Consider the following 115,343-nt stretch of genomic DNA (forward strand, 5'->3'; position numbering starts at 1 on the left):
TCCGGTGCCAGTGCGCTGACGACGTGCCCAGCCTGGGTGACAAAGCTCGAACCTGACCCAGCGGCCCGGGACCAGACTGGGCTCGGTGTACCACGGCGTGTCGCGCCCCATCCGCTTCTCCACCCGCTCAAGGTGACGCCGCATCTCTCGGACACGGTCCGGCGCGGGGCTCGCCACGTCGACTCCGGCGAAGGATCCGACCGCGTGTAGCTTCATGGCAGGCAGCGCGCGGCGCGGCTCCGGTACGAACTCGTTTAGCTTGCCCGTCGACAGATACACAACCTCACGCACTGGCGCTCCCAGGTGCTTGGCTTCGGCACTGTTCAGCTAGGCGCATCCTGCCACCGCTCACCAAAACTGGCTGCCTCGCCAGAAGCAGAGCTGGGGCGGGGACGGCGGATACCGGCCTGCAGACTCCCGCTCACCGGAGAACAACGAAGGGCTGGCCCTCTATGGACCAGCCCTAACAAGCAAAAATGGTGCGCACACTGCCACGCGTGGTGGGCGATACTGGGTTTGAACCAGTGACCTCTTCCGTGTCAAGGAAGCGCGCTCCCACTGCGCCAATCGCCCTCGATGATGCTGAGGTGGGGACGGGATTTGAACCCGCGTACACGGCTTTGCAGGCCGTTGCCTCGCCTCTCGGCCACCCCACCGGGTTGCCCCCGGTCAAACGTGGCGGCATCTCCGAGCGGACGACGGGATTCGAACCCGCGACCCTCACCTTGGCAAGGTGATGCGCTACCAGCTGCGCTACGTCCGCACGTCCCGGCTTCCCGGTGACGGATGAGAACTTTAGCCGAGCGGGCGAGCAGTTGCCAACTCGACCCCCCTCGGCGCGTCCCCGCCCGCACCTCAACCCGGGCCAGGACCCACCCTGGGCCGACCGAGCCGCACCGCCGAAAGCGCCCCGTAGTGCAGCACCGAAGAGCCGGAGCCGCGCCTAAGAGAACTGTCCTACTTCCGACTGCTGTAGGGCGAATTCACCCTGAGTGGTAACAGCCCGTGCCCGTTCGGGTGCACTACGGTAACGGTCGTGACGAGACGTGCGGCCGAGGTCCGCCTGGATGCCCTGCTGCGCACCGCCTGCGACGTGATCGTGGAACGCGGGTTGGCGAACACCCGCACCGCGGACGTGGCCCAGGCGGCCGGGGTGAGTCAGGCACTGGTCTTCTACCATTTCGCCACCAAGGACCGGCTACTCGCCGAGGCGTTCGCGTACGCGGTCGAGCAGGATCTAAGCCGGCTGGACGCGGTGCTGCGCTCCAGCGCCCCACCACTGGCCAAGCTCCGCCGCCTGGTGCGGCTCTACACCCCCGCCGGTCGTCCCACGTCCTGGGCTATGTGGATCGACGGCTGGGCCGAGTCGCTGCGTACCCCGGAGTTGGAGAAGACCTCCCGCCGGCTGGACCTGCGCTGGCGGCAGGATCTCGCGACGGTGATCGCGGCCGGGGTAGCCGACGACACCTTCGAGTGCGCCGACCCGGCTGGCGCCGCCTGGCGGATCAGTGCCGTGATGGACGGTCTCGCCGTCCAGCTCGCGGTGCACGACCGGGTGATCTCCCGACGCCAGTTCACCGAGTGGGTACGCCTGGTGACCGCCCGGGAGCTGGGGCTCGACCCGACACAGCTGGACTGAACGCGGACCGAACCGACGCGGATGCCGCCGCCGTTGTCGTCGGTCTGTTCCGCAGCGGCGGATGAGCCCGACCGGACCGGGCCGTAACCCTGGCGGGCCGGCTGCGGGAGAATCACGCGGTGTCCGAACTCGCCAGCGCCTTCGTCCGACTGCACGCCCGTCTCGCGCCGGTCGCCTTCGTCCCCGAGGTACGACTCCACCAGGCCGACGACGCGGTCGGGCTCTGGGAACTGACCGAGGGCGAGTTCCGCAGTGACCAGCCACCGCCCTTCTGGGCCTTCGCCTGGGCCGGCGGGCAGGCCCTCGCCCGATACGTCACCGATCATCCGGACCTGGTCGCCGGTCGACGAGTGCTCGACCTCGCCGCCGGCTCGGGTCTGGTGGCCATCGCCGCGGCCCGCGCCGGGGCCACCGCCGTCCGCGCGGTCGAGGTCGACCCGCTGGCCGTCGCGGCCGTCGCCGTCAACGCCGAGGCCAACGGGGTACGCCTCGACGCCGAGCTGGCCGACATCCTCGACGGCAACGCGGGCGACGCGGAGGTCGTCCTCGCCGGAGACGTGTTCTACAGCGCGGCGATGGCGAGGCGGATGCTCCGCTTCCTGCTCACCGCCGCTCGCGCGGGCGCCACGGTGCTGGTCGGCGACCCAGAGCGCGCATTCCTGCCCCGCGACCGCTTCGACCCGCTGGCCAGGTACGAGGTGCCGGTGCCCGAGACGCTGGAGAGCGTACGCGTGAAGCGTGCCACGGTGTGGCGGCTGCGGGCCGGGCTGCCCGGAACGGCCCGCTAGCGTGTCCGGCGTGCTGTTCCGGAGCTGGACGAAGACCGCCGGCACCCACTGGCCGGCCGTCACCCGCGTCGCTGACCGACAGGGCACCGAACACCTGTTGGTGACCCAGCACGCGCTGGTCCGGCAAGTGCTCACCGACCAGGTGACCTACCGTCCGGACAATGCCCTGGACGCCGTCACCCCGATCCCGGTAGCCGCCCTGCGGGTGCTCGCCGGACACCACTTCCGCCTCCCCCCGACCCTGGCCAACAACGGCGGCGTGAGCCACCCGGCGATCCGCGCTCTCGTCGCCGACGCGCTCCACCCGGCGAAGGTCGCCGCCCAACGGCCCTGGCTGACCGGGCTGGTGGCCGAGCGGGTGGCCGCGATCCGCGCCACCCTCGACGCTGGCGGCTCCGCCGACCTGCACGCCGATCTCAGTGCCGACCTGCCGCTGCTGGTCCTGGCCCGCCTGGTCGAACTCCCGGACGCCCCGGTCTCCGCGGTGAAGCAGTTCGCCCGCGCGGCGCTGGAGCTGTTCTGGGCCCCGCTGGACGCCGACCGCCAGCTGGCCCTGGCCGACGAGGTCGGCCGGTTCCACCAGGTGCTACGGGAATTCGCGGACACCGGCGGTGGGCTGGCCGCCGCCCTGCGCGCCATCGGGCACCCGCCGGATGTGCTCGTCGGGGCACTGTTCTTCCTGCTGGTAGCCGGTCAGGAGACCACGTCGCAGTTCCTCACCCTGCTCCTGCACCGGCTGGCCGGCGAGCCGACGGTTCGCGCCGCGCTGCGGGACGGCATCGTCTCGGTGACAAACGTGGTCGAGGAGGGGCTGCGGCTGGAGCCGCCGATCGTCACCTGGCGTCGGGTCGCCGCCGCGGACAGCACCCTGGGCGGGATCGCCGTGCCGGCGGGCACCAGCATGCTGCTGTGGCTGGCCCGGGCCGGCCGGGACCCGGCCATCGTGCCGGCGCCCGACGAGTTCCGGCCCGGCCAACGGGGGTCGCGCCGGCATCTGGCCTTCGGGGCGGGCGCCCACCGTTGCCTCGGCGACCAGTTGGCCCGGATGGAGGCGGCGGTGGTAGTCGAGCAGGTCACCCCGCTGCTTGACGGGGTGACCGTGGTGCGTGCTCCGTGGTATCCGGACAACCTCACCTTCCGGATGCCCGACGCCTTCGTGATCCGCCGCTGACCAGCCGGCTCAGCGGACCTCCTCGGCCCAGACCCGCCAGTCGTCGAGCACCCCGTACAGCGCCGGGGTGAGCCATCCCGGCGCGGACCGCCGGAACACGCCCGGGTCGATCGCCCCGGCTCCGGCCGGCAACGCGCCGAGCAGGTACGGCACCAGGTCGGTCAGGTTCGCCCAGTGGACCAGCTCCGGTTCGGCCGGCCAGGCACCGAGCAGCACTCCCGCCGGCACCGCCCGGCGTTCCAACGCCTCCAGGGTGAGCGCGGTGTGGTTGAGGGTGCCCAGACCGGCCCGCGCCACCACCACGGCCGGGCAGCCGAGGGAGACCGCGAGATCGGCCATCGTCCACGGCTCACCCGACGGGCGCAGCCCCATCGGTACGAGCAGCCCGCCGGCCCCCTCGACCAGGACCAGGTCATGCTTGTCGGCCTCGGCGCGGACGGCGTCCACCGCCGTGTACAGCTCCAGCGGCGGCAGCTCGGCGACCCGGGCCGCGGCCAACGGAGCCAGCGGATCGGGGAAGTTCGCCAGCGTCCGCCCGGTGAGCGGTGCGGCGAGTCGAGTGACTTCGTCGATGTCGACCGGGTCGCCGGTGGCCGTACCGGTCTGGCCTGGCTTGACCACCGCGACCCGCAGCCCGGCGGCCTGCGCCGCCGCCGTGACCGCCGCGGTCGCCACGGTCTTGCCGACCCCGGTGTCGGTGCCGGTCACCAGAACCGGCCCCTGCCACGGCGTCACACTCACGGCGCGCACTCCACGATGACCTCCAGGGCCCGCTCGAAGTCGGCCCGGGGAACCCCGACGTTGATGGTCAGCCGGAGCCGGGAGCGGCTGTCCGGGGTGGAGGGGGGACGGAAGCAGCCGACCGCGACGCCCCGGTCCCGGCAGTCGGCGGCCCAGGCGGTGGCCGCCTCGGGCCCCGGTGCGGTCACCGACACGACCGCGCCCTTCGGCACCGACCCGGTGAGGCCGGCGGCTCGCAACCGCCGGACCGTGAACGCGGCCCGGTCACTCAACTCAGCCCGCAGCTGCTCGCCCCGCCAGGCGAGCCCCACGGCGGCCCGTACCCCGGCCACCACCGCCGGCGGCGGGGCGGTGTCGAAGATGAACGTCCGCCCGGTCTCGACCAGGTGCCGGACGAACTCCGCCGGAGCGGCGACGACACCACCGGCTCCGCCCAATGCCTTGGAGAGGGTCGCGGTGACAATCACGTCGGGCTCCCCGGCCAGACCGGCCGCGGTCGCTCCCCCGGCACCACCGGGCCCGACCACGCCGAGCCCGTGGGCATCGTCAACCAGCAGCAACGCGTTGTGCTCCCGGGCGACCGCGTGCAGCTCGGCGAGGGGAGCGAGATCCCCGTCAACCGAGAACACCGACTCGGTTACCACCACTGCCGGGCGACCCGGCGCGGCGCCGAGCGCGGCCCGGACCGCGTCCACGTCGGCATGCGGGGTCACCATGGTCTCGGCACCGGAAATCCGACACCCGTCGATCAGTGACGCGTGGTTGTGCGCGTCGGAGACCAGGAGCGTCCGCGGCCGCACCAAGCCCCGGACCACGCCGACGTTGGCCAGGTAGCCGGAGGAGAAGAGCAGGGCGCGTTCGGCCCCGAGCCAACCGGCGAGATCTTCTTCGAGGGCGTGGTGCGGTGCGGTGGAGCCACGCACCAGCCGGGACCCGGTGGCGCCCAGCCCGTACTCGTCGAGCGCCGCGGTGGCCGCCGCGGTCACCGCGGGGTGCCTCGACAGACCCAGATAGTCGTTGCCGGCCAGGTCAACGATGTCGTCGGCGGCGGTTCGAGGGCGGAGGGTGCGGGTCAGCCCCGCCTTGGCGCGCAGCTCGGCTCGGCGGTCCAGGGCCGCAAGCCAGTCCGACACCGCCGCTCCTTCCCCGGCTCCCGCTCGCCGGGCGCCTCCGCCGGGGCGAACGTACCACCTGGCCGGACGCCGCTCCGGCGTGCCGCGCGCCGCCCCGGCGAGCCGCGCGCCGGCCCCGCTGGTGGTTGGCGCGCGCCACACCGGGCGGCGCCTCCCGACGCGGCGGCCTTGTAGGGTACGGCCATGCCAGAGATCCTCGACCAGGCCCGCACCCAGGTACTGGAGAACGGCGTCGGCCTCGACGAGGCCGGCGTCCTCGCCGTGCTGAACCTCCCCGACGAGCACCTGCCCGCCGCCCTCCAGCTCGCGCACGAGGTACGGATGCGCTGGTGCGGGCCGGAGGTCGAGGTCGAGGGAATCGTCTCGCTGAAGACCGGTGGCTGCCCGGAAGACTGTCACTTCTGCTCGCAGTCTGGCCTGTTCACCTCGCCGGTCCGCGCGGTCTGGCTGGACATCCCGTCGCTTGTGGAGGCCGCGAAGCAGACCGCGAAGACCGGCGCGACCGAGTTCTGCATCGTGGCCGCCGTGCGCGGCCCGGACGACCGGCTGATGCGGCAGCTGCGGGAGGGCGTCGCCGCGATCCAGGCGGAGGTCGACATCCAGGTCGCGGCCTCGGTCGGCATGCTCACCCAGGAGCAGGTCGACGAGCTGGTCGAGATGGGCGTGCACCGCTACAACCACAACCTGGAGACCTGCCGCTCGTACTTCCCGAACGTGGTCACCACCCACTCCTGGGAGGAGCGCTGGGAGACGCTGCGGATGGTCCGCGAGTCCGGCATGGAGGTGTGCTGCGGTGGCATCCTCGGCCTCGGGGAGACCGTCGAACAGCGCGCCGAGTTCGCCGCCCAGCTCGCCGAGTTGGACCCGCACGAGGTTCCGCTGAACTTCCTCAACCCCCGGCCCGGCACCCCACTCGGTGACCGATCGGTGGTGGAGGGGAAGGACGCGCTGCGCGCCATCGCCGCGTTCCGGCTCGCCATGCCCCGCACGATCCTCCGGTACGCGGGTGGTCGCGAGCTCACGCTCGGCGATCTGGGTACCCGCAGCGGCTTGCTCGGCGGCATCAACGCGGTGATCGTCGGCAACTACCTGACCACGCTGGGTCGCCCGGCCACGACGGACCTCGAGCTCCTCCAGGACCTGAAGATGCCGGTCAAGGCGCTCTCCGCGACGCTGTGAGCCTGGCCGGGATGAGCAGCGACACGACGGGTTCAGCCCCGCTCGGTACGTCGACGACGGCCGGCAACCCGACGCGGGCCGGCGACCCGACGCGGGCCGGCGACCTGGCGGAAGCCGGCGCCTCCTGGTGCGACAGGTGCGGCACACCGGCCGACGAGGGGGACCACACCGCCTGCCGGGCCGCTCGGCAACTGGAGCCACCCCGCTACTGCGGGCACTGCCGGCGACGGATGAAAGTACAGGTGCTGCCGGTCGGTTGGGCGGCGGTCTGCGTCGAGCACGGCGAGACACGGGCTTAGCCGCGTCGAGGCACTGGCCCAGCCCGCACCTGGAGATTCCTCACAACATTCAAGAACTTCAATTGAAACTGGTGTGTTCGGCCAGTTCAGGACGGGGACAGGGCGACTCCACAAACGCTGAATAAGCGGACCGGAGGCAGCCCACCGTCCTGACATACGAACGTACTGTTGCCGCCCCCGCTCGCGGCGGGCGACAGTACGCCACACCAGCGGTGCCATCGACGCCGCCGCTCCCCGGACAACCCTGAGGAGATCGCGATGGCTCTACGACTCGCCGACGGGACCGCCTGGTCCGAGGTCCTCGACCGCGCGGTGGCCGCCGCCCCCGAAGCCTTCTCCGCCCCGACAGACGGCATCCGAACGCTGCACAACCTGATCGAGGGCGACTGGCGAGCGGTCGGCGCCCCGACCACCGTACGCACGCCGGTCGACAACACCACCCTGATCCGCCTCCCCCGGCTGGACGCGACGACCGCTCGCGCCGCGGTCGCCCACGCCGCCGCCGCCCACCGGGACTGGGCCGACACCCCCCTCGCCGAACGGAAGGCGCGGGTCACCGCGGCCCTGGATTCCCTGTCCGCCCACCGTGACCTCCTTGCCCTCCTGCTCGTCTGGGAGATCGGCAAGCCGTGGCGGCTCGCCGGCGCCGACGTTGACCGGGCACTCGATGGTGTCCGGTGGTACGTCAACGAGATCGACCGAATGCTCGCCGACGGCCGGGAACCACTTCCCGGGCCGGTGAGCAACATCGCCTCGTGGAACTACCCGATGAGCGTCCTGGTCCACGCCGAGCTGGTGCAACTCCTCGCCGGAAACGCCGTGATCGCCAAGACCCCGTCACAGGGGGGCGCGGTCTGCCTCACCGTCGCACACGCGTTAATGCGCCGGGCCGGTCTGCCCGCCACGCTGCTCTCCGGCAGCGGCGAGGAGCTTTCCGAGGTGCTGGTCCGCGCCCCGGAGGTCGGCGCGGTGGCGTTCGTCGGCGGGCGCTCCAACGGCGGGAAGGTGGCGGCAGCTCTGCTGGACACCGACAAGCGGCACTTCATCGAGCAGGAAGGGCTCAACGCCTGGGGGATCTGGAACTTCTCCCGGTGGGATCAGCTCGCCACGCACCTGAAGAAGGGCTTTGAGTACGGCAAGCAACGCTGCACCGCCTACCCACGCTTCGTCGTACAACGGAACCTGGTCGATCAGTTCCTCGACATGTACCTGCCGGTGGTGCGATCCGTACGGTTCGGACACCCGCTGGCGGTCGACGATGGATGGTCCGCCGGCGGCCCCCTCCCCGAGCTGGACTTCGGGCCCCTGATCAGCGCCGCCAAGGCTGACGAACTCCGTCGCAAGGTCGACGAGGCAGTCCGGGGCGGAGCGGTCCCGCTGCACCGGGGCCGGCTCGACGGGGCGCCGTTCCTCGCCGGACAGGACACCTCCGCCTACGTGGCGCCGTCGGTGCTGCTCGCCCCACCCGGTCGATCTCGGCTGATGCACGCCGAGCCGTTCGGGCCGGTCGACACGATCGTGGTGGTGGACACCACCGACGAACTCCTCGCCGCGATGAACGCCTCCAACGGCGCGCTGGTCGCCTCCCTCGCCTGCGACGACGAGGACGAGGCGGCGAAGCTCGCCATGGACGTGCAGGCGTTCAAGGTCGGCATCAACAAGCCCCGCTCCCGGGGCGACCGTCAGGAGCCGTTCGGTGGCCGGGGCGCCTCCTGGAAGGGGGCCTTCGTCGGTGGCGACCTGCTGGTCCAGGCGGTCACCGTCGGCGGCGCCGACGATCGCCTCTACGGCAACTTCCCGGACCGGACGGCGCTACCGCCGAACGTCTGACGCTGCAAGCGGCTCCGTCGACAGCAGAGCCGCCCCTGTCGCACGACGACGCCACACCACATGGACGGGCGGTGGATGGCCCAACAAGGTGCCATCCACCGCCCGAACAACATCAGTTGGTGCCTAACCCCACCCAACACCACCAAGCGAGGGTCGGAGCGGATAAGTTTCGCAAACCGCGCACATAGTGACAGACCGTGGGATACGAAGATTAGAAGTCGTTTCGGAATCCCTCGGAGCCCTTGGAGAATCATGAATCGCCATCGTCGCCAGAGGCTGAGAGCAGGCCCACTGGCGGGTCGCAAACGGTGGGTGGCCATCGGCGTCATGACACCGCTCACGTTCGCGTTCGTCGGCCTGACCGCCCCCGCCTTCGGCCACGTCTGGGGCAGCGGTACGAACACGAGTACGAGTACGACCGCCTACCCGGACGAGGAGTGGGGCTGGGACCAGGGGGACTGGGGCCTCGGACACTGGGACCAGGAAGGCTGGGACCGCGGACACTGGGACAAAAAGTGTGGACACGCATGCCCTTCCGGGCCGCCGGGCCCCTCAGGACCACCGGGACCCACCGGACCACCCGGCCCCACTGGACCACCCGGCCCAACAGGACCACCCGGCCCNGGACCACCCGGCCCAACAGGACCACCCGGCCCCACTGGACCACCCGGCCCAACAGGACCACCGGGACCCACCGGACCACCCGGCCCCACCGGACCACCCGGCCCCACTGGGCCACCCGGCCCCACCGGACCCTGCGCTGACATAGACAGCCTTGCCCCGTCAAACTCTGAGGAGTTCAGTGCGGTGGTTTCGGACGGGGTCACCTACGCCGGTCGCAGAAGTCTCACACCAGCACCGCCGGGGCCCTATACCTGGACCGACCTCAGCGGTAACGCCAACTACCCGGGAGAATCCGTTTGCGGGGTCGCCATCTCCGCCGCCGGCAATGACGCCTGGGTAAAGGTGCTGACGACTGATGGCGAGGTGTGGGAAACCGAATGCGCTACGCAGGGGCAGAACTTCACCTGCAACAACCCCTGGGTGCAGCTGACAACGCCGTCCTGAACAGAATGAATCCCGGGAAAGGAACGGTGGATGCACAGGTGATGGTGGTGGGTGACTTTCGGTCACCCACCACACCCGCCGCGGCGGGCAGTGGGACAGACGAAACGCCTCAGCCCTCGCCCTTATTGGTACGCGACACCTCATAGACCGGCTTCGCCCGCCGGCCCAGCAGCAGACCGAGCCAGGGCCACCGGGTCTCCAGGGCCCGGGCGAGGGCATAGTAGACGGCGACGACGACGGCGACCGTGCTGGCGGTCAACGCGGCGGAGGATTCAGCGTCGAGGATGATTCCCGTTTTGGAAGCGAGCCAGGCCAGCACGGCACCGACAGCGACCGGAACGGCGGTACGGATGACAGAGATCAGAAAGTCATTAAACATAGGAGCCCCCTCGGGGTGTGAGGTGGTGCTCCTTTAACAGTACGAGGGAATATGTTCGGGTGCGCCACCAAAATCATCGCCATTTGCGCACGGCGGACACTCGCACCTCCCTTGCACCTTGCCCTGTCGCGGACATCTCTCATGGTGACAAGAATTTGATATCCACAGCGGACCACAACGAACGATCACCGCGTTGCGACGGATAGGTCCAGCGATGCCCTGATCGGAGAGACGGCGGCGATCAACGGCACCGTCAGGGTGAGCAGCGAGCCGTCCCGGTCGACCGTCAATGGCCGGTCCAACCGGCGGACGGCCCGCAGCATCGGAGTGTTCCCCGCCTGGATGTGCAGATCCAAGGCGGCGTACCCGCTCTGCTCCGCCTGCCACACAACCCGCCGTAACAGTGCCGATCCGAGCCCACGGCGCTGCCAGTCGTCGCGTACCAGCAACGCCACCTCGGCCGTGTCCCCCTCACCGATCAGATTGGCCATCGCCACCACCGGCGCAGTTGGCGAATCGGAAGTGGTCGGTGCGGCCAGCAGAGTGACCCCCCGGGCTGGCTCCAACAGTCGACGCAACCGAGCCGGCGCAGGCCGAGCCGACCCACCGTGGTAGCGGCGGTTGCGGCTGCGCACCGAACACCGCTCGTGCAGGTCGACCACGCCGGGCAGGTCGCCGCCGACCGCTGGGCGTACGTCCAGCTCGGCACCGTCCGGCAGGCCGAGGGTGACCAGGTCGGCCCGCCCTCGAACCACCCGGCGAGTGGGCCCGTCCACCACCAGCGTCTGTGTTCCCCACCGCATCATGTGCTCCTCCCTTCCCCAGGTACGACCCTCCCCGACGGCTGTTGCAGAACCCATAACCCAAGGTGACGGGTCAGTTTCGGGGCCGAAAAGAGGTCGGTTTCGGGGCCGGGAAGAGTCGCGTTCTGAGGTAGGCCGCTGCCGTTGGCGACGATCAAACGCCCGGGCGTCAGGCGCCGAGGCCGTGCGAGGCCGCGCTGCCCTCGGCCGGATACCGGCCTTGACATCGGAAGTGAGCTGCCATCAACTATTCGGATGACCGAGCCGGCCATCGACGATTCCGCACCGACCGGCTCCCCGCCGGGTCTGGATCTGGGCCGGCTCGCCGGTCACCTCGCCGCGCACCGGCCAGATCTGGCCGCCGGGCCGCTGAGCGCCCAGTTGATCGCCGGCGGCCGGTCCAACCTGACGTACCTGCTCGCTGTTGGGGAGCGGGAGATCGTGCTGCGCCGGCCGCCCCTGGGCCACGTACTGGCCACCGCACACGACATGGCGCGGGAGTTCCGGGTGATCTCGGCGCTCGCCCCGACCGAGGTGCCGGTACCGAAGGCGCTGCTGCTCTGCACCGATCCAGAGGTGATCGGGGCGCCGTTCTACCTGATGGCCCACGTACCCGGCACGGTGTTCCGCTCCCGAGCGCAGACCGACCCCCTCCCCGGCGGGCAGCGACGGGAGCTGGCGATGGCGATGATGGACACCCTCGCCGCGCTGCACAGCGTGGACCCGGCGACGGTCGGCCTGGCTGACTTCGGCCGTCCGCAGGGCTTTCTCGCCCGCCAGGTCCGCCGCTGGTCCGGGCAGCTCGACGGCTCCCGAAGCCGGCCGCTGCCTGGCATTGACGAGCTACGTGACCGGCTGGCCAGCACCGCTCCGGAGAGTTCCGGCCCGGGGCGGATCGTGCACGGCGACTACCGGCTGGACAACCTCCTCGCCACCGTCAGCCCGGTCGCCGTTCGGGCGGTGCTCGACTGGGAGATGGCCACCCTCGGCGACCCCCTGGCCGACCTGGGCCTCCTGTTGACCTACTGGGATGCCATGGGCGGGGATGGGGTCCCGAACAATCCCGTCGCCGACGGGCTCGGGCCCCGAGCCGGCTTCCCGGCCGGTGCCGAGCTGATCGAGCGGTACGCGAGCCGCAGCGGGATCGATGTCGGCCCGCTGGACTGGCATGTGGCCCTGGGGTGCTTCAAACTCGCGGTGATCTGCGAGGGCATCCACTACCGGCACCGCCAGGGGCAGACCCTCGGCGAGGGCTTCGACCAGATCGGCGAGATGGTCGCACCGCTGGTCGCGTACGGGCTGACCGCCGTCACCAGGAGGAGCTGATGGACTTCACCTACGACGCCCACACCGAACGGCTGCGGGCCGAGCTGACCGACTTCCTGGAGCAGCAGGTATACCCGGCCGAGGCGGTCTACGCCGAGCAGGTCGCGGCTGCCGCAGACCAGTGGACTCGGCCGCCGGTACTGGCCGAGTTGCGGGCAGCGGCCCGCCAGCGGGGCCTGTGGAACCTCTTCCTCCCCGACCCCCACCACGGCGCCGGGCTGACCAACCTGCAGTACGCTCCGCTCGCCGAGCTGACCGGCCGGAGCCCGCACCTCGCGCCGGAGGCGCTTAACTGTGCGGCACCGGACACCGGCAACATGGAACTGCTGGCCGAGTTCGGCACCGAGGCGCAGCGGCAGCGGTGGCTGCGTCCGCTGTTGGCGGCGGAGATCCGCTCGGCGTTCTGCATGACTGAGCCGGAGGTCGCTTCCTCCGACGCCACCAACATCGCCACCCGGATCACCCGCGACGGCGACCACTACGTGATCAGCGGCCGCAAGTGGTGGTCGACCGGCGCCATGGACCCGGCCTGTCAGATCTTCGTGGTGATGGGCCGGACCGACCCGTCGGCCGACCGGCACCGGCAGCAGAGCATGATCCTGGTGCCGCGGGACACGCCTGGGGTCACCGTCCGGCGCGGGCTGCGTGTCTTCGGTTACCACGACGGCCCGCACGGTGGCCATGCCGAGATCGACTTCGATGACGTCCGGGTGCCGGTGGAGAATCTGATCGGTACGGAGGGGGCCGGCTTCGCGATCGCCCAGGCCCGGCTCGGCCCCGGCCGAATCCACCACTGTATGCGGTTGATCGGCATGGCGGAGCGGGCGCTGGAGTTGCTCTGCCGGCGCGCCCTCGACCGGGTGGCGTTCGGCCGGCCGATCGCCGAGCAGGGTGTGGTGCGCGAGTGGATCGCCGAGGCGCGGGTCCGCATCGAGCAGTCCCGGCTGCTGGTGCTCAAGACGGCCTGGCTGATGGACACGGTCGGCAACAAGGGCGCGCACACCGAGATCCAAGCCATCAAGATCGACACACCGTCGATGACGGAATGGGTGATCGACAAGGCGATCCAGGCGCACGGGGGCGCTGGCGTCAGCCAGGACACCCCGCTGGCGGCGCTCTGGGCCCAGGCCCGCACCCTACGTCTCGCCGATGGGCCGGACGAAGTCCACAAGGCCGCCCTGGCCCGCCGCGAACTCCGCCGCTACACCTAAAAATTCGCTGCACCGGACACCACCTCCCGGTGCAGACCCATCGGAGGCGGTCAGGTGCTGGCGCGCTCGACCAACTCGGTGTCCAGCAGGATGTTGGTGGTGGCCCGTTGCTCGCCACGGATCCGGGACACCAGCAACTGGGCCATCTGCCGTCCCATCTCCTCAATCGGCTGGAAGACGGTGGTCAGCGGCGGGTCCGACTGACGGGCGATCGGCGCGTCGTCGAAGCCCACCACGGCCACGTCCTCCGGCACCCGCCGACCGGCTTCCCGCAACGTCCGGAGCGCACCGAACGCCATCAGGTCCGAGGCGGCGAAGACCGCGTCCAGGTCCGGGCACGCGGCCAGCAGCTGACGCATCGCAGCCTCCCCGCTGCCCTCGCTGAAGTCCCCGTACGCGATCAGGTCTGGCCTTCCCCCACTCGGCGTCTTCGCGACCGCCTCCTGGTAGCCGGTCAGCCGCCCCAGGCCGGCACCCATGTCCTGGGGGCCGGCGATGGTCGCGATCCGCTGCCGTCCCCGCCCGACGAGGTACTCCACCGCGCGCCGGGCCCCACCGACGTTGTCCGCGTCCACGAGCCAGGCCGGCTCCGCGTCGGAGTGCATCATCTGGGCTGGCCGGCCGCCGAGCACGGTGGGCAGGCCCCGCTCTTCTAGCAGCGTGGGCAGCGGGTCGGCGTCGTGCAGCGACAAGAGCAGGACGCCGTCGACGTGCTGGTTGGTCAGGTGGTGCTCGACCCGTTCCCGCTCGATCGGGGACTGAACCATGACGAGCCAGAGCTGGAACGGGGTTCCCAGCAGGCCAGAGCTGACGCCCCGCACGATGCCGGCGAAGAACGGCTCGGCGAACACCCGGTCCCCGGATTCTGACACCACCAGTGCGATCGAGTCGGTCCGCTGGGTGACCAGGGCGCGAGCGGCCCGGTTCGGCACGTATCCCAGTTCCGCGATGGCCCGCTGCACCGCGGCGCGGGCCTCGGGACTGACCTGGGGTGAACCGTTGACGACGCGGGAGACCGTGCCACGGCCAACGCCGGCACGTGCGGCGACCGCATCGAGAGTCGGGCGCCCGAGCGAGCGGGTGCGCTGCGTTGTCATCGTTTGCTCCTCCGACGGCGGAAGGCCCCGATGCCCACCCGGGTGGCACCGGGACCACCCGGATAGCTGGTTCGAGCCTATTCTGCGGCCAGACCGTTACGTCGGATTGTCTCGGCGTACCAGCGACCGCTGGACTTCAGGGTGCGGGCCTGACTGCGGTAGTCGACGTGAATCATGCCGAAGCGCTTCGTGTAACCCCAGGCCCACTCGAAGTTATCCATCAACGACCAGGCGAAATAGCCGTGCAGCGGGACACCCGCGGCGATCGCCTGATGTGCGGCGCGCAGATGTGCCTCGAAGTAGGCCGTTCGGTCCGGGTCGTCCACCCGACCGTCCACGACCGCATCCACGAAAGCCGAACCGTTCTCAGTGATGTAGAGCGGCAGGTCGGTGTACTCCTCGTACACGCGCCGCAAAGTCTCGACCAGCCCGGGAGGGTCGATCTCCCAGTCCATGTCGGTGACCGGTATGCCCCGGGTGACAAAGCGGACGGCTTCGCTGCCGGGCCAGCACGACGGTTTACGCCAGTACGGCTCCGGTGGGGCCGTCACCGTCGGCGCAGCGACCACGTGCCGGCTGTAGTAGTTGATTCCGACCAGATCCAGCGGGGCGGCGATGGTGGTCAGGTCCTCCGCACGCACGTGCCCGAAGTCGGTGACCTGCCTGAGGTCGGACATCAGATCCGCCGGGTACGACCCGCGCAGCAGTGGGTCGAGGAAGAACCGGTTCGCCAGCCCGTCGATCCGGCGGGCCGCGTCGGCGTCGTCGGGCGAGTCGGTGGCCGGGGTCACCGGGTACAGGTTGAGCGTCACCCCGACCTGGACCTCGGACCGGGCCGCCGCCCGCAGCGCCGGCACGGCCAGCCCATGGCCGAGCAGCAGGTGGTGACCGGCGTGGACCGCGGCGGCGGGGTCGGACCGACCCGGGGCGTGCGCCCCGGAGCCGTACCCGAGGAACGCCGAACACCATGGCTCGTTGAGCGTGGTCCAGTACCGGACCCGATCACCGAGCGCGCCGGCGACCAGGGCGGCGTAGTCGGCGAAGCGGGCGGCGGTGTCCCGGGCCGGCCAGCCGCCCGCGTCCTCCAGCGGCTGCGGCAGGTCCCAGTGGTAGAGCGTCAGCCACGGCTCAATGCCGTTCGCCAACAGTTGGTCCACCAGCCGCCGGTAGAAATCCAGTCCCTCCTGGTTGATCGGGCCGGTGCCGCCCGGCTGCACCCGAGGCCAGGAGACCGAGAAGCGGTACGACTTCAGCCCCAGCTCGGCCATGAGGGCGACGTCCCAGTCGAGCCGGTGGTAGTGGTCGCACGCCACGTCACCGGTGTGCCCGCCCACCACCCGACCCGGGGTGTGGCTGAAGGTGTCCCAGATCGACGGGGTCCGGCCGCCGACGGCCGCCGCGCCCTCGATCTGGTAGGCCGCGGTGGCGGCGCCCCAGAGGAAGCCAGGCGGGAAGGTCAGCGGCGGGCGCTCGGCGAGAACGTCGGCGGCGGGTGGACTCGCAGGATTGCTCACGACTTGACGGCACCTTCCATGATCCCGCCGATGATCTGGCGACCGAATAGGAGGAAGACGATGACCAGTGGCAGGGTGCCGACGGCGGTGGCGGCGAAGACCTGCGAATAGTCGGTGTAGTACGCGTACGACAGGAAGGAGAGGGAGACCTGCAGCGTCGGGTTCTCCGGGGTGAGCACCGCGTACGGCCAGAGGAACGAGTTCCAGGTCTCCATGAAGGTCAGCAGCCCCAGGACCCCGGCTGCTGGGCGCAGCGCGGGCAGCACGATGTTCCAGTAGATCCGCAGGGTGCTGGCCCCGTCAACCCGGCCGGCCTCGATCAGCTCGTCGGAGACCGCCTGGCTGGCGTACTGCCGCATCATGAAGACACCGAAGGCGGTGACCAGGAACGGCACGGTGACCGCGTAGAGCGTGTCGTACCACCCCAACGTCTGCATCATTCCCCAGAGCGGGATGATGCCCAGCTGGGTGGGGATCATCATCGTCACGATGATGGAGAGCAGCAGGACGTTGCGGCCCCGGAAGCGCAGCTTCGCGAAGGCGAAGCCGGCCAGCGAGCCGGTGAGGACCACCGACACGGTGACCACCGAGGAGACGATGATCGAGTTCATCATGCCGGTGAGGAAGTTGGCCGCGTCGTTGTCGAGGACCCGGCCGAAGTTGTCGGTGAAGGCACCACCGGGGGTGACCGGCGGCGGCACATCGTTGATCGAGTCCAGGGTACGGGTGCCGATCACCACCACGTAGTAGAAGGGGTAGATCGACAGTAGGGTCGCCAGGACGAGGGCCAGGTAGGTCAACGGACTGGTGCGCCAGAGGCGCTTGGATGCGGAGATCATCGAGGGCTCCTCACTTGGCCGCGCGGCGGACGAGGACGAAGTTGAGCAGCGACATCAGGCCGATAATCATGAAGAGGGCCCAGGCGACAGCCGCCCCGTAACCGGCGCTGTTCAAATTCGTGATACCCATCTCGTACATGTACATGGCCAGGGTCTGGAAGTCGCGCTGGGTGCCGCCGATGATGTTGCCGTTGGCGAAGAGCAGCGGTTCGGTGAAGAGCTGCATCCCGCCGATCGTGGAGAGGATGACCACGAAGATGAACGTCGGCCGGAGCAGCGGCAGGGTGATCCGCCAGAACTGCCGCCACTGGCCGGCACCGTCGATCTCCGCCGCCTCGTAGAGGTCCCGGGGGATCGCCTGCATGCCGGCGAGCAGGATCAGGGTGTTGTACCCCGTCCACCGCCAGTTGACCATGGACGCGATCGCCGTCCAGGAGCTCCAGGTCTGCCCGTCCCAGTCGATCTGGTCGATCCCGACGAACCCGAGCAGCCAGTTGACCAGCCCGTACTCCCGTTGGTAGAGCATGCCGAAGACGATCGCGACCGCGGCGACCGAGACAACGTTCGGGATGAAGATGGCCATCCGGAAGAAGGTCTTGGCCCGCAGCAGGGTGCGGTTGAGCAGGTTCGCCAGGAAGAGCGCCAGCAACAGCTGCGGGACGGTCGACAGTGCGAAGATGCCGAAGGTGTTGACCAGCGCGTTCCAGAAGTAGTCGTCGGAGAGCAGCCGGGTGTAGTTGTCCAACCCGATGAAGGTGCGATCTCCGATCATGTCCCAGTCGTGCAGCGACATCCAGAGGGTACGCAGCATCGGGTAGAGCCCGAAGATGCCAAAGATCAGGAAGAACGGCGCGATGTAGAGGTACGGCGAGTACTTGATGTCCAGGTGGGCCAGGGAGCGGCGCGGGCGCTTGCGGGTACCGCCGGGCGGGGGTGGTGCTGCCGGGGTCGGCGGCGCCGCGGTGGTCGAGTGACTCATGTCAGCGCTCCGCTGCGTTCCGCGCCGCCCTGTGGTGCTGGGAGGCCAGGTCGACCGGCGGCTCGCTTACGGTGGCTCATGGGGATTCCTTTCCTGGCAGGGTCCGTGCCCTCGCGCAGGGCGCCACGCACCACGCAGTACCAGCAGGTGGCCGCACCCCGGTCCGGGACCGACCGGTGGCGCCCGGAACGATTTCCGAACGCCACCAGGTCGGATTCACTCAGAAGGCGCCCTGAATCTGGGCATCTTTGATGAACTGCTGCCAGGCCTCGTCCTCACTGGCCTGTCCGTTCTCGAACGCTCGCAGGGCCAGCCCGAAGGCGTTCTCCTTCACCGCCTGGTGCTTCGGCCCCAGGTGGATCGGCTCGATCTTGCTGACGCTCTCGCCGAAGATCTTCCCGGTCGGGGCGTCACTGAAGTACTCGTTGGTGTAGCTGAGGAAGGTCTCGTCCTGCAGCGCCTCCAGGTGGGTGGGGAGCGGACCCTTGGCCTTGAAGGCCTCCACCTGACTGGTGCCGTTGGTCAGGAACTCGGCGAGCTTCGCCGCTTCCTCGTGGTACGAGCTCTGCTCCGGCACGGCCAGCCAGGAGCCGCCCCAGTTGCCGCCGCCGCCGGGCACCGCCGCCACGTCCCACTTGCCCTTGTTCGCCTCACCGGAGTTCTCCGCGACGATGCCGAGCATCCAGGACGGGCAGAAGGTGGCCGCGAAGCTGCCCTGCTTGAAGCCGGCGGACCACTCCGGTGACCAGGTCGCGGCCTTGGCGGAGATGTCAACCATCGAGATCGCGGTGTCCCAGGCCGCCTTCACCGCGGGGCTGGTGTCCGCGATGATGTTGTTCTCCTTGTCGTAGAAGAGGTCGTCACCCTGCTGGAACAGTGACGCGTCGGAGACGGCGGTGATCGAGTCGATGAGGGCCTTGCCGCCGCTGCCCTCCTGGTACGCGCGGCCGGTCTCCAGGAAGCTTTCCCAGTCCGGCCAGAGCGCCGAGACCTCATCCCGCTCGGTGGGAAGCCCGGCCGCCTCGAAGAGGTCCTTGCGGTAGCAGACGGCGAGGCTGCCGACGTCGGTCGGCAGACCCATCAGTCGGCCGTCCGGCGCCTTGCCCAGCTCCCACTTCCAGGGCAGGTAGTCCTCGGAAAGGTCGTCGACCAGCGGGGCGAGATCCACCCAGTTGCGCGGGTTGGACTTGAACTCGTTGAGGATTCCCTCCTCGAGCGCGACCACGTCGCCCGCACCCTTGCCGGTGGCCAGGTAGCGCACCAGCTTGGGTCGGTACTCACCCAGCTGCGCGGTCTTGCGCAACTCGATCTTGATGCCGGTGTCCTTCTCGTACTGTTTGATGAGTTCTTCGTAGCCGAACTCACCGAACGTCTCAACGATTAGCTTGCTGGGCTTCTCGCCCGCCGCCGGTTCGTCGTCGTTGCCGCAGGCCGCGAGGCCGCCGACGGCGGTGATCGCGGCAAGGGCGCTGGCCGCCAGGCGGGAACGCCGCGTGGTGAGGCTCATCCTGACCCCTCTTTTCGATGTGAGGCTGCGTCTGTCGTGATGGGAGATGCGGTACGGGGCGTCGACCGACGATGATGGATTCGACGACGGTCCGGCGTGGACAAATGAGCCGTACCACACCACTGGGAACGCTCCCATGAGATTGCCGGGAGGTGTCAGACGTGTCAATAGGCCGATGGGAGCGATTCCCAGATCGTTACCGCGCGCCCGCGATCCGCGCCGCGAAATGGTGCTTATTCCGGGTCAGCGACCCGAAACGGCGAGATAGGTCAGCAGAATCGACGAAGCAGCGTGCCCGCCCGACCGGAATCGAAGACGGCCGGATCAAAGCGGTCCCCCGCCCAGTCACGCAACGTGTGGTGCTCGGGATGCCCCGGATCGGCGAACGCGGCCAGCAGCGCCAGGTAGCCAGCCGCACCGCCGACATCCTCCGGCGGGCACGCCCGCTCCCCATCCAAACAGTCGGGGTAGCGCTCGTCCGGATCCGCCAGGAGGACGTCCTCCACCACCAGATCGTGCTCCCACCAGTTGCCGAAGTCGTAGGTGTAGTGGAACCGGTTGCCCTTACCGACGACCGCGTCCAGCCGCACGTCCAGCTCATCGCGGAGCGACAGCTCACCGTCCGGATCGGGCTCCCCGTACTGCTCGCCGTCGACCTCAAACGAATGCAGGTGGCAGTCCCGCCAACCCATCGCGTGCTGCACCACCCGGTGCACCCGGTCGAGGGTGAAGCCGCCCGGGACCAGCACCCGGCGCCAGACCAGCGGCCGGACCCCGGCCAGGGAAATCCTCAGCTGGAAGATCTGACGCGGCATGCTATCCCGTCCTCCCGCAGAATAAGCTGCGACCATGATCTGCCGAGCGTGCCGGGCGAGGCGGCACAACGACTGTCGCGGCCGAAACTGGTGTGACTGTCAGCACCGTACCCCTCAGCCGCCCCCTCCGGTCACGGGTCCGGCCAGCGAATGACCGTCGGAACGCCAATTACCGCCCTCTGGCCAACACCATCCAGCACACCACTCGACGACTGGGAGCTCACCGCCCGCTACGGCCGGGCCGATCGACCACACCTGCGCGTGAACTTTGTGACCAGCGTGGATGGCGCGGTCACCGTTGACGGCTATTCGGCCGGTCTCTCCGGCGAGCCGGACAAGCGGGTCTTTCGACTGCTGCGGATGCTCTGCGACGGTCTCGTGGTCGCCGCCGGCACGATGCGCCACGAGCGGTACCGGCCACTGCGCCTGGACGAACGACGCCGCGCCTGGCGCCGGGAGCACGGCCTACCGGAGTGCCCGACCCTGGTCGTGGTCTCCGGCTCGGTCAACCTCGACCCGACCCATCCCGCCCTCGCTGACGCACCGGTACGCCCGATCGTGCTCACGCACGCCGCCGCCACCGCCCCGCCCGGCCTGGCCGACGTCGCCGACCTCGTCGAATGCGGCGACGGCCGGGTGGACCTCGCCGCCGGCCTGGCCGAGCTGCGTCGCCGCGGGCTCGGCCAGCTGCTCTGCGAGGGCGGTCCGCGCCTCTTCGGCGCGCTCACCGCGGCCGACCTGGTGGACGAGGTCTGCCTGACCGTCGCCCCGCTGCTCGCCGGCGCCGGGCCGGGCCGGATCAGCGCCGGGGAGCCCAGTCCGGTGCGGCACCTGCCGCTGCGGCACGTGCTCGCCGCCGGCGACGGCGGGCTACTGCTCCGCTACGCCCGCTGACCCATTGCGGGCCTCGCATATCCGGCCGGTGAAGGCGGGGTCGGCCTCCCGGCCCGCCGACCAGACCGGATTGATCCGCAGGGCCAACGGAGGTGGCTGCCAGGCCGCACCGAACCGCTGCAGCACCTCGTACTGCATCTCCGAGCGCTGCACCGACTCGCCGGAGAGGAAGTCGAGCACCAGGTCCGCGACATCAAACCGGCCGACCAGCTCACCATGGAACGCGGGCAGCTCGTAGACCGGGATCCGGTGGTACTGGCCGGGCGGTGCCTCGATCGCGGTGACCGTCGGCAGGAAGGCCACCATCCGCACTCCCGCCACCGGGCAGAGCGTGCGGTTCCGGTAGAACGGGGCATCGGAAAGCAGCGAACGGATGAAGTCCTGGTCCGGCACCTCGTCCGAGGTGTCGGTGATGTTCCAGAGCGACTGCAGCAGCCGTAGCTCCCAACCGGCCACGACGCCCCACCCCCGCCTGATCTGCGCGGGCGGGTAATACACCCGGCCCGGCATCACCAGCGGGCTGAACAGCAGCACCGCCTCCACCTCCGTCACCGGCCACCGCTCCAGGTAGGTCCGGGCCACCATGGCCCCCTCGCTGTGCCCGAGCAGGGCAATCGGCCGGTTGGTCCGCTCGTGCAGGACCTTGACATGCTCCGCCAGCAGGGCCGCGCTTTCGCCCAACGACCGGTGGGTGGCCACCGCCGTGTACGGCAAGGGCCGGTCCTGTTCGTCCAGCCCGAGGTAGGAGTACCGCTCCACCCGCGGATCCACCGCCGGTTCCCCGTCGTACTCGGAGTCGTGCCCGCCCAGGGCGATCACCGCGTACGGGACCGAGTCCGGTAACGGCTCGGTCATGATCGGCGGTCGCCACCCACCACGCCCGCCCTGGACTTCCTCGGCGATCAGCGGCATCGCCGGGAAGCTAAACAGGATGAGCGCGACCAGCAGGGGCACCACCGGCACGAGCCGGAGGCGAACCCGGCGGCCGGGAGCCACCGCGGCGGCGACGCCCTTTCGCCAGAGCAGCGCGTTAAACGCGCCGCAGACGGCGGCCAACGGGACACCCCACCACAGGGGCACCGACGACATCACCGCACCGGCGACGGTGAGGAAGATGAAGTTCAGCCACGCCCACCCCACCACCTCCAGCCGCGGCAGGCCACGCCACCAGTCGGCGGCCACCCCGGCCCGCAGCAGGAACGGGGCGAGCAGCAACAGCGGCAACAGCGAGGCGATCAGATACCAGGAGAGCCCGGTCGTGGCGAACGCCATCGACAGGGCCACCCACGGCGAGAGGATCACCGCGGTCAGGAGGGCGACCCAGATGTTGCGCCGGAGCAGCCAGCGCCACGACGGGCAGGGGACCTCGTCCGGCCAGGCCAGTTTCGCCATGACGGTGGTGAGGACTCCCCGCAGCGCTGACATCCCCACCAACGTGATGAAGAACCCGGGGATGGTGCGGTGGTAGACGAAGAGCCAACGCAGCTCCTGGAAGGTGCCGTACGGCCAGACGGCGCTCACCTGCGGCGGCAGCCCGCGGACGGCTTGGAACCCGAGCGCCGCGATGATCGCCGCCGCTATCGCCGGCAGCACCGCCGCCAGCGCGACCAGCGCCTTGAACCGACCGCGGGGCGTCCGCAGCAACTCCTCCCACACTTTCATCCGATACAGCATCGCCCAGCTCCCGCCCCGCTCGTGGCGAATCCGCTGATGATCACCCGGCCGGGCCGCCCGTCGCGCTCGCCGCCCAGCACGCCCTTCGCTCACTGGCCCAGCGCGGGTGCGGGGCGGGCACGGCGTGGTCTCCGCCGCGTCACGTGGCGGTCGGTCGTAGGTCTCGGGCAGGATGCAGGACGTGTCTGCCGACCTCGCCCCCCAGCCCCGCGGAGTGACCCGATGACCGACGACGCCGTGGATGGCCCGGGCGAGCTGGTCGGCCGGGTGCTCGGCACCGCCGACGCCACCCCGCTGCAGTTCTGGACGGCGGTCTCCCCCACCAGCTACCTGCAGCTCGACGACGTGGTGGCCACCCGCCGCGAGCTGCCGGACCGGGAGCCGGTGACGATCGCCGGGGTGGTCACCCAGGTGCGCGCCCGACACGAGGGCGCCCAGTTCGACTCCGACGTCTTCGCGATCGCCGACGGCATGCTCCCCGCCCAGGTGCAGGAGGCCGCCGAGATCACCACCACCCGGGTCGACCCGGAGCTCTACGTCCCGCCGTCGCCGGGCGCCGTCGTGCACCGGGCCGAGGGGGACGCCCGGGCCCGGGCGCTGCACTTCGACCGGATGGAGCGGCGGATCCCGATGGGCACCGGCCGCGACGGGGTGCCGGTCTACCTCAACGCCGACTTCCTCGACGGCACCCGGGGCGCGCACGTCTCCATCTCCGGCATCTCGGGCGTCGCCACCAAGACGAGCTTCGCCACCTTCCTGCTCTACTCGGTCTTCCGCTCCGGCGTCCTGGGCGGTGACGCGGTCAACGCCAAGGCATTGATCTTCAACGTCAAGGGCGAGGACCTGCTCTTCCTCGACCACCCCAACACCCGGCTGGACGAGTCGACCCGCACGGCGTACGCCCGGCTCGGTCTGGACGCCGCGGCCTTCCCCGACGTACGCGTCTACGCTCCGCCCCGGGCCGGTGACGCCACCGGCACGCCGGATGTGAGCAGTCGGCTCAGCGGGGTGGACAGCTTCTACTGGACGCTCGACGAGTTCTGCGCCGACCGCCTCCTGCCGTACGTCTTCGCCGACGCCGACGACGAGCGCCAGCAGTACACGATGGTGGTGCACTCGGTCACCGCCCACCTGGCCCGGTACGCGCAGCCCGCCGACGGTGGGGTGAGCATCGACGGGGTCCGCCTCGGCAGCTACGCCGACCTGGTCGATCACATCGTCGAGCAGCTCAACAACGACGAGACCCGGGGCGACTGGGCCGGCAGCGCGGTCGGCCTCGGCACCGTCAACGCCTTCGCCCGCCGGTTGATCGGCAGTAAGAAGGACCTGTCCCGGCTGATCCGCGGCGATCTGGCCACCCGGCGCCCGCACCGGATCAACACCGCGGAGTCGGCGCAGGTCACCGTGGTCGACCTGCACAACCTGCCGGATCGGGCGCAGCGGTTCGTGGTCGGTGTGACGCTCAAGAGCGAGTTCGAGCGCAAGGAGAAGACCGGCACGGCCAAGCCGCTGCTCTTCGTCGTCCTCGACGAGCTCAACAAGTACGCCCCCCGCGAGGGCTCCTCCCCGATCAAGGAGGTGCTGCTGGACATCGCCGAGCGGGGCCGCTCCCTCGGGGTGATCCTGGTCGGCGCGCAGCAGACCGCCAGCGAGGTGGAGCGGCGCATCGTCACGAACTCGGCGGTCCGGGTGGTCGGTCGGCTCGACCCGGCCGAGGCGTCCCGCCCCGAGTACGGTTTCCTCCCGCCGGCGCAGCGGCAGCGGGCGCTGCTGGCGAAACCGGGCACGATGTTCGTCAACCAGCCCGACATCCCGGTGCCTCTCTGCCTGGAATTTCCGTTCCCTGCCTGGGCGACACGGGTCGCGGAGGCGGGTACGGTGCCCTCCCAGACACTCCGGTCGATCACCCAGTCGGCCGACCCGTTCGCCGTGGTGGGCTCCGGCGACGACGACATCCCGTTCTGAGGTGGTTTGAGCCGTGAAGATCCTGCACACCTCCGACTGGCACGTCGGCAAGGTCCTCAAGGGACAGTCCCGGGCCGAGGAGCAGAAGGCCGTCCTCGCCGGAGTGATCGAGGTGGCGCGGCGGGAAGCGCCGGATCTGATCATCATCGCCGGCGACCTCTACGACACCGCCGCCCCCACCCCCGAGGCGACCCGGTTGGTCACCCGGGCGCTGACCGCGCTGCGCCGTACCGGTGCCGACGTCGTCGCGATCGGCGGCAACCACGACAACGGCGCGGCGCTGGACGCGCTGCGGCCCTGGGCCGACGCCGCCGGGATCACCCTGCGGGGCAGCGTCCGCGAAGACCCCAACGAGCACATCATCGACGGTACGACCGGCGGCGGCGAACGCTGGCAGCTCGCCGCGCTCCCGTTCCTGTCCCAGCGGTACGCGGTCCGGGCCGTGGAGATGTATGAGCTGACCGCGGCCGAGGCAAACCAGACGTACGCCGACCACCTGGGGCGGATCGTCGCCCGGTTGACCGATGGCTTCACCGAACCGAACCGGGTGCACCTGGTCACCGCCCACCTGACCGTGGTCGGGGCGGCGACCGGCGGCGGCGAACGGGACGCGCACACCGTCCTCGGCTACGCGGTGCCGGCGACGGTCTTCCCCGGCACCGCGCACTACGTCGCCCTCGGTCACCTGCACCGCGCCCAGCGGGTCGACGGCGGGTGCCCGATCCGCTACAGCGGCAGCCCGCTGGCGGTCGACTTCGGCGAGCAGGAGAACATCCCGTCGGTGACCGTGGTCGAGGTGACCGCCACCACGGCCGCCCAGGTGCGCGAGGTGCCCATCCCCGCCGCCGCCACCCTGCGGACCGTCCGGGGCACGCTCGCGCAGCTCGCCGAGGTCGAGGTGCCGGATGCCTGGCTGCGGGTCTTCGTCCGGGAGCAGCCCCGGGCCGGCCTCCGCGAGGAGGTGCAGGAACTCCTCCCCCGCGCCCTGGAGATCAGGATCGATCCGGAGCTGGTGTCCGCGCCCGGCGGCGGTGCCCGCGTCGCCCAGCGCGCCGGCCGGTCACCGCGGGAGCTCTTCGGCGACTACCTGGACGACCGGGGGCACGCCGACGACGACGTCCGGGGGCTCTTCGACGAGCTCTTCGAGGAGGTCGAGCACTGATGCGGCCGATGCGACTGGATCTCGACGGCTTCACCGTCTTCCGCGCGGCGACGACGATCGACTTCACCGACGCCGACTTCTTCGCGCTGGTCGGACCGACCGGCTCCGGCAAGTCCACCGTGTTGGACGCCATCTGCTTCGCGCTCTACGGCACCGTACCCCGGTGGGGTGGCACCCGCGGGTTGGCGAACGCCCTCGCCCCGTCGGCGGCCGAGGCGCGGGTCCGGTTGGTCTTCGAGTCGGCCGGTGACCGCTACGTGGCCACCCGGGTGGTCCGGCGGGACAGCCGGGGCAACGTCAAGACCTCCGGCGCCGGCCTGCAGCTCATGCCGCCCGGCTTCGACCCGGCCAAGCTCGACACCGGGCTCAGCCCGGAGGACCTGGGTGAAGTGCTCGCCGGCACGGTCGCCGAGATGGAAGACGCGGTGCTGACGGCGGTCGGGCTGCCGTATGAGCAGTTCACCAGCTGTGTGCTGCTGCCGCAGGGGCAGTTCGCCGACTTCCTGCATGCCCGACCGGCGAAACGGCAGGAGATCCTGGTCAACCTGCTCGGCCTCGGCGTCTACGAGCAGGTGCGGGAGAAGGCGGGGACCCGGGCCAGCCAGGCCGAGGCGAAGTTCGAGGTGGTCAACCAGACGCTCACCGGGCTCACCGACATCGACGACGCCATCCTCGACGAGGTGTCGGTCCGCGTCGAGCAGATGCGGGAGCTGGCCACCGCCGTCACCGCCGCCGTTCCCGAACGCGCGGCGGCGCACACCGCGGCGCGGGAGGCGGGCGCGGCGCTGACCGCCCTCGACACCGACCTGTCCGTACTCGACGCCGTACGCGCCCCCGCCGGGGTGGCCGAGGTCGCCCGGGCGGTGGCGACCGCGCAGACCGACGCGGACGAGGCCACGACCGTGGTGGCGCTCGCCGAGGAGCGGGAGGAGAAGCTTCGCGGCGAGCTGACCGCGGCCGGCGACGAGAGCGCGCTGCGCCTGCTGCTGCGGGCGTACGACGATCGGGCGGGGCTGGCCGGCGAGGCCGAGACGGTCCGGGCGGCGGTGGCGGCGGCCCAGGCCGGGCACGCGGCGGCGACGGCGGAGCTGGCCGCGGCACAGGCGGCGGCCGAGCGGGCCGAGGCCGACCTGGCGGCGGCCTTCCAGGCGCATGAGCAAGCCAAGGCGACCGACCTGGCGGTGGCGCTGCGGGAGCCGCTGCACGACGGGGCCACCTGCCCGGTCTGCGAGCAGACCGTCGCCCAGGTGCCGGCGATCCCGGCCGAGGCGGCGGTGTCGGCGGCGGTCGCGGCCGGTAAGGCGGCGCGCGCGGCCAGCGAGACGGCCAAGGCCATCGTGGCGCAGCGGGACGGCGCCGTCCGCGAGCGGGAACGAGAGCTGGTGGCGGCGCGGGTCCGGCAGGAACAGCTCGACGAACGGCTGGCCGCCCTGCGCACCCAGCTGGCCGACGCCCCGGAGCCGGCGGCGCTGCACCAGGCGGTGGCCGAGCACGGGCGGCTACGGCAGGAGTTGGAGGAGTCGGCGGCGGCGGTCCGCGCCGGCCGGGACGAGGCCCGCCGGGCCCGGGCCGCGGTGGACACCGCACAGGAACGGCTCCGCACCACCTGGCGGGCCTTCGACGCGACCCGGGACGGGCTGGCCCGCTTCGGCCCGCCGGCCACCGACCGGGAGGACGTGGCCGCGGCGTGGACGACGCTGACCGACTGGGCCGCCGCCGAAGTGGCGCGGCGGCGCTCCGAGCGCGCCGACCGGGTGGCGGCGGTGAGCGCGGCCGAGGCGCAGGTGGCCGCGGTGGAGGTGCGGATCGGCGGGCTACTCGAGGCGGCCGGGGTGCCGGCCACCGACGACCCGGGCCGCGACACGGCGGTCGCCCTCGAACGGGCCGAGGCGCAGCTGCGGGAGGTGACCCGCCGCCGGGAGCAGGCCGGTGAGCTGCGCGAGCAGCGCGCCACCTACGAGCGTGAGGCGCAGGTGGCCCGCGCGCTCGCCGGGCATCTGCGGGCGAACAACTTCGAACGGTGGCTGCTCACCGAGGCGCTCGATCTGCTGGTGGACGGGGCGTCGCGGATTCTGCGCGAACTCTCCAGCGACCAGTACGACCTGGTCCACGACAAGGGGGAGTTCTTCGTCGTGGACCACCACGACGCCGGCCTGCGCCGGGGCGTACGCACCCTCTCCGGCGGGGAGACCTTCCAGGCGTCGCTGGCGCTCGCGCTGGCCCTGGCCGAACAGCTCGCCGGGATGTCGACCACCGCGGCCAGCCTGGAGTCCATCGTGCTGGACGAGGGGTTCGGCACGCTCGACACCGCGACCCTCGACACGGTGGCGGCCACGTTGGAGAACCTGGCCGCGCGGGGCGACCGGATGGTCGGCGTGGTCACCCACGTGCCGGCGTTGGCCGAGCGCATACCGGTCCGCTTCGAGGTCCGCAAGGACGCCCGGTCGGCCCGGATCGAACGGACCGGCCGGTGAACGCCGACGGCGGACGGAGGCGACCCGGGTGACCCGCTTCTTCGTCGACGCGTGGGACCCGGCGTACGGGGCCTCGTTCGAGGCCGCCGCCGGCGGCCCGGCCGCACCCAGCAGCGCCCGGGTCGAGGCCGACCACGAGCTGCCCGCGGTCGACTGGCGGGCGGTCGGGCCCCGGCCCGGCGTCCACCCCCCGGCCGTGATCCTCCTCGTCGACGGGGTACGCCGAAACGACGCCAGCCTGTGGCTGACCGAGCCCGACGGGGTCTCGTACCCGGGGCTGGCCGCCTCGTACGCGGCCGGGGTGGTCCGCTGCGACCTGGAGCGCGGCTCGGCCCAGCTGGCTGGTGCCCGGGTGGAGCGGGGGCTCTTCACCGCCAGCCCGTCCGCGGTGGACGTGCGCGCCGGCAACGTCCACTACCCGGTGCACCGGGTCGGCGGCAGCGGCGAGCTGGCCAAGCTACCGGCGGCGGTGCAGGGGCCGCTGACCGCGCTGGAGGTGGCGGTCTCCGGCGCCGCCCGCAGCGACGACGATCTGCTGGTGGTGGACGGGCCGCTGCGCAACCGACGGCTCCTGCCCCGCACCCTCGGCTACGTGAAAACCCAGCACAGTCAGTACCTGGATGCCCGGCTCACCGCGGTGGTCACCGGGCTGACGGCCGGGCAGCGCTCCCCGGTGTTCCGGCTCGGCACCGCGTGGGGCGGCTGGTCGTGGTACCTGCGGTTGCCGGTCGCCGGGGGCGCCCCGTGGGCGGGCATCGTCCGGGTGGAGTGCTCCACCGAGCTGGACATCGCGGCGGCGGTCGCGTTGGCGGACCTGTCCGTGGTGACCCTGCCCCGCTTCGCCTCCACCCCGTACAAGGACCCTCGGGCACCGCAGAACCTGATCCCCATCGCCGGCCTGGAACGCCGCCTGCGACGGATGATCGGCGACTCCCGGCTGCTGCACCGCGCCCTGGTCACCGCCGCGCGAAGCGCCACGCCCGCCGCCGCGCAGCCACCCAGCGGTACGGGCTGATGGGGCGCCGGCGCTCCACCGACCGGGCCGCCGTCGAGGTGGACACCGGGATGGCCGAGCTGGTCCCCGACCCGGACCGGGCGGGCTCCTGGACGCTGCTGCTCGACGGCGCCCCGCAGTCACACGTGGATCTCACCGACCCCACCCACCTGGAGTTCGAGTACGTACGCCGGCTCGGCGCCGCGATCGACCTACTCGCCCCGATCGGCGCCCCGCTACGACTGCTGCACCTCGGTGGCGGCGCGCTGACCCTGCCCCGCTACGTCGCCGCCACCCGTCCCGGCTCCACCCAACGAGTCTGCGAGGTGGACGGCGCGCTGGTCGAGCTGGTCCGCCGCGAGCTGCCCTGGCCCCCCAACCCACGACTACGGGTACGCGTCGCCGACGCCCGGGAAGCCCTCACCGGCCTCCGGGACGCCAGCATCGACATCGTGGTCGCCGACGTCTTCGCCGGCGCCCGCACCCCCGCCCACCTGACCTCGGTGGAGTTCGCCGCCGAGGTGGCCCGCGTCCTCCGACCCACCGGCTGGTACCTGGCGAACATCGCCGACGGCCCACCACTGCGGCACACCCGCCAACAGGTCGCCACCGTCCGATCAGTGCTACCCAAAGCCGCACTGATCAGCGACGCCGCGGTACTGCGAGGCCGCCGCTTCGGCAACCTCGTGCTACTCGCCGGCCGCACCACCCCACCAGTACCCGAACTGACCCGACAGGTCTCCGGCGACTGGTTCCCGGGCCGGGTGCTCGCCGGCGAGGAGCTGGTCCGGTTCACCGGCGGTGCCCCAGTCGTCCACGACACCGACGCCACCGACTCCGCACCACCCCCAGCGGGGCTCTTCTCGGTCGGCGGTTGATCCGGCGCACTCCCGATACCGAGTAGCCGGCCACTGTTGACTGATCCGCAGCGTCCGTACGATGACGAAAATGCCGGCAAAGCAGCTGAAGGTTGGCCTGCGGGTACCTGTCACCACGTCGAACGCGGGCAGCAAAGCAGACAGGGACCGGTCGGGCTCGGCTTCGTCCTTGTCGTACCGACGGTGGATCTCGACACGACGTGGCGGCTCTGGCGGGACGAGGGCCTGACCGTGACCCTTCGACCCCGAAGACGTCGGATGGGCGCGCATCTTCTACGGCCTGGACCCGGACGGCTACGAGATCATGTTCGAACAGTTCCCCGGCTAGTGCTGTGACCATGAACGTTCGCAATGTTGGTGGACACGCCGTCTAGCCTGTTGGCCAGGCGGTGGTCAGGCTGTGGTGGTGGCAGATCCTGCATGCGTGCGGCGGCTGTGTGATCAGGAAGGTCAGCAGTTGCTGCGAATCAATCGCCGGGGAACCGGCTGACCGATCCGACTGCGACGGGCCATGATCGTGCTCGCCTCGGCCGGCGGGAAACTGGCGCCGGCTATCGCCCGCCTCATGCAAGCCGACGAGGACACGGTCCGGCAGGTCATCCGCCGGTTCAACGAGACGGGAATGGCCAGCCTGGACCCTCAGTGGGCGGCCGGCCACCCGCACCGGCTGCCTACGAACACCAAGGAAGGCATGTCCAAGAAATAGATCATCCGCTGCCTCAAGCACTACGTCACCCGCGGGCTCTGCCAGCTCATCACGGCAAACGATCTTCAACTCGCGGCTTGACGTCTGTAGCAGCATCCTTGCCGGGCCGCCCCTGGGTCCACGAGCAGGATGGCGGAGAAACTCCGCACCAGCCTCACGCACCGGTGCGTGAGGCCTGGGCAATCCTATGGTCAAGTCAGACCAACAGACCGACCAGGCAGATCCCCAGAATCACGACCAGAGTCACGACGTTGAGGATCATCACGGTGGAGTGGCCGGTGGAGGTCTGTTCGCCGGGAGCGCCCAGTGCACCGCGTGCAAAGGTAACCGTAGGGGCCATGTACTCGAGGGCGAACTCTGCACCTCGAGGAATGTCAATCTCACAGGAAGCTCATCCCGCCTTCCGCGGCAGGACATAGGGCACCCACACCTCCACTCGACGCCGCCCCGGCTCAACCGCGAGGCGATGCTGACCCCAGCCTGAAACCGCTACGTCGACACCATCCACTCTGACCCGAGGCTTGGTGGCGCGGTAAAGAAAAGTAGTCGCAGGGTGGCTTATCGTGAGGTCAAGGAAGGTTCCTCCACCCTCTACATCTGAATGCCCCATCACGAACTCCTTCATTTCAAATGAAATGGTGAGGGTTCATAGCTACACGGCTTTCCTGCGCCCTCCACCGCAGCCAACCGCTGGTTACGGGGAGTTGCAAATCTTTTACCCCCGCTTCTTCTTACGCTCCCGCCTTTCTAGCCAGGCGACACTCCTCGGAACACCGACCACCCCGGTGACCAGGTACATTCCACTACCTATAATCAGGAACAAATATACCGAAGTCCGGATGATGTAAAACACTTGGACTGCCATAGCCCAGGCCCAGGCAGATGGGCGACCGTATTCACACCTGGAGTTTCCTTCCCCAAAGCAAGCTTCACGGAACTCGACTGCCTTACCACGGTCAGACGGGGTAACGACCGAATTATAAACCGTTGTTACCACCTGCCGGCCGTCCTGAGTTTGGACGGTGACGTCGCAGTGCCACCAGTACCCAAGACCATTACTGCTCACCGGCCCGACCCGTTGGCAATCCTGCACGGTGGCCACGGCTGGGCGCTCCGGAGGAGAGCTCTTCACAACGCCGGTACCGGGGTAGAAACTTACTAACGTCTCGGAGATCAGATACAGGACGGGAATAGCGACAAGGAGAGCGATTGCCATTGCAAACCGCGCCACCCGCCCCCAGAATGGCCCACGCCGTTCGTAGGCGGCGAGCGCCTCCTGCCGAGAACGCGCAAACTCCGCATCCATTTCACGAACGACCAAAACCGGCTGACAGCAGCGGGCTAATCATATTCAGCGGATTGGACGACGGGCCCGACTTCAATTGTTCCCAGTTGCCGGGAGTGTAATTCGCCACGGCCGCAGGAACAATACCGGCCCGCGGTGACAGCGCGCCGACAGTGACATCCCTGGCGACGGCCAGCCTCTTAGCCTGCTGGGAACCCAGCTTCGCAGCCTCCATCGCGATATTATACCTAGACCCGGAAATGAACTGTGAAAAGTTCCTACGGAAGAACGCGCTAATCGCCGATTTCATCGGAAGTAGGCCCCAAACGGTGCCACCCATCGCTTTTGGCCCACTGAGATGCTGAGATACCACACTTAATAGTGTTAGCTGCGAGCCCCCACCAATTCCAGCTCCGAAGACCGCCCCCAACCACCACCTAAGGCACCGAAAGCCGCACCGCTACTGAGGTAACGGCAATTTCTCCTAGGTTCTTTCGCTGCATTACGCCGGTTACTAGGTTACTTAACGCACCGGCAACCGCTCAACAAACAAGGACGCCTGCACCGACGGTAACCGCAGTACACCATTTTGCCCGACGAAGGAGGCCGTAGCTCCGAGACACAGACCAGCGACCCCGCCGCCGACCGAGCCCACTGAACTAAGAATTGCTTCACCAAATCAAGACGACCTGGCCACGCCGGACGCACGCGCACGCGCTACAGCCGTTCCCGCCCCGCGCGCACGCGCCCACGCAGCAGACCACTCAAACCGGCACAGCAATCAGCGCGACGGGAAGACCATTCGACCTCCGAGCCACGACGATCCCTTCGCGCCATCGGCCACCCGGGGGCACCGTGGAGATCTGTCACCGATCTATCAATTCACATACATGCTGGCCGCCTAACATCAACCGTGACAGCAACCGGCATGCACAGCCACGAACTCCAGTGCATAGAATTACGGCAAGGCTACGGATCGTAGTGTCGACTTGGCACTCGCCACGGTCGAGATCAACGCCCTATGCGGAGTCCCCTTGCGAGGCGAATTGGCAGAAGTCGACCGAGCCAGAATGAACACTACTTTCGACCCGAAGGGTCAGGCCAGGCTTTACCAAAACCCGCCTGACTCCTCCGAGCCGCCATTGACGTTACGGCCATTGACGTTACGCTGTGCGCCGATGCGCCCTGTTCTGGAATTTACAACCCTCTCCCGCGAGATGGTTGCCACACCCGCCTACAGCACCTCGGAAGCTCATCCCGAGCACCTCAATAGCTACACTACGGACTCCCGCCAATCCGTCGGACGATGCTTGACATTCCCTCCGTAGCAGCTCTCAACGCGTGGTCAAGAGCAGCAAGATACTCCACTCGATTTTGAGCATAAGAGTCGGAGGACACCTTTTGCCACGCATCCCGGTAAGCATCCTCTAGATCAAGGACCTCTTCGACAAGTTCTGCTCGCTGGTCGAATGAAAGACCAACCTTACCCTGCAGGAGCATGCTTAGTTGAGCCCTGGTCGAAATGACGTCCCCAACGAGGCGAATATGCGCTAGACCAACCCTCTTACTTAAGAGGATATCCGCAAGGACAGCATCGTGATGTTCCTCTTGACCTAGCAACGCAGCCCCTAGCCTAGAGTCCTTTTAAGCGCAATCATTCCTCGCGCTCCTGCCGGTATATCTACGCCACCAGCGCGCAAAATCGACACACAGTAGGTTACGCAACTATTGTGAATCCCATCATAGCCGCCGAGATCCGCTCCAATTGAGCGTTGCTGGGCCCGCATGGCCGCCCCCACATCAGGAACATCGAAGGTCCGCTCAATAACATTTGGACCAAGCGACTCCGCTCGCGCACCCGTCGTCGGGAGACTATTTAGGCTTCCTACCCCATCCCATCCTGGGATTATTTGCTCGGTCTCCAGTGACCTGCCGCCGCCCTCTACCCGAATCGTGGCATGCTCCATATCGGCGCCCCAACGCACAGTTGCCTTACCACCACCGCAGCTGTGTGCGAGGACCGGCGTGTTGCCGGCTACCACATAGTACGTGTGGCATTCTCACGGCCAGCACGGAGAGTGACCTACGATGGCATGTCGTTGACCTGGGCTTTCATCGAGCGCAACCGTGTCGGCCCTCGGCACAGGACCTGGTTGACGGCAACAGTGACGGCAACACGGACAGACACCAGCACACGCCACGGCAGGCCGCCAGGAGCGTCCCAGTTGGGCGTCCTCGACACCCTCTTCTTAGACAGCCGGTCCAGCCGCAAACGACGACCTATGGGCGGCACGCCCATACGAGGGGTCACCCCTCTGGCCCAAGGGCGCTACGCGCCGCCTGCGATCGCCCCACAGGCACCCCTTGACCCCGGAGCCCACTACGCGGCCCCGCAGACGCCGACACCGGGCAGACACCTGACGGTGCCCCATCCGCCACCGCACCACCCAAAGCAGCCAAGACGACCGAAGCCTGTCCAGAAACAACCAGTAGAGGGCGACTCACGAAGTAGATCTGGTCCAAAACTGCTTCACTAATTCAAGAGCAGCCCGGCCGCGCGCACGCCCACCACGCCGCGCCACTCAACTTTGGGGAAGACCCCCGGCACGGCCATGACAGTCCCTTAAAGCTAGGCCGGACGGGCGGTCCTGCGAATCGAAACCCCGCCGCCAAGCGGCCCGGTCAGGCACAGCCACATCGACTTCCATCGACGTGCTTGTATGTCATCGGAGTCCTGACGGCAACCGTGACGGCAACCCAGGCGGACGGCATTGACCCGAGATAGCCCTCCGCTACGCTCCGTTACTCACCCTCGGAATGCGGGTCGATCGATCATTGAAGTGAGCGAGCGACCCACATCTCTGACGCTAAACCTATTCGACGAACGAACAGTGCGTCCTGCTCTCACAAATCGCAAGGATATATCATCAATTCCGGCATCCTTAATTCAAAATGCGAACACTCAACAATTTCGGCGAGCGGCCCGACCGACTCCAGCAGGATGATGTCCTGACCAACTCGAAATTCGATGATCCCGTCGTCTGCAAATCTTTCGGCGCATCCGATTATGACTACCTCGCCGCCGTCTTGGGTAACCGCATCCCGGAAAGGCCGCATGGCCGGGCGAACCGAGGTGATCCCCTGCTCAGATACTTCCATCTCGATGTCTAATTCTCGTCCAACCGGAACTTCTCCAGGTCCAGCCCAGCACCCCTTCACAGATTCTGTACCGGACCTGAAACGGATCCACCCGTGGGCGACATCGAGAACTTCCTCGATTTTAATCCTCATCACGCCTCACTTCAGCGGAACTCGCACCATGTTGTTTGAAAAACAGTCCATGTGTTGTCAGGCACCCTGAAATCCCAAGTCTCTTCATGATAGTGGAACTTCGTCGGCTTACTATTCATTTCATGCGGTCCCATCCGGATACTCCGTCGACCGTCGGCCGAAACGAGCCTAGTGGGATCAACCACACCGGTCCGAGGATGGATATTCGTCCATTCCCCTGGGCCGAGGAAGTCAGACCAAGCCTGGTCAACCTGACCAGGCTTGAGTGGCTTCGGCGAGACCGTTACTGGAAGATTGACTACCCTCTCACTCGGACCGCAGTTGTGTACGAGTACCGGCGTGTTGCCGGCTACCACATAGTACGTGTGGATGTCGGTGATGCTGAGGTTGTGCACTTGGGCGGTAGGACGGCGGGTCCAGACCGGCCTCGGCGAGCACCCGCAGGGAGTCCAGCTTGCTGGTCGGCTCGATGATCCTGGCCAACACCAGCGCCCGGAACACTTCGTCCCGGCCGGTCGCAGGCCCGAACCCCAACACCTCGTAGCCACGACTCAACGCGTCCAACAGATGCCCCATCCGCGACGACGTGATCGGCAACGCCGCGCCCTGGTTCGCGGGACTACCCGGCAGACACAGATCCAACTCGCCCTGCCCCGCGGCCAACCGCTGCCGCGCCACCGCCTTCAGCAGCTCCAGGTCCACGTCGGCATGCGCCGACCCGATGTGCTCGATGTCCCGCGACCCGCGGTGCTGGGAGTGCACGATCTGCACCGCCCGCGCCCCGGACGCCGTCTTCACCGTCCGCACGTACGCCACAACCACCCACGATAGAACCGACCCCGTTTAGTGCGTACCTCCCGACACGCCACCGCAGGTCACAGGCCTACCAACCACCGAATCAACCGATCTTGGCCCAAGTCGGGTCGCCTGCCGCGTCGGCGGCGGTGACGCCGAACTCGTCGCCACTCATCGCGCGAACGCCCTAGTCGATGCCCACCGCGATGACCCGGAGTCCGGGTAACGGTTCCTGGTCGATGAGGCCCGCGCCGCCTACGGCTTCCGCAACCCCGTCAACCAGCGACTACGCACCCGCTGCGCCACCACTCGGCGAGCCCGAGGACACCTCGACCCCCGCTAATTTCGTAGAGCCCGCATGCATCGACCAGAAGCTGGCAGGGCGGCCGGTCATGGCCGACGGCGTCTACCGCAGCAACCCCGACGTGATCATCCCGTACCGCAAACCCGCCGACGGTAGTGACCACCCGACTGGAAGAAGGGCCCCCTTTGGGAACCCTGGCAAGGTCCACGAGCCCACTCGCGCTCCAACAGCGTTGGCCAAGTCAGGTATCACTGTAGATCAGCAACCCCAAACCGCGCTGAATTAGCAATCAATTCCGAATACAGCAAGCGAACGACTACGCCGTGATCATTGTTCGAGCCAAGGAACCCGAGCTCACAGCACATGCAATGCGTATGGCAAAGTATAGTCTATTCAGCGGAGCTACGCTTCCGACGGCCGCCCAGCAGGGCGAAGAGTGCCACACCGCCTGCCGCCGCCGCCCCAAAAACCACGGTTACCGCAGCAATTACGCGAAGTAGCTGCACTACGAAGGCAATAGCATAGTTCCCTGGACGCGTGTACACACACTTCGACGGGCGATTCTTCTGACAAGATTCCACCATCGGAACATCACGCTCTCCAGGACGGAGCATAGACGCGCGCGTGTCAATCTCCAGAATCCGCCCGTCTTCCATTGCAACCCGCACAGAACAGGACCACCAATACCCGAATCCATACACAGATATCGGACCCACTCTTAAACAGGACTTCGCTGCGGCAAGACCATTCTTTCGAATATCGGAAGTTCCCAATCCGGTACCATGATAGGAACTTTCGATCGTTTTGGCACCAAGCGCAATCGTGGCGGTTATAACTGCAATCAGGGCACTAAGTGCAAGGTTCCTGAGAACCTCGACTACACGTTCTACCCACGTCTTTGCATTCACAGCCGCATTCTCCACCCTAGACGATATTAGTTAGAAACTGGTTTAGGCCACCCTGCACACCTCCGAGCTGAGTGAAGCTGGAAGGGAGCACGACGCCAACCAATCCCGCGCCTACCGCCCCCGGAAAATTCTCACGGACATTCCTAGCCCAAAACCTTCGGGAAACCGACTTGGGTTTCGCCATCGTTTTCAACGCCTTACGCGCTTGAGAAATCCCCCTAAACCCTTCCTTTGTGAATGCTCCAATCTGAGCACGTGGGGCCAGCTCCCCGACGGCACCCCTTACACCCCTTTTCGCCTCGGCAAGGAATTGGCCACGTCCGTTCCGTAGGCTCATCAAGCCGCGCCCAATACCAGAGCCAAGAATCCTTCCGGTGACACCTCCTGCCACTCCAAATAATGCACCCCTACCTGCACCCAAAAAGACATCGCCAACATCTCCGCCCTTCAAGCCTTCGGTCAGCCCGCCACCGATGGCGCCACCGATCATAGCGCAACCAACGGTACCGATACCCAGAGTTAGAGCGGAGCATGCCGCGGTCCCGAGGATCGTTGCCCCCAATCCAACCCAATCAGCATTATCCTGCGCCCAATCAAGGGCGTCAGAGGCGATGCCTGACACTGCGTTTTTACTCCGGCACCAGAAGCTGGCTTGACATTCGCGCTGCAGGCGCTCTCTCTCGGCACGCTGATTGCTGGCAATTCTGGCTGCTTCACGTTTTCGTTGACAGCTCGCGGTGCAGGCAGGTGGAACGTACTCGTCGACGATCCAGATGGAGGAACTGCCGCTGCTGGTCCGGGTGACGTACGCCCGGGCGCCGCCGCCGTCAGCATCTTCAAAGAAATATTCACCAGTAGGGTCGGCGTTGTTGACAGGATTATTGCCACCGTACTGGTAGGCATTGTATTGATCCGGGTCGTCAGCAACCAGAGCCGGGTCGACGGAGATGAAGCGGCCGAGGAGGTCATCGTATTGTCTGGCGCCGATGTTGGTGAGTCCGGTGGGGTCGATGTCGCCGCCGACGAAGCCTTTCTGGTTGCTCCAAGTGGGGTTGGTGCCGCGGGGTGTGCCGTAGGGGGTTTGTCGTCGGGTGGTGACGGTGTGGGTGGCGGCGTTGACAGCTATTTGTTGGGTGCCTTGGTGGTCGTTGTAGAGCCAGGTGAGGTTGGCGGGTAGTGAGCCGCCGGTGCGGGAGGCGCAGACAGCGCCGGCAAAGGTGTAGTAGCGGGTGCCGGTGTTGGTGCTGCCTTCACGGCGGATTTCTTGGCCGGGGAGGTAGAGGGTGGTTCCGGTGGCATCGCGGCGGATGAGGCGGGTGCCGGTGGTGTCGTAGATGTTGGTTTCGATGGTCTGGTCGTCGGTGCTGACGGTGGCGAGTTTGCCTTCGGGGTTCCAGGTCAGGGTTTGGCTGTCGGAGCGGGTGGCACAGTCGTTGCCAGTAGTGCCGGTAGTGCCGGAGGGCCGGCAGGTGGTGTTGCCGGTGGCGTCGTAGTCATAGGTGTTGACAACTGGTTCGTTGTCGGGTGTTTGGGTGGTCATGGCGGTGACGGCGTGGGGACGCGTCACGCCTGGTCCGCCGGTGGGGACGCTGTAGGTGCGAGTGGTGTCTCCGCTGGTGGTGTGGCTGGTTTCGGTCAGTCGGGAGGCGGTGCTGTCAAACGTCCAGTCCTGCCAGTAGGGTGCTGGGCCGCCGAGGTTGGCCGTAGTGGGTTCAGTGTCGCAGGTCACCCCGGTTGTGGGGGTCCAGGCGGTGGTGAGTTGGCGGAGTTGGTCGTAGCGGAAGCACTGGGTGTCGGCTTGGCCGTGTTCTGGTGCTTCGGCGATGGAGGTGATGTTGCCGGCGGGGTCGTAGGTGTAGTTGCGGTCGGAGATGGTGCCGGGGGTGGTTTCCCGTTCGATGGTGGTGCGGGTGACACGGCGGGTGGCTTCGTCGCGGTAGACGACGTCTTGGGTGTAGATACCCGCTGGTGGTTTGTAGATGGAGCCATTCCGCTCGCCGTACGCGGTGTAGCTGGCGGTGGCGAGGGTGCCGGAGAAGCCGGTGAGGCTGGTGTCGAACCTGACGGGCAATCCGGTGGTGGCGTCGTAGTCGGTGGTGACTTTCTCGGCGACCAGTCCGCCGCCGCCGGCGGGGTAGGACATGCTGGTGGGTTCGCCGGTGGCTTCGGAGTAGCCGTAGACGTAGAGGTAGGTGCCGTTGAGGCCGGTTTCGCTGGGCGGTATGACGTAGTTGACGCCCTTGGGCTGGTAGCGGCCGTCGAAGCTGCGGACCTGCCATCGGTAGGCGTTGCTACTGCCGGCGGGTTCGTAGCGGATCGCCTGCGTGAGCTGTCCCTTGAACCCACCTTGTCCGGTGTAGAGCCGGTCGTAACTCCACTGCGCACGCAACGGTCCGGTGGCGGAGTCGTCACGCAGTTCTTTCTTACGCCCGAGGCTGTCGTAGCCGTACCAGAGGGTTTCGCCCCGGGCGTCGGTGGTGGTGACCAGTTCGTCGGCGTCGTTGAAGGTGCTGGTCGTGACACCCTTGTCCGGGTCGGTCGTGCGCCACTGGCGTCCCTTGGCGTCGTATTCGTTGGTCCACTCGTTGCCGGCGGGGTCGATGGTGGTGACCTGCTGACCCTTACGGTTGAACACGTACTCGGTCTGCTGGTACGCGCCGTCGACGCCGTCAGGGGTGGTGTGCTGACGCAGCTTGACGACACGGTCGTGGGAGTCGGTGACAGTGGTGGTGGGGGTGCCACCCGCCGGCGGTGTCACCCTGGTCAGGTCACCCTCGTAAGTGGTGACGGTGCGCCACTTCTCCACGAGGTTGGTGACCCCGTCACCGGCGAGGAAGATCTCGTTCGTCGGTCGAGACGCCCGGTCGAACACGGTCTTGGACACCGCGGGCACCGACCACTCAGGTTCCCACCACAGCGTTCCCGAGGGGGCCCCGGGTTCGGCATGAGCGCCGTAGGAGACCGCGGCACGGCCAAGGCTGTCGTAAACGGTGTCGGTGACCACGCGGGCGCCGGAACCGTCCATCGCCAAGCTCTGGGTCTGCCGCGGGCGCAGCAGCCCGTCAGCGATCTGATACGACGTGAGGTAGTTCGCGTCCGCGTTGAGTACCTGGCTGGCCACGTAGGGATAGGCGTCACGGTCAGCGGCGAAGTGGTAGGTGTACTGCGCTGATGGCTTGGTGGGGTGCGTATCCTTCGTCCAGCCCAGTTCCCATACCTTGCTGACACGGCCGAGCGCGTCGTACTCCACGTCGGCGCTCACCCGGTTGTTGGCGTCGGTGGTCCTGACGGTGGAGCCCCAGTAGGGGTTGGTCTCCACCGAGGAGGTCCAGTTCAACGGTCCGGTGGCGGTCACCTTGGTGACCGGGCCACCCACGGCTGGCGTGTACGCGGTCGTAGTGGTGTTGCCCCTGATGTCAGTAGCGGTCAGCTCTCGGCCCGCGGAGTCATGGGTCGCCTGTGACACCGTCTGCCAGACCGTGCCCGACTGCCAGTCCTTGAGCTGCTCGGTCTTGGTCACCGACCCGTAGGTCGGGGCGGTGTCGACGCTGCTGGCCCCGTCGTAGTAGGTCCGCGCGTCGGAGATCACGTCATCGGCGGAGGTGGGGGTCTCGCCGCAGGCCAGGGCGGTGGTGGTGGTCTGCTTCACCGTTCGGGTCAGGTTCTTGGCCGGGTTGCGGTTGTAGGCGTACGTGATGCACTTCTCGTCACCAGCGACAGCGACGTCACCGTCGTCCTGTGACCAGTTCATCGTGCCGTAGCTGTGGTCCAGGTTCCTGGTGCCCCGCGAGGTGCGCCAGCCGCGATCACCATCCACACCCAGGGCGGTCGCCGTATAGGTGGTCTGTTTGTCCACGAACCGGGCCTCGACCGTGTCACCGTTAATCGTCCGGCTGGCGGTCGGGTTCGACCGCCACGGCACGTTGACCGTCTTCGACACGGGCTTGGTCTCGACCCCGTTGTAGATGACCTGCTCGCGCACCTGCCCGGCGAACTGGTCCTGGTCGTAGACCGTCTCCGGGCCCAACGACGCCCCGACGGTCACCGTACGGGTGCCGCCAGACGGGCTGGCCTTGTCGCCGTGCATACCCCGCAGGAACGTCGTCACGGCGAGGGTCTGGTTCGCCGAGTCATCACCAACACGGGTCTTGACCTGGCTGTAGCCCCGCCACTGCGACCACGTCTTCCGCTCCGGCCTGATCAGACCGTCATCGTCGGCGTAGTGCCACGCCGGCGCGCCCACGTACTCATACCAGGTGTGCCTCGACGGCGCCTGGTGCCCGTCAGCGAGCTGCACATCGTCTTCGACAACATGCTCCACCCGATGCTTGTGCCACCACTCGGTAATTAGCCGTTCACCAGTCGGGTCGGCGGGGTCCGGCACCTTAACGGGGTAGCACCGCTTCGTGTTCGTGTGTGGATCCAGATCCTTAACGATCACCTCGGTGCACTCCGGCAGGGCGTAGTCCACCTTGATCCGTGCCCCGGTCTCCAGCACGATGCTGGAGATCCGCAACCAGTTGTCCGTCGTACCGTGCTCGGTGAGGACCCGGTTCGGCAGCGACACCGCCTCGAACGTCACCGGCGGCATGTTGACCGTGCCCCCGACGTGCCCCGCGTGGTCGATCTTGTCCAACCACAAACCCGTGTGCGTGGAATCCGCCGTCGCCGCGAACGTGTGCGACAGCGTCCACGACTCCACGTCCTGCCACGCCGGCGTGGTCTTGGTGGTGTCCCACACCCGGGTAGTGACCTTCTCCAACCGCTTCGTGGTCCAGAACGTCGGCGAGTACTGCCGCGGGCACGACGTCGCCGACGCCTTACACTCCTGGTCCCACGGAGTGTCCTTCCACGACTCCTTCACCGGGTCGGCCTCGGTGCCGCAATTCGAGAAGCACCGCATTCCTGTGTCGAACACCACCTGCGCATACGGTGTGGTGTTCCGTTCGGTTACCCCGTGTGCGGCCTCAGTACGGTCGTAGGTGCCATAGTCGATCCGCCTCAGGTAGCCCGCCCGGTCGTAGGACACATCATCGGAATCGGTGTCATTCCGGGCGTACTTGTTCGTCTCCTTGCCATACCAAAGCGACATCGTGTTGCCACGCACGTCGACCACGTAGTCGACCTGCCACCGCCACGCCTGTGCACAGTCCGAATCCTTAAAAGCCGACCGGTGGCACGGCTCACCGGAGTGGTTACCGAACACGGGCACCGTCAACGTCGAGTTCGTCTTGGCCGCCTGCCCCGGCAACGAATGCAAACCGAAGAAGTACTGCGTCCCGTCGGTGGTCGTGACCTTCCAGTACTCACCGTTGTTGTCACCGTTACCCGAAGCACCCGTCAACCGCTCGATCTTCGAACCATCCTCAGACCGAGGGTGCCAGCCCTTCCCCGCCTCGAACACCAACTCCGTGCTCTGACCGTTCAGGTTCATGATGGCGTTGTCCGTCCGCCAACACTGGTCCCCGCTGTCCTCGGTGTTGTTCGCCCCGTTCTTCATATCCTCCGCGCACGGCACATACTGGCGCTCGATGTAACCCGGCGAGTAGTCGAACCCCTCACCGATCCAGGACGGCTGGTTGTTCGTCACCTCGGAACGGCCATCCACCGCCGCCGACGAATACGCGAAGTTGATCGACGGCTTCGGGCCCACCGCTGTAGGCGTACGCAGCGGGTAGTCCCACGAAAATCCACCAGCAGATCCACCCGCCGACCAGTTCGACGACGGCGCCAAGGTGGTAGCACCGAAATCGCCGTCACCACCCGAACCCTCCGCGGCCAACGCCACGAACGACACCGCCTCCGAGCCGGAAGCGTCACCACCCAACAACCGTCGCGTCAGCGGCGTCAGCCCATCCCCGTCGACGGCCGCGGTCACCTCCGCCGTCGCCACCCCATCACCGACGTCGTTCGTGGTGGGCAACGGCACCGATCGGCAACCCGGCGACTCCGGCATCGCCAACGCACACGCCGGCACCTGCCACAACCGCAACCGCGACGCCCACGACCCACCAACCGCATGCCGGAACGCGCCGTAGTCCACCGACAACCGCACCGGCCCGGAAGCAGCCCCCGCCGGCGCGGTCACCTCCATCACCACACCGTCACGCCACGCCGGCGCCAACGCCCGACGATCCACCACCCGCACATCCACACTGCTGACCCGCGCCCCAGCGGCACCAGTCCCACGCGCCACCCACACCGGCAGTTTTCCCGCTCGAACCCCCCGACCGGCAGCTGCCGAATCACCAGCGCTGCGACCGGTCACCGTGTTCTCGCCGACATCAACGCGCGCAGAGACCGCATCCGGCCATACCGGCGCCGCCGCCGGCGAATCCTTTACCCGCTTTTGCGCCCACGCCTGGCCTCTGACCGGGCCACCATCAGCGTCCAACTTCTCCAACTGTGGCCGCGCCGGCTCCCGGCGCTCCGCGACCGCCTCCGACGCCGGGACACCCACCAGGGACGCCATCAACGACACCACCGTCAACCCCACAACCCACCACCGTGCACCACCTGCCCACCCACGGTGTCGCCGTAGCCGCCCCACCCCACGAACATGCCGACCAGACATCTGTCCCTCCCAACAGAAAACCACGCAAGAAGCCAAAGTGGAAAACGTCGAATACCGGCACATTCGTCAAGGTGCGAAGGCAATCGATTCGACCCCGGTTAGGGGTCGAATCGTCACCTCACAACCCATGTCACCAGGGCTACCCCGACATCACTGTGAGCCGTATAACGTCGACACCTCGACATCGGTCAACGCACCCTGGAACACCGCCACATCATCCAGACCACCGTCCCACTGATCCCGGAGTTCGTCGCGCCACAGAGTGCGTCCCACCAAGAGCGGACCCGACGACTCCATTGGAGTAAACGGGAGATCTTTCGACTCCTGGAGCAACCCGTTGACGTACAGGCGAATCTGCTCGCGCTCCGCGTCATACACACCCACCAGGTGAGTCCACACGCCTGCCTCCGCAGGTGCGGACGAAACCACATTTTGCGTAAGCGTTGTTACGGCGTCCTCGTCAGTAACCGCGAACATCCACTTGCCCGCGGGGGGGTGATATTTGAGCCAACCGGCGCTCTGATGAGCCCCTCGCTGAGACACCGCTGTCCGGTCCCCATCGAGTTGATTCAACATTACCCAAGCCGCCATTGAGAATGACTGATTCGTTCGCAGGACGGGTGCCTCCTGCCACTGCGTGAACTCGAGGCCATCGTCGTCAGGCGGCGTCGTACCCGACTTCAGCGCACTACGGCCATACTCGACCGTCGACTCGGCGAATCCTTCCTCCGGAAAGTACTCGTCGTCTAACCACAACCCAGCCCCGGACTGCCCCAATCCGGTCGCCGAGCCCCGCGTCAACGCGATCCACCGGCCCCACTCCCGTGTCGTGTCAGCTGCCGCCTCACAGGTGTCCTTCAGATCCGCCACATAGCAAGGCACAGCTGCCTCGAAGTTCCAATCACCGACCCGAATGGAAGACATGATCCCCGGCTCGTTGAACCCACCCGACAGCGGGTCAGACGCCAACTGACCAGTGAAGTCATCCGGCACAAGCACCCGATCAAACACCTGAACATCCGCGATCTGACCAGGCCAGTCGCTGATCGGATTTCCCTTCCACAACTCTCCGGCGATCATGATCCGCTGCCGGTCGGGCCACGCCTGCAACTCCGCTGCCGACGCCGTACCCTCCAAGTCCCCGTTCACATACAACGACGTGGACTTGCTGGCCGCGTCGTACACACCCGCCAGGTGCGTCCACACGCCCATCACCGCCGGCGTGTCGGATATCACCGACCCGGTATCCACCGCATTGGCCGTGTCATCCGTATGCATCCACATACCCCACTTACCGACACCAACACGAAACCCGAGATTGAAACTGCTGTTCCGATTGCCGTCCTGAGACACCGCGACCCGATTCCATTGCGGAAACGGGTCCCCGGCCTCACCCAGCTTCACCCACGCCGCCACAGCGAACGACTTCGTCGGATCAATCACCGGCTCAGACGTGAAAGCACGACCCGCACCACCATCGAAGTCAGCCGTCCGCCCACTGATCAAACGGACGTCATCGGCCCAACCCACGTCCGCCGTATCCAGGTCAGTGTCACCGGCTAGCTCGGGTTGCTGATCAGCCAACGCCGCCGCCTCATCAACCCCCGGATACTGCTCAAGACCCCACCTCGCCACTGGCGGCGCCGGCCGCGGCGCCGTGAACGTCACGGATCCGACATTGCCCAGGTTCCCCGTCGCGTCGATCCCACGAACCCAGACGGTATTCTGACCAAAGCTCGGCACAGTCATATTCACCGTGGCCGACTTCGCACCACTACCCGTTGCTGCGACCGTTGACGTCGGCGGGTTGGACCACCCGTAGCGGAACGTGGTGACGTCCGCAGTCGTCGTCGTGAACGTGAACGACATACTCCGACCCGGCCCAGCGGGCCCATCCGAAGTTACCGTCGGCGCCGGCGGCACCGTCGTATCCCCCGCGAACTGACACCACCCCGATGGCGAGCCGGTCTGCAAATATGGAGCCCTATCAGTACCTTGAGCCCTAAACGCATACGTCGACCCATCCACGATCGACACCGCCGAACTTGTCGCCCGACTGTTCGGAGCGATCCCCGTCCGAGCCGGCGGCGGATTCTTCCGAGCCGGGTAACTGTCCGTTACCGAGCCAATCCCTCCACTCGGCACCTCGATCCACTCGAACCTGCCGGTCAACGAATCACCACTATCCGCGTCCGGAAACACCGCGGACAATGTCGGGGACAACGTCCCGACCGTCAACACTCCCGAACCACAAGCCACGCCCGCGACCTGCAGACCATGCGGTGCGCCCGGCTTAGTGTCGTAATCCACCACCAGCTTCGCCTTATTCGGGTAGAACTTCTTCCACCGCCCCTGCTCCGACTCCCCCGACCCATTCGAATCCCGAGCGGTAAACCCGAAAGTGATCTTACTCCAGTTCCCATTCGCCGCGGTCTGCATCTGGTTGGTAACCGACGAGCCCTTAAAGTTCATGATCATATCTGGCTGGATCTTCCCGCAACCACCCGCCTCGTTCGCGTGACCCGAGGCAGCAGCCAGATGCCTTGCTAGGCTCATCTTGGACCACGTCGCCTTCGGCGTCGCGTTGATGACTGGCGTCAGATACATTGATGACACAGTAGATTCGCACGACCACGAGTGGTCGAGCAGCATCGACACATAGGCCGACTCTATATGCTTACCGTTGAGCGATACACCATTAGCGGTCGTTGGGAACTGGAAGTACGACCGGTACAACGCACCGGTGGAGGGATTCTTTCCCACCCGCGCCGCACTCGTGTCGGAATTTGACGACCCGTTATTCGTCGCATACGCCCACTTGTTCTTGTACACCGACCACGCCGGGTCTATGAACAGCGGATACACCGCCTCCGGCTCGTCAAGAAGCCCCGCATCCGGACGCAACACCAACTCGTCGCCGGACACCTCCACACCAACGTCAGCCACCCGCGCCGCTTCACCCGCCGACACTGCGGAAGACTCCGCACCACCCCCCGACGCCACGGTCGACCCCGACTCTCCCGCCGGCATGCCCTGCGCACGAGACACGCCACCCGAGCTCACATCGACCCGCGAGTCCCACATCACCGCCCGCTCGGTGAACGCCACGATCTCCCTATCGACCTGCGCCCGCAACGAACCATCCGGACCCCGCGACACGTCCGCGTCGCCACCGATCCTTAACCGCAACGCCCGCACCGCCGGGTTCCTCGCCGCTGTCGGCGTCTTCACCACCAGAACGTGGGTGAACCCGGTCCAGGTCGCCCGCACCACCAGATCCACATCCGGCAACACGTTCGGGTACGTGACCGAATCGCCCGACACCGTTGGAGCCGGCAACGCCTCCGGCCACGACAACTCGACCGTCCCGCCCGCACGGGTCAACGTCACCATCGGACCGTCGCCACCGCCAGAGAAGGCCACGTCAGCAACCGACACCGTCGGCCGCCACAACCCGTCCCCACCACGAACCAACCGCAAATCCACATCAGCCCACTCGCCAGCCCGACGCGCACGCTGCGGAACCACCGACGACGAGAACCGCAACCGGCCATCCGGCAACGCGGTCACCTCGGAAAACTCCGTACGAGACGCGTCCACCACCACCGGCTGATCACACGAGGCCGCCACCGCCCTCGCCTGCGCCTCACCCTCAGCGACAGCTACACACGCCGCAGCTGCCACGTCGCGCACCGGTGGAACAACGACAACCGTCCCGACCGCCACCACGAACGCCACCACAGCCATCAGCACGCGACGACCACGACCGCCCACGTCACCCCACCCGCCCTCGATCAGCAATTGCGCAGCCGTGACCCTAAGCACTCGTCCCACAACCCGCAGCCCGCCCTCACCACCGCGCTCGGCTGAATCCACATAGGAGCTGATCTAGAGCCTGCAGACAGTCGACTGTGTACCCTCCCGGCCTGCACAAACACGCCGAACGGCAATCAACGAGGTCACTCCGCCACATAACTGTGACCTGCAACACACCAGATTTATATAGGAGAACCCAGAAGGGAATTGAAGTCACCAAACTTATGTCATTGGTATTTCAACTATAAATTTGGAATAATTTCATTTTCATCACAGCAAACGTCGAGAACACACGCCACTTTCTGCAAACCAACGTCATGAGTAGCTACCCGTCGCGGGGAAGTCGACCGGGCCACAGTCCGCGTACCCGCTGGCGGCCGGTCGTGGTGCCGGGTGGCAGCATTGTCGGGGTGTCCGGGACCGAACCCACCGCCCGCCGGTTGCTGCACCCGCCGGCCGGATACCAGCTGGCCGCGTCGGTCCGGCCCCTCACCTTCAGCCCGTACGACCCCTGCGCCCGAATCGCCGCCGGGACGCTCTGGTGGGCCACCCGAACCCCGGACGGACCCGCCACCCTCGCCCTACGCCCCGACGCCGGCAACCTGGTCGCCGAGGGGTACGGCCCCGGCGCCGACTGGGTGGTGCACCAGGCCGACGCCCTCGCCGGCCTCCGGGACGACCTGACCGGCTTCGCCGAACTGGCCGCCGCGCACCCGGTGGTGGCCGACCTGGCCGCCCGACACCGGGGGCTGCGGCTGCCGACCAGCGGCCAGGTCTTCCCCCGGGTGTTCCGGGCCATCCTCGAACAGCGGGTGACCGGCAAGGAGGCGTACCGGGCGTACGCCGCCACGGTCCGCCACTTCCGGGCGGTGGCGCCCGGGCCGATGCAGCCGCTGCTGTTGCCACCGGAGCCGGCGGCGGTGGCGGCTACCCCGTACTGGGCCTTCCACCCCCTCGGGATCGAACAGCAGCGCGCCGACACGCTACGCCGGGCCGCCGCGGTGGCCGACCGGCTGGAACGGTGCGCCGACTCGGCCGAGGCCACCCGCCGGCTCACCGCCGTCCCCGGGATCGGCCCGTGGACCGCGGCCGAGGTGGTCCGGGTCGCGTACGGCGATCCGGATGCGGTGAGCGTCGGCGACTACCACGTACCGAACACGGTGGCCTGGGCCCTCGCCGGGGAGGCGCGCGGCGACGATGCCCGGATGCTGACCCTGCTCGAACCGTTCCGGGGTCACCGGGGTCGGGTCTGCGTCCTGCTCGCGGCGGCCCGCATCACGGCTCCGAAGTTCGGCCCGCGGGCGCCGCTTCGCTCCTTCGCGCGCTTCTAGCCGTCTCGCCGACGGCCGCTGGGCGCTCCACCAGGTCGGCGGCCGTCGGCAGCTGCGCGCCCGAGCCGGCACAGCACCCCACAGTCACGGCATCCCATAGTCACGGCACCCAACAATCACAGCATTCACTGATCACGATATTTACTGGTTGCGGTAGCTGACTGTCGCCAAGGGACTCGGGCAGCGTACGGTCGCGCCGCTGTGGTTGGCTGGGCCGGTGACCGCTCGCCCGCTGATCGCTCCCGCGACCCCGGCCGACGCCGGGGAGATCCTCACCGTCCAACTCGCCGCGTACCTGGCCGAGGCGCAGCGCTACGCCGACCCGTTCCTGCCGCCGCTCACCGAGACCCTGGACGAGATACGGGCCGTGCTCGCCGGCCCGCAGACGGTGCTCACCGCCCGGCTGGGCCACCGGCTCGTCGGGTCGGTCCGGGTCCGCGTGGATGGCGTCATCGCCTCCATCGGCCGGCTGGCGGTCGCCCCCGACCAGCAGGGTCGGGGCATCGGTGGCCGCCTGTTGCGCGCGGTCGAGACCGTGGCGGGCGCGCAGGTAAGTCGGTTCACCCTGTTTACCGGGGCGGAGAGTGCCGGGAGTCGGCGGCTCTACCAGCGCTCCGGCTACCGGTTGGTGGGCCAGGACAAGGACCCGAACGGCGTGCCGCTGGTGCTGCTGGAGAAGACGGTGCCGTCCCGCTGCTGATCCGGCGGCCCCACCGCTGCTGGTCCAGCGGCCCCGCACCCGGGACCGAACGGCTGCTCGGCGATCAGGAAGGGGCAGCCGTCGATGGTGTTCTTCCCCCCGACTGTCGGCGCGGTCTGGTTGACTGGTCGCCGTGAAGCTGCCGATCAGCCCGCCGGTCGAGCCGATGCTCGCCAAGAGCGTCCCGCGCGTCCCGACCGCCGCCGGGATGACCTACGAGCCGAAGTGGGACGGCTTCCGGTGCATCGTGTTCCGCGACGGTGAGGAGGTCGAGCTGGCCAGCCGGGGCGGCAAGCTGATGACGCGCTACTTCCCCGAGGTGGTCGAGCAGGCCCACCGGCAGCTGCCCGAGCGCTGCGTCGTTGACGGCGAGTTGATCGTGATCCAACGCGATCGGCCGGGCGGGCAGCCCCGGCTCAACTTCGAGCTGCTGGCCCAGCGCATCCACCCGGCCGCCTCCCGGGTGAAGCTGCTCGCCGAGACCACCCCGGCGGATTTCGTGGCGTTCGACCTGCTCGCCCTCGCCGACGAATCCCTCCTCGACCAGCCGTATCCGCGCCGGCGGTCCCGACTGGAGGCGGCGTTGGGGGGTGTCGCGCCACCGATGCACGTCACCCAGATCACGACCGACCCGGCCACCGCGCGCCGCTGGTTCGACCGGTTCGAGGGTGCGGGGCTGGACGGCTTGATCGCCAAACCCGCCGACCTGCCATACGAGCCGGGCAAACGGCTGATGTTCAAGGTCAAGCACAAGCGCACGGTCGATGTCGTGGTGGCGGGTTTCCGCTGGCACAAGTCCGGCCCGGTGGTCGGCTCACTCCTGCTCGGGCTCTACGACGACGCTGGCGTCCTGCATCATGTGGGGGTGAGTGCGTCGTTCCCGATGGCCCGCCGCAGGGAGCTGTTGGACGAGTTGGAGCCATACCGGGGCGCTGGCGCCGACCACCCCTGGGTGCACGGCGACCACCAACGCGGCCAGCGCATCCCGGGCGGGGTCAGCCGGTGGACCGGCACGAAGAACCTGGAGTGGGAGCCACTGCGCCCGGAGTTGGTGGTCGAGGTGAGCTACGACGCGATGGAGGGCGACCGGTTCCGGCACACCGCCCAGTTCGTCCGTTGGCGCCCGGACCGCAAACCCCGCTCCTGCCGTTACGACCAGCTGGACCGTCCGGTCCGGTTCGACGTGGATCAGGTGCTCCGGGGCGACCCGGAGAGCAGCGGCCCCACGTCTGGGCCGGCGTAGCCGGCTACCCGACCCCGAAAGGTTCCACCCCGTGTTTCGCAGTCCCGCCCGCCGGTTCGCCCCGGCCGTGCTCCTCCTGGCCAGCACGTTCCTCGCCGCCGGCTGCACCGTGCCGGCGCTCGCGCCCCGCACCGAGGCCCAGCCCTCGGGGCCGTCCGGCACCACGCCGAGCTGGCAGGCCTGTCCGGAGGTGGCCGAGGAGTTGGTGGGGTCTGCTCCCCCGAGCATGCGCTATGAGTGCACCCGGATCCAGGTTCCCCGGAACTGGACCGACGGCGCCGCCGCCACCGCCGGCCCGGGCGCCGGAGAGACCTTCGAGATCGCGCTGCTGCGGATCCGTTCCATGCACCAGCGGGACCGGATCGGCTCGCTGCTGATCAACCCCGGTGGACCGGGCGGCTCCGGCATTGACGCCGCTGTCTACCTCTCCTTCCCGGCACTGAGGGGCCATCTACCTGTCTCGATCATCGAACACTTCGACATCATCGGCTTCGACCCGCGTGGGGTGGGCCGTTCCAGCCCGGTGGAGTGCATCTCGGACGCCAACCTCGACGCCAGCTTCGGCTACGACCCAGATCCGGAGAGCCAGCAGTCGTTCGACGGTCTCGTCGAGCTGAACCAGCGGATCGGGCGCGAGTGCGGCGACCGGTACGGCGACCAGCTCGCGCTCTACAGCACGGAGCAGGCCGCCCACGACATTGACGCGATCCGGGCTGCCGTCGGCGACGAGAAGTTGACATATCTCGGCTACTCGTACGGCACCCTGCTCGGCGCCACGTACGCCCAACTCCACCCGGAGCGGGTGCGGGCGCTGGTGCTGGACGGGGCCGTTGACCCTCGACTGGACCAGGTAGCCAGCTCGGAGAGCCAGGCCAAGGGCTTCGAGCGGGCCTTCGACAACTTCTCGCTGTGGTGCTCCACCAACCCCGACCGCTGCCCGATCGCTCCCAGCGCCCGGGACGCGGTCACCTCGGCCATCGACAAGGCGCGGGTCTCCCCGGTTCTGGGCGACGACGGGCGGGAGGCGACTCCGGGGTGGATCTTCTACGCGGTGGTCTCCTCCCTCTACACCGAAGCCGGCTGGGCGCAGCTGGCCCAGGCGATCGCCGAGTTGGAGGGCGGGGACGCGACCGGGGTGTTCCACCTCGCCGACGGGTACGCGGGGCGGGAGCCCGACGGCACCTACTCGAACCTGTTCGACGCGAACCTCGCGGTGAACTGCGCCGATCAGGAGGAGAAGCCGAGCCGGGAGCAGATCCGGCAGCTCCAGTCGCAGTGGCGTGAGCAGTACCCGCTGTTCGGTCCGGCGCTCGCGGTCGGCATGCTCGCCTGCACCGAGTGGCCCGGCGGCCGGGACCCGTACCCGACCGGGGCGGCCGATGGGGCGCCGCCGATCCTGGTGGTCGGCACCACGGGCGATCCCGCGACCCCCTACGAGCAGACCCCGGAGCTGGCCGAGATGCTGGGCGTGGGTCGGGTGCTCACCTGGGAGGGCGAGGGGCACACCGCCTATCCGCAGACGGACTGCATCAGCGCGGCGGTTGACGCGTACCTGGTTGACCTGACTGTGCCGGCTGAGGGGAAGCGCTGCCCGCCCCAGTGACCCCGCCGGGTGCGGCGGCTCTCGCCGCTGTGGCATTCTCCCCAGATGAGCGATGTGATCTTCCGGGAGGCGACCCGGGGCGACCTACCCACCGTGCTCGATCTGCTCGCCGACGACCGGCTGGGCCGGAACCGCGATGTCGGGCAGGTGGACGCCCGCTACGAGCAGGCGTTCGCGGAGATCACGGCCGACCCGCGTAACCAGTTCGTCGTCGCCGAGGCCGGCGGTGAGGTGCTGGGCTGCATGCAGCTCACCTACATTCCTGGGCTCAGCCGGCACGGCGCCGAGCGGCAGTTGATCGAGTCGGTCCGGGTCCGCTCCGACCAGCGCGGACGGGGGCTGGGCCGGCAGCTGATGGCCTGGGCGATCGACCAGGCGCGGGCGCGTGGGTGTGCGCTGGTCCAGCTCACGACCGACAAGTCCCGGCAGGAGGCGCACCGCTTCTATCTGGGTCTCGGCTTCGTCGCCAGCCACGAGGGCATGAAGCTGCCGCTGTGACGCGGCTCAGCGGGGGCGGTCTCGGTCCTTGGACGGCTGCACCCGCTTCGGCTCACCGGGCATCTTGGGGTGTTCCGGCGGGTAGGGCAGGTCGCCCTGCCCGTTGGCGGCGTCCCGCTCGGCCCACTCCAGCAGGGGCGTGATGTCCCACGCGGCGTCATCGATGTCGGCGTGCGGGTCGCCGCGCTCGGCCAGCCGTGCCGGCACGCTGCGCAGGTCGAAGTCGTCCGGGTCGACGTCGGCCAGTTCGTCCCAGGCCAGCGGGGTGGAGGCGGTGGCGCGGGCGTTGGCCCGCAGCGAGTACGCGCAGGCGATCGTCCGGTCCCGGGCCATCTGGTTGAAGTCGACGAAGACCCGGGAGCCGCGCTCCTCCTTCCACCATGCGGTGGTGACCAGGTCGGGCCGGCGCCGCTCCAGCTCCCGGGCCAGGGCGATGGTCGCCCGGCGGACCTCGACGAAGGTCCAGCGGGGCTGGATCCGCAGATAGACGTGGACGCCCCGGCCGCCGGAGGTCTTCGGCCAACCGGGGACACCGAGCTCAGCCAGGACCTCGCGGAGCTCGGTCGCCGCTTTGGCCGCGTCGGCGAAGTCGGTGCCGGGCTGCGGGTCGAGGTCGATCCGCAGCTCGTCGGGGTGGTCCGGGGCGGCGGCCCGCACCGGCCACGGGTGGAAGACCACGGTGCCCATCTGAGCTGCCCACGCCACATGGGCCAGATCAGCCGGGCAGAGCTCGGCCGCCTTGCGGCCACTGGGGAAGCTGATCTGCGCGGTGCGGACCCAGGGGGGCACACCGCGGGCGGGCACCCGTTTCTGGAAGAAGGCCTCCCCCTCGATCCCCTCGGGGAAGCGTTGCAGGGTGGTCGGCCGCTCGCCGAGTGCGCGCATGATGCCCGGGCCGACGGCGAGGTAGTAGTGGAAGACATCGGCCTTGGTGAACCCGCGTTGCGGAAAAATCACCCGATCGGGGCTGCTCAGCCGGACCCGCTCCCCGGCGACCTCGATCTCTTCGGCCGCGGCCTTCGTGCCACCCATTGCGCGACCATATGCGATGGCGCCAACATTCGACGTACCGTTGGCGGGTGAGTCTCGACGACAGTGAACTGCCCCGCACCGAGGACGAGTGGCGGGTTCGGCTCAGCCCCGAGGAGTTTCGGGTGCTACGGGAGCACGGCACCGAGGCCCCGTGGAGCGGCGAGTACGTGGACACCAAGACCCCGGGGGTCTACCACTGCCGCGCCTGCGGGCTGGAGCTGTTTGCCAGCGATGCGAAGTTCGACTCGCACTGCGGCTGGCCGAGCTTCGACGACGCCATTCCCGGACGGGTCCGGGAGGTCGAGGACCGGAGTATGGGCATGGTTCGGACGGAGATCCGCTGTGCCCGCTGCGACAGCCACCTGGGGCACGTCTTCACCGGTGAGGGTTTCACCCCGAAGGACACCCGGCACTGTGTGAACTCGGTGTCCCTCCGACTGGAGCCACGCGACTCCTGACGGCGGGCGTGCGCGACTCCTGACGGCGGGCCGGGACGCGCGGGGGTACGAGCGGTGGAGTGGGGACGCCGATAATCCGCTCCGGTTCGCCGATTCCGGTTGCCGGCCCGCAGCGGATGTTCGACGCTTGCGGGTACGGAATCGAATTCGGGGGGTTTGTCATGGCGATCTGTGAGGTCTGCGAGAACGACTACTGGATGACGTTCGAGGTTCGCACGGTCGGCGGCGACGTGCACACCTTCGACAGCTTCGAGTGCGCCGCGCACAAGCTGGCGCCGATCTGCGAACACTGCCAGGTCAAGATCTTGGGCCACGGCGTCGAGGTCTCCGGCCGCTTCTTCTGCTGCGCCCACTGTGCCCGGAGCAAGGAGGGAACCGAGGGCGCCCAGGTCCGCGACTCGGTCGGCGCCCGGCCATCCTGAGCGGACAGGGACAACAGGGCAGGGCCGGTCAAGCACTCCAGGTAGCGGCTTCGGAGGCGGAGACCGCCGCGATGGAGTTCGGGCGTCGACGTTAGCAAGCGGTAAGAAGCCTCGGCACCGTAGCGGGGCTAACATCCGGACATGCCCACCATGACCCGGTCAATTCCGATCGCACTGACCGTCGTTCTGGCGCTCTCCGCCTGCGGGAGCTCCGAGGACACCTCCGCGAATGCCGAGCCCGCCCCCGCCCCGACGACCGCAGCCGCCAGCGCGCCCGCCACCACCGCGGCGAGCCCGACCGGCGAGCCGGCACCCGAGGTGCCGCAGACCCTCGACTTCACCGCCCGCACCCTCGACGGTGGCACCTTCGCCGGGGCCAGCCTCGCCGGCAAGCCGACCGTTTTCTGGTTCTGGGCCGCCTGGTGCCCCAAGTGCCGGGGCTCAGCCGAATCGGTGGCGGCCGTGCAGCAGGACAACGCCGACCGGGTGAACGTGGTCGGGGTGGCCGGGCTCGGCAGCGGTGACGACGCGATGCGCCGATTCGCCCAGGACACGGGCATCGAGGGCTTCCCGCAACTGGCCGACGACGCGGGCGAGGTGTGGCAGCGGTTCGAGGTGGTCTCGCAGCAGTACTACGTGCTGCTGGACTCCGCCGGCAAGGTCGTCCACAAGGGCTCACTCTCCGAGTCCGACCTCCGCAAGCGGGTCGCGGAGCTGACCTGAGATGTTTGACGCCCCCTACGGTCTCGCGCTCGGCGCCGGGCTGCTCGCCGCCGTCAACCCGTGCGGCTTCGCGCTGCTGCCGGCGTACCTGTCGATGCTGGTGCTGGGGGACGGCCCGGCGGACGGCCACGGGCCGCTCGCGCCGGTGGGTCGGGCGTTGGCCCTGACCGCCGCCATGACCCTCGGCTTCGTCGCCGTCTTCGGTGGGTTCGGGCTCCTCGCCGGCCCCGCCGCCGACGCCCTGGCCAGCCGCCTGCCCTGGGTGTCGGTCGTGATCGGGCTCGCCCTGGTCGCCACCGGCGGCTGGCTCGTCGCGGGCCGGGCGCTACCGACCTTCGCCCCGCGGCTCGCCAACGGCCCCGAGGTCCGGCGCAACTTTGGATCGATGGTCCTCTTCGGTATGGCCTACGCGATCGCTTCCCTCGGCTGCACCATCGGACCGTTCCTGGCCGTGGTGGTCGCCGGATTCCGGGCGGGCAGCCCGCTCGCCGGGATCGGGCTCTTCGTCGCGTACGCGGTCGGGATGGGCCTGGTGGTCGGTGCCGCCGCGCTCGCGGTCGCGCTGGCCCGGGAGTCTCTGGTCCGGCGCACCCGACGGGCCGGGCCCCTGCTCGGCCGCGTCGCCGGCCTGCTGCTGGTGCTGACCGGCGGCTACGTCGCCTGGTACGGCTGGTACGAGATCCGGCTCTTCGCCGGCGGCGACGTCAACGACCCGGTGGTCGACGCGGCCGGTCAGGTGCAGACCACGATCAGCGGGTGGGTGGACAGTCTGGGCCCGTGGACGATCGGGACCGCGGTCGCCGCGCTGTTCGCGGTGGCGGTCGCCGGCACGCTGCTTCGCCGGCGACGCTCCGCCTCCCGACAGTCGGCGCCGGCATCGGCATCGGCATCGGCATCGGCATCGGCCAGCGACCTACCATCGCAGGATGCTGCCCATCGCTGAGCTCCGGACCGCCTCCTTCGCCGACCTGTCCGCCCGTGCCTTCCATGACCTGCTCCGACTACGTCTGGACGTGTTCGTGGTGGAACAGGAGTGCCCGTACCCGGAGCTGGACGGCCGGGATGTGGAGCCGGGCACCCGCCACCTCTGGCTGGAGCAGGCCGGGGTGCCGGTGGCGTACCTGCGGATCCTGGCCGATCCGGACGGCCGGCGACAGATCGGCCGGGTGGTGGTGGCGAAGGAGGCGCGCGGCGCGGGGTACGCGGGCCAGCTGATGACCGCGGCCCTGGTGGAGGTCGGTGAGAGCCGGTGCACCCTCGAAGCCCAGTCGCAGCTGGTCGACTTCTACACCCGGCACGGGTTCACCGTCACCGGGCCGGAGTACCTCGAGGACGGCATCCTGCACACGCCGATGCGCCGGGAAGTACCGGCGGCGTAGAACACCGCGGATCGCTACCGGGCCGGGCTCAGATCCGGCCCGGTAGCGAAGGTGTCGCGGCAGTGCCGGACTAGTCGGTCGAGGGCTGGGCTCTTCGTACCGCTCCAGACCAGGGCCAGCAGGGCTGGCTCATCGACGTCGACGATCGGCAGCACGATCAGGCGGCCGTGGTAGTCCCGCGACATGGATTCGGAAAGGATGGCCACACCCAGCCCACGGGCGGCGAGGTCGGCGATGGCGTCCGCGGCGCTGGCCTGGACGCTGATGGTCGGGCGGACTCGGTGCCGGGTGCAGGCCCGGTCGAGGACGGTACGGATGCCGGTGCCCTCGGGCATGCACACCAGCGGGTGGTCGGCGAGGTCGGCCATGCTCACCGCCGCCTGTTCGGCGAGGAGATGCCCGGGTGGGACGAGGGCGACGAGTGGTTCGCTGATGATCGTAAGGGCGTTTGACCCGGCGGGTGTGGGATCGGCGGTGCCGATGAGAGCAAGGTCGACAGCACCGGACTGGACGTCACGGAGGAGCCGGGCCGAGTGGTGCTCCAGCAAGGTGATCTCCACGCCGGGGTGCGCGTGGTGAAACGCCGCCAGGGCGTCGAAGAACGGGGTGACTGTGCATCCGATGACCATGCCGACGGTGAGGCGACCGCGGATGAGTCCGATCACGTCGCCGACCGCCTGTTTCATCGCGTCCGAACAGGCGAGCGCGGCCCGGGCGTGTTCGAGTGCGGCCCGGCCGGCATCGGTGAGGCTCGCCGTTCGGGTGGAGCGGTCGAAAAGGGTGGCGCCGAGTTCGCGTTCGAGCTCACGGATTTGTGCGCTCACTCCGGGTTGGCTGATCCGGACCCGCTCGGCAGCGCGGGTGAAGCTGGCTTCCTCGGCGACTGCGACAAAGTACTCCAGCTGCCTCAGTTCCATAACTACAGATTATAGCTTTCATAAAAAGTATCTGTTGGACTTCCGAAGCCACCAGAGGCACGCTTGATTCCGCAGGAAACACCGAACGAAGCGCGTGGTTCTGCGGGAAGCGTTGAACAGAACGCTGCATCCCGCAGGAACGTCAAGGGGGAAATCATGTCGAGCCGTGCGAAAGCCATGCAGCCCGAGGACCTGACCCGTCTGTTCGTCGAGCGCTCCAACGCCGGCGACGCCGCGGGCGTCGCCGAACTCTACGAACCGGACGCGGTCCTGGCCTACCCGCCCGGCGAAACGACTGTCGGGCGCGCGGCGATCCAGGCCCTGTGGGAAAAGGTGCTCGCCAACCGGCCACACTTCACACCGGAAGAGCCGCTACCCACGCTTGTCTGCGGCGACCTCGCCCTCACCTCGACACCGCCGAGCGACGGCGCGGGCGCTCGGGCCCAGGTCGTCCGCCGCCAACCCGACGGGTCCTGGCTACGCGTGCTCGACCAGCCGGAGTTCACCAACCCCACCCCGGCTTGACCCTCCCGAACGCCCTACCCACACCCGGCGGCCACCCACGGCCCCTCGGCTGCAAGAGCGGCTGAGCCGGCCGGGCCGCCGGGATGGGGAGGACGCCGCGATCAGGGCAGGCTGGCGATGATGTCGGCGATCGAGCGGCGACGGCCGGTGTAGAACGGGATCTCCTCCCGGACGTGCCGGCGGGCACGGGAGGCCCGCAGGTCCCGCATCAGGTCAACGATGCGGTGCAGCTCGTCGGCTTCGAAGGCGAGCAGCCACTCGTAGTCGCCCAGGGCGAACGAGGAGACCGTGTTGGCCCGCACGTCGGGGTAGCCGCGGGCCATCCCGCCGTGCTCGGCCAACAGCTCCCGCCGCTCCGCGTCCGGCAGCAGATACCACTCGTACGAGCGGACGAACGGGTACACGCAGAGATAGTCCCGGGCCTGCTCACCGGCGAGGAACGCCGGGATGTGGCTCTTGTTGAACTCCGCCGGCCGGTGCAGCCCGAGCTGGGACCAGACCGGGGTCAACGAACGCCCCAGCGTGGTACGCCGGAACCGCAGGTACGCGTCCTGCAGCGCGTCGCTCGACGAGGAGTGCCACCAGATCATCAGGTCGGCGTCGGCGCGCAGCCCCGCCACGTCGTACGTGCCGCGGATGGTCACGTCCTCGCCGGCCAGTTCGTCGAAGAAGGCCGTCGCCTCGGCGGTGACGTTCTCACGTAGTGACGGCAGGGCCTGGCTCGCCCGATACACCGACCACATGGTGTACCGGATCGTCGCGTTCAGCTCGTTCAGCCGGGCCGCGTTGGTCTGCTCGGTCATTTCCCGGAACCCTTCAGTGCAGTGATGATCTCGTCGGCCGCCGCCGTGCCGGAACGGATACAGACCGGAATTCCGACGCCGTCGTAGCCGGCGCCCGCCAGCGCGAGGGTTGGCCGCTGTGCCCGCAGCGTCGCCCGCGCCGACGCCACCCGTTCCAGGTGACCCGGCGCGTACTGCGGCAGCGACCCACCCCAGCGCTGCACGTGGGTGGCGACGGGGGTGGGCAGTTCGGCACCGAGCACCGCCGACAGTTCCCGGTGCACGGTGTCGACGAGTTCCCCGTCGGGACGCTGCAGCTGCGCCTCGTCCCCGTACCGGCCGACTGAGGCGCGGACCAGGGTCAACCCGTCGGGCCGGCGCAGGTGCCCCCACTTGGTGGTGAAGAAAGTGGACGCTTTCATCAGCAGCCCCTCGCCGACCGGGACCAGGAGGCCGGAGAGCGCGGGCAACTCCGTCGCCGGCAACGCGAGGGTGACCAGTGCGACGCTGGCGTAGGCCAGGTCACCGACGTTCTCGGCGGCAGCCGGGGCGACATCGGCGAGCAGCCGCCCCGCCGGCCGGGCCGGCACGGCCAGCACCACGGCGTCGGCGTGGACCTGCTCCGCGTCGCCGTTCGGGCCGACGGTCAGGCGCCAGCCGGCGTCGACCGGGGTCAGCCCCCGGACCGTCGCGTTCCGCCGAATCGTGGCGCCGCTGGTTGCCGCGGCGGCCTCGACCAGGGTGCTGAGGCCACCGGCCAGGGTGCCGAAGAACGGCGTCCCGGGCGACCGCGGCGCCGCCGCCTGCGCCGCGCGGACCGCGCCGACCAGGGTGTGTTCGACCCGGGCAGTCCGGGTCAGCGCGGGCATCGTGGCGGCCAGGGAGAGGTTATCGGCGCGGCCGGCGTAGACGCCGCCGAGCATCGGCTCGACCAACCGGTCGACGATCTCGTCCCCCAGCCGGGTCCGGACCAGCTCGCCGACGGTGACATCGGCGTCCGGGGCGAGCAACGGCCGGCCGGTGTCCACATCGGCCTCCGCGGTCGGGCGGGCCACCGCCGCCACCGCCGCGAGATCCCCGGGGACGCCGATCAGCGTGCCCCGGGGCAGCGGATGCAGCTCGCCGCCGACCAGGAGCGCCGCCTGCCCGACGGTGGGGTGGACGATGTCGTCGGCCAGCCCCACCCGGCGGATCAGCGTTACCGCGGCTGATTCCCCGCCGGCCGAGTCGCGCATCAGGAACGCTTCCGCACCGAACTCCACCGGGGCACCGGCCAGCTCACCGGTGTGCAGCTTGCCGCCGAGGGAGTCGCTTCGCTCGTAGACCGTCACCTCAGTGTCGGCGGGAGCGTGGTCCCTCAGTGCAACGGCGGCGGCGAGCCCGGCGATCCCACCGCCGACCACCGCGATCCGCCACGGTGTCGCCATGCCACTCAGCTCCTTCCGTCTCCACGAGCGGTCAACTCATGGACCAGGGCCACCAGCCGGGTCAGGACGTCGGGGTCGGTCTCCGGTAGCACGCCGTGGCCAAGGTTGAAGATGTGTCCGGGGGCGGCACGCCCCTGCGCCAGCACCCGTCGGACCTCGGCCTCAAGTACCGGCCACGGGGCGAACAGCAGGCACGGATCCAGGTTGCCCTGCACCGCCTGCTGCGGGCCGACCCGGCGGGTAGCTACATCCAGCGGCGTACGCCAGTCAACGCCGACCACGTCGGCACCGGCCTCGCCCATCGCGGTGAGCAGCTCGCCGGTGCCCACCCCGAAGTGGATCCGAGGAACGCCAGCGTCGGCGAGGCCGGCGAGGACCACCTGCGAGTGCGGCAGCACGTACCGGCGGTAGTCGGCTTCGGAGAGGGCGCCGGCCCAGGAGTCGAAGAGCTGCACGGCGGAGACGCCGGCGTCGATCTGCACCTTCAGGAAGGCCAGCGTCACCTCGGCGAGTCGGCCGGCCAGGGCGTGCCACAGATCCGGGTCGCCGTACATCAGGGCCTTGGTCTTCGTATGGTTGCGCGACGGGCCCCCCTCGACGAGGTAGCTGGCGAGGGTGAACGGGGCGCCGGCGAAGCCGATCAGCGGGGTCGCACCCAGCTCTCCGACCAACATCCGGACCGCTTCGTCCACGTAGTGAACATCGTCGCGGTTGATCGGCCGGATCCGCTCCACGTCCGCCGCAGTGGTGACGGGATCGGTCACCACCGGGCCGGTGCCGGGGACGATGTCCAGCGCCACCCCGGCGGCGGCGACCGGCACCACGATGTCGCTGAAGAGGATCGCCGCGTCAACCCCGTGCCGGCGTACCGGCTGGAGGGTGATCTCAGTGATCAGTTCCGGGCGGCGGCAGGACTCCAACATCGCCACGTTCGCCCGGATCTTCCGGTACTCCGGCAGTGAGCGGCCCGCCTGCCGCATGAACCAGACCGGGGTATGCGGGCCGGGTTTGCGCCGGCACGCCCGAACAAAGGGGGAATCGGCCGGATCGCCGGGGCGAGGCCCCTCGTCTCGGGCGGCAGTGCCCGTGGTGTCGGTGCTCATCGTGGCCCATCGTGCCACGCCGCCCGCCCCGCCCCGCCGTCACCGTCACATCGTGTGATCCGCGCCCACATAGCGGCATTCTGGGCCGGACACGGTCGCCGGCCGCCCCAAGTTCCCGGCGTGCCGCCGAATCGGCTGACCCGGGGACCTTTACGCTTCGGTAATGACCCCCCCGACCGCGCTCCCGGAGACGTTCGCCCGCGCGGTTGACGGGCTACGATCGGCCGCCACCCGGGCAGAGATCCAGTTGGAAGAGATCGGCGCACCCCAACGGCTGGCCCCCTTCACCTTCGCCCTCGCCGCGACCGTCCTCCGCGACGACGACGAGGTGGCGAACGGACGCCTGATCCTCCTACACGATCCCGCCGGGCATGAGGCGTGGCAGGGCACGCTACGACTGGTCACGTACGTCACCGCCGAGCTTGAGGTGGACTTGGCCGCCGATCCGCTCCTACCGGAGGTGGGCTGGGCCTGGCTGATCGACGCCCTCCAGGTGCGGCACGCCCGGCACCGGGCGATCGGAGGTACGGTCACGCAGACCATGTCGACCCGGTTCGGTGATCTGGCTGGGCCACCCGCGGCCGGCGATGTCGAGATCCGGGCATCCTGGACGCCGGTGGATGACAAGCTCGTGCCGCATCTGCACGCCTGGTGCACCCTGCTCGCCTCGACCGCCGGTCTCCCGCCGCCCGGGGTGACGGCGCTCCCCGAGCGCCGCCCCGCCGGCACGGCCTGAGCGCCGCCCGCCGGCACGACCCGATGCGAGCGCCGCCCCGCCGACCCGACCCGTAGCGCCCAGGACTCTCCCTAGTCAGAGGTACTCGTCGGCCTCTTCGCAGACCTCTTCCAGGCCCTCGTTGGCCTCCTCGAGAGCCTTCTCATCGCCGAACGCCGCCGCGGCGAGCGCGGTGCTGAGCTGGTCCAGGCAGTTGGCGATAACTTCCTTCTGCCGGGCCTGCTCGTCCCGGTCGTTCTGGGTCCCGGTGAGGTCCTGTTGGGTACGCGCCAGCGTCTCCTGAGACCGCTGCAGGTCGACCTTGACCTGCTCCAACTCGGCGGCGGTCGCCGCGATGGTCGCCTCCTGCGCGCTGATCCGCTCCTCGGCCCGGTTCAGCTCGCCGGTGGTGGTCAGGAAGAGACCGGTCATTACTCCACCAGCGAGGAACAGCAGTCCCGCCACCACGGCCAGAACCACCATCGCCCGTCCCGGCCTGGCACTGCCCGGAGCCGCACCATACGGCGGACCCGACATCATCGGCGGGGCCGCCATCGGCTGCCCGACCGGGGGGTTGATGGTCGGGAGCGGCGCGGTGCTGCCCAGGGGCGCGGCCGACGGGGCTGGGGCGGCGGCAGGGTCGTGGCCGGTCGGCGCCCCGCTGGGTTCGTTCTGCGGTGACGGCGGGGCAGCACCGCCCTGCGCCGCCGGGACGGGCCCAGCGGCATCGCCAGTTGGCTGCCCGGGCAGAGCGGGGTGCGGCGCGGCTCCAAACGGCTGCTGCGGCGCACCCGAACTCGGCTGCCCCGGCACAACCGGCTGCGGCGCAGTTTCAGCCGGACTCGGCTGCCCCGGCACAACCGGCTGCGGCGCAGTTTCAGCCGGCTGCTCCGGGGCGACTCCAGCCGGCTGCTGCGGCGCTGTTCCCGGCTGCCCAGGCACGGCGGGCTGCGGCGCAGCTGAAGTCGGCTCGATCGGGGGCTGGGACATGACTCTCCTCCTGTGGAGCAATTCGGGCAGGTCGCCCGTTGGCTAGAGCAGATCGCGCTGAGGTGGAACGGGACGCCGGAGCGGGGTCAGCAGATATCGAAACTGTCGCAGGCGGTGGCGATCGGCACGGCGAGGCCGATCCCCTCGGCGTCCCGCGCCTTGGCGGTGGCGATCCCGACCACCTGCTGCTCGCCGTTGATCACGGGGCCCCCCGAGTTGCCCTCGTTGATCGGCGCATCGAACTGAATCATCGGCGGATCGCCCCCCTTGGCCTCGCGGAACGCGCTCACCACACCGGTGGTGACGCTGTCCGCCAGGCCGAGGGGGGCACCTACAACGACGATCTGCTGGCCGGACTTGACCGCGGCCGGGGTAGCGACCAGCCCGGTGAAGGCGCTGGTCGTCCGGAGTTGGGCGAGGTCGTTGTCCTCGTCAACCTCGACGATGGTGGCCGGGAAGCGCTGGTCGGTGAGCTCCAGGAAGACCTGCCGCTCCCCCTCCTCCCAGACCGCTTCGACCACGTGGAAGTTGGTGAAGAGATTGGTGCCGCCATCGGCGGTCGGCTCACCGACGGCGAACGCGCTGCCGGTGTACCGCCCGGCGCGGACCCGAAACACGCTGGGCAACACCGCGGCGGCGATCGCCTCCGGGTCAAACGCAGCACCGATCTCCGACTCCAGCTCCGTCGCCCGCGACTCCAGCCCGTCGAGCCGGGTCTGGCTCTCCTGCTGCCCGGCGTTCAACCGCCGATCGACGTCGGCGAGCCGGTCGGTGAGCTGGTGGATCTGGTACGCCTGGACACCGGTCACCAACAGCAGCGCCACGACGAGTAGCGGCACGGCCACCCGCCCGAGCAGGCCCGGCCGCCGAGATGTCGGGGCGGCAGCCGGTTGAGCGCCGGGCCAGAGCCCGGCCGGACCGCCGGCAGGGGGCACGAACGGCGGTGGAACACCTGGCCCGAGAACCGACGGTTGGGGGGAACCGGGCGCGACCGGGCCGCCGACCGCCGGGGCCCCCGGCCAAGCCGCGCTGGACGGGCCGGGCTGGAGCGGCGGGGACCAGGTGGTTCTCGGTGCGGGACCTCCCCCCACTTCGGGCAATCCGTCACCCTCGGCCATACGCCCTCCCCGTACCAATGCTGTTGCGCCCCGGCGGCAACCGGCGCCCCTTGACCGCTAGCTGTTCGACCGCTACGAATGTTGTGGTCTATGGACCGTATCCGTCACAAACACGCTTTGTCTTCACGGTTTGCTCAACCGTAACGGCCGACTCCCGACACGCACTGGACCGGCTGTCCCCGCCCGATCGGGTAGCGCAATAGGGTTGTCGGGTGACCGACGAACCACCCCTACCCCGTCGGGCTGCCGGAAACCGCACGGAAGACGTACCGCACCCGCCGTTGATCCGGTCGGGGAACACGGACGTTGACCCGACCGCTGGTGGCCCAGCTACCACCCCGCGCGAGGCCGAGGGCGGCCCCACCCCGCTGACCGCGCCCGGCGAGGGCACCCCCCAGCCGGTGACCACCCCGGCGGAGTTGGCCGAGGTCGTGGCCCGCTTCGCCCAGGGCACCGGCCCGGTGGCGCTGGACGCCGAACGCGCCTCTGGCTACCGGTACAGCCAGCGGGCGTATCTGGTGCAGCTACGCCGCGCCGGCGCCGGCACCGTCCTGATCGACCCGCTGCCGCTGCCGGAGCTGACCAGCTTGGACGAGGCCATCGGCGAGGCCGAGTGGGTGCTCCACGCGGCCAGTCAGGATCTGCCCTGCCTGGCCGAGCTGGGTCTGCGCCCACGGCGGCTCTTCGACACCGAGCTGGCCGCCCGACTCGCCGGCTTCGAACGGGTCGGGCTCGCCGCGCTGACCGAGAACCTGCTCGGCTTCAGCCTGGAGAAGCACCACTCGGCGGCGGACTGGTCGAGCCGGCCGCTGCCGGAGTCCTGGCTGACCTACGCCGCCCTGGACGTGGAGCTGCTGGTCGAGTTACGGGACGCGCTCGAGGCCGAGCTGACCCGGCAGGGCAAGGCCGAGTGGGCGGCCGAGGAGTTCGCCGCGCTGGTCCGCAACGGCGCCCGCCCGCCCCGGGTCCGCGCCGATCCCTGGCGCCGCACCTCCGGGATCCATCGGGTACGTGGGGCGCGGGCGCAGGCCCGGGTGCGCGCCCTGTGGTACGCCCGGGATCAGATCGCGGCGCGCCGCGACGCGGCGCCGGGACGGGTGTTGCCGGACTCGGCGATCGTCGCCGCCGCCGAGCTGGATCCGCGGGACGAGAAGACGCTGCTGACCCTGCCGGGCTTCGGCGGTCGCTCGGTGCGTCGGCTGGCCCGTACCTGGTTGGCGGCGTTGGACGATGCGCGGGAGTTGCCGGCGGAGGCGCTGCCGGTCGCGCCGACGGTCGAGGGTCCGCCGCCGCCGCATCGGTGGGCCGAGCGGGACCCGGTCGCGGCGGCCCGGCTGGCCCGATGCCGGGAGGTGGTCGTCGGGACCGCCGGCGCACACACCCTGCCACCGGAGAACCTGATCGCCCCGGACTCGATCCGCCGCCTCGCCTGGGTCCCGCCCGAGGAGATCACCGAGGACACCGTGGCGGAGACCCTGCGCGGCCTGGGTGCGCGCGAATGGCAGATCACGCTGCTGCAGCCAGACCTGACCCGGGCGCTGGCTGGCCCGCCCCCGGCCGAAACCTGAGCCATCGATGTGGGGTGGGCCACACGGGGGGTGGTACTCCAGTTGGTTACTGGCAAGTAGCATCCGAGAAAACGCCAGTCCGGCTAACCGGCTAGGAGGCTCAAGTGCCCCGTGAAGTTCGGGATGTCGTCTTCGTTGACGGCGTCCGCACCCCGTTCGGCAAAGCGGGGGGCATGTACGCCAACACCCGCGCCGACGACCTGGTGATCCGCTGCATCCGCGAGCTGCTGCGCCGCAACCCGCAGCTGCCACCGGAGCGGGTCGAGGAGGTCGCCGTCGCCGCCACCACCCAGATCGGCGACCAGGGCCTGACCATCGGCCGGACCGCCGCGCTCCTGGCCGGCCTCCCCAAGACCGTGCCCGGCTTCGCCATCGACCGGATGTGCGCGGGCGCGATGACCGCGGTGACCACGGTCGCCGGTGGCATCGCCATGGGCGCGTACGACGTCGCCATCGCCGGCGGGGTCGAGCACATGGGCCGCCACCCGATGGGCGAGGGAGTCGACCCCAACCCGCGGATCGTCGCGGAGCGACTGGTTGACCAGTCCGCCCTGGTCATGGGCGCCACCGCGGAGAACCTGCACGACCGAGTACCGCACATCACCAAGGAGCGCACCGACGCGTTCGCGCTCGCCTCCCAGCAGAAGACCGCCAAGGCGTACGCCAACGGCAAGCTCCAGGACGACCTGGTGCCGGTGGCGGTCCGGGACCCGGAGACCGGCTGGGGTCTGGCCACCGTGGACGAGGCGCCGCGCGACACCTCGATGGAGAAGCTCGCCACCCTCAAGACACCATTCCGCCCGCACGGCAAGGTCACCGCCGGTAACGCGGCCGGGCTGAACGACGGCGCCACGGCGAGCCTGCTCGTCGCCGAGGAGACCGCACGGGAGCTGGGTCTGCCGGTCGCGATGCGGCTGGTCTCCTACGGCTTCGTCGGCGTCGAGCCCGAGGTGATGGGGATCGGCCCGATCCCGTCGACCGAGAAGGCGCTGCGCATCGCCGGCCTGACCATCGACGACATCGGCCTGTTCGAGCTGAACGAGGCGTTCGCGGTCCAGGTCCTCGCCTTCCTCGACCACTTCGGCATCGCCGACGACGACCCGCGGGTCAACCCGTGGGGCGGCGCGATCGCCATCGGCCACCCGCTCGCCTCGTCCGGCGTCCGGCTGATGACCCAGCTCGCCCGGCACTTCGCCGAGCACCCGGAGGTCCGCTACGGCCTCACCGCCATGTGCATCGGCATCGGCATGGGCGGCACCGTGATCTGGGAGAACCCGCACTGGGAGGGTGGAGCCAAGTGAGCGCGAGCAATGAGTCGAGCCAGTGCGTCCCGCAGTCACGAACGGAGGAGGCACAGTGAGCCTCGCGGCACCGAACGAGGTCGTCACCAAGGCCTTGCTGCGCCTGGTGGACGTACCGGGACTGGACCGCCCCGCCGCCCTGATCACGCTGGACAACGGCTTCGACCACAAGAAGCCGAACACCCTCGGACCGGGGGGCCTGACCAGCCTGGACGAGGCGATCACGGCGGCCCACGCGGCGAAGCCGGCGTTCATCGCGGTGACCGGTAAGCCCTACATCTTCTGCGTCGGGGCGGACCTCACCGGTCTGCCGCTGCTCACCGACCGCGCGCAGGCGCTGGAGATCGGGCAGCTCGGCCACCGGGTGTTCGCCCGGCTCAAGGACAGCGACGTTCCGACCTTCGCGTTCGTCAACGGCGCGGCCATGGGCGGCGGCCTGGAGCTGGCCCTGCACTGCCACTACCGGACGTTGTCCGGCGGCGCCGCGGCCCTCGCCCTACCGGAGGTGTCGCTCGGTATCGTTCCGGGCTGGGGCGGCACCCAGCTGCTGCCGAACCTGATCGGCATCCCGGCGGCGACCCAGGTGATCATCCAGAACCCGCTGATGCAGAACAAGATGCTCAAGCCGAAGCAGGCGGCGGAGATGGGCCTCGCGGATGTCCTGCTGGAGCCGGCGGACTTCCTGGAGCGGTCCCTGGAGTGGGCCGCCGGCGTGGTCCGCGGCGAGCTCACCGTGACCCGGCCCGAGGTCGATCGGGAGATGTGGGACGGCGTCCTCTTCTTCGCCAAGCAGACCCTGGATGCCCGCCTGCACGGCGCCGTCCCCTCCGCCAACCGGGCCCTGGAACTACTCGGCCTGGCCAAGGAGACGGACTTCGCCGCCGGCACCGCCGCCGAGGACGAGGCCCTGGCCGACCTGATCTTCTCGTCGGAGCTACGCAGCGGCCTCTACGCGTTCGACCTGGTGCAGCGGCGGGCCAAGCGTCCGGCCGGGGCACCCGACCGGGACCTGGCCCGGCCGGTGACCAAGGTTGGCATCGTCGGTGCCGGCCTGATGGCCAGCCAGCTCGCGCTGCTGTTCGCCCGCCGTCTCCAGGTGCCGGTCGTCCTGACCGACCTGGACCAGGCCCGCGTCGACAAGGGCGTGGCCTACGTGCACGAGCAGATCGAGAAGTCGGTCAGCAAGGGCCGGATGGACAAAGGCACCGCCGCCAAGCTGTACGGCCTGGTGAGCGGGTCGGTCGACAAGTCCGTCTTCGCCGACGCGGACTTCGTCATCGAGGCCGTCTTCGAGGACCTCAACGTCAAGAAGCAGGTCTGGGCCGAGCTGGAAAAGCTCGTCACGCCCGAGGCGGTGTTGGCCACCAACACATCGTCGCTGTCGGTGACGGCGATGGCCGAGGGGCTCGAGCACCCGGAGCGGGTGGTCGGCTTCCACTTCTTCAACCCGGTCGCCGTGCTCCCGCTACTGGAGATCGTCCGGGGCGAGCAGACCGACGACGCCACGCTGGCCACGGCGTTCGCGGTCGGCAAGCAGCTGAAGAAGTCGAGCGTGCTGGTGAAGGACGCGCCCGCGTTCGTGGTCAACCGGCTGCTAACCCGCTTCCTGGGTACGGTGTTCGCCGCGGTGGACGCCGGCACCCCGCTGGAGGTGGCGAACAACGCGCTCGACCCGCTGGGCCTACCGATGCGTCCCCTGGCGCTACTCCAGCTGGTCGGGCCGGCGGTGGCGCACCACGTCGGCGGCATCCTGCACGCGGCCTTCCCGGACCGCTTCGGGGTCAGCGAGAACCTTAAGCGGATCGCCGAGGCCGGCAAGCCGATCGTCGTTGACGATGAGATCAACGCCGAGGTGGCCGACCTGCTGGTGGTCGGCGACCAGCCGCTCACCGCCGAGCAGGTCCGGCAGAACGCGCTCGACGCGCTGGCGCAGGAGATCCAGCTGATGCTCGACGAGGGCATCGTCGCCGAAGCCCAGGACATCGACCTGTGCCTGATCCTGGGTGCCGGCTGGCCGTTCCATCTGGGCGGCATCACGCCCTACCTGGACCGCACCGGCACCACCGAACGGGTCACCGGCAAGCGGTTCCTGCCGGCCGGTGTCGCCAGCCTCCCGGCCTGACCTGCCCTTTCCCCGTACGCGCGGTGGCCGCCCGTCGGGCGGCCACCGCGCTTCGCTTTGCCCGGCGGGGGTCGGTGCCATGGACCCGGCACCCGACCGGCTAGCATCACCGGCTAGCACCCTCGCCTGGAGGCGATGTCATGTCCTCACCGGTCGATCCCTGGTCCGGCCCACCGGAGCACGGTGCGCAGCCCAGCTACCCGCCGCCGGGCACCCGGCCGCGGGCACCCCGGCACGCGCGTCCGGAGCCCCCCGAACCGGAACCCGACGGCTGGCGGCTCCCACCCCCGCACAACCCCACACCAGCCCCGCGCGACTTCACCCAGCCCCCGCCCGACGCCGCACCGGCCCCACCCGACGCCACACCGGCCCCGCTCTCCTGGTCGGCTCCGGTCTCCACACCAGCCCCGTCCTCCTCAGCGCCCACAATGGACGAGCAGCCGACCCAGGTGCACAGCGCCATCCCGCCGATCCCCCCGGCCGAGCCTGCGGTGGCCCACCACGCCCGGCGGCCAGAGGAGACAGGTAGCCCCGCTGCCGTGTCCGATTCGAAAAAACCGGCGTCCCGGCGGCCGTCCCGGCGTACCTTGCTGCTCTCGCTCGGCCTGGCCGGCCTGCTCCTGGTCTCGCTGGGCGGTCTCGCCTACCTCACCCGTTCCGGTGGAGACGACGCGGCGCCGCCTACGGCCGCCGCCCCGGACTCGCCTGACGCGCCGCAAGCCGCCGACAGCGCCGACCCGCCCCCCTCAGCCGAACCCAGCCCCGAGCCCGAACCCGAACCACAGATTCGCCTCGTCGCACCAAAGTCACTCGACGGTCGGGCCCGGAGCACCGACTCGGAGCTGAAGTCGCTCGCCGCCGGGCTGGTGGAGGACTTGGAAACCAAGGTACGCAGCGGGAACAGCACGGTTGGCGCCTTCTACGGCAGCTTCGAGGATGAGGACATCATCATGGTGGCTGCCGCCTCGGGCTTCGTTCTCAACCCGGAACAGGAGCTGGACGCCACCGTCAAGGCGCTCGCTTCGGACCTGAACGTCCGCAAGATGTCCACAATCTCGGCCGGCCCGCTCGGCGGCGTCGCGAAATGTGGTGACGGTAGCGCCTCCAACATCCCGCTCGGAGTCTGCGCCTGGGCCGACGAAGGCAGCGTGGGCATGATCGTGATGTTCTCCGAGTCAGCCAGCACGGCCCGCTCCGACTTCGTCGACATTCGGGCGGAGATCGAGAAACGTTCCTGAGGCCGGGCCCCGCCCATCCGGACGGCGGGGGTGGGGCCGCCTCGACGGTGACGAATGCCACCAACCTCGGCGGCCCCACGAGCATGCCGCGAGACCGCTCAGTTGTGCTGGCGGCGCTCAGCGACACTGCGCAGGACGCAGAACTCATTGCCCTCCGGGTCGGCGAGCACCACCCAGCCTGAGCCGTCCGGGCGGGTGTGGTCGGCGACGTGCGTCGCTCCGATCTCGATCAGGCGGGCAACCTCCTGGGCCCGGGTCCGATCGGTTGGCTCCAGGTCAAGGTGCAGGCGATTCTTCACCGACTTGTCCTCGGGCACGGCCAGAAACAGCAGTACCGGACCATCCTCGGGCCGCAGGATGGCCTCCGAGTCACCGGGGCGGGCCTCCCGAAGGCACCCGAAGACCTGGGCCCAGAAGCCCGCCAGAGCGTACGGGTCGTGGCAGTCGACGCAGAAATTGTGGAAACGTGCGGTCACGGTCTCTCCTCAGATCAATGGGAGGCACCCCGCACTGCTGGTCAGCGATGTGGGCGGCGGGGCGCGGAACAGTTGCTGGTGAACATCGACGCACCCCCTTCCGCCTCTTGGGCTGACCCCAAGATCCTTACATCGTCATCGGTTGGAAGCAACCCACCCACGGCAGATCGCCATCCCAGTGCCCTCCATTCCCCATGGCACGGAAGAGACCTCAGGTAGGGCGGCCTACTCGGATCGGGCGGTCCCGTCGTGTGTTGACCCACTGGCTGTCGACACCTAGTTTGTTCGTATGGTTCCGAACCAAACAAACTCGATGGTGAAGCTCGACCCGCCCCAGCGGGAGTGGGTCGAGGCGATCGGGTTGTTCCTCGAACGCTCGGGGTTCCCGCCCAGCTCGGCGCGGATCTACGGGCTGCTGCTGATGTCGGCTGAGCCCGAGCTGTCCTTCGAGGACCTGGTGGCCACGCTTGGCTTCGGTAAGGCCGCCGTCAGCACGGGCCTACGCCGTTTGCAGGAGACGAATCGCGTCAGTGAGCGCACCCGGCCGGGTGAACGGCGACGCTACTTCCGAGCACGGCTGGGACCCGACGCCGGCGTCGACCGCTTCCGTGCATTCAACTCTGCGCTGTGTGACCTGCTGGAGAGGGGGATCGCCCTCCGGGGCAGCAGAGCCGATGCCGAGATCACCGCCGACCTCGAAGCATCGGTACGGTTCCTTCGCTTTCTCGACGTGGAGCTGGGCGGGTTGCGGGCACGGTGGGAGGCGAACGGTGATGGTTGACCGACCAGGAATGCTCGATTCGGTCCGGCTGGTGGCCAGGAACGCACCGATCTTTCGGCTCTACCGGCGCCGGGACCGCCTCCGTGCGACCCTGTGCAGGGTCAACGTGGCCCTCGGCCAGGCGGATCCGCAAGACCCACTCACCCGTCGCCGCGTTCGCGAGCTCGACACCGCCGCGGTCCTGCTCGGCCAGGCCAGGTGGCACGCCGAACGCGCTCGGGCGACCGGCGACACCACCGCGCTGAAGCGCGCACGGCAGGCGTTCACCGAGGGACAGCACCTCGCGGACCGCATCGAGGCACTGGTCGCCGGCGGCAGTGGTGAGTACGCGACAGACCGCTTCCCCATCCTGGAGCGGGCGGGCACCGAGATCGATCACTGCCAGGGGGTTCCCTTGGTTCCCACCATCACGCCGGTGGTCGTCCTGCGGGGCAGCGACGAGGAGATGGGCGCGCAGTACGCCCGACAGATCGCGGCCATCTTCGGTCGCTGGATTCTCCGGTACGGCGTGCGTCGGCTCACCGCCGACGAGCGTGTTGAGGTCGGCCGGTGGGAGGCCGTCCACGGCGAACACCTACCCTGGTTGGGCCGATTCGTTGACGGGTGGGTGGCCGGTGCGCGTGAGTCAGGAGTCAATCTCGACCGAGCGTCGATCATGGACCTGTGGGTAGGGCACCGACCACCGGCCACAAGCTGGCTCGACGCCTCCTCGGGGCTACCCGAACTACCCCCGATTGCCTGCACATCCCTCGCGGCCTGGGGGGATTCCACACCGGACGGTGCCTTGGTCGCCGCAGCCACTGGCGATCACGAACTCTCGTACCAGGTAACTGTGGCAGCCTTCCCCGACGACGGCCATCCATTCGTGCACACCGTCTTCAGTGCGGCCGGCACACTACCGACCGTCGGTCCCAACTGGTTCTTCGGCCACCCCGGCATGAGTCGATCCGGGCTGGCCTACGTCCACCACGGCGGCGGGCCGAAGTTCCTCGAACCGCGGCACTCCTGGGGATACGGCCTGCGACGCACGCCATCGGTCTGGCACCTCCTCCGCTACGCCACGTCCGCCCGCGACGCCCGTGAGATGGAACAGAGCTGGCCGATCGGTGACGTTGGACGTGGTGACCAGGCGACGGTGGGCGGCTTCTACGCCGACGCCGACTACGCGTACATCATCGAAGGGCGAGACGATCCCGCCGCGGTCCGTGAAGCGGGCCTGCTCGGTGAACGCGATTTCCTGTACGCCAACAACAGTGCAATGCACCCCGACGCGGTCCGCAGCGAATGGATGCAGCGGGCCCCCGACGGGAGCTGGCTCTGGGACCGGGAGGGCGGCTACCGGCCAGCCACACCGCGTGGGATGACCAAGTCGCCGACCATGCTGCTCAAATGGCTCAGTGGACGCATGAGCACCGACGAGCTACTCGTCGCCGGCATGCAGTTCGCCTACGGGAACAGCTACCACCGCAACGTGTTCCTACGGCGCATGGCCGACGCCCACCACGGCCACCTCGACGTTGAGGCCATGCGGGCCATATACCGAACCGTGGGTACCGCGCCCACCGAATCCTGGGCGGCGGCCGTCCGCCGCTACCGGCGCACCGGCGAGTGGAGTCGCATCTCCGCGGCGCATGCGTCCAACGCGTTTGTTGCCATCATGAAGCCGTCGACCGGGTACTACTCGCTATGTACCGGACCCGCCCGCAGAGGCGCCGCGCCGATGTCACCCGACTCGGCGATGATCGTTCGCGGAGAGACCAACGCCTTCTGGGACCTCGAACTCCCCGACACGCCAACCGCCCTCGTCGAGCACGCCGAAGCGCTGGCGGACCAGCTACATGACCACGCGCGCGACGCCGCGGCGGGAGCCGCGCTAGCCAGAGAGACGGCATCCGACGTTGAGGAGTGGCTCGCGGCCACCCAGACGGACACCTCATCGCTCCGGGACGCCGACAGCATCGAGGGCCTTGGCCGTCGGGTACGCGCGGCGACCAGAGCCCAGGTCCGGGCCCGGCAGATCCTGCAACTGGGCGACCCACCACCCGAGTTCACACTTCCCGAGCGGCGGGAGCCGCCCCGGCCGTCAGCTGGTGCTCCATAGCCCTGCGGGTTGGCGCAGCCGGTGGATCCGGCGGACTCCAGGTCGGGGGAATTGGCTACTGGAACCACGGAGAGTGGTGGCTAGCATCGGGCCGATGCTCACCCTGACTCGAGACGATGGCTACCTGCTCAGCACCGCGCCCGAGCGGCTCGACCTTGACCTGGTCTACCACTGGCTCGCCACCGACGCGTACTGGGCTCACGGGCGGGACCGGACGACCGTGGAGCGCGCCTTCGCGGGCTCGATCGGCTTCGGCGTCTACCGGCCGGACGACGGGCGCCAGGTAGCGGTGGCCCGGGTGGTGACCGACCGAGCCACCTTCGGCTGGCTCTGCGATGTCTACATCCATCCCGCCGAGCGCGGTCGCGGGTTGGGCACCTGGCTCACCGGCGCGGCTCGCGACCATCTCGCCGAGCTCGGCGTACACCGCATCCTGCTGTGCACCAGGGACGCGCACGACGTGTACGCCAAGCGCGGCTTCGCTCCGCTCGCCCAGCCGGACCGATGGATGCAGCTCGACAACCGATGAACGTCATCGTCGGCTCTTTCCCTATTCCCGACCGGTGAGCCGCAGAGCGGAAGCCGCGTCGTCGAGGGTGACGGCTCGGGCAAGCGGCTGGACGTGCTCCCCCTCGGCCAGCCAGAGTCGGCAACCCATCCGGTCAAACGACACCAGCACCGGCTGCCCGGCGTAGTGCTGACCGATCCGGCGCAGCAGCGCGGTCGGGTCCGCCACCGGGGGCGACGGTGCCGCCTGCGGCGCGGGCACCGGCCGCTCCGGCTCCCGGGGAACGGTGGCGAGCAGGTGGCTGTCGAGGTACTCGACGCACCGGGCCACGGCGAGTTCGACGCTGGCGCAGAACGGGGATTCCACCCCGATCGGCGCGTCCCGGGCAGCGAGGCGGATGTCCCACCGTTCCCCCTGGACCTTGGTCGGGTCGCCCGCATCGAGGCGGTGGTCACAGTAGGTCAGACCCGACGGGGCGAAGCCGGCCCCGGAGCAGCGCGAACACCGCGGGTCGGGGCCGGGTGCGCCGAGCCGGCAGTGGCAGCGGCGCAGCCGGGTGCCGGGCCGGCAGTCCGGGCAGGGCCGATGCTCGACGGGCTCGCCCCACCAGGCCGGGTCGGGCGGCTCCACGGCTCTACGTACCAGCTGCCGCACGTACCGAACGATCTGGCCGGTGTCGCGTTCGTGCAGCTTCTCGACGCTGCCGGCGTGCCGCAACGGGGTGTGCCACCAGCGCCCGTCGCCCCAGACCGCCTGGGCTCCAGGCGCGTCGCCGGCCAGGTCCGCGAGGACGGTACGGCCGAGCCGGTCGAGGTCCACGCTCGCCGGTACGCCGGCAGCTCGCACCGGACGCACGGTGTAGGCGGGCGCCTCACGCCCCCGCACGTCGAGCCCGCGCAGCGCCTCTCGGAACGTCGTCGCGGCGACCGCCGAGGGCAGGTCCCGGGCGTGGGCGCGCGGGTCGAGCGGCATCTGCCCGCCGGGCAGCTCATAGCGGATCGCCCAGACCGCCACGTCGTGCCGGCGGCGAGCCTCCACCACCAGGTCGAGGTGGAGCAGGTCGGCCAGTTCGCAGAGCCGGCCCAGCTCGCGGCCGGGCTCGGGGGGCGGCGGCGCTTCGGTGCCCCGTCCGACGTAGACCCGCCATGGGGCGTACTCCTGCTGGGCGAGGGCTTCGGCCTCCAGGGCCAGGCGCTGCTGTGCCGGCAGGTCCGCCCGCCACTGTCGGGGCAGCCAGTACACCGCGTCGTCCAGGGCACACTGCCCCCAGCTCGGGCGAAACCCGCACACGCCGACGGTGCCGGCCAGCTCGGTGACGATGTCCCGCGCCCGCGTGATGCTGTCGGGGCCGACCGGCGGGTCGAGGTGGCCGGGCAGCAGCCGCCGCGACGCCGCCGCCCCGGTGTCCAGGTTGACCACGGTGACCACGAGCTGCGCCCGCCGCCGGCCCGCGCGCCCGCACCGGCCACAGGGCTCGACCACACTGCCGTCACCGCCGCAGACCCGACAGTCGGCGTACGCCTGTCGGCGCAGCAGTCCCCGTCAACGATGAGCTGGTCACCGCCCTGGACGCAGCTGCAGCGCCGAACGCGGAAGCCCAGCCCCTCACACTCATCACAGTCGATCACTTCGAGCATCGTTCGGTCCTTTCGCCTATCCGAGCGCGGCCCCTGCGCGTGGTCACGACCACCGACCGCCGAGCCGGCGGGAACAGGCACCGTCGTGGCCGTCCCGCAACAGACAGCGCCGGCCACCGGGCAGCGGCAGGTCACAGAAGACCCGATGGCGTACGTCCTGCGCGTCCTCGGCCGACACGGTGGTCTCCCCCGGGTCGGTCCGTGGGAGCACCTGCGCCCAGCGGGCCAGCACCCGGGCCAGCCGCTGCGCGGCGGGCAGGTCGCGGGCCACCACCGGCAGGTGGACGACGTAGCGGCCAGTCACCGCCGGGGCTCCGAATCCGTGCCCGCCCACTGGACCCGGGCCTGCTCGGACTGCCAGCGGCGCAACGCGTCCTTGACCCGGTCGGTCTCCCGCCGGCTGCGGGCCAGCGCGTCGTAGACAGCGGCCAGGTCCCCAGCGACCCGATCCAGGAACTCCCCCACCTCCTGCGGGTCCAAGCCGCGCCGGCCCAGCCGTGTGGACCGGAACCGCCGCTGCCGCACCTGCCACGGCCACAGCGGGTCGTAGGCCGCCGAGCGGTAGCAGGTCGGCCCGAGGACCGATCGCCGAAGACGCCCGGCACGCCGGAAGAAGACGCGCATGACAGCACCTGCCTTTCACCGTCGAAATTGAGCTGTGGAAGGGGTAGGCCCACCGGCCCGCCCCGCACCGGCGGACCCACCCCGGCGCCTGCCACCGCAGCCCCGATCGGCGGTACGGCAGCAGGGCAGACGTTCAGCCCCGGACGCGTAGACCGTTCGTAACTCAGTAGATCCGGGACCTCACTCATCGTGCAGCGAACTGCACCCTTTCCGCAACTCCCGATCAGGAACTAAATCATTGCGATGTTCGTCCGGTTCCGGCACACTGACTCCCATGACTGGAAGCCCGACTGTCCGTCGTCGACGTTTAGCCGCTGCGCTGCGCCGCCTTCGTGAGCAGACCGGCATGACCGCCGACCAGGTCGCCAACGAGGTCGGCATCTCGAAGTCCGCGCTCAGTCGGATCGAGAACGCCCAGGTCTCGGTGATGCCGCCGGTCGCCCGCAGCCTCCTTGAGCTATACGGCGTGGAGGGCGAGGAGATCGACGCGCTCGTCCAGATCGCACGAGATGCCCGCAAGCGCGGCTGGTGGCAGGCGTACGACGACGTGCTGCCGAACTGGTTCGGGGTCTACGTCGGGCTGGAAGCCGAAGCATCGGAGATCCGCGCCTTTCAACCGCAACTCGTGCCCGGCTTGCTCCAGACCGCCGACTATGCCCGCGCCGTCATTCGGGCCGAGCATCCAGACTCCTCCGGCGAGGAGGTGGACCGACGAGTGGAGTTGCGGATGCGCCGCCAGGAGTCCGACAATTCGCCGAAGCTCTGGGTGGTGCTGGACGAAGCGACGCTACGGCGACCGGTCGGTGGCGTCGAAGCCTTCCGCACTCAGTTGCGGAGGCTGATCGAGGAGTCAGAACGGCCCGGCCACACCGTGCAGATCTTGACCTTCGGTGCCGGCGAATACGGGTCAATGGGCAGCGCGTTCAGTGTGCTGAGCTTCCCGGAGTTGGCGGACTCGGGGGTCGTCTACGTCGAAACGCGAGCGGGTAGCCTCTATCTCGAAGGCCATCAGGTCAGGGAGTACAGCCGGGTCTTCGAGCACCTGGTCGCCACGGCGGCCAGCGCTCGTGAGTCCCGCGACCTGATCCAGGAGGCGATCAACGAACGGTGAGAGGATGGCGCGCGGTGAACAAAATGGACATGACCTGCGTGACCTGGCGGAAGAGCACTCGCAGCAACGGCTCCGGCGACTGCGTCGAGGTCGCGGCCGACCTGGCGGGGAAGGTCGGGCTCCGGGACAGCAAGGACCCGAACGGACCGGTCCTCACCTTCTCACCAGCAGCCTGGACCACCTTCGTCCGAGCCACCAAGGCCGAAGGTTCACGCCACTGACGAGGTAGCCCCACACACAAAGGCTGCGCGCCCTCTCCCGGACGGGCAGCCTTGCCCTTACCGTCCGCGCCAGTCTCGCGATGAGCGTCGGGACCTTGCAAGGAGGGAACGTGAGTACCTGGGGGGAATACCACGGCATCCGGGTTCCAGGAGATGGCACTCGCCCATCGCGCCATGGCAATCTGAACGAGTACCGCTCCATCCGCTTGATCCAGCAAGTCGTAGAGGAGCACTCCCATGCGTGACCTGACTGGTGCCGCCTGGCGCAAGTCCACCCGCAGCAACAACGGCGGCGACTGCGTCGAGGTCGCCGCCAACCTTTCCGACATTGTCGGGCTCCGGGACAGCAAAGACCCGAACGGACCGGTCCTCACCTTCTCACCAGCAGCCTGGACCACCTTCGTCCGAGCCACCAAGGCCGAAGGTTCACGCCACTGACGAGGTAGCGCCGCCTCCACAAGGCTGCTCCTCCCCTCCTGAACGGGCACCCTTGCTCTTGCCGTCCACACCGGTGAACACGGGGCTGCACAAGCTTGGTTCATGGCGGATAGTGTTCGTCTCGCCACAGAGACGCGCCAATCCGTCTCGCGCGTCCTCACGATCAACCGGGAAGGACGACATGGCCAACATTGAGCAAGTCAAGACCGCGCTCGCCCAGGCAGCCGAGCAGAGCAACGCCACCAAGAACCAGATCCGGGCAGCCATCGAGGGCACCGAGCAGGTGCTCGTCCGGCTGCGGCTGGTGGCCGCTGGCACCGGTCACCCCGCTCTCGCCGAGGCGATCAGCCGGGCTGAGCAGAGCAAGCAACGGCTGGTCGAGGCGGCCACGACCCTTCAGGGCAGCTCCCACGCTGCACGCCAGTACATCAGCGTCCTGGGCTGACCGTGAGCATCGGTGACGTCAAGGCGGAGCTTCGAAACGGCAACCAGTCACTCAACCAGGCCAAGACAACGATCGAGGGCATCGGAGCCGACCTGGCCGAGGTGAGCAGCCTCGCGCTGGCCACCCTCCACGACAGCCAACATCCGGAGGCGAAAGAGGCCCGCAGGGCGCTCGCCGATGCGACCCGCGAAGTGGAGCTGACACTGCGGACAGTCGCGGCCGCCAAAGGCGGGGCAACAGCGTTCCTGAAAGCGCTCGGATGAGCGGCCTCGTGGCGGAGATCGTGGCCCAGCTCAACGCGGCGATCCAACGGCTCGACACGCTCACCGTCGCGGCCACACACGCCCAGGCGGAGATCAGTCAGGGTCACCGCCGTTTTGCCGAGATTTGCCAAGGCACCGATCAGCGAGATTGTCGAGAGGCAGTGACGCAGAGCCGTACCGCTGCGGACAAGGCGAGCCGGCTCGGTCGCCTGACCAGCAAGGCAGCCGGACACCTCGCCGCGTACGGGAACGCCATCGCTCCCGGAGCCGTCCCCAACCGCCCTGGTGAAGCATCACCCTCGGGCGAGCGCCTGGCCGCTGAGGCAGAGAATCGAGGCAGCCGGGCGGAGGCCTTCCTTCGACGCCACGTCAAGAAGGCGGATCAGACAGAAGGTAACCTTCAGAACGCCGAGAAGGCAGCGACAGCGGGGTTCCGTGAATTCGTCCAGCAGACGAAGGGCGGCCCCGGCGGCACCTCAACGTCCACCACCCAGCCAAAGCCCGCTACACCGACAGATCGACCACATCTGGAGCACCCAGTCGCCTCGGTAATCATGGCGGCCGGAGCGGTGGCCGTCGGTCTCAAGGGGCTGTGGAACATGACCAAAAAGCATCGGGAGAGGAAGCGTCGTGACGATTAGTCCTGACATGGTCGCCTACATTCGCACGATGGTGAAAGGCGAGCACGCCGAGAACGACCGCATCGAAGCCCGCCTCGATGACCAGGGCTGGGAAGGCTTCGGCACGCTACTCGGCGCGGTCTTCTACTTCGCGGTGAACCGCCACTTCCCGCACGGCGCCAGCCAGGACGAGGTGATCCGGTTCGTCAGCGAGATGCGAAGCACGACGACAGGTGGGCCCGAAACCGATGCGACAAGTGCGGAGACGTTGATCAACGCCGCTCTCGATCCAAGCATTGACTCGGACATCGACCCGAAGGTGGCCGGACGGGTCCAAGGCCTGACCATCCTGCACACGCTCGGCGCTGGCGCCATTTCGGACGAGGAGTTGGACGACCTTTTGGCGGAGGGATCAGCCCTGGCCAGCCGGGTCTAGCCCGGTCTTCGGGCACCTGGTCGCCCCGGCGCCAGCACTCCAAATCCGCGAGCTGATCCGGAAGGCGATCTAGAGCGGGGAGGGGATGTCGCGGTCCTCCGGCCGTCTCGTGCCGGTCACGGTCGGCGGCGAGCGAACAGGAGGAGAAGCCCGGAGGCCACGATGCTTCCTGCCGCAGTCCAACGCAAGGTGTCTTCGATGGCCTCCGTGAGCCCCACACTTCTCGACTGAATGTCGATCAGCGTCGCTGCGGCCGCTACCCCGAGGCCGGCGACCCCGACGACGATCGCAAGGGTGACACCGGACGCTTCACCCACCAACTCCCGGGCCACAACCGACTGCGTGCCGATGTTGGACATCGTGTACCCCACGCCGTAGCTCAATCCGAACAACGCGAGGCCGGGCAGGTAGGAACCGGAACCACCGCCGAGAGAGACCACAAACAGGCCAATCCCACCGATTGCCGCACTGATGGCCATAACTACCGGAATATTCAGGTGCTCGCCGAGGCGTCCTGCGATCGGACCGGCGACACCGACGCCCACCGAGGCGGTGAGAAGAATCAGCCCCGCGGCGAAAGGTGAGCGACCTTCCCCCTGCTGTAAATAGAGTGTGCTACCGAATACTCCGATGACAATAGCGGTGTTGGCAACCATCCCCAGCAGGGTCACGATGACGTAGGGCCGGTTGCGAAACAGGTCGAGTTTGACCAGCGGATACTTCGCCAACCGCTCACGCTGCACGAACGCCGCCAGAATCAGCAGCCCGACCACGGCGATGCCGGCCGTGGCGAGGGGCTGCCAGGTGCTCGTCAGGTCCACCGCGAGCGTTACCAGGGCGATCCCAGCCGCCACCAGGGCCAGGCCCGGCAGGTCGATCGACCGCGGCACCGTAGGGTCGTGCGACTCACGCACGCCAGCAGCGACCACCGCGATGGTGATAATACACAACGGTACGTTCACGAGCGGCACGACCCGCCAGACGACCAGCTCCGTCATCCCACCGCCGAAGGGAGGGCCGAGCGCCATCGACACGGCGCCGATGCCGTAGGCGTAGCCGATCGCCCGTTTCACCCGGTGCGTGGGAAAGGCATTCGTGACGATGGCGACGGCGAGCGGGAAGATGATGGCGGAGCCGATTCCCTGGACGGTCCGGAAGGCGATGGCGGTCCCCGCGTTGGGGGCTAGGGCAACGCCCAGGGAACAGAGGCCGAAAATCACGAGGCCGGCCATGAGAATGCGTTTGCGGCCAAGGATGTCGCCGAGGCGTCCGCCAGGAATCAGGAACGCCGCCTGGGAGAGCAGGTAGGCGCTGAGCACCCAGTGCAGGTTGGTGGGAGACGTGCGCAGCTCCGAGGCCATCCTCGGCAGCGCGAGGTTGAGCGCGAAAAAGTCGAGGTGGATAAGGATGATGCAGAAGGATGCCGCGACCAACGTCAGCTTGGCCTGCGCTGCGGCTCCGTGAGGTGAGGCATTCCCGGCCACGTGACGAAAGTGTTGCAGGCGAAGAAGCACAGTTTTCCTCACGTGGTTAAGTGGTCGCATTCCCGAGGTGCACCGTAGGCACGTCTCGCACTGTCACACACCCGCCCCGGCTGGTCCGGTGATTCACGGTAATCGCCGAGCCGCGCTGTTCGTCGGCGTGTAGCTGCATGACCCTTTCAAGATCATGAGTATGGGAGAGTGCCCGATCGCGGTCCAACCACAGTGGTGCGTCGTGCGGCGAGGTGAGGACGAAGCTCCGGTACGACGAGGTCTTCTGCCCTTCACTGGTGATGCGCGCAGTACGTATCTGCATTTCACCCGTTCGGGTGACACTCGATGGTCGGTATCTGTGTGAACACAGGTACCGGCCGCGGGTATGTGGTTGCCCGCCGACGGTCAGCCGTAACACGATCTGCTGTGTGCTGAAGCCCGAAATCATGGAGTACTACCAGCGGGGCGGCGAGCGGGATCGGCTTGCTGCCGGCCCGGGCCGGTTGGAGTTCCTGCGCACGTGGGATGTCCTGTCCCGGGTACTCCCGGGTGCGCCAGCGGACTTGCTGGACGTGGGCGGTGCGACCGGGGTCTACGCCGCTCCGCTGGCGCAGGCCGGCTACCACGTCCGGGTTGTCGACCCGGTGCCCGAGCATGTGGCTGAGGCGGCAGCCCGCCCCGGTGTGACCGCCGTCCTCGGGGATGCCCGGGCCTTGCCCGCCGCCGATCGCAGCGTGGACGCGGTCCTGCTGCTCGGGCCGCTGTATCACCTGCCGGAGCGGACGGATCGCGTTGCTGTCTGGCGGGAAGCGGCTCGTGTCGTACGTGCTGGCGGCGTGGTTGTGGGCGCCACCATCAGCCGGTTCGCGTCGCTGTTCGACGGTTTCGTGAAGGGCTACTTCACTGACGCACGGTTCCGACCCATGGTGGAGCGCACGTTGGCCGAAGGAGTGCACCGCAATATCGGCGACACGCAGAGGTGGTTTACCAGCGCCTACTTCCACCATCCGGACGAGTTGGCCGGTGAAGCGACGGAGGCGGGCCTCGTCGTACGGCGGCGGGTTTCGGTCGAGGGCCCGCTGGGGATGACCGGGGCGCGACTGGCCGAGATCCTGGCCAGCCCCGACCTGACCGGCCTGCTGCTGGAAATGATGCGCTCGGTGGAAGACGAGCCGAGTTTGCTCGGCGCCAGCGGCCACGTCCTCACGATCGCCGTCCGGAGCAGCGCAGAAGCGGAGTAGACCACCGCGTCGAAGCCTGGGGTGGGACCGAACGGCCCTTTCGGGGACGCCGTCCCGCGCCGATCCGGGCACCCAACCACAGCCCGCCCAGCAGAACAGCTGCGAAGACGGGCAGCCAGCGGAGGCGGGCGAGGATCCACCACCACGAGTCGGGCGCGGTGTGCAGTCCGGGCAGTGGGGCGGAGCTCAGGGCGAAGAGTGTCACCGCCACCAACGCGGTCTGGTGCCACAAGAAGATCCGCATGGCCCACAGATTCGTCCCGGCCACGACAGCCCAGACCAGCGGCCGGCGGGCGAGCCGGGTCAGCGGGCCACGCAGCAGCAGGGCGAGCCCCACCTGAGCCAACCCGAAGCTCACCGCGACGAGGGTGGGCGGGTTGAGGTTGGACAGGCCCTGGCCTGGCACACCGACCAGGCTGGTCGGATAGTCGAACCAGTGCACCAGCGCGGCGGTGGCCACGACCCCACCGAGGAGCAGCCCGACCGCCGGCAGCCGGGCCCCGCGGGCACAGGCCACCCCGAGGCAGAAGGGTACGAGCCAGGCGGTCGCCACGTTCACCCCACCGAGCCACGACGGGCCGTCGAGCCCGAGCCGCGCCACGTCGACCACGGCGACCGCGGCCACGAGCGGCACGATGATCCGACCGGGCCGGTTCCACACGAGCGGGGTCACGGCGATGAGCCCGGCGTACACCACGACAAACCACAGTGGGCTCAGCACGATGACGCGGACGGTTCGCGCTGACTCTGCGCCGACGGCGGGCATCCAGACCAGGGCCACCACCGCCCAGAGGGCGAGGAAAGCCAGCATCGGACGGAAGAGCCGGTCCATCCGCGCCAGCAGCCACCCGAGGTAGCTTCCCGCCCTCGGCAGTCCAGACGCCGCGGCGAACCCTCCGACGAAGAAGAAGAGCGCGAGGGTCTGCAGCAGCCAGGAGAGTGGGGTGAGGCCGGGCAGGTACGTCAGCGGGCTGGCCACCCGCAGCCCGGACTCGGTGACCACGAAGGCGGTTACCAGCCAGTGGCCGAGCACCACGCCGGCGATAGCTAAGGCTCGTAACACGTCGATGGACCGGTCCCGGCCGGCCGGGGTGGCCGCCGCAAGGCGGGCGGGCAGCGATCTCGCGGTCATGCTGTCCCCAACGCCACGGCAGCGAGACTTTCCAGTGCGGTGGTGCCGGGCAGGAAGTATCCGTCGTGTCCTTCGGCGCCCGTGACATCCAGGTTCCGCGCGCCGAACGAGGGCCGGCTCGGATCCACCCCGTGCCCGAGGCCAAGGACCCGCACGTCGGGGATTCGCCGAATCCAGTCGTTCTCGGCGCTGCCCGCCCAGAGCCGCGCCTCGGTATCCAGCTGTTCGGCCGCACTGACATCGAGGCCAGGGCTTCCCAGCACCACGAGGTCGGTGACCTGAACGGGCAGCCGGGCCGCGGCGTAGGCGAGGACCAGGGATCCGTAGCTGTGCCCGATCACCGTTATCGCCGTGTCCGGCCGGGCCGTGGCGAGCTGCCGGACGTACTCGGTCAGGGCCGTCGCTCCGGCCATCGCGCGCTCCGACCGGATCGCGGCGAGGTCGATGCCGCCGGGCGGCGCGTAGCCGAGCCAGGCCACCACCGCTACCCGCCCGCCAGACGCGGCGTGCAGCTGCCGGGCCTGCCAGTGCGGCGAGCGCCGCAGCACGCCCCCGTGCCCCCGGTCAAGGTTCTCCGGTGTAGTGGCCGCACCGGGCACCAGCACGACAATCCCATCGGCCCCATCCGGATCGCCCACGGTCCGCACCACCGGCACGCCGGTCGCCGCCGGGCTCGGGGCCGGGCACGCGGCGGCCAGCACCGCCGCGACGAGCAGCCGCAACAACCATCGCTTCATGGCAGCGACGCTAGGTAGGGACCGTCCCCGGCAACGTCACCCGCGAGCGCCAACCCGGACCGGTACGCCGGTACTACTCCCCCGGGTTGATCATGCCACTTTCGTAGGCGTAGACCACCGCCTGCGCCCGGTCCCGCAGGTTCAGCTTCATCAGCACGCGGCTGACGTGAGTCTTGACGGTCTGCTCGGCAAGCACCAACTCCGCCGCGATCTCCTGGTTCGACAGTCCGCGCGCGATCAGCCGCAGCACTTCTGCCTCGCGCCGAGTGAGGGTGTTGATCGATTCCGGTTCGGCTCGGCGCGGCCGAGTGCGGCTTGCGTAAGCCGCGATGAGCCGCCGGGTCACCGAGGGAGCGAGCAAGGCCTCACCCGCGGCGATCACGCGGACCGCGTGCACGAGTTCCGCGGCCGGCGCGTCCTTCAGCAGGAACCCGCTCGCGCCGGCCCTCAGCGCCTCGAACACGTAGTCGTCCACGTCGAAGGTGCTCAGGATCAGCACCTTCGGCCGATACCGCCCGGGGGGCAGCTCCAGGATCCGACGCGTCGCGGTCAGGCCGTCAACGGTCGGCATCCGGATATCCATCAGGATGACATCAGGAGCGTGCCGGCGCGCCGCGGCAATCGCCTGCTCGCCATCGGCGACGTCCGCCACCACCACCATGTCCTCCTGGGCGGTGAGCAGCGCCCCGAAGCCCTCCCGGACCATCGCGTGGTCGTCAACGAGCAACACCTTGATCATGACTGGCACTCCAGGGGCAACGTCGCCCGCACCTCGAATCCACCGTCGTCGGTCTGGTCGGCACTCAGGCTGCCATGCAGCATGGCCACCCGCTCGCGCATCCCGAGCAGGCCGTGGCTGCCGCTCGCGCCGGTCACCGCGGCGGCCGGAGGGGGCACCGGGCGACCGTTGGGGTCCACCTTGACCGCGTTGCGGACCCGGATGATCAACTCATGCTGGTTCCGATGCAGGGTGAGGTCAGTGGGTGCACCGGGAGCATGTCGAGCCACATTGGAGAGGGCTTCCTGCACGATCCGGTAGGCGGAGAGCCCCACCGAATCCGGCACACCGGTGATCACGCCCTGCACCGACACCGTGACTGGGGTTCCGGCTGCCCGCGCGCCCGCCACGAGCGCGTCCAACTCCACGAGGCTGGGCTGAGGCGCGGTTAGCGACTGCTCCTGCGGGGCGCGCAGGACGCCCAGCAACCGCCGCATCTCGGTGAGCGCTTCCCGGGATGACTCCGCGATCTCGATGAACTCCGCCCGCGCCGCTGGCGAAAGTTCGTTCAGGCGGTAGACGGCGGTCTCCGACCGCACCGCGATGAGGGACATGTGGTGGGCGACGACGTCATGCAGCTCACGGGCGATGCGTGCGCGCTCGGTCAGCATCGCACCCCGCTCCCGCTCGACGACCAGGCCGGTGCGCGCCTGCGCCCATCGGCCCAGCAGGTGACCCACCCCCAGGACGCCGCTGACCAGCAACATGCTGCCGTAGCCAACGCCCGGGTCGAGAAACAGCAGAGACATCGCGATGCTGAACGCCCAGACCCAGAACAGCACCCCTAGCGGATGGCGGTAGCCGACCACCACAAGTACGACGAGGTAGACCAGGATCAGCACCGGGTTGCCGGGCCAGGGGGCACCGGCTTCGTGCAGTCCGTTAACACCACTGACCAGGGTGGCTACCGCTGCCACCCGCCACGCCAGCAGCGCCCGGCGGGGCATCAGGGCCACCGGCGCCGCAGTCAGGGCGGCGAGGAGGATCGTCTCAAGTCTGCCAACCTGGTACGGCGCGAGACCCGCCATCGCGAGGAGCCACAGCAGGAACGCGGCCAGCGGCGCCAGCACCCGCAGATGCGGGCGCAGCCGCGCCAACCGACGAGTCCGACCCGACGCGGCAGCTTCCCCGGGCTTCGGGTCGTGGCCGGTGGCGACCGCCCGCACCAAATCACGCAGCGCTGTGGTTACGGGCATTCGGTCAGAGTACTGTCACGCTCCGGCTGGTGAGACAACGCAGTCTGGGATCCTGGGCGCATTCCCACGACCCGAAGAAACACCCGTGGTGGGCACCCTTCCAGCAGGAAACTCTCCGATCCGCGGGTTACAGTCCGCTGTCGTCAACGACGACTCGTACCGGGAAGGGGGGTCGGCTGGTGAAGGTCACCGTCATCGGGTCGGGGCACCTGGGCGCAACCCACGCCGCCGGGATGGCCGACATCGGGCATGAGGTCATCGGGGTCGACATTGACCCGGAGAAGGTCGAGACGTTGAACGCCGGGCGCGGCTGGTTTCACGAACCGGAGCTCGATGTGCTGCTGGCCCGCAACCTCGACACCGGAAGACTTCGCTTCACCACCGACTTCGCGGCGGCGGCCGCCTTCGGTGATGTGCACTTCCTCGCGGTCGGCACCCCCTCCGGCCTGGACGGCACCTACGACCTGACCCAGATCAGCGCGGCGATCGAGCGGCTGGCCCCGCACCTTCGGCGTCCCTGCCTGATCGTCGGCAAGTCCACCGTCACGCCCGGCACCGCCGAGGTGGTCGAGGCCCAGGCCCGGAAGCTCTCCCCCATCGGCGACGGCGTTCAGGTGGCGTGGAACCCCGAGTTCCTCCGCGAAGGCACCGCGGTGGCCGACACCCTGACCCCGGATCGGATCGTCCTCGGCGTCGCCTCGACCGAGGCCGAGGAGACCCTACGACTGCTGTACGCGCCGATCACCAGCGGGCACGGCTGCCCGCTCGTGGTCACCGACCGAATCACCGCCGAAATGGTCAAGGCGACCGCGAACGCCTACCTGGCCACCCGAATCTCGTTCGTCAACGCCGTCGCCGAAATGTGCGCGGTGGTAGGAGCGAACGTCGCCGAGCTGGCCGACGCGATCGGCCACGACGCCCGCATCGGACACCAGTACCTGCAGCCCGGCCTCGGCTTCGGCGGCGGTTGCCTACCCAAGGACCTACACGCCTTCACGGCTCAGGCCGAACGAGGCGGAGTCACCACCGCCGCCGAATTTCTGCACAGCGTGGACAGTGTGAACCTGCACATGCGTACCCGCGCTGTCACGCTGGCCACCGCCGCGCTCAACGGGGAGGTACGGGGACGACGGATCGCCCTGTGGGGTACCGCCTTCAAACCCGGCATCGACGACGTGCGCGACTCCCCCGCGCTCGACGTCGCCGTACGGCTCCACGGGGCCGGGGCGCAGGTCACCGCGTACGACCCGCAGGGGCTGGCGATGGCCCGGCAGTCCGCGCCGCAGCTGAGCTACGCCGCGACGGCGGCCGAGGCGGCCGTCGGCGCCGAGCTGATCGTGGTGGGGACCGGCTGGCCGGAGTTCGGCGCGCTCGACCCCTATGTGATCGCCGAGCGGGTGGATCAACGAATATTGCTGGATACCCGTGGTGTGATCTCCGGTCCCCGCTGGCGAGCCGCGGGATGGACCGTGCACGGGCTCGGCTACCAGTCCTGACCCGCGCGGCCCCGGGGCCGGGTCACGGACGCTGACCGGGCGGACGCGTCAGTCGAGGCAGAACTCGTTGCCCTCGACGTCTTGCATCACCAGGCACGACTCGTTGTAGCCGTCGGCGGTCAGGAGTCGCACCCGCACCGCGCCGAGCGCGACCAGCCGGGCGCATTCCGCCTCGAGGGCGGCCACCCGCTCGGCACCGACGAGCCCGGTTCCGACGCGCACGTCCAGGTGCAGCCGATTCTTCACTGCCTTCCCCTCGGGAACGCGCTGAAAGAACAGGCGCGGCCCCACACCGGAGGGGTCAACGCAGGCGGACACCGAGCCCTGATGCTCCGGCGGCAACGTGCGATCGAAGTCGCCCCAGGTGGCGAAGCCCGTCGGGGGCGGCGGGAAGACGTATCCCAGCGCCTTGCACCAGAACCGTGCCACCCGCCCCGGCTCCTCGCAGTCGAAGGTGATTTGGACCTGCTTGACCGACGGCATCAGCCCACCCTAGCGGTGGGGTGGTGTCGTCGCGACACCAAAATGATCCACGCGGCCCGGGATCTTCGCGACCTGAGGGTGCCGCCGGGAAACCGACTGGAGGCGCTGAAAGGGGACCAGTCCCACCGGGAATGACGACCTTCACAGCTCCTCCTCAGCCGGCCCACTCGGTTCGACCTCCTCATCCCGCTTGATCTCGGGAGTGAGGCAGACATGGACCGGTTCTTTCCGACGATCAACTAGATTGCGTCGACGGGCCTCCGAACCACCGCTGCAGCTGGGTGCGCAGCTCCTCCGGATCGTCACCGACCCACGCCACGTGGCCGTCCGGTCGCAGCAGCAGCGCGGGCACATCCAGTTCCGTGCTGACGTCCACCACGTGGTCGACCCGGTCGGTCCAGCCGGCCACCGACAGCCGGCCGGTCTGGTCGAGCACCATTCCCCGGCCGCGGTGCATCAGGCCGTAGAGGTGCCCCTGCTTCAGCTCCACATCGCGCAACCGCCGGCCGAGCAGGTGGTGGCCCTCGCCGAAGTCGTACCGAACCGAGATCGCGGTGACCTTCTCGATCAGGTAGCGGTTGACCTCCTCGAAGTCCATCAGCTCCGCCACCACCCGGCGTACGGCCTCCGGCCCCGGCTCGAGGGTGATCAGCTCCGTCTGCGCGCGGGTGTTCTCCAGTACGGCGGCGGCCACCGGGTGCCGCTCCGCGTGGTAGCTGTCCAGCAGCCCGCTCGGCGCCCAGCCGCCGATCTCCGCGGCGAGTTTCCAACCAAGGTTGAACGCGTCCTGGATGCCGAGGTTGAGGCCCTGTCCACCGAGCGGCGGGTGGATGTGGGCGGCGTCGCCGGCCAGCAGCACCCGGCCGACCCGGTAGCGCTCGGCGAGCCGGGTGGCGTCCCCGAACCGGGACAGCCAGCGCGGTGAGTGCACGCCGAAGTCGGTGCCGGCGGTCACCCGCAGCTGCTGCTGGAATTCCTCGAAAGTCGGCGGGGTCGTTCGGTCCTCGGTCACCCCGGCGGCGGGCACGACGACGCGGTACAGCCCGTCCCCGTCGCCGACCGGTCCGGCGCCGAACCGGAGCTGTGTCTTGCGGACCTCGGTCATCACCGCGGTGACCTCCTCCGGCGCCGCGGTCAACTCCATGACGCCCAGCAACGTCTCGAACCGGGTGGGCTCGCCGGGGAAGTCCACGCCGAGCAGCTTGCGGACCGTGCTGCGGCCGCCGTCGCAGCCGACGAGGTAGCGGGCACGGAGTTGGGTGCCGTCGGCGAGTTCCGCGGTGACCGCTTCCTCGTCCTGGCTCAGGCCGACGAGTTCGGTGCCGCGCAGGATGTCCGCGCCGGCCTCGGCGGCATGCTCGGTGAGGAGCCGTTCGGTGCTGGTCTGCGGGATACCGAGGATGTACCCGTGTGCGGTGTCCATGTTGTCGGGCCACGGCTTGCTGATGCCGGCGAAGTAGCCGCCGACCCGGTACTGCTGGCCGTTCGCGAGGAAGCGCTCCAGCAGGCCGCGCTGGTCCATCACCTCGATACTGCGTACGTGCAGCCCGAGCGAGCGGACAATCACCGGCGGCTCGGTGTCCCGCTCCAGCACCACCACCTGCACTCCGTGCAGCCGTAGCTCACCGGCCAACATCATGCCGGTCGGTCCGCCCCCAACAATGATCACGTCAAACATGAAACTGCCCCCATTCGTCGGCACTTGTTTCGGCCAGCCCTTCGCCGAGTTGATGGCGCAAACCCGCGCACACGTGTGTGTCGCGAATCCCTGTTTCCAGGGGTACTGGCTTCGGCCGACGATTCTGCGGCAATAACGGGGTCTTGCCGCAAGACCCCCTATGTGCTATATGTTAAGAGTGGCAGGGAGAAGTGCACTCCCGAAGGTTGAAGTGCACTCCCAAATGAAGCGCACCCCCAAAATCAAAGTGCGCTGCCACCTCACCGAGTAACGGCGGGGCCCGGCCCATCTGCTGCCGGCAGCGTCACCGTCACCTCCAAGCCACCGCCCGGCTGCGCGATCGCCTTCACCACGCCACCGTGTGCGTCGCAGACGGCCCGGACGATGGAGAGCCCCAGACCGGAGCCGCGGGCGCCGGTCCGTTCCCGGCCGCCCCGCCGGAACGGCTCGAACAGCCCCGGCACATCGGCCTGGTCCACCTCGAAGCCAGTGTTGCCCACCACCAGCCAGGACCGCCGGCCATCCGAACCGGTCCGTACCCAGAGCCGGCCGTGCAGATGGTTGTAGCGCACCGCGTTCTCGACCAGGTTCCCGGCGAGCCGGTCCAGCAGCCCGGGGTCGCCAACCACCGGCGCCGGCTCGAGTGAGGTCTCCACCCGCAGACCGATCCGCTCCACCTCCCGGCGTACCGCCGTCAACGCGTTGGCGGCGCCGGCAGCCAGGTCGCACTCCGTCCGCCGGGCGAGACGGTGGCCGGCCTGCGCCTCGCTGCGGGCCAGCACCAGCAGCGCGTCCACCAGGCCGTTGGCCCGCTCCGAGGCATCCCGCACCACAGTGGACATCCGGCGGTACTCGGCGGTGTCCGCCTCGTCGTCGCTGAGCGTCACATCGATCTCGGTGCGCATCACGGCGAGTGGGGTGCGCAGCTCATGTGAGGCGTTCGCGACGAAGCGCTTCTGCGCGTCGAAGGCGACCGCGATCCGGTCCAGCATCGCGTCGAAGGTCTGCGCCAGCTCGGCCACCTCGTCGTCCGCACCCGAGTAGCCGATGCGCTGATCGAGGGTGGTCTCGCCGAGCCGTCGGGCGGTGGCGGTGACCTGATAGAGCGGGCGCAGGGCCCGGCCCGCGACCAGGTAGCCACCGGCCACCCCGACCACGCTGATCGCCAGCAGCGCCGCCAACCCTTTGGCCAGCAGTTCCCGGCTCGCCACCTCGCCCAACTGCCGCTGCCACTCGGCGGCGTCCAGGGAACGACCGTCGGCCAGCACCACCGTCGTCCCGGTAAGCAGCTCGTCGGTGGGGCGCAGCGCGTCGCGTACCAGCAGCCAGGCCAGCAGCACCAGGATCACCCCAGCGCCCACCAGCAGCAACCCGTTGAGCAGGGTCAACCGCAGGCGCAGGGTGGGCCGCATCCCCCGGCCGGCGGTCACGCCGCCGCCCCGGCCACCCGGTAGCCGGCGCCGACCACGGTCTCGATCAGCGGTGGGTCGCCGAGCTTACGGCGCAGCGTGCGCACGGTGACCCGGACGATGGTCGTGAACGGGTCGGTGTTCGCGTCCCAGACCCGTTCCAGCAGCTCCTCGCTGGAGACCACCGCGCCGCCGGCCTTGACCAGTTCGTGCAGCACACCGAACTCCTTGTTGGTCAGGTCCACCGGCACGTCGGCCCGGGTGGCCGTCCGGCGAGCCGGGTCGAGCACCAGGTCGGCCACCGCCAGCACCGGCGGAGCGGCCGGGGTGGCGCGGCGGCCCAGCGCCTGCACCCGGGCGACCAGCTCATCGAAGGCGAACGGCTTGGGCAGATAGTCATCCGCGCCCAGCTGCAGCCCCTCGACCCGGTCGGCGACCGTCCCGCTGGCGGTCAGCATCAGCACCCGGGTCAGGGTGCCGGAGGCGGCCAGTTCGGCGCAGATCTGATCGCCGGGCACACCGGGCAGGTCCCGGTCGAGCACCACCACGTCGTACCGGGTGACGAACGCCATCTCGTGCCCACTGTCACCGTCGTACGCGACATCCACCGCCATGCCGCGCTTGCGCAACCCCCGCGTGATCGCGTCGGCGAGGTTGCGTTCGTCCTCGACAACCAGTACCCGCATCCCAGCCTCCTCGCGCCTGACTCCCCGACAACCTAGTGCTTCACCGCCAGCGACGACTTGGTTGCGCAACCGAGAGTGACCGGGGCCGGCCGGTTCACCCTGGAGCCGCCTGTACGATGGCGCGTCGTGCCCGCGCCGATGGTTGACTCCGTGCCACAGACCAGCATCCCCAAGTCCACTGTGGTGGATTCGCCGACGCGGCGGTCCCGATGGCGTCCCGCCCGCGCCGACGTCCTGGCCATCGGCGTCTACCTAGCCCTCGGCGTACTGGTCTGCCTCAACCACTGGGGGGACATACCCAACCGGGTCTCCGCCCACCTGCCGACCGACCACAGCTGGTTCGAGTGGCTCTTCGCGCACGGGGCGTACTCGGTGTGGCACCTGGAGAACCCGCTCTTCAGCACCCGGCAGAACGCCCCGGTCGGGGTGAACATGATGGCGAACACCTCACTACTCGGGGTGACCCTGCCGCTGGCGCCGCTGACCATGCTGGTCGGCCCCCAGGTGACGTACGTGCTGTACCTCGGCGCCGCGCTGGCCGCCACCGCCGGCACCTCCTACTGGGTGCTCTCCCGGCACCTGGTGCGCTCCCGGGCCGCCGCGTTCGTCGGTGGCGCGTTCCTGGGCTTCGCACCCGGCGTCGTGCACCACGCCAACGGCCAACCCAACTTCGCCTCCAACTTCCTGCTCCCGCTGATCGTGCTCCGCGTGCTGCGGCTCGGCGAGCCCGGCCGCTGGCGGCGCAACGGCATCCTGCTCGGCCTGCTGGTGGCGTACCAAATCTTCATCAACGAGGAGATGCTGCTGCTCACGGCGCTGGCCTGCCTCGTCGTCGTCGCCACGTACGCGGTGCTACGGCCGGTGGCCGCCCGGCGGCAGGCCGGTACCTTCGCCGCCGCCCTCGGCACCGGCGGCGGCCTGGCACTGCTGCTCACCGCGTACCCGATCTGGTTTCAGTTCAACGGTCCGCAGTCCTACCGCGGCCTACAGGGCGGTGTCTTCCACAGCTGGGGGGAGGACCTGAAAGCCTTCGTCACCTTTCCCCGGGACACCCTGGCCGGGGACGCGGCGGTGGAGCAGACGATCGGTGTGACCGAGCAGAACAGCTGGTTCGGCTGGCCGCTGGTGATCCTGGCCGTGGTGGCGCTCCTGCTGCTGGTCCGCCGCAGCCTGGTGGCGCGCATCCTGGCGGTGCTGACGGTGGTGTTCACGGTGGCCTCGCTCGGCCCGGCGATCCGCTTCGACGGCGTCGAGACCGACATCAACGGCCCGTGGGCGTATGTGTCGGAGGACCTGCCATTGGTCGAGATGATGATGCCGACCCGACTGAGCCTGATCGTGGCCGCCGCGATCGGGATCCTGCTCGCCGTCGCGTGGGACGCCCTTTCCGGGACCGGCCGGCCACCGGTACCCGCGCAGCGCTCCGGCCGCCCACCGCGGTTCCCGCGGCGCTGGCGACGCCCGGTCGGCTACGCGGCCATCACGCTGGCGCTGCTGCCGCTGATCCCCCGGCCGCTGCCGGTGGAGGCGGTGGCGCCCCCACCACACTTCATCACCGCCGGTGGCTGGCGGCCGTACGTGCCCGAGGGGCGCACCCTGGTCCCGGTACCGATCCCGAGCAACGTGCATGGCCTGTCCACGCTGCGCTGGAGTGCGTTGACCCAGCACGAGTTCCCCGTTCCCGGCGGGTACTTCATCGGCCCCAACGAGCAGGGGGAAGGGATCTTCGGGGCGGATAACCGGCCGACGACCCGACTCATCTACTCCACGATGGGCAAGAACGCCGCGCCCGACATCACCGACGTCGAGCGGCGGCAGGCGATCGAGGACCTGCGGTACTGGCGGGCCTCGGTGGTGGTGCTCGGCGCCCACCCCCGGGAAGCGGTACTGCGCGACCTGATGACCTCGCTGCTCGGCACAGCGCAGCGGGTGGACGACGTCTGGCTCTGGGACGTCCGTCCCCTGGTCGACTAGGAACCCGTGTCGGAGGACATTCCCACCGCAGTCGAGCACTCCCGGCCGCGGTGGGGATCTGGCCTCAGGCGGCCGGGTCCGGGTCCGTCAACGTGCGGACGTCCCACATCCAGACGTCCAGCTCACGCCGGCCCGGGCCGACCAGTTGCTCGACGGTCAGCCGCAGCGGCTCCGCGTGGTGCTGGTCCACCGGTAGGACCAGGATCGCGGCCCGCCAGTGCCGCAGGTCGTCCAGGGCCCGCCGCTGCTGCCGGTCGTCGAGTCGCAGCGTACGTCCGGTCCTGGCGACCTCGCTGAGCAGTTCTCCAAGCCCACTGGGGCGGCCACCGAACCGACCCGGGTCGCCGGTGTTGGCGTTACGCGGAGCCAGGAAGTAGCCGCCGGGAATCTTGAAGTCGAGGTTGACGGCGGCGGCCCAGCGCATGCCGTGGGTGTTGCCCATGCTCGGCACCGGAATGGGCACCAGCGTCTGGTCCTGCGCCACGTAGCCGCGCCACCGGTCGGCGGTGATGAATTCCGGCACCGCTGGTCGGGAGGTCACCGCCAGCGGCATGGGCGCGATCGGCAACAACGCCAGCGCCAGCCCGGCGGCGGTGCGCAGCCGCAGGGTACGCCGGGGCAGCGGCAGCCTTCGGGACCGGTCGACCGCGAGCGTCAGCAACAGCCCGACGGTGACGGTGGTGATGAGCCCGAACCGGGTCGGCACCACCGCGTCCAGCAGCGGCAGCCGGACCAGCCACTCCCACGGTCCGACCCCGATCTCCTGGTCCCACCATGAGATCCGCTCGCCGAGGGAGAGCACCGCGAAGAAGATCCCGGTCGCCGCGAGGGCCCGCACGACCACGTCGTGGCGTAGCCACAGGACGATGCCGACGGTGATCAGGGACAGGCTCCAGCCGAAGAAGGCGTTCTCCTCCGAGTAGTTCGGGGCGAGGCCGGTGTTGGCCGCGTCGTCCCCGCCCAGGGTGGGCGAGCCCGGGGCGACGAACGCCGCGATGTCGTTGCCGTAGTCCCGGACCGCGTCACTGAGCCCGTGGTACGCCATCGGGCCGGCGAACTGCACGTAGAGCGGGTACGCCAGCAGCGCGCCCGCCACCGCCGTGCAGGTGGCGAGCGACTTCGCCAGCGGCCGCCACGCCGCCCGCCACAGCTGGGGCCGCTGCACCAGCACGGCGGCGAGGAAGACTCCGCACGCCATCGCGGTGAAGAGCAGGATCTCCTCGTTGATGAACGCCTGCACGCTCACCAGCAGGGCGAGCAGCAGGCCGTCGCGGTACGGACGCCGGGACCGGGTGATGACGAGTACCCGCCACACGATGAACGGCAGCAGGAACTGACTGATGATGTTGGGGTGCCAGTTGGCGTGCGACAGCATCGCCGGGGAGAACCCGCAGAACCAGCCGCCGACCGCCGCCGCCAGTCGACTGCGCACGAGGTGCCGGCTGAGCACCACGTACCAGGCGGTCGCGGTGCCGGCGAGCCCAAGGGTGACCAGCAGCACGAAGGTCACCGCCGGGCCGAAGAGGAGCGTCACCGGCACCATCGGGATGCCCAGCGCGAGGATGGCCGTGTTGGCCATCAGATTGACCCCGTCCGGGTAGTTGAACTGCTCGGTGAAGAACGGGAACTCACCGTGGAGCACCACCCGCACCGAGTGCGCCAGGAAGAACTGCACCTGCGCCGGGTCACTGCTGTAGAGCGCGGCAACCCGGCCGGTCGGGTCGACCCAGATCTGGCTGGTCACCCAGAGCGCGGCGAGCAGGAAGCCGCCAACCACCACCGAGTGCTGCCGTCGGGGCGTCCACGACGGCAGCCGGAGCCGGCGGCGACCGGGGGCCGTCGCCGGGGGGCCGGACGTTTGCTTCAGCTCCCCCGCTGCAACGCCGTCAAGGGGGAACACACTCGCGCTGTTGCGGTCAACCGGCTCGGACGAGGCCACGGTGGCGGGTTCGGCGCGGGTGTCAGCAGGCGTCACAATCGGCGGAGTCTACCTGAACGGAAATCACACGAAAGCCACCACGCGATCCCTTGTGGGTGGTGCTGGGCGGCACCGTGCCGTCTCGTACCATTGCGGTTCGCAGGAGACGGAGGAGCTAGACGTGCTTGCAGCCCGCCGGACCGGCAGGACAACCGCCGCTGCGCTGGCCCTGGTGGCGACCCTGGCCGGCTGCGGAGTGGTCGCCGACCGCGCACCGGCTGACCTGTCGGTGGGGCACGCGAGCCGGGACGGGTCGCTCACCGTCTGGCCGGCTCGTGGCTCCCTCGCTGACGAGGCCGCGACGACGACCGCGGTGACCGAGGCGGTCCGCGCCTGGCGGTCGCCGCTCGGCGACCGAGCGTACCTACCCACCTCCGGCATCCTCTGGGTTGGTGCGGTCAACGGCACGCCGCTCGCCCTGGTCGCCGCGGATGTTCCCGGTACGGGCGCCTCCTGGCTGCTCCAGGTCGCCGGGGAGGACGGGCGCCACACCGTCACCCACGCCATCGAGCACACCGATCCCGGCTATCTGATCTACTCCGATGTGCTCCCGGTCCACACCGACGCGGGTCGCCGCTACCTGGTCTCTGCCCGGGTCACCGACCTGACCGGTCCGGATGGCCAGGCGGTGACCATCGAGGGAGGCCTGAGCGCGCCCGTGACGGTACCGGCCTGCTCCGCGGTCCCGGTCACCGCCACGCTGCGCGCCACCGAGTCGCTGCCGCAGGGGCGAGCCACCGAACGCTTCCTCGACCTCGGTACCGGCCTGGACGCGCCGCGCGACCCGCTGGTACGGGACGAGTCCGGCTCCGGGCGGCAGGCCCTGGCCGGGTTGGACACCTGCGCGCTCGCCGGCGACCAGGGGCCATTCGGCAGTATCCAACGCCAGTTCGGGAGCCGGAAGTCGGCGGTCTCGGTGCCGGCCTCCTGGCCGATGGCGGGGCTGACCCTCCGGAAGGTCGGCGAGGGCACGCTCGGCGCTGGCCCGCCGGGTGAGGTACAGCAGCTCACCTGGGACGCGGCCGACGACGAGATGACAGCGGTGCTGTACCGGCCGGCCGACGGCGGCCCAGCGATGCTGTCCGCCGCCGATCGGGCCGCGCCACTTCAGGCGTACGTCCTGTCAGTGGCGGGGCAACGGCTGGGCGTGTTGAGCTGGCAGCCAGCGCCGGAGAACTCGCTGTCGGTCCCGGCCGGCACGTCCCACCTCGTTGACCGCCCGGGCCTGGCGATCCTGCCCCTGGCCGACGAAGAGGTCACGGTGAGCCTGGCGGCCATCGACGAGACCCACTACCGTTCCCTGCCCGCTCCGCGGTAGCGCTTGGGACGGCGACGCCCGCCGGGAACGCTAGGGCAGTGCCCGCCGGTAAACGCTTGGGACAGCAGTGCCCGCCGGTAACGCTAGGGACGGCGACGCCCGCCGGTATCGCTGGGGCGGCGCCGTGCGACGCGATGCCGCGGTGCGGGTGGGCGACGACGGGCGGCCCGTCATCGCCCACCGCGGTCACTTCCGGGCGGGGGCCTCCCGCGGCGTGACGATCGACTCCACCTGGTCGGAGACCAGCTCCTTCTCGTTGTCGGCGGCATCAATGTCGAGCCGGGAGATCCAGCCGGTGACGTCGCGGGCCACATCCTGGGCGGTCAGGCCAAGGTCGGTGAGAATCTGGGCGCGGGTGCCGTACGGGTGCCAGTCGACCGGTACGCCCAGGTCCTTCACCGGCACCTCGACGTCGGCGTCCCGCATCGCCTGGGCGATGGCGTCGCCGACCCCGCCGGCCCGAACCCCGTCCTCCACGACGACCACGAGCCGATGCCCGGCGGCCAGCTCCACCAACTCGGCCGGGACCGGCCGGACCCAGCGTGGGTCAACCACGGTCACGCCGTAGCCCTGCTCGCCGACCCGGGCGGCGACCTCCATGCCGAGGCCGGCGAAGGAGCCGACCGCGACCAGCAGCACATCGGCGCGGGTCGACTCGGCGAGCACATCAACCGGACCGACCCGGCGCAGCGCCGGCAGGTCGGCGGCGACGGAGCCGGTCGGGAAGCGGACGATGGTGGGACCGTCGTCCACGGCGACCGCCTCGCGCAGTTCCTCGCGGAGGGTGGCGGCGTCCCGGGGGGCGGCGAGACGCAGGCCCGGCACCACCCCGAAGACGGACATGTCCCACATGCCGTAGTGGCTGGGCCCGTCCGGGCCGGTGATCCCGGCCCGGTCCAGCACGAAGGTCACCGGCAGCTTGTGCATCGCCACGTCCAGCAGGACCTGGTCGAATGCCCGGTTGAGGAAGGTCGCGTAGATCGCGACCACCGGGTGCATACCGCCCAGCGCCAGCCCCGCCGCCGAGGTGGCGGCGTGCTGCTCGGCGATCCCCACGTCGTAGGTACGCTCCGGGTACTTCCGGGCCAGTTTGGCGATGCCGGTCGGCTCGGCCATCGCGGCGGTGATTCCCACCACATCCGGCCGCTCGTCGGCGATCGCCACCAGCTCCTCGGCGAAGACGTGGGTCCACTTCACCGACGGCGCGGCGGTGGCCTTGCCGGTCTCGGTGTCGAAGGCACCGGGGCTGTGGAAACAGTCCGCCTCGTCCTCCTCCGCCGGGCGGTAGCCGTAGCCCTTGCGGGTGACCGCGTGCACGATCACCGGGCCGCCGAAGTTCTTCGCCGCGCGCAGCGCCCCCTCAACCGCCACGATGTCGTGCCCGTCAACCGGGCCGACGTACTTGATGCCGAGGTCCTCGAACATTGCCTGCGGCGCGACCGCGTCCTTGATGCCCCGCTTGACCGCGTGCAGCACCTCGTACATCGGTCGGCCGACCAGCGGGGTCGAGCCGAGCGCTTCCCGGACCGTGTCCAGCACCCGCTCGTAGCCGGGGTTCAGGCGCAGCGTCGAAAGGTGGTCGGCGAGCCCGCCGATCGTCGGCGAGTAGGAGCGGCCGTTGTCGTTGACCACGATCACCAGCGGGTTGCCGGTGGTCGCGATGTTGTTCAACGCCTCCCAGCACATACCGCCGGTCAGCGCGCCGTCGCCGACCACGGCCGCCACCGTCCGGGACTCACCCCGCAGCGCGTACGCCTTGGCCAGCCCGTCGGCGTAGGAGAGGACGGTGGAGGCGTGCGAGTTCTCGATCAGGTCATGCTCGCTCTCGGCCTGGCTCGGGTAGCCGGCGAGCCCACCGCGCTGGCGCAGCTTGTCGAAGCCGCCCTGCCGGCCGGTGAGAATCTTGTGTACGTAGGCCTGGTGGCCGGTGTCGAACAGGATCCGGTCCCGGGGGGAGTCGAAGACCCGGTGCAGCGCAAGGGTCAGCTCCACCACCCCCAGGTTGGGGCCGATGTGCCCGCCGGTGCGGGAGACCTTGGCCACCAGAAAGTCACGGATTTCGGCGGCGAGGATGTCCAGCTGCTCGGTGGACATCCGCTTAATGTCCTGCGGACCGCTGACGGCGGCCAGCAGCCCCGGTTGGTTTGCCGGGTCCCGTTCAACACTCATGACCGGAGAGTCTATCGGCCGAGTTCCAGCTCGCGGTCCGGTCGGGAGCACCCGGAACGGTCCGCAGGACGCCGGCAACGCTGAGCCGATGGTCAGGCTTCGCTCCGGTGCTGGTGCCGCACGGTCAGGCTTCGCTCCGGTGCTGGTGCGGCGAGGCGGGCGGCAGCAGCAGCCCTACCAACTCCACGTGCTGGGTCATCGGAAAGAGGTCGAAGCCGCGCAGCGCGGCCAGCCGCCAGCCCAGCTCGGCGAAGCTACGGACGTCCCGGGCAAAGGCGGCCGGGTCACAGGCCACGTACGCCACCGCGCGCGCTCCGGCGGTGGCCACCGCCCGCACCACCCGGGCCCCGGCCCCGGAGCGGGGCGGGTCGAGCACCACCAGGTCCACCGGCGCGGTGAGGCGCCCCCGGTCCAGCACCGGGGCGACCCGGCCCGAGACGATGCCGACCTGTGGCAGATCCCGCAGGTTCTGTCGGGCGGCGGCGATGCCGGCCCCGGCGGCCTCAACGAGGGTGACCCGGCCGGTGGCACCGACCCGCTCCGCCAGGGCCGCGGCGAAGAGGCCGGCCCCGCCGTACAGGTCCCAGGCGGTCTCCCCCGGCTGCGGGTCAAGCTGCGCTAGCACGGCGTTGACCAGGGTGTCCGCCGCCGCCGGGTGGACCTGCCAGAACGCCGACGGGGGCAGCGTCCACCGCCGGCCGGCGGCCTCCTCGTGGACCCGTTCCGGCCCGCTCACCGGCTGCGTCGCCCCGTCGGCGACGGCGGTCACGGTCACATCCCCGCCGGTCGAGGCGACCGACTCGACGGCCTCCGCGTCCGGCCACCGTACGGGGCCGAGCACCGGCAGTTGTTGAATCGCCGGGTGGGCGATCCGGCACCGGTCGATCGGCACCACCTCGTACGAGCGGTGCTTGAGCAGGCCGGCCCGACCGGCGCCGTCAACGGTGTACCGCACCCGGGAACGCCAGCCCAGCGACCCGCCGGGCAGCGCCTCAACCTGGATGCCCAGCGCGTCCAGCTCCGCACCGGTCAACCCGCCCAGTCGAGTGAGTTGTTCGCGGATCACCCCCGCTTTCCAGGTCAGCTGCGCCTCGGGGGACACGTGCTGCAGGTCGCAGCCGCCGCAGCGGCCGGGCTTCGCGTACGGGCAGGGGGGCTCGACCCGTTCCGGTGCGGCCGCCAGCACCGTCACCGCGTCGGCCCGGACGAACCCGCGGTGCACCTCGGTGACCTCGGCCACCACCCGCTCGCCGGGGAGCGCGTGCCGGACGAAGACCACCTGGCCGGCGACCCGGGCGACGCAGTGCCCGCCCGGGGCCACCGCCCCGACGGTCAACTCGACCCGCTCGGCCTCCGCCAACCCTTCGTCGCCGATCACCGGGTACCTCCGTCGGACTGGTCCGGGCCGCTCCTGGGCGGCGGAGCGAAGACCGTTGGCGGGTCGTTTGCCGGCTCCGGGCTGTTTGCCGGCTCCGGGTCGTTTGCCGGCTCCGGGCCGCCCGGCGTCACCCGGGGACCGCGGGCCGGTCCTCGGCTAAGCGTCTCGTCCAGCCGGTCCAGATCTTTACCTTCGGTCGAGACGAGCTGCCACGGCACGCTGGTGACCATCACTCCCGGTTCGAAGAGCAGCCGGCCCTTGAGCCGCAGTGCGCTCTGGTTGTGCAAAAGGTTCTCCCACCAGTGGCCGACCACGTATTCGGGGATGAAGACGGTGACCACGTCGCGGGGCGAGGACCGACGGACGCCGGCCACATAGTTGAGGATCGGGCGGGTGATCTCCCGGTAGGGCGAGTCGATCACAGTCAGCGCGACCGGCACGTCCCGCCGTTCCCACTCGGCCTGCAACCGGCGGGTGTCCTTGTCATCGACGTTCACCGTCACCGCGGTCAGACTGTCCGGCCGGGTGACCTGCGCGTAGGCGATCGCCCGCAGGGTCGGCTGGTGCACCTTGCTGACCAGCACGACCGCGTGGTTGCGGGCCGGTTTCACCGGCCGCCCCTCGTCGGGGGTGAGCTCGACGGCGACCCGGTCGTAGTGCCGACGGATCCCCAGCATCACCAGGTAGATCATGGCCATCGCGGCGATGGCGATCCACGCGCCGAGCAGGAACTTCGTGACGACCACGATCACCAGCACGGTGGCGGTCATCGCCATGCCGAAGCTGTTGATCGCCCGGGAGCGGATCATCTGCCGGCGTACCTGCTGGTCGCGTTCGACCCGGAGGTACCGGTTCCAGTGCCGGATCATGCCGGCCTGGGACAGGGTGAACGAGACGAAGACGCCGACGATGTAGAGCTGGATCAGCTTGGTCACCTCAGCCTGGAAACCAATGATCAGCATGATCGCGAACCCGGCCAGGAAGAGGATGCCGTTGGAGAACGCGAGCCGGTCCCCCCGGGTGTGTAGCTGCCGGGGCAGGTAGCGGTCCTGGGCGAGGATCGACCCGAGCACCGGGAAGCCGGTGAACGCGGTGTTCGCGGCCAGGAAGAGAATCAGGGCGGTCACGCCGACGACCACGAAGAGCAGCAGCGACCCGGAGCCGAAGATGGTCTCACCGAGCTGCGCGGTGACGGTCTTCTGCACGTACCCGTCGGGGCCGCCGACGATCTGCCGGGCCGGGTCCTCCACGAACTGCAGGCCGGTCAGCCGGGCCAGCCAGACGATGCCGACCAGCATGGTCACCGCCACCGCGCCGAGCATGAGCAGGGTGGTCGCCGCGTTGCGGCTCTTCGGCGCCCGGAAGGCGGGCACCCCGTTGGAGATCGTCTCGACGCCGGTGAGCGCGGCACAGCCGGAGGAGAAACTCCGCAGCAGCAGGAACGCCATCGCCCACCCCGTCGTATCGCTCCACTCGGTGGCGATGACCAGGTCGGCGCTGGGAGCACGCAGGTCGTGGCCGAGCAGCACCACCCGGACCAGCCCGGTGAGAATCATGCCGACGATAACGATCATGAAGCCGTAGGTGGGGATGGCGAAGGTGGTGCCGGACTCCTTGATCCCCCGCAGGTTGACGGCGGCGAGCAGCACCACCGCGGCGACGGCCACCGCCACCTTGTGGGTGGCCACGAAGGGGATCACCGCGCCCAGGTTCGCCACCCCGGACGCGACCGACACCGCGACGGTCAACACGTAGTCGACCAGGAGGGCGCTGGCCACGCCGACGCCGGCGCGGCGCCCCAGGTTGACCGTGGCCACCTCGTAGTCGCCGCCGCCGGACGGGTAGGCGTACACGTTCTGCCGGTAGCTCGCCACCACGGCGAGCATCACCACGACCACCGCCAGGGCGATCCACGGCGAGAAGACGAACGCCGAGGCCCCGGCGAACGAGAGCATCAGCAGGATCTCGTCCGGGGCGTACGCCACGCTGGAGAGCGCGTCGGAGGCGAAAACGGGCAGGGCGATGCGCTTGGGCAGCAGGGTGTGCTGGAGTCGGTCGGACCGGAACGGTCGACCGACGAGCAGTCGCTTCACCAGCGAGGCGGGTCGGGCCACAACCGCCAAGCGTACGACCCTCGGCCACAGCCGCCCCCGGGTGGCCGAACACCCAAGGGTCTATTCAGGGAGTACCGTCGGTCCGCGTCCGCCCCAGGGGACGTGGCGGGTGCGTCCAACAGCCATAACGGCTGGTACGAGTGGATGTTGAGGAGGGGCACGGTGCATGTGGTGATCATGGGCTGTGGGCGGGTCGGGTCGACCCTCGCGCACGGCCTGGAGGCCCGCGGGCACTCGGTCGCGGTCGTCGACCAGAATGCCGACGCCTTCCGGCGACTCGGCCACGACTTCGCCGGCATCACGGTGACCGGCGCCGGCTTCGACGGGGAGGTGCTCCGGCAGGCCGGCATCCACCGGGCGGACGCGTTCGCGGCCGTCTCCAGCGGTGACAACTCCAACATCATCTCCGCTCGGCTGGCTCGGGAGACCTTCGGCGTCACCCGCGTCGCCGCGCGCATCTACGACCCACGGCGGGCCCAGGTCTACGAGCGCCTCGGCATCCCGACGGTGGCCACCGTCCGGTGGACCGCCGACCGGATGCTGCGGCACCTGGTGCCGGACGGCAACGAGGCGTTGTTCCGGGACCCGACGAGCACCATCTCGATCGTGGAGGTGCCGGTGCACAAGGACTGGGTTGGCCGGTCGGTGCTGGCGCTGGAGAAGACGACCGGCGCCCGGGTGGCGTATCTCACCCGGTTCGGGATCGGCATGTTGCCGACGCCGAGCACCGTCGTGCAGGAGGGTGATCAGATCTTCATGCTGGTCACCGATGACATCGTCAACGCGGTCACGTCGGTGGCGGCGCTGCCGCTGGAAGGGGGGCAGTGAACGATGCGGGTTGCCATCGCCGGCGCCGGAAACGTAGGCCGCTCGATCGCCCAGGAGCTGATCGACAACGGCCACCAGGTGACGCTAATCGAGCGGCAGCCCACGATGCTCCGCCCCGAGCGGGTGCCGGACGCGGAGTGGGTGCTGGCCGACGCCTGCGAGCTGACCAGCCTGGAGGAGGCCGAGCTGGCCAACCGCGACGTGGTGGTCGCGGCCACCGGCGACGACAAGGTCAACCTGGTGGTCTCGCTGCTGGCCAAGACTGAGTTCGCGGTGCCCCGGGTGGTCGCCCGGATCAATCGGGCCGAGAACGAGTGGCTCTTCACCGAGCAGTGGGGGGTGGACGTGGCGGTCAGCAAGCCGCGGGTGATGGCCGCCCTGGTGGAGGAGGCCGTGACCGTCGGTGACCTGGTCCGGCTGATGACCTTCCGGCAGGGCGAGGCGAACCTGGTCGAGATCACGCTGCCGACAAGCGCCCCGTACGTCGGTCAGCCGCTGCGGGATGTGCCGCTGCCCCGCGACGCGGCGCTGGTGGCGATCCTCCGCGGCAAGCGGGTGCTGGTGCCCAGCCCGGACGACCCGATCGAGGCCGGCGACGAGCTGATCTTCGTCTGTACGGCGGAGGTGGAGGATGGCGTCCGGACGGTGGTGCTCGGCCCGGACAGCGTCGAGCGGACCCGCAAGGCCTGCTGAGCTTGCGGCCAGCCGTTAACCAACCGCGGTCGGAGGTCTGTGTCGGGTCACCCGACGCACCGTCCAGACCGTGATCAGCAGGAGCAGCACGTACGGCGGGTAGCCGAGCAAGAGCCGGGCGATGCCGAGCGCAGTGTCCTGGTGGGCGAGGTAGAGCCCGGCCTGCACCCCGACCTTCGCCAGCCAGACCACCCCCCAGAGCACGGTCAGCCGGGTGAAGGTCCGCACCAGGAGCGGGTCCTGCCGCCACTCGGAGGCGCCCTTGGCCACCAGGACCGACCAGATCCAGCCGACCAGGGGCTGCCGGATCGCCGCCGAGCCCAGCAGCACCAGGCCGTAACCGATGCCGTAGAGGATGCCGGGCAGGTAGAAGTCCCGCTCATTGCCGGTGCGCCAGGCGATCGCCGCGCCGATCGCGATACCGAACAGCCCATTCACCGCGTGTCGCACCGGCCGCCGCTGGGCCAGCCGTAGCACCGCGATGAACACCGCGACTCCCACCGCGGCGACCACCGCCGGGCGCAGCTCACCGAGAATGTTGGCGACCACGAAGACGACCACCGGGATGCTGGACTCCAGCAACCCGCGCCAGCCACCCAGCTGGTCGGCCATCTGCTCGGCGATCGTCGGGAGCGGTTCCTCCTCTCCCGTGCCCGGCTGCGCCGTGGGGCGCTGTCCCGTCGTCACTTCGGCGGCTCCAACTCGTAGTACGGGTTGTAGATAACTTTACGGTCACCTCGGATGGCGACCCGGCCCCGCGCGGTCAGGTGTCGACCTGGTTCGATGCCGGCGATGTGCCGCCGGCCCAGCCACACCAGGGTCACCACGTCGCTGCCGTCGTACAGGTCCGCCTCCAACGTCGGCTGATTGGTCCGCGGCGTGTAGACCACGGTGCGGAGCCGGCCGGAGACCGCCACCAGCTGGCCTCGACAGCACTGGCGGGCCGGCATGCCGCCGTGTTCGGCGCTCTCCCGGAGCAGCTCCTGCGCCTCGATCTCCGCCTCGCTGGCGGTGAGCCGACGCAGCATGCGCCGCAGCGAACCCCGTCGCTCGTCGGTCGACATGACCTCCGCGTCACCCTTTCCGGGCTTGGCCGACCCCGGGCCGGCGGTGGTACGGCCCACCGCACGCCGGGACCGCTCCGCCAGCGTACGCCGACGAAGTGGCCCCCAGCGGTTGGTGAAGCGCCGTCAGGCCGGTGGGGTCGGCTTCGACTCGGCGGCGGAGCCGCCCGCGGCCGACTGTTCCGCGGCCGACTGTTCCGCGGCTTCCCGGGGCAGGCGCAGGGGCAGCGGCTCCCGCACCGGCCGCGCCTCCTGACCCCGGTCGACGACCAGGCCCTCCAGACAGACGGTCAGCGGACCGGCCGCATCCGGGTCGGTCGCCGCCTTGCCCTGGAATACGGCGCGGACCATCCAGCGCGGCCCGTCGATGCCGACAAACCGCAGGTCGGTACGGCCGTCCTGGGTAGGGACCTGGACCCGCAGCTCGACGCCGTACGCACCCGTGACCTCCTCGACGGTGGCGCCGTCGTTGGACAGGGACTTGTGGATCTCCTCGCGTACCTCGTCCCAGATGCCCGCGCTGCGCGGGGCGGCGAAGACCCCGAGCTGAAGCGCGTTCTGCCCGTGCACGAGCACCACCTGCTGGACAGCGCCCTGCTGGTCGGCCTGCACCCGCACCTCGACCCCGCCGACCGCGGGAATCTGCAGACTCCCCAGGTCGAGCCGCTGCACCCCGGCCGGCGCCTCGGTCACGTCGTAGGGGCCGGGGGCCGGCACCGCCGAATTCGTCGCTTCGTGCGTGTCCTGGGCCTCGGGCCGCTCATCGCGCGGGCGCCGTTCGGCACCGGCCCGCTTTCGGGAGAAGATCACTGCGTACACCCTCCGCTGTTCACGCTGTTCACGCCCACCCTGTCACTTTCCTCCGCTACCGGCGATGCGCCCGCGCCGGATTTCACGACGCCTCCGGCACCGGCTGCCGACCATCGGTCGCCGCGGTGGCCGACCCCAGCCCGGCGTGGCCGCCGGTGGAGCCGTGCCCGCCGGCGCCCCGCTGGGAGACGGGCAGCTCCGTCGCTGGCTGGAACCGTGCCCGGGCCACCCGCTGCACAACCAGCTGTGCGATGCGGTCACCGCGAGCGATCCGAGCCACCGTCTCCCGATCATGGTTGATCAGGTTGACGAGGATCTCACCCCGATAGCCGGCGTCGACCGTACCGGGCGCGTTGAGCACGGTCACGCCGAGCCGGGCGGCCAGACCCGAACGGGGGTGTACCAGGCCCACATACCCCTCGGGCAACGCGATGGCTACCCCGGTCGGCACCAGGGCCCGGCCGCCGGGGGGCAGCTCCACATCCGCGGCGGCCATCAGGTCCGCCCCCGCATCGCCAGGATGGGCGTACGCAGGCAGCGGCAGTCCGGGGTCGAGCTGCCGCACAGGCACGGGTACGACATCGGTCACGGTTCCCTCTTCCTCCGGTTCTTGGGTGACCTGCCTATCCTGCCCGGTACTCCCCACGGCACGCGCCGTACCCTTCATCTCGTGCGCGTCTCCTCGTCCCCATCTGCCCGCTACGCCGAACGGCTGGCTCTGCCGTGGTGGCTCTGGCTGGGCGGATTCGCCGTGGCCGGGCTGCTCGCCACTGAGATCTGGCTGGGCGCATCGGGCGTCCGGGCGTGGCTGCCGTTCGTGCTGCTGCTCCCGGCGTGCCTGGCGGGCCTGCTCTGGCTGGGCCGAATCCGGGTGACGGTTGACGACGGCGAGCTGAGGGTGGACGACGCGCGGCTGCCGGCCCGGTTCGTCGCCGATGTCATCCCGTTGGACGCCGCCGGGCGACGTGAGGTGCTCGGCGTCGGCGCGGACCCACTGGCGTTCGTGATCCAACGGCCGTGGCTTCCCGGCGCCGTGCAGGTGGTGCTCAACGACCCGGCTGACCCGACCCCGTTCTGGGTGGTGAGCACCCGGCGGCCGGTGAAACTGGCGGAGGCGCTCCTCGCCGCTCGGGACGCGGCCGACACCGCCCGGAACGCGGCCGACACCGCTCGGGACGCGGCCGACACCGCTCGGGACTGAGTCGGCCCCGGCTCAACCGGCGACCAGCGGCGCCGGAACAGGGCCACAACACCCCGACAGCGTGGGCTCATGGCGGTGGGTCAGGGGGCGCCCCGGCCCGGCGGCGAAGATCAGCACGGAGGAGATCGGCCATCGCGCGCGTGGCTCGTCGGTTGAGGTAGCTCGCGACAGTCGCCCCGGTGAGGAACGGACCCAGCGTGGTGAGGTTGCGGCCGAAGCGTCTGACCAGCCGGTCCCGCAGCTCACGGCGGGCCGCGGCGCCCAGCACCGCGCTCACTCCAACGCCCGGCTTCATCGGGTTGATCCCTCGTCGCCCGGACCAGGACATGACGAGCGCCACCGCCCGCTGGGTACCACCGGCGGGCAGCGGCACCCCGTACACCTCGTGCAGTTCGCCGACCAGCTTCAGCTCGATCGCGACCACCGCGACCGTCTCGGCGGCCAGCAGCACCGGCGCCGTGAGCAGGCTCGGGGGCACCGTCCACTCGACAGCGGCGACGCCGCCACCGGCAGCGCCCACTCCGGCGCTCGCCCGGGCGGCGTTGCGGACCAGACGTTCGGCCAGCGCCTCACCGTCCAGGTCAGGGAAGTGCCGGCCGAGCGTGGCCCGGTCCCGGACCGGCACGTGCGGAGCAACCTCGGCGATGGTGTCCACCATCCAGCCAAGTGCCGCCCGCGGCCGGAACAGGTCGCCGAGCCCGCGGGTCCGGGCCTGCCCCACCAGGCGGCTGAGGAGCTGCCCGCGCCGAGCCGGTGGAACATCGTCGGCAGTTAGCTCCGCGACGGTGGCACCGAGGCCGTCGGCGTCACTGACCGGTTCGTCACCGGCACGATCCGGCTCGACCCGGTCAGACTCAGCACGGTCCAGCTCAGCACGGTCCAGCTCGGTGCGGTCCGGCTCGACCCGGTCAGACTCAGCACGGTCCAGCTCGGTGCGGTCCCGCTCGGTCATGGCACCGGACCTCCCGCTGGACTGGGCCGTGCTGGCGGCCGACCGGGGCGGGTGCAGCGCTGCCCACCGGACCACCACACGGCGACCGGGGTGCGCGGCGGCCCCAGCACAGAGCCGCCGCCGGTGGTGTTATTCGGATCCTGGTCAGACGCACTCGCGGCAGATGAGGTCGCCGTTGCGCTGGGCTGCCAACTGGCTGCGGTGGTGCACCAGGAAGCAACGCCCGCACCGGAACTCGTCCTGCTGCATCGGCAGCACCTTGACCGTCAGCTCCTCGTCGGCCAAGTCGGCGCCGGGCAGCTCGAAGCTCTCCGCCACCTCGGCCTCGTCCACGTCCACGGCGCCCGACTGTGAGTCGACGCGCCGCGCCTTCAGCTCTTCCAGGCTGTCCTCGCCGAGGTCGACCTCGTCGCGACGCGGGGCGTCGTAGTCGGTGGCCATCGGTTCACTCTCCCATATCGATGTTGTCGCTTCCGGTTGTAACGCCGGACGACGTTGTTTCGGTTCCGCTGGGCGGCCACCACTTGTGTCGTTCACCCGACCCGACAAGAGTCGGGTCGACGCCGCCAGGGAACACCCCCAGCGAGCGCGGTACCTTACCTCCACTGCGGGCGTGGCATGTATACCGCCCTCGTGGAAGAGATGTACGCCTCCGCACGGGAAGTTGTTCCCAATGTGACTCAGGCGACATGAAGATAGGGGTAGTACTACCCCGTTCCCGGCCGGCACGCCGGCATGTCCGGCTGTTTCCACGCCGCCGCCGGACAACCGTTAACCTCAGCGGCGTACCGGATGGCCGTTCGGGCGACTCGCCCGCCGCTGACGACCGTCGCCCTCCTCCGTCCCGGGAGCACCTAGATGAGCTTTGCGCGAGTGCGAGCACTCGTCGTCGTCGCCCTGTTGGCGATCCTGGCGCTGATCTTCACCGTTGTCGCCCTCGTTCGGGACACGCAGAGCGACGCCGGGCTCGGCGCCGGCTGCCAGGAGGGCTGGCCGGAGGCGGATGTCACCCTCCGCGAGCCCGCCGAGGTGAAGATCAACGTACTCAACGGGACCGACCAGGTGGGCCTCGCCAGCAAGGTCTCCGATGACTTCCGCAATCGGAAGTTTCAGGTCGAGAAGACCGACGACGCGGAGAAGACCGACGACATCGCGATCCTGCGGTACGGCCCGAAGGGCGTCGGTTCGGCGCATCTACTGCGGGCGTACTTCCTGGACAACGCCGTGGTCTCCTACGACCCGGAGCGCGCCGACGCCACCGTGGACATCGTTCTGGGCAGCGCCTTCCAGCAACTCGCCACCACGACCGAGGTCAACCAGTCCCTCGGTGATCTCGGAGCCCCGGTGGCGCCGCCCGAAACCTGCCCGGTCCAGGAGGAGTGACCGAACCCGCGGTCACTCCCCCACCGGTCGGTCTTCCGGAGGCGCCGGCGGTCGGTCTTCAGGGGCCGCCGGCGGCGTCGAGGTCGGCCAGCCGGTCGTGCAGCGGCGCGAAGAGCGCCGGGGGCGCGGCGATCACCAGATCTGGCCCGGCTGCCGCCCCGGCCAACCCGCTGACCCGTAGGCCGGCCTCGGTGGCCACGAGTCCTCCTGCGGCGAGGTCCCAGGCGGCGAGCCCCTTCTCGTAGTAGGCGTCCACCCGCCCCTCGGCAGCGAGGCAGAGATCGAGGGCCGCCGCGCCAAGCCGACGGATGTCGCGAACATGCGGAATCAGCTCGGCCAGCACGCGACCCTGATGCTGCCGACGGCGAGGGTCGTAGCCGAAGCCGGTGGCCACCAGCGCCTGACCCAGATCCGGCTCGGTGGAGCAGCGCAGCCGCTGGCCGTCCCGCCAGGCGCCGCCACCGACGGTAGCGGTCCACTCCTCACCGGTACGGATGTTGCGCACCACCCCGGCGACCACCGCCCCGTCCACCTCGGCGGCGAGCGAGACCGCGCTGTGCGGGATGTCGTACAGGTAGTTCACGGTGCCGTCGATGGGATCAACGATCCACCGTACGGCGCCACCGGCGCCCGCTTCCCCGTACTCCTCGCCCAGCACGGCGTCCGCCGGCCGGAGCCGACGCAGCGCGTCGTGCACCTGCCGCTCCACGGCCTGGTCGGCCGCGGTCACCACGTCCGTGACGGTGCTCTTGGTCGCAGCCACCGAGACACCCTGACTTCGCATCCGGTACGCCGTCGTGGCCGCCTCCCGCGCCACCTCGATCGCGATCTCCAGCAGTTCCCGCGGCTCCGGTACCGAGCGGACCATTCTCGTCCCCTTCCCGCACGACCGGGGTGGTCGCGACCATATGCGGGTATCATCCTTTCAAAGTCCACATCCGCGCCAAATCGGTGGTCCGACCGGCGGTCCGGCGTGCGCCGCCGAATGATCGCCGTGGACAGCGTTACAATTCACCCTGCCCACGCGCCACGGACCGCCGCCAACCGGCCGGCCCGCGACACGGGGGGCTCAACGACTCGCCCGGCACCGCGCTCCGCCCCACGCCGGACGACCCTGCCGTGCTCGCACTTCGCCACCGGAAGGTCATTCGTGACAGAACCCCGCCAGACCGGCGCCGACGTTCGCTCGCTCACCGACACCTTGATCGCACATGCGCAGAGCGCCGGCGGTCAGCTCACGTCGGCACAGCTCGCGCGCACTGTCGAGGCAGCCGAGGTGACTCCGGCCCAGGCCAAGAAGATCCTCCGGGCGCTCTCGGAGGCGGGGGTGACCGTCGTGGTTGACGGTTCGGCCAGCACCGCCCCACGCCGCCGGGTGGCCGCTGCCCGGTCGACCACCCCAGCATCCCGGGCCACCACCGCCAAGACCACCAAGAAGGCCGCCACGTCCGCTTCGAAGGCGGCACCGACCGGGGCCGAGGCACCGGCCCCGGCGCCACGGAAGGCCACCGCCCGCAAGGCGGCCGGCGCGGCCGGCGCCGCCGCCGACGGCGCCAAGGCCACGCCGGCGAAGAAGGCCACCCGGGCCACCAAGGCGACCGTGGCCGCAGCGACCGGCCCGGCGAAGGCCACAACGAAGACCGCGAAGGCCACGAAAGCCACGAAGAGCGGGGCTGCTGGCGAGGTTGACGCGGAGGAGTTGGCCGCCGAGATCGAGGACGTGGTGGTTGACGAGCCGGCGGAGCTGACTCGGGCCGCCGAGACTGATGCGGCGAACTCCGCCACCGACAACGACTTCGAGTGGGACGACGAGGAGTCCGAGGCCCTCAAGCAGGCCCGCCGGGACGCGGAGCTGACCGCGTCCGCGGACTCCGTCCGGGCGTACCTGAAGCAGATCGGCAAGGTCCCGCTCCTCAACGCCGAGCAGGAGGTCGAGCTCGCCAAGCGGATCGAGGCCGGCCTCTACGCCACCGAGCAGCTGCGCGCGGCGGAAGAGAGCGACGAGAAGTTCACCCGCGACATGCAGCGCGACATGATGTGGATCTCGCGGGACGGGGAGCGGGCGAAGAACCATCTCCTGGAGGCGAACCTCCGCCTGGTGGTGTCGCTCGCCAAGCGCTACACCGGCCGCGGGATGGCCTTCCTCGACCTGATCCAGGAAGGCAACCTCGGCCTGATCCGCGCGGTCGAGAAGTTCGACTACACCAAGGGCTACAAGTTCTCCACCTACGCCACCTGGTGGATCCGCCAGGCCATCACCCGCGCCATGGCCGACCAGGCCCGCACCATCCGCATCCCGGTACACATGGTCGAGGTGATCAACAAGCTCGGCCGGATCCAACGCGAGCTGCTCCAGGACCTGGGCCGCGAGCCCACTCCGGAAGAGCTCGCAAAAGAGATGGATATCACACCGGAGAAGGTGCTGGAGATCCAGCAGTACGCCCGAGAGCCGATCTCGCTCGACCAGACCATCGGCGACGAGGGCGACAGCCAGCTCGGCGACTTCATTGAGGACTCCGAGGCCGTGGTCGCGGTTGACGCGGTATCGTTCTCGCTCCTCCAGGATCAGCTCCAGCAGGTGCTGCAGACGCTCTCCGAGCGCGAGGCCGGCGTGGTCCGCCTCCGGTTCGGTCTGACCGATGGTCAGCCACGCACGTTGGACGAGATCGGCCAGGTCTATGGGGTGACCCGAGAGCGCATCCGGCAGATCGAATCCAAGACGATGTCCAAGCTGCGCCACCCGTCCCGGTCCCAGGTTCTCCGGGATTACTTGGACTAAGGGGGCACTTGGGACCGAATCCGTGCGGACTTCACGGCAGATGTCAACCAAGCGTGTCAGTTTAAGCACTCTCTGCGCAACCCCCTCCGCCGGTCGGATGGTTGCCCGGTTGTGATCGTTGACGTGGCACCCTTGGTGCAGGGACGCTGTCGGAGTCAGGTGTGACCTCGGTCCCCCGCGGGCACACAGGGAACGCGCACCCTGATCAGGGTGTTGCACGATAGGTGAGCAACGACCGAAGAGAGTGTTCATCGGTGACGACCAGAGGAGGAAGGCGATGACCCCGACCCTCACGCCGCCGCCCGAGACGGTGAGCCCCCCGGCCGCCGATGAACGGTGCGACCGCTGCAATGCTGCCGGCAAGCTCCGCATTACCCTTGCTGGCGGCGGGGAACTGGTATTTTGCGGGCATCACGCAAACAAGTACGCGGAGGATCTAGTCAAGATCACTGTGCGGTACGCGGCGGACCCAGAGTTCAGCTGGCGTGGCGCAGATCTGATGAACTGAGGATCGCCGCAGCAGGACAAGACAAAACAGCCGGCCGGGCCCATGTGGGCCCGGCCGGCTGTTTTGTCTTGTCCTGCCCTCTTGTCCGGTACCTACTTCCTCCGGTACCTGCCGTCCTGCTTCCGGGTAGGCCGACTGCAGATCGAGTCAGAGGGTCTGCACCGTGGCGATCCGCTCCTCCAGCTGCTCAATCGTTGCCTGGGCGCTGGGCGGGCCGCCGCAACGACGGCGAAGCTCCGCATGGATTTTGCCGTGCGGCTGGCCGGTGTGGTGATGCCGGGCAGCCACCAGGGCGTTCAACTGCCGGCGCAGCGCCACCCGACGCTGCGCCGCACTCATCGGCGCCGGTGGGGCGGCAGCGGTCGCCGGGGCCGGCTCAGCCGGCCGTGCGGCGCCCCGGCGTCGCGACGCGGCAAGCTGCTCGGCCTGCCGCTTGGACAGCAGCATGGCCACCTGATCGGCGGTGAGGAGGCCGGGCAGACCGAGGTACTCCTCCTCCTCCGGCGTACCGGCCTGAGCCGCGGTGCCGAACGACGCGCCGTCGAAGATCACCTGATCCAGCTCGGCGGTCGCGGAGAGCGCGGCGAACCGCTTCTCCAGTTCACCGCTGGCCTGGTCGTCTCGCTGGGCACGCTCCAGCAGGTCGTCGTCGAAGCCCTCCTGGTCCTTCGGCTTGCCCAGCACATGATCCCGCTCGGCTTCCATCTCGCTGGCGAGGCCGAGCAGGTGCGGAACGCTGGGCAGGAAGACCGACGCCGTCTCCCCCGGCCGGCGTGCCCGGACGAACCGCCCGATGGCCTGTGCGAAGTAGAGCGGGGTGCTGGCGCTGGTGGCGTATACGCCGACGGCGAGCCGCGGGATATCCACCCCTTCGGAGACCATCCGGACCGCCACCAGCCAACGCTGCTGCGCCGTCGCGAACGTCGCGATCCGGTCCGAGGCCCCCGCGTCGTCGGAGAGCACCACGGCGGCCCTCTCCCCGGTCACCT

104 protein-coding genes, 3 tRNA genes and 5 pseudogenes (2 of these 112 cut by a window edge) are annotated in these 115,343 nt (G+C 69.4%); 56 read left to right on the forward strand and 56 right to left on the reverse strand.

Annotated features, from left to right (window positions below):
* From B116_RS28610 to B116_RS0107450, 5 genes and pseudogenes are all read right to left on the reverse strand, one after another.
* Positions 1-155, reverse strand: the start of a protein-coding gene (locus tag B116_RS28610) for an SAVMC3_10250 family protein (protein WP_263404863.1). The gene continues 199 nt to the left of window position 1, outside the view; the window shows 155 of its 354 coding nt (coding positions 1-155); the start codon lies at positions 153-155; its stop codon lies beyond the left edge, outside the window.
* Positions 103-291, reverse strand: a pseudogene (locus tag B116_RS28615) (SAVMC3_10250 family protein); the annotation flags it as partial. The gene B116_RS28610 and the pseudogene B116_RS28615, both read right to left, overlap by 53 nt.
* A 207-nt stretch (positions 292-498) precedes the next feature.
* Positions 499-573 (reverse strand) — tRNA-Val (locus tag B116_RS0107440).
* Positions 574-585: 12 nt separating this feature from the next.
* Positions 586-656 (reverse strand) — tRNA-Cys (locus B116_RS0107445).
* A gap of 34 nt (positions 657-690) precedes the next feature.
* Positions 691-763, reverse strand: a tRNA-Gly gene (locus tag B116_RS0107450).
* 273 nt (positions 764-1,036) lie between these two features.
* Between B116_RS0107450 and B116_RS0107455 the strand changes: the two genes are divergently transcribed.
* The 3 genes from B116_RS0107455 to B116_RS0107465 all read left to right on the forward strand — a co-directional run bounded on the left by B116_RS0107455 (position 1,037) and on the right by B116_RS0107465 (position 3,598).
* Complete coding sequence (locus tag B116_RS0107455; protein ID WP_027659666.1) at positions 1,037-1,639, forward strand: TetR/AcrR family transcriptional regulator; 603 nt, start codon at positions 1,037-1,039, stop codon at positions 1,637-1,639.
* Between the two features lie 119 nt (positions 1,640-1,758).
* Positions 1,759-2,427, forward strand: a complete 669-nt coding sequence (locus B116_RS0107460) for a class I SAM-dependent methyltransferase (protein ID WP_018721705.1) — start codon at positions 1,759-1,761, stop codon at positions 2,425-2,427.
* 1 nt (position 2,428) lies between these two features.
* Positions 2,429-3,598, forward strand: a complete 1,170-nt coding sequence (locus B116_RS0107465) for a cytochrome P450 (protein ID WP_027659667.1) — start codon at positions 2,429-2,431, stop codon at positions 3,596-3,598.
* A 9-nt stretch (positions 3,599-3,607) separates the two neighbouring features.
* Here the strand turns inward: B116_RS0107465 and bioD are convergent, their stop codons facing one another.
* Entirely contained in the window at positions 3,608-4,348 is a 741-nt protein-coding gene (gene bioD, locus B116_RS0107470) for a dethiobiotin synthase (RefSeq protein ID WP_018721707.1), read from the reverse strand.
* Positions 4,336-5,472 (reverse strand): 8-amino-7-oxononanoate synthase, encoded by a 1,137-nt coding sequence (locus tag B116_RS0107475; RefSeq protein WP_027659668.1) that lies wholly within the window; start codon positions 5,470-5,472, stop codon positions 4,336-4,338. Before B116_RS0107475 ends, bioD begins: the two co-directional genes overlap by 13 nt.
* Positions 5,473-5,655: 183 nt before the next feature.
* Here B116_RS0107475 and bioB point away from each other — a divergent pair, with 183 nt between their 5' ends.
* The 4 genes from bioB (at position 5,656) to B116_RS28750 (ending at position 9,848) form a co-directional block, all read left to right on the forward strand.
* Positions 5,656-6,651 carry a biotin synthase BioB gene (gene bioB / locus B116_RS0107480; RefSeq protein ID WP_027659669.1) on the forward strand — a complete coding sequence of 332 codons (996 nt, stop codon included), beginning with the start codon at positions 5,656-5,658 and terminating at the stop codon, positions 6,649-6,651.
* 11 nt (positions 6,652-6,662) lie between these two features.
* Positions 6,663-6,950: a biotin synthase auxiliary protein BsaP gene (gene bsaP / locus B116_RS0107485; protein ID WP_397540633.1), complete on the forward strand. Its 288-nt coding sequence runs from the start codon at positions 6,663-6,665 to the stop codon at positions 6,948-6,950.
* Between the two features lie 258 nt (positions 6,951-7,208).
* A complete protein-coding gene (locus B116_RS0107490; RefSeq protein ID WP_027659671.1) occupies positions 7,209-8,780 on the forward strand; it encodes an aldehyde dehydrogenase family protein in 1,572 nt (523 codons plus the stop codon).
* A 252-nt stretch (positions 8,781-9,032) separates the two neighbouring features.
* Positions 9,033-9,848 (forward strand): hypothetical protein, encoded by an 816-nt coding sequence (locus B116_RS28750; protein ID WP_155255725.1) that lies wholly within the window; start codon positions 9,033-9,035, stop codon positions 9,846-9,848.
* A 109-nt stretch (positions 9,849-9,957) separates the two neighbouring features.
* Here the strand turns inward: B116_RS28750 and B116_RS0107505 are convergent, their stop codons facing one another.
* Together B116_RS0107505 and B116_RS0107510 are read right to left on the reverse strand one after the other, a co-directional pair.
* Entirely contained in the window at positions 9,958-10,227 is a 270-nt protein-coding gene (locus B116_RS0107505; RefSeq protein WP_018721713.1) for a hypothetical protein, read from the reverse strand.
* Between the two features lie 185 nt (positions 10,228-10,412).
* On the reverse strand, positions 10,413-11,033 hold the full coding sequence (locus B116_RS0107510; protein ID WP_027659673.1) for a GNAT family N-acetyltransferase: 621 nt from the start codon (positions 11,031-11,033) through the stop codon (positions 10,413-10,415).
* A gap of 252 nt (positions 11,034-11,285) precedes the next feature.
* On the opposite strand from B116_RS0107510, the gene B116_RS0107515 reads away from it, so the two are divergent.
* Together B116_RS0107515 and B116_RS0107520 are read left to right on the forward strand one after the other, a co-directional pair.
* The gene (locus tag B116_RS0107515; protein ID WP_027659674.1) at positions 11,286-12,356 is read left to right on the forward strand and encodes a phosphotransferase family protein; all 1,071 of its coding nucleotides are present in this window, start codon (positions 11,286-11,288) and stop codon (positions 12,354-12,356) included.
* On the forward strand, positions 12,356-13,567 hold the full coding sequence (locus tag B116_RS0107520; RefSeq protein ID WP_027659675.1) for an acyl-CoA dehydrogenase family protein: 1,212 nt from the start codon (positions 12,356-12,358) through the stop codon (positions 13,565-13,567). Before B116_RS0107515 ends, B116_RS0107520 begins: the two co-directional genes overlap by 1 nt.
* A 50-nt stretch (positions 13,568-13,617) precedes the next feature.
* Here the strand turns inward: B116_RS0107520 and B116_RS0107525 are convergent, their stop codons facing one another.
* The 6 genes from B116_RS0107525 to B116_RS0107550 all read right to left on the reverse strand — a co-directional run bounded on the left by B116_RS0107525 (position 13,618) and on the right by B116_RS0107550 (position 20,318).
* Positions 13,618-14,664 (reverse strand): LacI family DNA-binding transcriptional regulator, encoded by a 1,047-nt coding sequence (locus B116_RS0107525; RefSeq protein WP_018721717.1) that lies wholly within the window; start codon positions 14,662-14,664, stop codon positions 13,618-13,620.
* 77 nt (positions 14,665-14,741) lie between these two features.
* Positions 14,742-16,178 carry a GH1 family beta-glucosidase gene (locus tag B116_RS0107530; RefSeq protein WP_027659676.1) on the reverse strand — a complete coding sequence of 479 codons (1,437 nt, stop codon included), beginning with the start codon at positions 16,176-16,178 and terminating at the stop codon, positions 14,742-14,744.
* Positions 16,175-17,017, reverse strand: coding sequence for a carbohydrate ABC transporter permease (locus B116_RS0107535; RefSeq protein ID WP_027659677.1), 843 nt, complete (start codon positions 17,015-17,017; stop codon positions 16,175-16,177). Before B116_RS0107535 ends, B116_RS0107530 begins: the two co-directional genes overlap by 4 nt.
* 10 nt (positions 17,018-17,027) lie before the next feature.
* On the reverse strand, positions 17,028-17,996 hold the full coding sequence (locus B116_RS0107540) for a carbohydrate ABC transporter permease (RefSeq protein ID WP_027659678.1): 969 nt from the start codon (positions 17,994-17,996) through the stop codon (positions 17,028-17,030).
* 220 nt (positions 17,997-18,216) lie between these two features.
* On the reverse strand, positions 18,217-19,503 hold the full coding sequence (locus B116_RS0107545) for an ABC transporter substrate-binding protein (protein ID WP_027659679.1): 1,287 nt from the start codon (positions 19,501-19,503) through the stop codon (positions 18,217-18,219).
* 269 nt (positions 19,504-19,772) lie between these two features.
* Complete coding sequence (locus B116_RS0107550; protein ID WP_018721722.1) at positions 19,773-20,318, reverse strand: plasmid pRiA4b ORF-3 family protein; 546 nt, start codon at positions 20,316-20,318, stop codon at positions 19,773-19,775.
* 150 nt (positions 20,319-20,468) lie between these two features.
* Between B116_RS0107550 and B116_RS0107555 the strand changes: the two genes are divergently transcribed.
* Positions 20,469-21,212, forward strand: coding sequence for a pyrimidine reductase family protein (locus B116_RS0107555; protein WP_027659680.1), 744 nt, complete (start codon positions 20,469-20,471; stop codon positions 21,210-21,212).
* Here B116_RS0107555 and B116_RS0107560 read toward each other — a convergent pair.
* Positions 21,189-22,874: an alpha/beta fold hydrolase gene (locus B116_RS0107560; protein WP_027659681.1), complete on the reverse strand. Its 1,686-nt coding sequence runs from the start codon at positions 22,872-22,874 to the stop codon at positions 21,189-21,191. The genes B116_RS0107555 and B116_RS0107560 overlap by 24 nt on opposite strands.
* 234 nt (positions 22,875-23,108) lie before the next feature.
* Between B116_RS0107560 and B116_RS0107565 the strand changes: the two genes are divergently transcribed.
* The 7 genes and pseudogenes from B116_RS0107565 to B116_RS28165 all read left to right on the forward strand — a co-directional run bounded on the left by B116_RS0107565 (position 23,109) and on the right by B116_RS28165 (position 31,065).
* On the forward strand, positions 23,109-24,851 hold the full coding sequence (locus B116_RS0107565) for an ATP-binding protein (RefSeq protein ID WP_018721725.1): 1,743 nt from the start codon (positions 23,109-23,111) through the stop codon (positions 24,849-24,851).
* A 13-nt stretch (positions 24,852-24,864) separates the two neighbouring features.
* On the forward strand, positions 24,865-26,013 hold the full coding sequence (locus B116_RS0107570; RefSeq protein ID WP_018721726.1) for an exonuclease SbcCD subunit D: 1,149 nt from the start codon (positions 24,865-24,867) through the stop codon (positions 26,011-26,013).
* The gene (locus B116_RS0107575; protein ID WP_027659682.1) at positions 26,013-28,487 is read left to right on the forward strand and encodes an AAA family ATPase; all 2,475 of its coding nucleotides are present in this window, start codon (positions 26,013-26,015) and stop codon (positions 28,485-28,487) included. Before B116_RS0107570 ends, B116_RS0107575 begins: the two co-directional genes overlap by 1 nt.
* Before the next feature lie 28 nt (positions 28,488-28,515).
* Positions 28,516-29,502 (forward strand): hypothetical protein, encoded by a 987-nt coding sequence (locus tag B116_RS0107580; RefSeq protein ID WP_027659683.1) that lies wholly within the window; start codon positions 28,516-28,518, stop codon positions 29,500-29,502.
* Entirely contained in the window at positions 29,502-30,359 is an 858-nt protein-coding gene (locus B116_RS0107585; RefSeq protein ID WP_027659684.1) for a spermidine synthase, read from the forward strand. The genes B116_RS0107580 and B116_RS0107585 overlap by 1 nt, the downstream gene beginning before the upstream one ends.
* A gap of 111 nt (positions 30,360-30,470) precedes the next feature.
* Positions 30,471-30,687 (forward strand): annotated as a pseudogene (locus B116_RS27990) (VOC family protein); the annotation flags it as partial.
* A 183-nt stretch (positions 30,688-30,870) separates the two neighbouring features.
* Positions 30,871-31,065, forward strand: coding sequence for a helix-turn-helix domain-containing protein (locus tag B116_RS28165; protein ID WP_018721730.1), 195 nt, complete (start codon positions 30,871-30,873; stop codon positions 31,063-31,065).
* Positions 31,066-31,261: 196 nt separating this feature from the next.
* Here B116_RS28165 and B116_RS27800 read toward each other — a convergent pair whose 3' ends face one another.
* The 5 genes and pseudogenes from B116_RS27800 to B116_RS0107610 all read right to left on the reverse strand — a co-directional run.
* Entirely contained in the window at positions 31,262-31,405 is a 144-nt protein-coding gene (locus B116_RS27800; RefSeq protein WP_020678953.1) for a hypothetical protein, read from the reverse strand.
* Positions 31,406-31,780: 375 nt separating this feature from the next.
* The gene (locus B116_RS28955; protein WP_223874526.1) at positions 31,781-32,371 is read right to left on the reverse strand and encodes a DUF6346 domain-containing protein; all 591 of its coding nucleotides are present in this window, start codon (positions 32,369-32,371) and stop codon (positions 31,781-31,783) included.
* 1 nt (position 32,372) lies between these two features.
* Positions 32,373-32,585 carry a hypothetical protein gene (locus B116_RS27355; protein WP_155255726.1) on the reverse strand — a complete coding sequence of 71 codons (213 nt, stop codon included), beginning with the start codon at positions 32,583-32,585 and terminating at the stop codon, positions 32,373-32,375.
* A gap of 2,669 nt (positions 32,586-35,254) precedes the next feature.
* A complete protein-coding gene (locus tag B116_RS27360) occupies positions 35,255-35,641 on the reverse strand; it encodes a hypothetical protein (RefSeq protein WP_155255727.1) in 387 nt (128 codons plus the stop codon).
* Between the two features lie 402 nt (positions 35,642-36,043).
* Positions 36,044-36,457: pseudogene (locus B116_RS0107610) on the reverse strand (IS1634 family transposase); the annotation flags it as partial.
* 341 nt (positions 36,458-36,798) lie between these two features.
* On the opposite strand from B116_RS0107610, the pseudogene B116_RS27365 reads away from it, so the two are divergent.
* Positions 36,799-36,900, forward strand: a pseudogene (locus B116_RS27365) (IS5/IS1182 family transposase); the annotation flags it as partial.
* Between the two features lie 229 nt (positions 36,901-37,129).
* Here B116_RS27365 and B116_RS28960 read toward each other — a convergent pair.
* The 3 genes from B116_RS28960 to B116_RS0107620 form a co-directional block, all read right to left on the reverse strand.
* On the reverse strand, positions 37,130-37,663 hold the full coding sequence (locus B116_RS28960) for a DUF6346 domain-containing protein (protein WP_397540643.1): 534 nt from the start codon (positions 37,661-37,663) through the stop codon (positions 37,130-37,132).
* A gap of 1 nt (position 37,664) precedes the next feature.
* Entirely contained in the window at positions 37,665-44,120 is a 6,456-nt protein-coding gene (locus B116_RS24820; protein ID WP_223874529.1) for an RHS repeat domain-containing protein, read from the reverse strand.
* Positions 44,121-44,372: 252 nt separating this feature from the next.
* On the reverse strand, positions 44,373-47,504 hold the full coding sequence (locus B116_RS0107620) for a LamG domain-containing protein (RefSeq protein WP_223874530.1): 3,132 nt from the start codon (positions 47,502-47,504) through the stop codon (positions 44,373-44,375).
* 22 nt (positions 47,505-47,526) lie between these two features.
* Between B116_RS0107620 and B116_RS28180 the strand changes: the two genes are divergently transcribed.
* From B116_RS28180 to B116_RS0107645, 6 genes are all read left to right on the forward strand, one after another.
* A complete protein-coding gene (locus tag B116_RS28180) occupies positions 47,527-47,835 on the forward strand; it encodes a hypothetical protein (protein WP_223874531.1) in 309 nt (102 codons plus the stop codon).
* 613 nt (positions 47,836-48,448) lie between these two features.
* On the forward strand, positions 48,449-49,369 hold the full coding sequence (locus B116_RS0107625) for a DNA-3-methyladenine glycosylase family protein (RefSeq protein ID WP_027659688.1): 921 nt from the start codon (positions 48,449-48,451) through the stop codon (positions 49,367-49,369).
* A gap of 217 nt (positions 49,370-49,586) precedes the next feature.
* Positions 49,587-50,069, forward strand: a complete 483-nt coding sequence (locus tag B116_RS0107630) for a GNAT family N-acetyltransferase (protein ID WP_018721733.1) — start codon at positions 49,587-49,589, stop codon at positions 50,067-50,069.
* Positions 50,070-50,202: 133 nt separating this feature from the next.
* Complete coding sequence (locus B116_RS0107635; RefSeq protein ID WP_027659689.1) at positions 50,203-51,312, forward strand: ATP-dependent DNA ligase; 1,110 nt, start codon at positions 50,203-50,205, stop codon at positions 51,310-51,312.
* A gap of 31 nt (positions 51,313-51,343) precedes the next feature.
* Entirely contained in the window at positions 51,344-52,915 is a 1,572-nt protein-coding gene (locus B116_RS0107640; protein WP_027659690.1) for an alpha/beta hydrolase, read from the forward strand.
* Between the two features lie 45 nt (positions 52,916-52,960).
* A complete protein-coding gene (locus tag B116_RS0107645; RefSeq protein ID WP_027659691.1) occupies positions 52,961-53,413 on the forward strand; it encodes a GNAT family N-acetyltransferase in 453 nt (150 codons plus the stop codon).
* Between the two features lie 6 nt (positions 53,414-53,419).
* Here the strand turns inward: B116_RS0107645 and ligD are convergent, their stop codons facing one another.
* Positions 53,420-54,445 (reverse strand): non-homologous end-joining DNA ligase, encoded by a 1,026-nt coding sequence (gene ligD, locus B116_RS0107650; RefSeq protein ID WP_018721737.1) that lies wholly within the window; start codon positions 54,443-54,445, stop codon positions 53,420-53,422.
* A 47-nt stretch (positions 54,446-54,492) separates the two neighbouring features.
* On the opposite strand from ligD, the gene msrB reads away from it, so the two are divergent.
* From msrB to B116_RS0107675, 5 genes are all read left to right on the forward strand, one after another.
* Complete coding sequence (gene msrB, locus B116_RS0107655; protein WP_018721738.1) at positions 54,493-54,903, forward strand: peptide-methionine (R)-S-oxide reductase MsrB; 411 nt, start codon at positions 54,493-54,495, stop codon at positions 54,901-54,903.
* Positions 54,904-55,064: 161 nt separating this feature from the next.
* Positions 55,065-55,325: a hypothetical protein gene (locus B116_RS0107660; protein WP_026321623.1), complete on the forward strand. Its 261-nt coding sequence runs from the start codon at positions 55,065-55,067 to the stop codon at positions 55,323-55,325.
* A gap of 141 nt (positions 55,326-55,466) precedes the next feature.
* The gene (locus B116_RS0107665) at positions 55,467-56,048 is read left to right on the forward strand and encodes a TlpA family protein disulfide reductase (RefSeq protein WP_027659692.1); all 582 of its coding nucleotides are present in this window, start codon (positions 55,467-55,469) and stop codon (positions 56,046-56,048) included.
* A 1-nt stretch (position 56,049) separates the two neighbouring features.
* Positions 56,050-56,991: a cytochrome c biogenesis CcdA family protein gene (locus B116_RS0107670; RefSeq protein ID WP_027659693.1), complete on the forward strand. Its 942-nt coding sequence runs from the start codon at positions 56,050-56,052 to the stop codon at positions 56,989-56,991.
* A complete protein-coding gene (locus tag B116_RS0107675) occupies positions 56,975-57,427 on the forward strand; it encodes a GNAT family N-acetyltransferase (protein WP_018721742.1) in 453 nt (150 codons plus the stop codon). The genes B116_RS0107670 and B116_RS0107675 overlap by 17 nt, the downstream gene beginning before the upstream one ends.
* A gap of 14 nt (positions 57,428-57,441) precedes the next feature.
* On the opposite strand, the gene B116_RS0107680 is transcribed toward B116_RS0107675, so the two are convergent.
* Complete coding sequence (locus B116_RS0107680; RefSeq protein ID WP_027659694.1) at positions 57,442-58,344, reverse strand: LysR family transcriptional regulator; 903 nt, start codon at positions 58,342-58,344, stop codon at positions 57,442-57,444.
* Positions 58,345-58,521: 177 nt separating this feature from the next.
* On the opposite strand from B116_RS0107680, the gene B116_RS0107685 reads away from it, so the two are divergent.
* On the forward strand, positions 58,522-58,869 hold the full coding sequence (locus B116_RS0107685) for a YybH family protein (protein ID WP_018721744.1): 348 nt from the start codon (positions 58,522-58,524) through the stop codon (positions 58,867-58,869).
* Between the two features lie 101 nt (positions 58,870-58,970).
* Here B116_RS0107685 and hemQ read toward each other — a convergent pair whose 3' ends face one another.
* The 3 genes from hemQ to hemE are packed head-to-tail and all read right to left on the reverse strand — an operon-like array spanning position 58,971 to position 62,181.
* Positions 58,971-59,672, reverse strand: coding sequence for a hydrogen peroxide-dependent heme synthase (gene hemQ, locus B116_RS0107690; RefSeq protein ID WP_018721745.1), 702 nt, complete (start codon positions 59,670-59,672; stop codon positions 58,971-58,973).
* On the reverse strand, positions 59,669-61,078 hold the full coding sequence (hemG, locus tag B116_RS0107695) for a protoporphyrinogen oxidase (RefSeq protein ID WP_027659695.1): 1,410 nt from the start codon (positions 61,076-61,078) through the stop codon (positions 59,669-59,671). The genes hemQ and hemG overlap by 4 nt, the downstream gene beginning before the upstream one ends.
* A gap of 5 nt (positions 61,079-61,083) precedes the next feature.
* Positions 61,084-62,181 (reverse strand): uroporphyrinogen decarboxylase, encoded by a 1,098-nt coding sequence (gene hemE, locus B116_RS0107700; protein WP_027659696.1) that lies wholly within the window; start codon positions 62,179-62,181, stop codon positions 61,084-61,086.
* Positions 62,182-62,344: 163 nt separating this feature from the next.
* Between hemE and B116_RS0107705 the strand changes: the two genes are divergently transcribed.
* Positions 62,345-62,917 (forward strand): DUF3000 domain-containing protein, encoded by a 573-nt coding sequence (locus B116_RS0107705; protein ID WP_027659697.1) that lies wholly within the window; start codon positions 62,345-62,347, stop codon positions 62,915-62,917.
* 75 nt (positions 62,918-62,992) lie between these two features.
* On the opposite strand, the gene B116_RS24825 is transcribed toward B116_RS0107705, so the two are convergent.
* Positions 62,993-63,379, reverse strand: coding sequence for a hypothetical protein (locus tag B116_RS24825; protein ID WP_050591840.1), 387 nt, complete (start codon positions 63,377-63,379; stop codon positions 62,993-62,995).
* A 273-nt stretch (positions 63,380-63,652) separates the two neighbouring features.
* Between B116_RS24825 and B116_RS25910 the strand changes: the two genes are divergently transcribed.
* Positions 63,653-63,859 (forward strand): hypothetical protein, encoded by a 207-nt coding sequence (locus tag B116_RS25910; protein ID WP_027659699.1) that lies wholly within the window; start codon positions 63,653-63,655, stop codon positions 63,857-63,859.
* Between the two features lie 113 nt (positions 63,860-63,972).
* On the opposite strand, the gene B116_RS0107720 is transcribed toward B116_RS25910, so the two are convergent.
* Positions 63,973-65,004, reverse strand: coding sequence for a S1C family serine protease (locus B116_RS0107720; RefSeq protein WP_082312757.1), 1,032 nt, complete (start codon positions 65,002-65,004; stop codon positions 63,973-63,975).
* Between the two features lie 212 nt (positions 65,005-65,216).
* Here B116_RS0107720 and B116_RS0107725 point away from each other — a divergent pair, with 212 nt between their 5' ends.
* The 4 genes from B116_RS0107725 (at position 65,217) to B116_RS0107740 (ending at position 71,233) form a co-directional block, all read left to right on the forward strand.
* Positions 65,217-66,572, forward strand: a complete 1,356-nt coding sequence (locus B116_RS0107725) for an HRDC domain-containing protein (protein ID WP_027659700.1) — start codon at positions 65,217-65,219, stop codon at positions 66,570-66,572.
* 104 nt (positions 66,573-66,676) lie between these two features.
* Positions 66,677-67,873, forward strand: coding sequence for a thiolase family protein (locus B116_RS0107730; RefSeq protein ID WP_018721753.1), 1,197 nt, complete (start codon positions 66,677-66,679; stop codon positions 67,871-67,873).
* Positions 67,874-67,928: 55 nt separating this feature from the next.
* Positions 67,929-69,995 carry a 3-hydroxyacyl-CoA dehydrogenase NAD-binding domain-containing protein gene (locus tag B116_RS0107735; protein ID WP_027659701.1) on the forward strand — a complete coding sequence of 689 codons (2,067 nt, stop codon included), beginning with the start codon at positions 67,929-67,931 and terminating at the stop codon, positions 69,993-69,995.
* Positions 69,996-70,423: 428 nt separating this feature from the next.
* A complete protein-coding gene (locus B116_RS0107740) occupies positions 70,424-71,233 on the forward strand; it encodes a hypothetical protein (protein WP_027659702.1) in 810 nt (269 codons plus the stop codon).
* Positions 71,234-71,331: 98 nt separating this feature from the next.
* On the opposite strand, the gene B116_RS0107745 is transcribed toward B116_RS0107740, so the two are convergent.
* Positions 71,332-71,709, reverse strand: a complete 378-nt coding sequence (locus B116_RS0107745; protein ID WP_018721756.1) for a VOC family protein — start codon at positions 71,707-71,709, stop codon at positions 71,332-71,334.
* Between the two features lie 316 nt (positions 71,710-72,025).
* On the opposite strand from B116_RS0107745, the gene B116_RS0107750 reads away from it, so the two are divergent.
* From B116_RS0107750 to B116_RS0107760, 3 genes are all read left to right on the forward strand, one after another.
* Positions 72,026-72,490: a GbsR/MarR family transcriptional regulator gene (locus B116_RS0107750; RefSeq protein WP_027659703.1), complete on the forward strand. Its 465-nt coding sequence runs from the start codon at positions 72,026-72,028 to the stop codon at positions 72,488-72,490.
* A complete protein-coding gene (locus B116_RS0107755; RefSeq protein WP_027659704.1) occupies positions 72,483-74,591 on the forward strand; it encodes a hypothetical protein in 2,109 nt (702 codons plus the stop codon). The genes B116_RS0107750 and B116_RS0107755 overlap by 8 nt, the downstream gene beginning before the upstream one ends.
* 94 nt (positions 74,592-74,685) lie before the next feature.
* Complete coding sequence (locus B116_RS0107760) at positions 74,686-75,120, forward strand: GNAT family N-acetyltransferase (RefSeq protein ID WP_027659705.1); 435 nt, start codon at positions 74,686-74,688, stop codon at positions 75,118-75,120.
* 21 nt (positions 75,121-75,141) lie between these two features.
* On the opposite strand, the pseudogene B116_RS24830 reads toward B116_RS0107760, so the two are convergent.
* From B116_RS24830 to B116_RS0107775, 3 genes and pseudogenes are all read right to left on the reverse strand, one after another.
* A pseudogene (locus B116_RS24830) lies at positions 75,142-76,736 on the reverse strand (hypothetical protein).
* 43 nt (positions 76,737-76,779) lie between these two features.
* The gene (locus B116_RS0107770) at positions 76,780-77,040 is read right to left on the reverse strand and encodes a hypothetical protein (protein ID WP_027659706.1); all 261 of its coding nucleotides are present in this window, start codon (positions 77,038-77,040) and stop codon (positions 76,780-76,782) included.
* Positions 77,037-77,360 carry a DivIVA domain-containing protein gene (locus B116_RS0107775; RefSeq protein WP_027659707.1) on the reverse strand — a complete coding sequence of 108 codons (324 nt, stop codon included), beginning with the start codon at positions 77,358-77,360 and terminating at the stop codon, positions 77,037-77,039. The genes B116_RS0107770 and B116_RS0107775 overlap by 4 nt, the downstream gene beginning before the upstream one ends.
* A 274-nt stretch (positions 77,361-77,634) precedes the next feature.
* Here B116_RS0107775 and B116_RS0107780 point away from each other — a divergent pair, with 274 nt between their 5' ends.
* The 7 genes from B116_RS0107780 (at position 77,635) to B116_RS0107810 (ending at position 80,894) form a co-directional block, all read left to right on the forward strand.
* The gene (locus tag B116_RS0107780) at positions 77,635-78,471 is read left to right on the forward strand and encodes a helix-turn-helix domain-containing protein (RefSeq protein WP_027659708.1); all 837 of its coding nucleotides are present in this window, start codon (positions 77,635-77,637) and stop codon (positions 78,469-78,471) included.
* A 14-nt stretch (positions 78,472-78,485) separates the two neighbouring features.
* Complete coding sequence (locus B116_RS0107785) at positions 78,486-78,692, forward strand: DUF397 domain-containing protein (protein ID WP_027653221.1); 207 nt, start codon at positions 78,486-78,488, stop codon at positions 78,690-78,692.
* A gap of 237 nt (positions 78,693-78,929) precedes the next feature.
* The gene (locus B116_RS0107790) at positions 78,930-79,130 is read left to right on the forward strand and encodes a DUF397 domain-containing protein (protein WP_027659709.1); all 201 of its coding nucleotides are present in this window, start codon (positions 78,930-78,932) and stop codon (positions 79,128-79,130) included.
* 181 nt (positions 79,131-79,311) lie between these two features.
* Complete coding sequence (locus B116_RS0107795) at positions 79,312-79,575, forward strand: hypothetical protein (RefSeq protein ID WP_018791397.1); 264 nt, start codon at positions 79,312-79,314, stop codon at positions 79,573-79,575.
* Positions 79,576-79,577: 2 nt separating this feature from the next.
* Positions 79,578-79,838: a hypothetical protein gene (locus B116_RS0107800; protein ID WP_027659710.1), complete on the forward strand. Its 261-nt coding sequence runs from the start codon at positions 79,578-79,580 to the stop codon at positions 79,836-79,838.
* Complete coding sequence (locus B116_RS0107805; RefSeq protein WP_027659711.1) at positions 79,835-80,479, forward strand: hypothetical protein; 645 nt, start codon at positions 79,835-79,837, stop codon at positions 80,477-80,479. The genes B116_RS0107800 and B116_RS0107805 overlap by 4 nt, the downstream gene beginning before the upstream one ends.
* A 7-nt stretch (positions 80,480-80,486) precedes the next feature.
* Positions 80,487-80,894, forward strand: a complete 408-nt coding sequence (locus tag B116_RS0107810) for a hypothetical protein (protein WP_027659712.1) — start codon at positions 80,487-80,489, stop codon at positions 80,892-80,894.
* 116 nt (positions 80,895-81,010) lie between these two features.
* Here the strand turns inward: B116_RS0107810 and B116_RS0107815 are convergent, their stop codons facing one another.
* Positions 81,011-82,408: an MFS transporter gene (locus B116_RS0107815; RefSeq protein ID WP_027659713.1), complete on the reverse strand. Its 1,398-nt coding sequence runs from the start codon at positions 82,406-82,408 to the stop codon at positions 81,011-81,013.
* A 389-nt stretch (positions 82,409-82,797) separates the two neighbouring features.
* Between B116_RS0107815 and B116_RS0107820 the strand changes: the two genes are divergently transcribed.
* Complete coding sequence (locus B116_RS0107820; RefSeq protein WP_018721770.1) at positions 82,798-83,610, forward strand: class I SAM-dependent methyltransferase; 813 nt, start codon at positions 82,798-82,800, stop codon at positions 83,608-83,610.
* On the opposite strand, the gene B116_RS0107825 is transcribed toward B116_RS0107820, so the two are convergent.
* From B116_RS0107825 to B116_RS0107840, 4 genes are all read right to left on the reverse strand, one after another.
* Positions 83,573-84,742 (reverse strand): acyltransferase family protein, encoded by a 1,170-nt coding sequence (locus B116_RS0107825; RefSeq protein ID WP_027659714.1) that lies wholly within the window; start codon positions 84,740-84,742, stop codon positions 83,573-83,575. The genes B116_RS0107820 and B116_RS0107825 overlap by 38 nt on opposite strands.
* On the reverse strand, positions 84,739-85,479 hold the full coding sequence (locus B116_RS0107830) for an alpha/beta hydrolase (protein ID WP_027659715.1): 741 nt from the start codon (positions 85,477-85,479) through the stop codon (positions 84,739-84,741). The genes B116_RS0107825 and B116_RS0107830 overlap by 4 nt, the downstream gene beginning before the upstream one ends.
* Positions 85,480-85,552: 73 nt before the next feature.
* Positions 85,553-86,218 (reverse strand): response regulator, encoded by a 666-nt coding sequence (locus tag B116_RS0107835; RefSeq protein WP_027659716.1) that lies wholly within the window; start codon positions 86,216-86,218, stop codon positions 85,553-85,555.
* The gene (locus B116_RS0107840; protein ID WP_027659717.1) at positions 86,215-87,453 is read right to left on the reverse strand and encodes a sensor histidine kinase; all 1,239 of its coding nucleotides are present in this window, start codon (positions 87,451-87,453) and stop codon (positions 86,215-86,217) included. Before B116_RS0107840 ends, B116_RS0107835 begins: the two co-directional genes overlap by 4 nt.
* 179 nt (positions 87,454-87,632) lie before the next feature.
* On the opposite strand from B116_RS0107840, the gene B116_RS0107845 reads away from it, so the two are divergent.
* Complete coding sequence (locus B116_RS0107845) at positions 87,633-88,949, forward strand: UDP-glucose dehydrogenase family protein (RefSeq protein WP_027659718.1); 1,317 nt, start codon at positions 87,633-87,635, stop codon at positions 88,947-88,949.
* A 48-nt stretch (positions 88,950-88,997) separates the two neighbouring features.
* Here B116_RS0107845 and B116_RS0107850 read toward each other — a convergent pair whose 3' ends face one another.
* The 4 genes from B116_RS0107850 to B116_RS0107865 form a co-directional block, all read right to left on the reverse strand.
* Positions 88,998-89,432, reverse strand: a complete 435-nt coding sequence (locus B116_RS0107850; protein ID WP_018721775.1) for a VOC family protein — start codon at positions 89,430-89,432, stop codon at positions 88,998-89,000.
* A gap of 235 nt (positions 89,433-89,667) precedes the next feature.
* Positions 89,668-91,110 carry a rifampin monooxygenase gene (gene rox / locus B116_RS0107855; RefSeq protein WP_027659719.1) on the reverse strand — a complete coding sequence of 481 codons (1,443 nt, stop codon included), beginning with the start codon at positions 91,108-91,110 and terminating at the stop codon, positions 89,668-89,670.
* A 260-nt stretch (positions 91,111-91,370) separates the two neighbouring features.
* Positions 91,371-92,540, reverse strand: a complete 1,170-nt coding sequence (locus B116_RS0107860; protein WP_018721777.1) for a sensor histidine kinase — start codon at positions 92,538-92,540, stop codon at positions 91,371-91,373.
* Complete coding sequence (locus tag B116_RS0107865; protein WP_018721778.1) at positions 92,537-93,205, reverse strand: response regulator transcription factor; 669 nt, start codon at positions 93,203-93,205, stop codon at positions 92,537-92,539. Before B116_RS0107865 ends, B116_RS0107860 begins: the two co-directional genes overlap by 4 nt.
* A gap of 138 nt (positions 93,206-93,343) precedes the next feature.
* On the opposite strand from B116_RS0107865, the gene B116_RS0107870 reads away from it, so the two are divergent.
* Positions 93,344-95,179, forward strand: coding sequence for a hypothetical protein (locus tag B116_RS0107870; protein WP_027659720.1), 1,836 nt, complete (start codon positions 93,344-93,346; stop codon positions 95,177-95,179).
* A 64-nt stretch (positions 95,180-95,243) separates the two neighbouring features.
* Here B116_RS0107870 and B116_RS0107875 read toward each other — a convergent pair whose 3' ends face one another.
* Positions 95,244-97,154 carry a glycosyltransferase family protein gene (locus B116_RS0107875; protein WP_027659721.1) on the reverse strand — a complete coding sequence of 637 codons (1,911 nt, stop codon included), beginning with the start codon at positions 97,152-97,154 and terminating at the stop codon, positions 95,244-95,246.
* A 124-nt stretch (positions 97,155-97,278) separates the two neighbouring features.
* On the opposite strand from B116_RS0107875, the gene B116_RS0107880 reads away from it, so the two are divergent.
* Positions 97,279-98,475 carry a hypothetical protein gene (locus tag B116_RS0107880; protein WP_027659722.1) on the forward strand — a complete coding sequence of 399 codons (1,197 nt, stop codon included), beginning with the start codon at positions 97,279-97,281 and terminating at the stop codon, positions 98,473-98,475.
* A gap of 186 nt (positions 98,476-98,661) precedes the next feature.
* Here B116_RS0107880 and dxs read toward each other — a convergent pair whose 3' ends face one another.
* From dxs to B116_RS0107895, 3 genes are all read right to left on the reverse strand, one after another.
* The gene (gene dxs / locus B116_RS0107885) at positions 98,662-100,644 is read right to left on the reverse strand and encodes a 1-deoxy-D-xylulose-5-phosphate synthase (protein ID WP_018721782.1); all 1,983 of its coding nucleotides are present in this window, start codon (positions 100,642-100,644) and stop codon (positions 98,662-98,664) included.
* Positions 100,645-100,768: 124 nt separating this feature from the next.
* Entirely contained in the window at positions 100,769-102,022 is a 1,254-nt protein-coding gene (locus B116_RS0107890; protein WP_027659723.1) for a class I SAM-dependent RNA methyltransferase, read from the reverse strand.
* Entirely contained in the window at positions 102,019-104,136 is a 2,118-nt protein-coding gene (locus B116_RS0107895) for an APC family permease (protein WP_018721784.1), read from the reverse strand. Before B116_RS0107895 ends, B116_RS0107890 begins: the two co-directional genes overlap by 4 nt.
* Positions 104,137-104,298: 162 nt before the next feature.
* Between B116_RS0107895 and B116_RS0107900 the strand changes: the two genes are divergently transcribed.
* Both B116_RS0107900 and B116_RS0107905 read left to right on the forward strand, forming a co-directional pair.
* A complete protein-coding gene (locus B116_RS0107900) occupies positions 104,299-104,964 on the forward strand; it encodes a potassium channel family protein (RefSeq protein ID WP_026321632.1) in 666 nt (221 codons plus the stop codon).
* Positions 104,965-104,967: 3 nt separating this feature from the next.
* A complete protein-coding gene (locus B116_RS0107905; protein ID WP_018721786.1) occupies positions 104,968-105,657 on the forward strand; it encodes a potassium channel family protein in 690 nt (229 codons plus the stop codon).
* A 15-nt stretch (positions 105,658-105,672) separates the two neighbouring features.
* On the opposite strand, the gene B116_RS0107910 is transcribed toward B116_RS0107905, so the two are convergent.
* From B116_RS0107910 to dut, 4 genes are all read right to left on the reverse strand, one after another.
* Positions 105,673-106,344, reverse strand: coding sequence for a DUF3159 domain-containing protein (locus B116_RS0107910; protein ID WP_018721787.1), 672 nt, complete (start codon positions 106,342-106,344; stop codon positions 105,673-105,675).
* Complete coding sequence (locus tag B116_RS0107915) at positions 106,341-106,721, reverse strand: OB-fold nucleic acid binding domain-containing protein (RefSeq protein WP_026321633.1); 381 nt, start codon at positions 106,719-106,721, stop codon at positions 106,341-106,343. The genes B116_RS0107910 and B116_RS0107915 overlap by 4 nt, the downstream gene beginning before the upstream one ends.
* Positions 106,722-106,847: 126 nt before the next feature.
* Positions 106,848-107,531 carry a DUF3710 domain-containing protein gene (locus tag B116_RS0107920; protein ID WP_027659724.1) on the reverse strand — a complete coding sequence of 228 codons (684 nt, stop codon included), beginning with the start codon at positions 107,529-107,531 and terminating at the stop codon, positions 106,848-106,850.
* Between the two features lie 82 nt (positions 107,532-107,613).
* Positions 107,614-108,120 carry a dUTP diphosphatase gene (dut, locus tag B116_RS0107925; protein WP_027659725.1) on the reverse strand — a complete coding sequence of 169 codons (507 nt, stop codon included), beginning with the start codon at positions 108,118-108,120 and terminating at the stop codon, positions 107,614-107,616.
* An 81-nt stretch (positions 108,121-108,201) separates the two neighbouring features.
* On the opposite strand from dut, the gene B116_RS0107930 reads away from it, so the two are divergent.
* Positions 108,202-108,732, forward strand: a complete 531-nt coding sequence (locus B116_RS0107930) for a DUF3093 domain-containing protein (protein WP_026321636.1) — start codon at positions 108,202-108,204, stop codon at positions 108,730-108,732.
* A gap of 67 nt (positions 108,733-108,799) precedes the next feature.
* On the opposite strand, the gene B116_RS0107935 is transcribed toward B116_RS0107930, so the two are convergent.
* Together B116_RS0107935 and B116_RS0107940 are read right to left on the reverse strand one after the other, a co-directional pair.
* Positions 108,800-109,684 carry a hypothetical protein gene (locus B116_RS0107935; protein ID WP_223874533.1) on the reverse strand — a complete coding sequence of 295 codons (885 nt, stop codon included), beginning with the start codon at positions 109,682-109,684 and terminating at the stop codon, positions 108,800-108,802.
* A 144-nt stretch (positions 109,685-109,828) separates the two neighbouring features.
* Entirely contained in the window at positions 109,829-110,125 is a 297-nt protein-coding gene (locus B116_RS0107940) for a DUF4193 domain-containing protein (RefSeq protein WP_018214600.1), read from the reverse strand.
* Positions 110,126-110,557: 432 nt separating this feature from the next.
* Between B116_RS0107940 and B116_RS0107945 the strand changes: the two genes are divergently transcribed.
* Positions 110,558-111,067: a LytR C-terminal domain-containing protein gene (locus B116_RS0107945; protein ID WP_018721793.1), complete on the forward strand. Its 510-nt coding sequence runs from the start codon at positions 110,558-110,560 to the stop codon at positions 111,065-111,067.
* Between the two features lie 58 nt (positions 111,068-111,125).
* Here B116_RS0107945 and B116_RS0107950 read toward each other — a convergent pair whose 3' ends face one another.
* On the reverse strand, positions 111,126-111,935 hold the full coding sequence (locus tag B116_RS0107950; RefSeq protein ID WP_018721794.1) for an inositol monophosphatase family protein: 810 nt from the start codon (positions 111,933-111,935) through the stop codon (positions 111,126-111,128).
* A 282-nt stretch (positions 111,936-112,217) separates the two neighbouring features.
* Here B116_RS0107950 and B116_RS0107955 point away from each other — a divergent pair, with 282 nt between their 5' ends.
* Positions 112,218-113,846: an RNA polymerase sigma factor gene (locus B116_RS0107955; protein ID WP_027659726.1), complete on the forward strand. Its 1,629-nt coding sequence runs from the start codon at positions 112,218-112,220 to the stop codon at positions 113,844-113,846.
* Between the two features lie 277 nt (positions 113,847-114,123).
* Positions 114,124-114,354: a DUF7455 domain-containing protein gene (locus tag B116_RS0107960; RefSeq protein ID WP_018253529.1), complete on the forward strand. Its 231-nt coding sequence runs from the start codon at positions 114,124-114,126 to the stop codon at positions 114,352-114,354.
* A 147-nt stretch (positions 114,355-114,501) separates the two neighbouring features.
* On the opposite strand, the gene B116_RS0107965 is transcribed toward B116_RS0107960, so the two are convergent.
* A protein-coding gene (locus B116_RS0107965; RefSeq protein WP_018721796.1) for a DEAD/DEAH box helicase crosses the window boundary here: on the reverse strand, positions 114,502-115,343 show its 3' end. It continues 892 nt past the right edge of the window; 842 of the gene's 1,734 nt are visible here — the last part of the coding sequence; its start codon lies off the right edge, out of view; the stop codon is at positions 114,502-114,504.

This window comes from Salinispora fenicalii (genome assembly GCF_000514815.1).
Taxonomy (GTDB): domain Bacteria; phylum Actinomycetota; class Actinomycetes; order Mycobacteriales; family Micromonosporaceae; genus Micromonospora; species Micromonospora fenicalii.

Coding starts and splice junctions, on each gene's coding strand:
- B116_RS0107795 (WP_018791397.1), top strand. CDS start 79,312: ATGGCCAACATTGAGCAAGTCAAGACCGCGCTCGCCCAGGCAGCCGAG.
- B116_RS27355 (WP_155255726.1), bottom strand. CDS start 32,585: ATGGAGGCTGCGAAGCTGGGTTCCCAGCAGGCTAAGAGGCTGGCCGTC.
- B116_RS0107835 (WP_027659716.1), bottom strand. CDS start 86,218: ATGATCAAGGTGTTGCTCGTTGACGACCACGCGATGGTCCGGGAGGGC.
- bsaP (WP_397540633.1), top strand. CDS start 6,663: ATGAGCAGCGACACGACGGGTTCAGCCCCGCTCGGTACGTCGACGACG.
- hemQ (WP_018721745.1), bottom strand. CDS start 59,672: ATGACCGAGCAGACCAACGCGGCCCGGCTGAACGAGCTGAACGCGACG.
- B116_RS0107720 (WP_082312757.1), bottom strand. CDS start 65,004: ATGGCCGAGGGTGACGGATTGCCCGAAGTGGGGGGAGGTCCCGCACCG.
- B116_RS0107950 (WP_018721794.1), bottom strand. CDS start 111,935: ATGGTCCGCTCGGTACCGGAGCCGCGGGAACTGCTGGAGATCGCGATC.
- B116_RS0107555 (WP_027659680.1), top strand. CDS start 20,469: ATGACCGTCGGAACGCCAATTACCGCCCTCTGGCCAACACCATCCAGC.
- B116_RS0107575 (WP_027659682.1), top strand. CDS start 26,013: ATGCGGCCGATGCGACTGGATCTCGACGGCTTCACCGTCTTCCGCGCG.
- B116_RS0107545 (WP_027659679.1), bottom strand. CDS start 19,503: ATGAGCCTCACCACGCGGCGTTCCCGCCTGGCGGCCAGCGCCCTTGCC.
- B116_RS0107535 (WP_027659677.1), bottom strand. CDS start 17,017: ATGATCTCCGCATCCAAGCGCCTCTGGCGCACCAGTCCGTTGACCTAC.
- B116_RS0107755 (WP_027659704.1), top strand. CDS start 72,483: ATGGTTGACCGACCAGGAATGCTCGATTCGGTCCGGCTGGTGGCCAGG.
- B116_RS0107915 (WP_026321633.1), bottom strand. CDS start 106,721: ATGTCGACCGACGAGCGACGGGGTTCGCTGCGGCGCATGCTGCGTCGG.
- B116_RS0107740 (WP_027659702.1), top strand. CDS start 70,424: ATGGACGAGCAGCCGACCCAGGTGCACAGCGCCATCCCGCCGATCCCC.
- B116_RS24820 (WP_223874529.1), bottom strand. CDS start 44,120: ATGGCGTCCCTGGTGGGTGTCCCGGCGTCGGAGGCGGTCGCGGAGCGC.
- hemG (WP_027659695.1), bottom strand. CDS start 61,078: ATGGCGACACCGTGGCGGATCGCGGTGGTCGGCGGTGGGATCGCCGGG.
- B116_RS0107685 (WP_018721744.1), top strand. CDS start 58,522: ATGCAGCCCGAGGACCTGACCCGTCTGTTCGTCGAGCGCTCCAACGCC.
- B116_RS24825 (WP_050591840.1), bottom strand. CDS start 63,379: ATGGTGGTTCTGGCCGTGGTGGCGGGACTGCTGTTCCTCGCTGGTGGA.
- B116_RS0107865 (WP_018721778.1), bottom strand. CDS start 93,205: ATGCGGGTACTGGTTGTCGAGGACGAACGCAACCTCGCCGACGCGATC.
- B116_RS0107505 (WP_018721713.1), bottom strand. CDS start 10,227: ATGTTTAATGACTTTCTGATCTCTGTCATCCGTACCGCCGTTCCGGTC.
- B116_RS0107825 (WP_027659714.1), bottom strand. CDS start 84,742: ATGACCGCGAGATCGCTGCCCGCCCGCCTTGCGGCGGCCACCCCGGCC.
- B116_RS0107905 (WP_018721786.1), top strand. CDS start 104,968: ATGCGGGTTGCCATCGCCGGCGCCGGAAACGTAGGCCGCTCGATCGCC.
- B116_RS0107850 (WP_018721775.1), bottom strand. CDS start 89,432: ATGCCGTCGGTCAAGCAGGTCCAAATCACCTTCGACTGCGAGGAGCCG.
- B116_RS0107790 (WP_027659709.1), top strand. CDS start 78,930: ATGCGTGACCTGACTGGTGCCGCCTGGCGCAAGTCCACCCGCAGCAAC.
- B116_RS0107560 (WP_027659681.1), bottom strand. CDS start 22,874: ATGAAAGTGTGGGAGGAGTTGCTGCGGACGCCCCGCGGTCGGTTCAAG.
- B116_RS0107510 (WP_027659673.1), bottom strand. CDS start 11,033: ATGATGCGGTGGGGAACACAGACGCTGGTGGTGGACGGGCCCACTCGC.
- B116_RS0107665 (WP_027659692.1), top strand. CDS start 55,467: ATGCCCACCATGACCCGGTCAATTCCGATCGCACTGACCGTCGTTCTG.
- B116_RS28165 (WP_018721730.1), top strand. CDS start 30,871: ATGATCGTGCTCGCCTCGGCCGGCGGGAAACTGGCGCCGGCTATCGCC.
- B116_RS0107645 (WP_027659691.1), top strand. CDS start 52,961: ATGAGCGATGTGATCTTCCGGGAGGCGACCCGGGGCGACCTACCCACC.
- B116_RS0107940 (WP_018214600.1), bottom strand. CDS start 110,125: ATGGCCACCGACTACGACGCCCCGCGTCGCGACGAGGTCGACCTCGGC.
- B116_RS0107540 (WP_027659678.1), bottom strand. CDS start 17,996: ATGAGTCACTCGACCACCGCGGCGCCGCCGACCCCGGCAGCACCACCC.
- B116_RS0107830 (WP_027659715.1), bottom strand. CDS start 85,479: ATGAAGCGATGGTTGTTGCGGCTGCTCGTCGCGGCGGTGCTGGCCGCC.
- B116_RS0107520 (WP_027659675.1), top strand. CDS start 12,356: ATGGACTTCACCTACGACGCCCACACCGAACGGCTGCGGGCCGAGCTG.
- B116_RS0107565 (WP_018721725.1), top strand. CDS start 23,109: ATGACCGACGACGCCGTGGATGGCCCGGGCGAGCTGGTCGGCCGGGTG.
- B116_RS0107660 (WP_026321623.1), top strand. CDS start 55,065: ATGGCGATCTGTGAGGTCTGCGAGAACGACTACTGGATGACGTTCGAG.
- B116_RS0107840 (WP_027659717.1), bottom strand. CDS start 87,453: ATGCCCGTAACCACAGCGCTGCGTGATTTGGTGCGGGCGGTCGCCACC.
- B116_RS0107870 (WP_027659720.1), top strand. CDS start 93,344: ATGGTTGACTCCGTGCCACAGACCAGCATCCCCAAGTCCACTGTGGTG.
- B116_RS0107780 (WP_027659708.1), top strand. CDS start 77,635: ATGACTGGAAGCCCGACTGTCCGTCGTCGACGTTTAGCCGCTGCGCTG.
- B116_RS0107675 (WP_018721742.1), top strand. CDS start 56,975: ATGCTGCCCATCGCTGAGCTCCGGACCGCCTCCTTCGCCGACCTGTCC.
- B116_RS0107550 (WP_018721722.1), bottom strand. CDS start 20,318: ATGCCGCGTCAGATCTTCCAGCTGAGGATTTCCCTGGCCGGGGTCCGG.
- B116_RS0107960 (WP_018253529.1), top strand. CDS start 114,124: ATGACCCCGACCCTCACGCCGCCGCCCGAGACGGTGAGCCCCCCGGCC.
- B116_RS0107680 (WP_027659694.1), bottom strand. CDS start 58,344: ATGGAACTGAGGCAGCTGGAGTACTTTGTCGCAGTCGCCGAGGAAGCC.
- rox (WP_027659719.1), bottom strand. CDS start 91,110: ATGTTTGACGTGATCATTGTTGGGGGCGGACCGACCGGCATGATGTTG.
- B116_RS0107810 (WP_027659712.1), top strand. CDS start 80,487: ATGGTCGCCTACATTCGCACGATGGTGAAAGGCGAGCACGCCGAGAAC.
- B116_RS0107670 (WP_027659693.1), top strand. CDS start 56,050: ATGTTTGACGCCCCCTACGGTCTCGCGCTCGGCGCCGGGCTGCTCGCC.
- B116_RS0107775 (WP_027659707.1), bottom strand. CDS start 77,360: ATGCGCGTCTTCTTCCGGCGTGCCGGGCGTCTTCGGCGATCGGTCCTC.
- bioB (WP_027659669.1), top strand. CDS start 5,656: ATGCCAGAGATCCTCGACCAGGCCCGCACCCAGGTACTGGAGAACGGC.
- B116_RS0107585 (WP_027659684.1), top strand. CDS start 29,502: ATGGGGCGCCGGCGCTCCACCGACCGGGCCGCCGTCGAGGTGGACACC.
- B116_RS0107490 (WP_027659671.1), top strand. CDS start 7,209: ATGGCTCTACGACTCGCCGACGGGACCGCCTGGTCCGAGGTCCTCGAC.
- B116_RS27800 (WP_020678953.1), bottom strand. CDS start 31,405: ATGGCCCCTACGGTTACCTTTGCACGCGGTGCACTGGGCGCTCCCGGC.
- B116_RS28955 (WP_223874526.1), bottom strand. CDS start 32,371: ATGGATGCGGAGTTTGCGCGTTCTCGGCAGGAGGCGCTCGCCGCCTAC.
- ligD (WP_018721737.1), bottom strand. CDS start 54,445: ATGGGTGGCACGAAGGCCGCGGCCGAAGAGATCGAGGTCGCCGGGGAG.
- B116_RS0107935 (WP_223874533.1), bottom strand. CDS start 109,684: ATGACCGAGCGGGACCGCACCGAGCTGGACCGTGCTGAGTCTGACCGG.
- B116_RS27360 (WP_155255727.1), bottom strand. CDS start 35,641: ATGAGGATTAAAATCGAGGAAGTTCTCGATGTCGCCCACGGGTGGATC.
- B116_RS0107515 (WP_027659674.1), top strand. CDS start 11,286: ATGACCGAGCCGGCCATCGACGATTCCGCACCGACCGGCTCCCCGCCG.
- hemE (WP_027659696.1), bottom strand. CDS start 62,181: ATGAGCACCGACACCACGGGCACTGCCGCCCGAGACGAGGGGCCTCGC.
- B116_RS0107525 (WP_018721717.1), bottom strand. CDS start 14,664: ATGACAACGCAGCGCACCCGCTCGCTCGGGCGCCCGACTCTCGATGCG.
- B116_RS0107805 (WP_027659711.1), top strand. CDS start 79,835: ATGAGCGGCCTCGTGGCGGAGATCGTGGCCCAGCTCAACGCGGCGATC.
- dxs (WP_018721782.1), bottom strand. CDS start 100,644: ATGAGTGTTGAACGGGACCCGGCAAACCAACCGGGGCTGCTGGCCGCC.
- B116_RS0107705 (WP_027659697.1), top strand. CDS start 62,345: ATGACCCCCCCGACCGCGCTCCCGGAGACGTTCGCCCGCGCGGTTGAC.
- B116_RS0107760 (WP_027659705.1), top strand. CDS start 74,686: ATGCTCACCCTGACTCGAGACGATGGCTACCTGCTCAGCACCGCGCCC.